Here is a 115,343-nt window from a genome sequence, read left to right as displayed (position 1 = left end):
AAAAACGCAGTGCTGGGCGCGATACCGCATAGATGGACAGGCGTGCGATGTCCGCCGCAGTCGAATAGGGCAGGGGGCGGGAGTTTTCCAGGCCATGGGGATTAGTGAAGCGCGTGCCTTTGGCGCCTTCACGCCTGGCGAGCGAGTTCATCTGTTTGACGAACTCCTCCATGGGGTGGCCATTGCGACCCAGGCGCGAGAGGTGGTCCTGACCGACAAAGTCACCGAGCGTGATGGCGGCGATGTCGTCGCTGGTCATCATGGTGGCGTAAATGAGATCGCGCAGCGTGACCTGATCGCCCGCCTGAAGGCCGATGGAGCCTCCACCGGAGATTTGAGCTGCGTAGCTTGGGACGGTGGCGAGCACGCCCACTCCGACTTTGGATGCCTCCGCCCAGTCGAGCGTGACCATGGCGGTGGCTATTTTGGCAAGACCACCGACCGGACGTTTTGACTGCGCGTCAGCGGCGACATGAACTTTTTTGTTGAAGGCATCCACGACGAGCACCGCGGACTGGGCCTGCAAGGCGGCGCCGCTGGTGACGAAGGTGAAACAGATGCCAAGGATCGATGCGCGGGAAACTAGCCACGCGATGCTGGGGGAAAACATAGACGTCTGATGTTTAGCTGTCTGAGTCCGCACCGCAACCTTGGATTTCCCATCGTGATTTCTCATTTGACGCTGAAGCCGGTGAATTCATGCTGGAACATCATGTCAACACCCCAGCAGCAGGCACTCGAACTCATTCAAACCTATTACAGCACGTTCAATTCAGGCGATCGCAAGGCGTTTCTGGCGTTGCTGACAGACGACGTGGTGCATGACATCAATCAAGGTGGCTCTGAGACGGGAAGGGGCGCGTTTGAGGCGTTTTTGGTGCGCATGGATCGCTGCTATCGGGAGCAGGTGTGCGATCTCGTGGTGTTTGCCAATAGCGATGGCACACGCGGGGCGGCGGAGTTTTTCATCGAGGGAGAGTACCTTGCCACGGATGAAGGCCTGCCGCCTGCAAGCGGGCAGCGCTACCGTCTGCGCGTTGGAGCATTCTTTGACATCGCAGGTGGTCAAGTTCGCCGCGTGACGAACTATTACAATCTGGAGGAGTGGTTGCGTCAGGTCGGGGCGAAGTAGCCGGGAGAGCTGCGTTGGATGCAAACCTATGCAGCGCAATCGAAGGTGGGATTGCGGGCAGTTGGTTTTTGCGAAGCGCTGGGTACGACAGACAAGACTGTCTATCGTACTCCAGATTGGCCTTCAGGCGTATGCGATTATTTGTCGAAGAAGGAGGACTCTTCGCGGTCGCCGACTTTGAGGTAGCGGTAATATACTTCGAGCTGAAGGGTGCAGAGGCACTGGCGATAGATGGCGTCCGCGGCGTCGCCAGCAGGCCAGTTGGGACGGCCGTGCTTGAAGGAGCCATCGGGCTGCTGGGCGCCGAGGATCTGGGGAAGGAACTGCTGATTGTAGAACTTCCAGTCGTCCCCACCCTGCTGGAAGAAGGCCTGGGTGTAGTAGTACCAGCAGTAGAGGTTGCAGTTCTTGTTCCAGTCGAGCGGCTCGGCGGTGATGAAATCACGGAGGAACTTGATGCCTTTCTTGATCGAGGCGGTCTTGCCTTTGGCCATGGTTTGCAGGCCGAGGATGCCCACGCCGGAGAGGCTCCACTGGTTGTAGTGCTGGTCGCGATTGCTGCCGCCGAAACCGCCGTCCTTGGTCTGCATGGTTTCGAGGTAATCGGTCATCTTGCCGATGGAGCTGTGCAGGCCTTCGATCTTCAGGCCGGTGTTCTTGGCCGCTTTGAGCGCCTGGAACTGCCAGCCTACGACGGAAAGGTCGGCGCCGCCGGCCTTGTTGTAAACGATCTGGTCTTTGCCACCGTAGGCCCAGGCACCCTTGGGGGTCTGGTTGTCGATGATGACCTTCACGCCTTTTTCGAAGCCTTCGCGCATGCCTGGGAGGGATTTGCTGCCGAGACGGGCCAGGGTGTACATTTCACCGAGAGCGTAGGTGGCGATGCCGTGCTCGTAGGTGCCTGCGCCGCCTTTGCCGCCTGCTGCCTCGCCTTTCCAGCCGGTTTCAGAGAAGATGCCGTGGGGATTCTTTTTGCCGACTTCCAGAAGGAACATGATGCCCTTGGTGACGTTGTCGCCGTAGAAGGGGGACTCGGGGGTTTCGCAGCGGCCGAGGAAGCAAAGCAAGGCGAGGCCGGTCATGGCGCACTTATTGCCACGGCCCCAGGAGCCGTCCGCGTTCTGCTGAGTTTTGAGCCATTCGAGAGACGCAGACACCGCAGCTTCGCACTCGGGGGAGCCGCCGTTTTGGCGGAGCTTTTCCAAGCGCTCCTGGGTGGAGCAGCGGCTGCGCATGGAGGGTGGCAGGGTGACGAAGCCATTGGCTGCGCCGAGGCCCATGCCTTTGCCAAAGCCGCCACCGGCACCGCCGGTGCCGAAACCGCCGCTGGCTCCGAGAGCACCACCGCCCATCATGGCGCTGACGTCCGGCATGTCGAGAGCATCTGGCGGCGCTTCCGGCAGCGAGATGGACGAGTTCATGCTGGTGCTGACCAGCTTCTTCATGGGCATGGCCTTGTTGATGGTGCTGCGCTTTTTCTGCTGCACTTTGTGCTGCAGATCGGCGCTGGCCTTGGCACCCTGGGCGGTGCCGCCGCCGGGGAGGAAGTCGACCTGCTTGTCCATGACGCCGGTCTGGAAGACGATGAAGAGGGCGAGGACGCCGAGGCCGGCGTGAATGAGGATGCTCAACAGGAGGGAGCTGGCTCCGGCCTTGCGCCACATCTGGACGAATTTATTGGGCGGAGGGCCTGTCTCGATGTGGGTGAGCGCGGGGGGATGGTATACCTGCCCCTCGTGCAGTTCTCCCAGTGTCCCGGCTTCGCTGCCATCGTTATCGGTCGGTTCAAGCGCCACCGCAATCGGAGTGCTTGGCACAGGCATGACGGGAGCCACGCCGCCGGACATGGGCGCGGCAGGAACTGCCACGGCAGGCATCGGCACTGCGACGGGAACGGCAGCGCTGGCGGGTTTGGGTGCGGCTGGTTTAGGAGCGGCGGGACCTGTACCCGTGGACGGCGCAGGAGGCGGCATCATGGCTGGCATGGGCATCGTAGGCACGTATCCTGGCGGATAGCCTGGCATCTGCGGCGGATAGCCTTGGGGAGCCGGGTAGCCCTGAGGAGGATAACCCTGCGGCATGGGATAGCCCTGCGGATAGCCGGGCATCTGCGGAGGATAGCCTTGTGGCGCAGGATAGCCCTGAGGGTAGCCGGGCATCTGCGGCGGGTAGCCTTGAGGAGGTGGATAGCCCTGCGGATAGCCTGGCATCTGCGGCGGGTAGCCTTGCGGAGGCGGGTAACCATGAGGCAACGGCTGCGTGGCACCTGGGTTCCCTGGTGGTGGCGGATTCTGCGGCGTTCCTGGCGGCGGAGGATTCATTGCGGTAATAGGCTAATAGTCTATATACGCGGTAGCCCCACCTCCCTACAAGGTTAATTTGTGTCCAAAATTAACGGGGAATGGATGCTTTTGGTCCAGCTTGAGGCCGGGGGGCGGCGATCACGCCTTGATGACACCCTTCAGCACCTTCATCTGCGCGGCGGCGCGTTCTTCGACGTAGGCCATGGCTTTTTTGACCTTTGCCTGTGCTCCGGGGTAGTCCTTGTGGATGCCCATGAGGATCTCGAACATCTTGGTGGCGGGGGTGGAGTCGAATTCGGGGGCCCATTCTTCGAGGCCGATGTCCTTGAACATCCAGCACTTGGGCGAGTGGAATTCGGAGAAGGTGTGCATCATCGGCGTGCCCATGGCCAGCGCCATGATCGGCGTGTGCGGCTCATGGCAGATGACGGTGTGGGCGCGGGCGTAGAAGGAGCAGGCTTCGTCCACGTTCCAGAACTCGTCGAAGTTCACCACGTAGGGTTTCAGATTGTCCGGCAGGGTGTCGTAGATGAACTGCTTGTTGTACTCCATCTCCTTGCGCACCTCGGGGGCGATGACGACTTTGAAGCCGGTTTCCTTGACCCACATGGCGATGAGGTCCTGGTAAACCTTCGCGCGGCGGGTGTCGTCGGCGATGTTTTCGGGGGTGGGGTGCAGCGGATTGAGCTTCTGTGGGCGCTTGTCGTCCACGCCGGGGCTGGTGGGGGTGTGGGTGCGAAGCTGGAGGGTGATAAACTTCTTTTCCTCCAAGCCGTGCTTCTTCAATCGGGCGAGCGCTTTTTCATCATCGCGGACGTCGATGCCGAAGCAGCCGTCCGGCCCCCACTCAAGCACGGGTGGCTTGACGCCGGTGTCTTGCAGGAGCTTGAGGGTTTTGGAATCGCGGCAGTAGATGTAGGCGGCGCTGTTCAGCAGGGAGATGCGCTTGTCCGCGTCCTTTCCCGTGACCATGTCGGGGAAGAAGGACTGACCCTGAAGGCCCCAAGGCTTGCCGATTTTTTGGCAGAAGGTCATGAAGTCCGTGCTCTGGCCCATGCCCGGCCCTTGGAGGAAGAAGTCACACTTCTTCACCGCGTCCTGCACCGGGCCTTCTTTGGAAAGATAGCCCTTCACGATTGTGAGCTTGGGGAAGCGCTTCATCAGCATGGCATCCACCGCTTCATTGGTGTTCGCCGCCCACAGCACAACGCGTGCTTCGGGGAGGTATTGCTCCAGGAAACGAAGCGTGCCGGGTGTGTGGCCGATATCGCCGATGTTCTTCGTGGCCCAGCCGCAGTGGAGGAGGACAGTCTTCTCCGGGGAGGTGGAGGTTTGAGCGAAGGTGGAGAGGGTGGGGGAGCCGAGGGTGAGCGCGGAGGTGCGGAGGAAGTGGCGGCGGGTGGGCATGGAATTAGTGTGGAAAGCTAAAGACAGGGAATATTGTGTTCATTAGCTCACACTCGAGCTATCCCTTGGGTTGTTGGCAAATGTCAGGGCTGATCAGGAAAGAAAATTTTCTGAGAACTCAATTTTATTAATAATGCAGGCGAAAAGTCCGCCCTTGCGACTGAAGCTGTGGGAATATCTATATGCGCTCTGCACTCGCGATTCCCGGCCGGGCAAAGAATGCTGTGCTTGGGGTGATTGCAAATATGCATATTTACCAGGCAACAAATCTGGTTGTTTGTTGAAGAATAAGTAAATCAGATGGCCCTCGAAGAGACCGCCTTCATTTGATTGCCAGAAAGTTCGCCCAAGGATAGACGGAAGCTCGTTATCAATGAGTTGATGAGGGCTGCTATTTCCAGGGGCTATGCTTAGTTTACATATCGCTTTATAAACCTCTGAAAATTTGATCCGCAATGCAGCCATGACGACTAACGCTTCAATATAAGATGCATCCTCCTGAAATCCTGTCCGAATCGCAACAGAAAGTATTGTGAACACTTTTTCTTGATCCCTTATGCTGAGGTGTAAACTTTTAGCATGCTCGGGAAATGTATTCATGATAATTGAAGACGTTTCGCTGTTTAAGTTTTGATCTAGATAATCGAACAGACCAAATCTTTGCATTAGAGCGTGGCAATACCTACGATGAGAGGTGACTGAAAGATTAAACTCTAGGTCAACAAATCTGAACAGATAACCGCTCGGGTCGGTTTGTTGACCATAGATGTTTCGAATGGTTTCATTCAATTGAAATCGATCCCAAGCGAAAACAAAAACAATTCCTGAAACATTCAGGAGGTGTTTTACTCGTTCTAGAACTGAAATGGCATATGTGGGGCGGCAGCGATCTAGCTCGTCAATGAAGTAAACTACCGGTTTATCTGTGGCAGCTTCCTTGACAAATTTAGCGAGTTCCTCCCGGAAAGACTCAATACTCTTTTTGGCGGATTCCGCCCTTTCTAATAAATGCTTGGCTGACTGCTCTGCTAGTTCGCCGAGAGCTGACTCTGCATCGGGACTAAGATCCAGAACCCCCATGGTGGCATGTTTAATTGCGGAAGCCGTGGATTTAGCGAGGATTGGAACGGCCATTTTTTTGGCCTTTTTGTAGAGCTTAGTGAGGCCATTTTGTTTTTCCGTCTCTTTAGTTTGTGTGAGTTGCCTGAATTCAGAAAATATAGAGGCAAATGGGTCCTCGGAATGATCGTTTTCCCAGGCGTTGAAGCGCAAGGTGTGAAATCCATTTTGCCGAAGGTGCGCATCCCACATGTTTAGAAACATGGATTTTCCAGAACCCCAAACCCCATTAATGGCAAGAACGAAAGGTTGGTTTGCAAAGCCTTGAATAAGCTCTGTAAGTTTCTCCGCTTGAGGCTTTCTTTCAAATACATCATCACGAAATGGATCATCACTTGGGGGAGCGAATGGCTGTGGCGTGTGTCGCAAGAACGAAGATGGGGCACTGCTCATGAGATTAAGGTTGTAATAAATGGCTATGCTATTCTTGATGAGCGCGCTCCAAGACCGCGCATATCATCTCCGACCTCGAACACAGATTTGCATGTCGTGTTAAAGCAGAATCGAGCCTCAACCCTCTCCTACTGCGCCGCTAACGCCGCCGCAGCCTTCGCCTTGGCTATCTCCGCCTTCTTCAAGATCTCTTCGGTGCTCGGCAGGCTGGCGAGGACATCGGCGGGGATGAAGCCGTCGCCGACGAGTTTGGTGAGGCATTTTTTGCGCTCGTCGAGGGCTTTGTCGGGGCTGCGTTCTTTGCTGAAGCGGGATTTGGCGGCGGCGCTGCGGTCTTTGAGGGCGGAGTAGATGTCGCCGCCGAGGAGGGAGGAGATGTCCACTTTGATCTTCTCGCGTCCGGCTTCCTTTTCGTTGATCTCGTCGCCGTTGATGGGGCCGGCCTGATACTTGGGGAACATGATGGCGACTTCCGGGCAGACGCGGGAGCAGGCGGGGCAGTTGGTCTTGCAGTTGTCGTTGTTCTGCACCTGGATCTTGTTGTCCTCGCTGACGCCATAGACATCGAAGAGGCAGAAGCTGAGGCACTGCATGCAGTTGGTGCAGCGGGAGTAGTCGATGACGGGGAACCAGGGCTTCCATTTGCCGGGTTCGTTCATGGTTTTCTCGCCGCGAGATTTGTCCACGAGGGCGACGATGGCTTCGGGTTCGAGGCCGGTGATGTCGCGGGTGTCGATGGTGACTTTGCCGGTGGCGTCTTCGAGAGTTGGGGCTTGTCCTTCAAACGCGCCGAGCACAAGCAGGCTGCGCTCGTCATGCGGCATGGTGGTGGCGCTCTGGCCGCTGCGGGTGACGGTGTAGCCTTTGTCCAACAGGGCCATCATCACTTTGGCACGAGATTCCGCAGGAAGCTGGATGCTGCCGCTGCCTTCGTAGAGGACGACGCGGAGGGGGCGGTGGGTGTGGGTGATCATGGCGCTGCGCTAAAGTTTCAAGTTTAAGGTTGGAAGTTTAAAGTTGCCGGAGTTCTCGGTTCTCGGTTTGTGGCGGGCTGGGGCTGTGGGTCAAGCGGTGGGCAAGGTGGGCGCGCCCAGCAGCGCATCGGCGATTTCCTGGGCGGTCTGGGTGCGCATGTTGAGGATCTCGGTGTCGTCGGGGAGTGGGGATCCGGCTTGCTGGAAGAGGCCTTTGACGGCGCGGGGGTAGCAGGCGGCGATCTTGAGCTTGCCGCAGGATGCGATGGCCTGGAGTCGGGGATCGCGATGGGCGGCCATTTCGCAGAGGTCGGAGACGGTTTCAAAGCTGGTGTCCGACTCGCAAAGCTTTTGCAGGACTTCGTTTTTGACGCCGGAAGGCACGACTTGAGCGTAGGCGCAGCGGCAGTAGAGGATGGTGGCGGGGGGGCTCAAAAGCAGGGGAAATAGGTGGGCGTGAATGTGGGGGCAGGGAAGGGGCTGTGCAACCTTCGTAAACGATGGATGATGAGATGTCTGAACGGACTGAAACACTGCGGAGATTCGGAGAACGCGGAGTTTTTCGTGTTAATTGCGTCTCGGCGTTCTCCGGACCGCGGTGGTGGCGGGCCGTGTTTGAAAACCTCCCAGGTGGTTTGGGTTTGCGAAGCGGCCCCTTTTTCACAGGAACAGAGCTAGTTTGGAAAACACAAAGCCGGCCCGGAGGCCGGCTTCATGCCCTGACTGAATCTTTTTTGCTGGCCGCTATGAGGTGGTCTTGCGCTCCACATTCAGGCCCATTTTGCGGTAGAGGGTGGCGATGGAGACGCCGAGCATGCTGGCGGTTTTTTCGCGGGAACCGCTGTTGTATTTGAGGGTCTCCTGAATGAAGGCGCGTTCCTGGCCTTTGATGAAGTCGTCCAGCGTGGAGCCGATGGGGAGCTTGGTGATGCCCTCGGTCGTGGCCGGGGTGGGAATCTCGATCTGCTGGGTGACTTTGGCGGGGAGGTCGGAAGGGCGGACGCGGTCGTTTTCGGCGAAGGCGCAGGCGCGCTCGATGGCATTGCGCAGTTCGCTGACGTTGCCGGGCCAGGTGTATTTTTCCAAGAACTCGATGGCGCTGGTATCGATGGTCTTGGGCTTGGCGTCGGTGCGATCGGCGAGGTCTTTGAGGAAGTGCTCGACGAGGGGGCGGACATCGACGCGACGCTCACGCAGCGGCGGGATTTTGAGGGGCACGACGGAGAGCTTGTAGAAGAGGTCTTCGCGGAACTTGCCGGCCTTTACGGCGTCTTCGAGAGAGGTGGTGCTGGAGACGACGAGACGGAAATCGGACGCATTGGAGCTGTTTCCCCAGCCTTTCTTGGACTGGGCTTCGTCCAGGAAGGTATTGAGCTGGGCCTGGATGCGGGCCGGGAGCTGATTGACCTCCGCAAGGTGAATGGTACCGCCGGAGACGCGGTTGAAGATGGCGGTCTGGCCAAAGAGCTCGGTTTCGAGTGCGTCCTCGGGCATGGCGCTGCATTGAAGCTCTTTATAGGGGGAGCTGCTGCGGCGGCTGGCCTCGTGCAGTGCACGGGCGACCATGTGCTTGCCGACGCCGAATTCACCCTCCAGGAGGACGGGGCTGTCGTTGTTGGCGACGCGACGCACGATATCAAAAATGCGCTGGATGGCATCGCTGTGGCCGATGAGCTTGGAGGCGGAGGAGGAGCGCAGGGTGGCGCTGGGGATGCTGGTGGGAGTCGCGGCGGCGATGCCGTTGCGCTGCAGGGCCTGATTGACCGTTTTGATGAGGTCGCCGAGGTCGAAGGGCTTGGTAAGGTAGTCGAAGGCGCCGAGGCGCATGGCCTCCACGGCGGTCTCGACGCTGCCGTGGCCGGTGACCATGATGACGGCGGTGCTGGGGAACTGATCGCGGCACATGCTGACGAGGTCGAGGCCGTTCACATCGCCAATGCGAAGGTCCACGATGACGAGGTCGGGCTGGTTGGAACGAATGGCCGCGATGCCGTCGATGCCGGTGGTGCAGCCGAAAACCTGATGACCGGCCGCTTTGCAAAGCTTGGTCATGAGTTCCAGAATGGCGGCTTCGTCGTCTATGATTACTAGTTTAGCCATATTATTTTCTTAAAGTGAGAGGCATGGTTGATTGTTAATTAAGCTAAACGTTTCGCAGGAATGCGTCAATTTAAGATTCTCAAAAAAGAGAATGTGGTTAAATGGGCCTTCCGAAACGTGGAAAATTCGCCTTTTGGAAGAGTCTTGGAGGGCATCGGCAAATGAGCCGTGATTAACAAAGAAACTCTTGGGCGTTACGGGTGTTCGACCGTCTGCAGCCAACCTAAAACGTATTCTCTATGAAATTCAAAACCAACCGAATTACCTGGCTCTGCGGTGCGCTTGCCCTCGGCATGGCTCCTTTGCAGGCACAGGACGCCAAGCCCGCCGACCAGCCCCCGCCGCCACCTGTGGCAGAACCCCGCAAGGAGCTTCCACCTGCACCGCCAGCAGCGTCTCAGGCTCAGCCTCGCCCGGAGAGTCGCCGTGGGGAGAATGCTCCGCGGCCCGAGGCTCCGGGGCCTCGCAGTCCTCAGCCCGGACCGGTGAATCCGGCACCCAGTGGACGCGGCGGGCCGGTGAACCCGCCCGACGGTGGCAATCGCGGTCCGGAGCAGGGCCCGGGAGCGGGTCGTGATGGCTTTCGCCGCCCCCCCATGGAAGGGCAGCAGGGCGGAGAGCAACAGCGTGGTAATCCACCGCGCGGTGATCAACAACACGCCGTACCTCAATCGCGGTCCAACCCAGGAGCGATGAATCATCCTGCGCCCCAGGGCGATCATGGACCCAGGAATGCACCTGGACAGAATCATCGAAATCATGAGCAAGGAAATGGTCAGGAGCACTTCCGTCAGCCACCAGGTCCGCGTGGTCCGCAAGCGTTTGGTGGCGGGCATCCACGTCCCGAGGCGCGCGGTCCGCAGTCCTTTGCCCAGCGCGGAACCTTTGGCGCGCCGGGGAGTGGCCATGGCTTTCATGGCCCCGCGCCGCAGGGTGGTCCACAGCATGGGCGCATGCATCGCGGACAGGGGATGCCGCAGGGCCGGATGGGGCGTGGCGAAGGTCAGCGATTTGGCAGCAGGCAGCCGCAGCACTTTGGCCAACATCGCGGACCTGATCCGCAGCATGGGGACATGCAGGGGGGGCATCGTGGCCCGGGACCGCAACATTTTGGCCAGCATCGGGGTCCAGGTCCGGAGGCGTTCGGCCGCCAGCGTGGCGGTGAGCATCGGGGACCAAGGCCGCAAGAGTTTGCTCGTCCGCGCATGGGAGGCGGATTCGGTGGCGATCGCGGGTTTCAGCAGCATCGCGGCCCCGGGCCACAGCCTGGAGCCATGCGCGATGGAGATCACGGCGGCGGTCCGCAGCCTTTCGGCCAGCAGCCGGGTGGTGGTGGTGTACACCGGGGCCCCGGACCTCAACCGCAGGACCGGCAGCACATGCACCCGCCACAGCCAGGCATGCACGGCGGAGATCACGGACGTGGGCCATCTCCACGCGATGGCGGGCCTCATCAGGCACCTCCAGGACCGCGTGGTGAACGTGCTCCACAGGGGCCTCCGCCCGCACAGCTGCAGCAAAGGAGAGGCGGAGAGCCGCGAGACCGCAGCGTGTGAGGTCTTAGGATAAGTGCGCTTTCATGGCGGCCTGGGCAACCGGGCCGCCTTTTTTGTGCGTGATGAAGAGGCATTCGCGTCTCGTGTGTTGTGTTTGTGCAAACGAACTCCATAGTCGCCACCGCCGGGCAGGACCTCAGACGGCCTGCCAAGACACCTACCGCATGAGCCTGGTCAAAAAACTCGTCAAAAAGTTCACCACGAAAGCGCAGAACGCTGCGAACGGAGAGCATGACCCGGCAAGCCTGCCCTGGTGGTCGCCAGACCGTTGGGCGCATCTTTGGAACGGCCAGCCGCAGGTGTCTGCTGCTGCGGCAGCCACGGCAAACACGATGCTGCCGGTGCTGATCGAGGTCTTCGCTGCATTCAGCAAGCTGGACGGCAACATCGAAGAGGAGGAAGTGGAGTCCAGCCTGGGCTACCTGCGCTACGACTACCCGGAGGCGATCTACGCCGACATGCGCCGCCTCTATTTCGAGGCACTGCAGGAGCCGCAGGACCTGACGCAGCGAGCGAAAGAACTCAGCCACAAGCTGACGCAGGAGCAGAAGATCCTGCTGGGCGTGCAGTTGTACCTGCTGATCTCGCGTGCGCAGCAGAATCAGCGGCAGATGGTGGAGTTCTACCTCTTCATGACGAACCTCGGCATCGCCGCCCAGGCCATCGACATCGTCTATCAGTTGAATGCGGGAGACAAGCCGCCGGAGGAGGGCTTTTCCACCAAGGGCGGGCAGCCGCTGGACACGCTGCGCATTGGAGCCACGAAAAATTGTGATGTGCTGCTGCGCTCGCTTTCGGATGACTGCTCGGTGGTGGCGTTCCGGTTTCAGAATCTGGTGCTGCTTAAAAACACGGGGAGCATTTCCATCCTGGTGCGCAGCCGGCGGCAGCCGCCGGGTGAGTTCTCGCGTCTGTATCCGGGCGAGCGTGTGGTGATGGAGGATGTGACGCTGGACTACAATGACCTGATCACTTACTTCAACTCCAAGAAGACGCTCTCAGGCACGCAGATCTACCTCACGCTGACGGACAGCGGCAGCGCGGAAATCGCCCCGCAACGCACGCGCGGCACCAACCTGCGCCTGAGCTTTGGCCTGGGCGTGACGGTGGAGGCGCTGCGGACCACGAAGGCGACGCTGAATGGTGTCGTTCTGAGCAGCGGCACGGTGGTGGAGGCGAGCATCGAGGACAGCATCATCGCGCATGGGGAGGTGGAGATCGCCCTGCGGGATCTGCGCGTGCGTGCGCAGGAGTTTGGCGGCCAGTTCCGGCTGGAGGGCAGCCGCAACACCTACCTCGTCTCCAACAAGCCTGAGCTGCTGGATGAAGGGGACATCCTTCTTTCCGAGGATACGGACGGCGAAATCCTCCTGCGCATTGAATGCAATTACGCACAGAAAACCGGTGTGCTGGAAGTGCTGCGTTCGTCACGGCCGCTCTACATCGGATTAATCCCCGTGCGCGACCGGATCAACCTCAATGATGGCGACACCATAACGCTAGGGGAAGGGCAGTACCTGCGCTGCCACTTTGCCGATCGCATCATCGAAGAGGAGCGCAATACGGTGCGGCAGATCGAAGTGCGCGAACTCAGCCACCGCTTTGACGGGCGCGACACGGCGCAGGACGGCGTGAGCTTCCTGGCACGACGTGGTGAAATGATCTGTGTAATGGGACCAAGCGGCTGCGGCAAGAGCACGCTGCTGCGCATTCTCGGCGGTCAACTCAAGCCGAAGGGGGGCGAGGTGCTGATGAATGGCATGGCGCTGTATGAAAACCTGCCCAATCTCACGCCCTACATCGCCTACATCCCGCAGGAGGATGCCTTTGATCCTCTGCTGAAGGTGCAGGAGAACCTTGATTTTTCCGTAGCAGTGCGCTGCCCGCATTTGAAGACAGAGGAGCGGCGCAAACGTGTGGACGCAAAGCTGGCGGAACTTGGTCTGGCCGATCTGCGGGACCGCCTGGCCGGCACGCCGCAGCAGAAGTTTCTCAGCGGTGGTGAACGCAAACGCCTCAATGCCGGCCTCGACATGATCGGGATTTCCGACGTGTATTTGTTCGACGAGCCGACTTCAGGCCTGTCTTCCAAGGACAGCGAACATGTGCTGGAGATCATCCGCAGTCTGGCGCGCAACAAGATTGTGATCACCTCGATCCATCAGCCGAGCTCGCGCCTGCTGCAGATGTTCGACAAGGCGCTGCTGCTGGATAAAGGCGGCAAGCTGGCCTACTACGGCACGCCGCAGGGCATGCTGGAGTATTTCTGGCGCGTGTACCATACCGAAACCGGACAGGCCGGCGATGCTGATGCGCAGCCGCCGGACAAACTGACGCCGGACTTTGTCTTTGATGTGCTGGAGACGCCGCTGCGTGACATCAGCGGAGACATCATTCATGAACGCAGCGCGGACGGGCACCTCGTGGCAGCGCGGCGCTTTCCACCCAATTTCTGGCGGGACTCCTACCAGCGCCATCTCATCATGGAGAGCATGGCGAAGCAGAAGACTGCCCCGGGCAGCACGAGTCTCATAGCCCGGCCGAAGCGTGATGAGAGCCAGAGCGCCAGCCGCATGCGCAACACGCCCAAGCCGCCGAAGCATACCTTCCGCGAGGAGAGCATTCTTTTCTTTACCCTGCTGAAGCGCGCGTTTCTGAGCAAACTGCGAAATCGCACCAACCTGCTGACGACACTTCTGGAAGCGCCGCTGCTGGCCTGGCTGATCTCCAGTGTGCTGAAGTACTCGGAGGAGAAGCACTACACGTTTGCCACGGCCTTCCACATTCCGACGTATCTCTTCATGAGCCTCGTGGTGGCGATGTTTCTGGGGCTGACGAACAGCGCGGATGAGATCATCCGCGACCGCCACACGCTGAGCCGGGAGCGCAATCACAACCTGCGAACGTTTTACTACCTGAGCGGCAAGATCATCTCGCTCTCGACATTCGCGATGGTGCAATGCGTGATTTATCTGCTCATTGGCAACTGGATCCTGGAGATACGGGACATGTTTCTCATTCACCTGTGGTGGATGTTTCTCACCTCGCTCACGGGTGTGTGTCTGGGGCTGTTCATTTCCAGCATCGTCAGTGACAACCGCACGGCGGTGAACGCCATTCCGCTGCTGCTCATCCCGCAGATCATTCTCGGCGGGGCGCTGATCAAATACGAGGAGATGAACAAGAACCTGGATCTCGTGTACTCCGTTGGCAAGTGGCTAAAAAAATCGGGCAATGACGAGGAAAACGCCAGCAAGCTGAAGGTGCCCTTCATCTGCCAGTTCATGCCGCTGAGGTGGTCCTACGAGGGCATGGTCATCTCGCAGTCCAAGCTCAACCCGCTGACGCGCAACCAGGACTTTCTGGACGAACGCATCCAGTCACTGCTGCCACCTTCCGGTGCTGACATGAGCGACCGGCAGCGCCATGAACTGGAGCTTACCAAGCAGTCGCTGGCGGTGGTGTCAGGCCTCTATGCCGAGAACCCGCGGGAAATTTCCAAGCGACTTGGCTCCATTCGCGATGCAGTTCTGAGCGGCCGCATCGAGCCACCCATGCTCGACAGCATGCTGCAGCAAAACGACGGCGTGAGCGCCGAAGAAATCTACGTGAACCGCAAGGTGCTGGACCTGGTGACCAAGGCGGAGATGGAGCGCGAGGACTACCGCCGCAAAGCCAGTCCCAACGTTTTCTTCGGCACGCGGAAGACTTACATGGGCACGAAGTACAACACGCTTTGGATCAACAGCATCGTCATTCTTTTCTCGCTGGCTCTCATCATTACCGCGGTGGAGATCAGTTTGAGGAGGCAGCTGACGAAGGTGTAGGGATTCAAGCAATAGAGGGTGCGCTCATTACGCTGTTTCTGATGATCAGGATATTCGCCGCCTCTTGGGCGAACCGCTCAAGAGTGCCGTAAAGATTGAAATTGGGGTTGTTGCCGATGAAGGACTTCCACAACGGGAGGTACCGCTCGAAATAGGAAGTGCCGTTCTGGGCGTCCATGTAGTGGAGCGCGGCCATCGCGTATGATTGATCAAAGCCAAGGTCTTTTCTGGTAAGATAATGATCCAGATACTTTCTCACGAAATCAAGCGAACGGGGTGTATTGAAAACTGCCAGTGCAAGTGTGTATCCCTGACCTGAATAGCAGACGTCAGACCGAAGGAATAATCGTCCGATGTGTCCTTCCAGTTCCTGGAACCGCTCGATCGCAGCGAAATACGCTGCGGCAATGCGAGGACGCCAGTTGGACGAGATCAAGAGAGACCGGCATAATTCGACGCTTATTTCGGCGCGAATTGGCAAATAATTCGTGATGAACACCTCTGGTTCACGGATCTTCCACATGTAGAAGGGTAGGACCCACTTGCTGATGATCGCTTCATCCAATGGCTCCGTGGTCGAGGGCACTCCGAGGTCAGAATAGATGCCTGCATGTGGGGCCGCCGCTCCCGCCGAATGCAGCTCTATTTGGCGTTGGAGTTCGGCGTCCATTTGATCAAGCCTCCACGAGTTCGATGCGATGCCCGTCGGGGTCGGTCACGACTGCGCGAAGCCCCCACGGCGATCCCTGCGGAGGGGATATGATGACCGCGTCAGGGACCTTGCCGAGAGCTGTGATCACAGCATCGAGAGAAGACAAGCGAAAGCCGATGCGGGTGGCGCGCGTCGAAGCTCCGTCCGGAGCCTGGGGGTAAAGTTCGAAGACACAGCCGTCAAACTCAGCAGCCAGATGCTCAGGCCCGGTGCCGTGCTGATGCCGTATGAACCGCAGGCCCAGGCATTCATAGAATATCGATGCGCGTTCAAGATCGGCGGTGCGGAGAACGACGAGGTTGAAGGCGATCTGATTCATTTGAAGGCTATTTCTCCAGCTTCTTCAGCGCCGCAGTCACATTGCTCACGGTGAGGAGTTCATCGAGGATGAAGGGCTCCTCAACACCAGGAATATAAAGCACGTTCACCGGCACGGCGCGTTTGCCAAGGGCCTCGAGGGCGAGACGGATGGTTTCGTTTTCGTCGGACCAGTCGGCCTTGAGGGTGGCGACTTTGTGTTGTTTGAAAAGAGCACGAAGGCCGGCGTCGGAATACACGCGTTTGTTGACCTGGCAGGTGAAGCACCAGGAGGCGGTGAAGTCGATGTAAACAGGCTGTTTTGAGGCACGCAGCGCGGCGACTTTTTCGGGCGACCAGGTTTCCCAGTGCAGCGCATCGGAATCCTTTGCTGGCGCGGCATCTTCAGCATGCACGCGTTTGGCCGACACATTTGGCCAGCCTGCCCAAAGGCCGCCCGCCAGGGCGAGGAGGGTGAGCAGCCGGGCGACATTTTGCGTGCGGGCTGGCTTGTGCGGCAGCGCCCAGCGGCCGTAGATCCAGCAGCCCAGTGCGATGATCGAAAGGCTCAAAAAGGAGAACATCAGCGGCAGGCCTTCGATCTGCGTGGTCAGCACGTAGAGCATGAAGCCCACGGTGCCAAACAGGAGAAAGGACATGCCCTGCTTGAAACTCTCCATCCAGGCGCCGGGCCTTGGCAGTGCGGAAAGGAGAACGGGAAAGACGGAGAGCAGCAGGAACGGACTCGCGAGTCCCAGGCCGATGAGCGTGAAGATCAGCATGGACTGCGAAGCGGGAAGCGCCAGCGTGGCGCCCAGCGCGGTGCCGAGAAACGGCGCGGAGCAGGGGGTGGCGACCGCTGTGGCCAGAAGGCCGGAGAAGAACGAGCCGCCAAGTCCGCTCTTGGCCTGAAGCTCAGAACCCACGCCAATGACGGAGGTGCCGATCTCAAACAGGCCGGCCATGTTCAGCGCAAAGACGAGGAAGAAGGCGGCCAGGCAGAAATTGAAGGCGGGCAGCTGCAGCAGGTAGCCCCAGCCTTTGTGAAACACGATGGCGACCGCGCCCAGGGCCCAGAACGAAAGGAGGATGCCGATCGTGTACGTCAGGCCATGCAGCACCACCTTGCGGCGGTCAGAGCCGGCCTGCTGAACCACGCTGGTCACCTTGATGCCGAGCACTGGAAACACGCAGGGCATCACATTCAGGATCAAGCCGCCGATGAAGGCGTAGAGCGTCAGAAGAGGAAAGGGCAGGGTGGGGAGGGCGGCCTTTGCTGCGCCGGCGGATGCAGTTGCGGACGCAGGGGCGGGGGTGGCGGTCGCCGGTTTGGTTTCGACGGATGGTGGTGGGGTTACTGCGGGCTTTGTCTCTGCTGAGGGCGTTACCGCCGGAGGCGTGTCAGGATTTTTTTTTTCGGCTGCGGGCGCATTGCCAAAAGCTTCGGCAGTGGCGGCATTGGGCACCGGAGCCGCCGACACATCGATCGTCAGCGCCACTTCCTTGATAAAGGGCATGCAGCTTTGCGGATCGCACACCAGCGCATTTACCTTGACCTTCAGCTCCGCCTTGCTGCCCACGGCGGCGCTGGCAGGCGGAGTGATCTTCACCGGCAGATAAACCGTGCCATCATAGCCCTCGCTGATCGCGCCGTCTGTGGAGGGCACCTTGTGAGTTGGAGGCCAGGACAGTTCCTCGCTCTGCCAGCCCTCCGGCAGCGTCCACGTCAGCTTTGTGGGTTTCCCGACGACGCCTGCAGGCAGCACTTTGCCGTAGGTGTGGCAATCTTTGGCGTGCACGAGTTTGACGGCGGCTTGAAATGGCTGGCCGGGGGCGGCGGCTGTCACTGCGGCCACGAGTTCTGCGGTCACCCGTTCCTGCTTCGTTGCGGTAGGATCCCCAAAGCCAAAGTTTTGCGCGTGGGCGGACAAGGCTGCGAGCAGCAGTGCGGCGAGAGACAGAAAACAGCTTCGGTTCATGGATGGTTTGAAGGGAGGGATTGGCAGGTAAGAGAACGCGCCGGGCGGGTTATTCCCATCACGGCGCGTCATGCGGAGATCGAATATCGGGACTACGGTTCAGAGCGTCTTGTGGCTGCCATCGCAGAAAGGCGGGTTTTTGGTGTGCTTGCAGTTGCACAGCCAGACCTTTTTCGCTTCGGGGAGGGTGAACTTCTTCGGACCAAAACCGGTGCCTTTGTGGCTGCCATCGCAGTTCGGCTGATGCCCGCTCAAACCACACGCACACCACCAATGATCTCCGGCAGGAAGTTCAACGGCGACGGGTTGTTTATCGTGGATTTTGGGAAGTGGTGTTTCCATGGCGACCATCTTGGCAGAAGCACAACCAAGGTCAAGGCGGGGCATTTTTGGGATAAGCCGCTTCTTTAAAGAAGACAGGGAATTGCCTTGCTCAAATCCAGTTTACATCACCCGTTTTACGAAGGTAAATTCAACGAATGATAACGCAAAAGAGTTATCGGTTGGAGGAATTGATATAAGAGATTTTCACATGCATTTCGCGTCCTCTTTTCGTTCGCTCTGTCTGGCAATCGCCAGCTTGGCAGCATTCTTATCTGCGCCTGCTGAAGCCTCCGTGATCAATGCGACCTGGAACTCCGCATCGGACGTGCCCGTGACCTCAGACAGCTTCACTGCGGGGGGAAACACGGTGAATTTTACTCTGAATTTCGCGCCACCCACCGGAATCAATTTGAGCGTGGTCAATGTTACGGGGCTTTCCTTCATCACTGGCACCTTTGACAATCTGGCGCAGGGGCAGGCGGTGGCATTGAGCTATGGCGGCGTGACTTACAACTATGTGGCCCACTACTACGGCGGCAGCGGGAATGACCTCGTGCTGGTGTGGGCGGGCAACCGGCTGTTTGCGTGGGGCGACAATGGAAACAGTCAGCTGGGGGACAGCACTCTGACGAGTCGATCCGTTCCGGTGCCGGTGAAAGTCACAGCCGCGCTGGCTGGGAAGACGATCGTTGCGGTGGCAACGGGGGGATCTCATGTGCTGGCGCTGTGCTCGGACGGCACTTTGGCCGCTTGGGGAAACAATTCGGGTGGTCAGCTGGGGGACGGCACCAACACCGACCGCTCCTCGCCCGTGACCGTCAATGCCGGAGCGGGCTCAGCCTTGTTCGGCAAGACGGTGGCGGCTATTGCCGCAGGAAACTCACACAGCATGGCTTTGTGCTCAGATGGAACCGTAGTAACCTGGGGGGAGGGCTTTGATGGTCAGCTAGGTTTAGGCACGACGACCTGGAGCAATACGCCGGTGGCTGTGGATACCAGCGCGGGTTCCGTGCTGGCGGGCAGGACGGTGGTGGGAATCGGCGCAGGGTCCTATCACAGTCTGGCAGTCTGCGCAGACGGCCTCGTGGCGGCCTGGGGAGACAACGAAGACGGCCAGTTGGGAGACAACACGACCACATCGCGCAACCTGCCTGTTGCTGTCAATGCAGTCAGCGGGGTCTCGGCGTTGTATGGCAAAACTGTCGTGGCTCTTACTGGCGGCTGGCTGCACAGTGTGGCGTTCTGCTCTGACGGCACAGTGGCCGGCTGGGGACTGAATCAGGACGGGGAACTCGGTGCCAGCACTGCGTATCAGGTCAGCGTACCCGTGGCCGCAAACACTACCAGCGGGACCTCCGCACTATATGGCAAAACGGTGGTGGCCCTCACCGCCAGCGAGGAGCACTGCATGGCGCTGTGTTCGGACGGCAACTTGGTTGCCTGGGGAGACAATAGCAACGGGCAGCTCGGGAACAACTCCACCAGTATCAACTCGACAGCTGCAGCTGTGGCAGTGAATACGGCCAGCGGCGTTTCCGCCCTGTATGGCAAGACTGCCGCGGCGATTGCCGTAGGCCAAAGCCACAGCATGGCCCTTTGCACCGATGGCACTTTGACCGCCTGGGGTTACAATGGTGACGGCCAGTTGGGAGATGGCACCACAACACAGCGCAAGGCGGCTGTGCTCGTCAGCTCCGCCAATCTTCTGCCACAGGAGCGCTGGTGCATGCTCCCGTGCAGCAGCGGTCCATGCTCCTTCTCCGTGGCTGTGGCTGCATCGCCTCCCGTCCCTGTGGCGCTGACTCAGGGGGCCTCGTCTGTGGGAGGCACGAGCGCCACGCTGAACGGCACGGTGGTGGCTGCCTACGACAGCTTGGCGGTGAGTTTTGAGTATGGCACCACCACGTCCTACGGCTCTCAGGCGGCAGGAACGCCCACACCCGTCACCGGTGGTACCGCTACACCAGTCAGCGCGGCTATCTCGGGGCTCACTCCGGGAACGCTCTACCACTACCGTGTCAATGGCACCACTGCGGCGGGCACCGTGAATGGCAGTGATCTTACGTTCACCGCGCTGAACAACAATGCCACCCTCTCCGACCTCGGCGTCAGCGGAGGAACACTCAGCCCCACCTTTGATCCCGGCATCACAAGCTACACGGTCAGTTTGCCTTATGTGACGACTTCCGTCACCCTCACGCCGACCCTGGCTGATTTGAATGCCGCTGTGAAAATGAACGGCCTGACAGTCGCTTCAGGCGTGGCCGGCCCGGCCTTTCCCCTCAATGAAGGCAGCAATACCGCCACCTTCGTCGTCACTGCGGCTGACGGCGTCACCACTCAAACGTACACCCTTGCGCTGGTGCGCACGCCGGGGCCCAGTCTCTCGGGACTCGCGCTGGACAGTGGTTCGCTGATGCCCGCGTTTAATGGAAACACCACCCGCTATGCCGTGAATGTTTCCACCGACACGGCCTCCATCACGCTTACACCTGCGCTGGCGGACGCCGGGAGTACGATGACAGTGAACGGGGTGTCCGTAAGCTCCGGCAGTGCGGCACCTCCTGTGAGCCTGGTGTATGGAAACAACGCCATTGCCGTCGTCGTCACCTCCCAGGACGGCAGCACCAGCAAGACCTACGGACTCAACGTCATTCGTGCCCTGCCGGCGGTTTTCTCAGCGACTCTTACGGCGCCCGATTCTGCGCCGCTGAGCCTCAGCGGACTCAACGCCACCGGCACCACGCTGAACCTCACGCTCGGCGTCATTCCACCGGCAGGAAGCTGCTTCACCGTAGTGAACAACACCTCCATGGGCTCCCCCCTTGGTACGTTTGACAATCTGGCGCAGGGGCAGCTGGTGGAGCTCAGCTATAATGGCACTACCTATCATTTCATGGCCAACTACTATGGCGGCACTGGCAATGACTTCGTGCTGCAGTGGGCGGACACGCAGGGCCTCGCATGGGGGAACGGCAACAGCGGCCAGCTCGGAGGTGGCTATTACGGTGCCACAGGGCCCCAGATGATCACGACTTTGGGGGCGCTGGTTCCACAGCACGTCATCCGCTCACTGGCGGCAGGCGGTGGACACAGCCTGGCCCTGTGCTGGGACGGCACCCTTGCTGCCTGGGGAGACAACTATTTTGGGCAGTTGGGGAGCGCGTCGGGTTACCATTTTGCATCATCCACTCCTGTCAGCGTCTTCACCAGCGGTGTGAGCGCCCTGAATGGGAAAAACGTCGTGGCCATCTCCGCTGGAGATGCGCACAGCCTGGCGCTTTGCACCGATGGCACCATCGCCGCGTGGGGGAACAACGGCATCGGGCAGCTGGGAACCGAAATCTTTGGCTACAGCCCCTACGTGCCCATGCCGGTCAGCACCACGAGCGGCGTTTCAGCCCTGGCTGGCAAGTATGTCACAAGCATCTCCGCCGGCAGCAATCACAATCTGGCCCTCTGCTCAGACGGCACCGTGGTAGGCTGGGGAGCCAATGATAGCGGGCAGCTGGGAAATCTCAGCTTCAACAGTGCTTTTGTCCCTGTGGCGGTGAATGCAACTCAAGGAGCCTCGGCGCTCTATGGCAAAAGCGTGGTGGCCCTCGCTGCAGGCGGCAGCCACAGCCTGGCACTCTGCTCTGACGGTACCGTGGTGGCCTGGGGGAACAACAACTACGGGCAGCTGGGAGACAACACCGTCATCAACCGTCAGGTGCCGGTGGCGGTCAACACCGTCAGCGGCGTTTCGGCCCTGTTTGGCAGGACCGTGGTCGCCATAGCAGCAGGCGGCAACCATAGTCTTGCGCTTTGCTCTGACGGCACGGTTGTCGCCTGGGGACTCAATGCGCAGGGGCAGCTGGGGGACAACTCAGGCACTAGAACTCCAGGGGGCATCAATCGATCCGTACCCGTGCTCGTGAACGCCCAGAGCGGTTCAGCACTCAATGGAAAAACCGTCAGCCGCATCGCTGCAGGTGCCTACCACAGTGTGGCCCAGTGCACGGACCAGTTGCTCGCTGTATGGGGAGACGACACTTTTTTCCAGCTCGGCATTCAGATCACCGGCTCACCGCCCGGCCAGTTTTTGTACCAAAAACGTCCTCTCTCGCTACCGACTCCATATCCTGCTTTCGGACAGTTTTCCATGGGGCTGGTCTGCGGTGCCGGCAGTACGCACACCTTGCAGCTCGTGGGCGTGCCCCAGCCGCATGTTATGACCGGGCCTGCTGCTGCGGTAGGCAGCACTTCTGCGTCTTTAGGCGGGGCGGTCATTCTTTCCGGCGCCTCCGTCCCCACCTCTTTTGACTATGGTCCTACCACAGCCTATGGCAGCCAGGTTGGTGGGCCGGTGGTCACCAACTCCGGAATCGTGTTTTATGGGGCAATCAGCGGGCTGACGCCCTCCACCACGTATCACTATCGGGTGAATGCCAGTGGCTACCATGGTCAGGACCTCACCTTCACCACCCTGAGTGTGCTGGACGACTGGCGGCTGCAAAATTTTGGCACCTCCGCAAATACCGGCACCGCGGCCGACGGTGGAGATTTTGACAACGACGGCATCCCCAATCTCATCGAGTGGGCCTGCCGCCTGAATCCTACGACGCGCAGTGTGCTGCCTGCAACGGCTGCCACCAATGGCGCAAACTTTGAATACACCTACTCACGCAGCACCTCTGCCGTGACCGCAGGCACCACCTTCACAGTGGAGTGGAGCGACACACTGGCCGCTGGTAGCTGGAGCAGCAGCGGGGTGGTGCAGACGGTGCTGAGTGATGATGGCACCACTCAGCAGGTGAAGGCGGTCATTCCGATCAATGCGGCAAACGCGAAGTTTGTGCATCTTTCGGTGACGGCTCCGCCGTGATTATCGGACGGTCTCCAGCACTTCACGCACAAGGGCGGGGCCACGATAGACGAGACCGCTGTACACCTGCACGAGCGCAGCGCCTGCTTTCAGCTTTTCAGCGGCATCGGTGCCGTGGACGATGCCGCCTACACCGATGATCGGGATCTGCTCCTTGAGCAGCATGCGGAAGGCTTGCAGCACGAGGTTGGAGCGCTCCCGCACGGGCCTGCCGCTCAGGCCGCCGTTTTCATTGGCCAGGCGATGGCCGGTGATGGATTCACGATCGATCGTGGTGTTTGTGGCGATGACGCCGTCGATGTGCTGCTCATTGAAGACGCGGGCGAGCGCTTCGATCTGCATGTCATTGAGATCCGGAGCGATCTTCACCAGCAGTGGCACGGTTTTGCCGTGCTCTCTCTTCAGCGAAGCTTGCTCGTTTTTCAAAGCGGCGATCAGTTCGCGCACGGCGCCTTCGGCCTGGAGGTCGCGCAGGCCCTTGGTGTTGGGGGAGGAGATGTTGACGGCGATGTAGTCCGCCACGCGGTAGGCGGCCTTGAGGCAGATGAGGTAGTCCTTCACGGCGTCCTCATTCGGCGTGTCAAAATTCTTGCCGATGTTCACTCCGACGACGGCTTTGGTACGCCGTTTTTCGAGCTTCTTCACCGCGGACTGGATGCCGGGATTGTTGAAGCCCATGCGGTTGATCAATGCTTCATGCTCGGGCAGGCGGAAGAGGCGTGGCTTGGGGTTTCCGGGCTGTGGCCGAGGTGTGAGCGTGCCGACTTCCACGCTGCCAAAGCCGAGTGCGCCCCAGGCCTCGACGGCGCTGGCGGATTTGTCCATGCCTGCGGCGAGTCCAAGCACATTGGGGAAGGTGAGTCCCATCACGCTGCGTGGCTGCTGCGGCCCGCTGACCACGGACTTCAGCATGCCGAGACGATGTGCGATGATCATCATCTTGACCGTGAAGGTGTGCGCCTTTTCAGCGTCGAGCTTGAACAGCCACGGTTTGAGAACGGGATAAAAAGATTCGATCAAGGTCATGCGTCTGGCGGAAGAAGGGATTTCACGAGGGCTGCCACAGCTTTGCCGAGACGTCCATGGGCCGCTGCATCCAAATGAATGCCGTCGCTGCCGGGTTCGATCAATGTCTGGGTATTGAGGAAACCGCAGCCGAGTGCGCTGGCGAGTGCTTCATAATACTTCGGCAGCTTGCGGCTGTCCTTTTGGCCGTTGGGAAACTTGGCGGCCACATCGGGGAGGTGCAGTTGGTCGCCGACGGCTGGAGGGCAGAGCAGCAGGAGTTTGGGTGCTTTGTGGCCGATGCCTGAATCACTGCCCAGGATCATCTGCGCCAGGATCTTCACGCCAGCGGCGATTTCTCCGGGGGAAACGCCAAACACGGCCTTGAGGTCATTGGTGCCGAGCATGAGCACCACGAGATCGAGAGGCTTTTGAGATTCCAAGATGGCGGGCAGCACGGTTTTGCCATTGCGTGCGAGGGCAAAGGGATCGTCATGCACCGTGGTGCGGCCGTTCTGGCCTTCTTCGATCACACGGAAGCTGGTGCCGAGTTCGGCGGCCAGAATGCCGGTCCAGCGTACATTATGGGGGTGGCGTTCAGGGAAGGGGGCGGAAATGCTTTCGGGCATGAAGCCCCAGGTGTTTGAATCGCCAAAACAAAGGATGTTTTTCATCAGGCCGGGATGATTGGCGTGGCTGGAGGCCGGGGCAACTGGTCTCAACAAATGTGAATAACTCATCAAAATCCAGCTTGCGCGCCTTTTCGTCTGTGTTAGACATCCTGCCCCCTGCTCCAAAAGCAGGGTTTTGAGTTCCCCCCGACTCACCTTCTCTTACTACTCCTGTATGCGCGTCCGTACCTCCGTTAAACCTCTCTGCGAACTTTGCCGTGTTATCCGCCGCAAAGGTGTTGTCCGTGTTGTCTGCAAAAATCCACGTCACAAACAGCGTCAGGGTTGATCCACTCTTTTTAAATCCCACCTCACTGAATTATGGCACGCCTGCTTGGAGTCGAAATCCCGAACGAAAAGAAAATCGAATACTCACTGCCTTACATCTACGGCATTGGTCTTCCTGTCAGCCGCAAGATTCTTGCGGCCACCAACATTGACCCCAACATCCGTGCAGGTGAGCTGAGCGACGAGCAGATCGCCGCGATCACACAGACCGTTCAGGCGATGAAGATTCCGATCGAAGGCGACCTTCGTCGTGAGCTGCAGATGCACATGAAGCGCATCCTGGGCATCAACTGCTACCGCGCCCATCGTCACCGCCGTGGTCTGCCAGTGCGCGGCCAGCGTACGCACACCAACGCCCGCACCCGCAAAGGCCCACGTAAGACCGTCGGTGCTCAGAAGGCGAAGTAATCTGAATTTTAAGCAACGTCCCGTCTACATATCATGGCTGAAGAAACGACCCCCGCCGCACCTGCCGCAGCAGCTCCTGCTCCTGCCGCAGCTCCTGCTACTCCCGCTGCCCCTGCCGCACCCGCAGATCAGCGCGCATCCACCAGCGGTGACAAGCAGGTTTCCCAGAGCGTCTGGCTCGAGATCGGTGGCGAAAGCGCCGAGCAGCAGAAGGTCGTCAAGGCCAAGGGCTCCAAGAACGTTTCCCAGGGCATCGTCCACGTGTACGCCACCTTCAACAACACCATCGTCACGATCACCGATCGCGTGGGTGGTGTGATCGGATGGTCCACCGCTGGCAAGATGGGCTTCCGTGGTTCCCGTAAGGGCACCGCATATGCCGCCCAGGTTGTTGCACAGGACGCCTGCCGCCAGGCCATGGGCCATGGCCTTCGTGAAGCTGAAGTCCGCCTTCGTGGCCCAGGCTCCGGCCGTGAGTCCGCCGTGCGTGCCGTGCAGGCCCTCGGTGTCGAAGTGACCACCATCAAGGACGTGACCCCCATCCCGCACAACGGCTGCCGTCCGCCGAAAGCCCGTCGCGTCTAATCTCTCAGCTCTTTTCTACCACCTACTATGGCTCGCTACACTGGTCCTCGCGAAAAAATCAATCGCCGCTTCGGCATTGCGCTTTTCGGTCCCTCCAAATCCCTCGAAACCCGCAATTTCCCACCAGGACAGCACGGCGCTCGCAACACCCGCCGCAAGACTTCCGAATACGGCACCGCCCTCGCTGAAAAGCAGAAGCTGCGCTATCAGTATGGTCTCATGGAAAAGCAGTTCCGCCGCTTCTTCGCCGAAGCTCAGCGCCGCAAGGGCGTGACCGGTGAGAACCTGCTGCAGATGCTTGAACTGCGCCTCGACAACGTGGTGTATCGCATGGGCTTCGCCAACACCCGCTTTGCCTCCCGTCAGCTCGTCAGCCACCGCCACATCACTGTGAACGGCAAGGTCGTGAACATCGCCAGCTACCAGGTGAAGCCCGGTGACGTCGTCGCCGCCCGCGCCAGCAGCCAGCGCAGCCAGCAGCTTGTCGGTCGTTTCCTCGAAATGACCCAGGGCACTCCTGCTTCCGACTGGATGACGGTGGATCGCGACAAGATGAGCGGTGTGGTCAATCGCGTGCCAGTGCGCGAAGAGATCAACCCGATCGCCAACGAGCAGCTCGTCGTCGAACTCTACTCCCGTTAATCCTTCCGGATTTCGGCTTCAAACTTCAAAAGGGACGCTTTCGGGCGTCCCTTTTGCTTTTCCACCCAGCCCCGTTTAGCTTTCTCTATGACCCCAACCCGCCTGGAACTCATCGGCAATGAAGTCGCTCTCGTTTGGAACGATGGCACAGAGCAGTATATCCCCATGGAAAAGCTGCGTGCTGCCTCGCCGAGCGCGGAGAACACGGGCGAGCGGGATCTGCTGGGCAAGAAGATCGGTGGCACTGATCAGAAGCACTTTCCCGGAGTCACCGTGAAGGACTGGCGCATGGTGGGAGGATACGCCATCCAGTTTGATTTCAGCGACGGGCACAACACCGGGCTGTACACGTTTGATTATCTGCGTGCGCTAAACGAAGTCTGAAGAACGTGATACGGGCAGGCCGCCTGCGGGTATTTCATTCCCCCACTACGCTCATCACAATGCTTCGCGTATGCGGCGCACGGCGGTGTTCGAAGAGGAAGATGCCCTGCCATGTCCCCAGAGCGAGTTTCCCATTCACCACCGGGATGACCTCCGAAGTGCGTGTCAGTGCCATGCGCAGGTGGCTTGGCATGTCGTCCGGGCCCTCATAAGTATGGACGAAGTAGGGGGTGTCTTCGGGCACGAGGTGGTCGAAGAAACTGTGCAGGTCCGTTCGTGCTGATGGATCAGCATTTTCGAAGATTACCAGGCTGGCGCTGGTGTGCTGCACAAAGACTGTCGCCATGCCTGTGCGGATGCCGCTGGCGCGCACGATTTCCTGACAGCGGTCCGTGATCTCGTAGGTGCCTTTGCCCCGGGTGGAGATGGAGAACTGGTCGGCGTGTGCGGGCATGGCGAGAAGGGGGGCTGAGTTGACACAAAGATGCCATGTGACTCAGCATCACATGGCATCTGAAGTTCCTGATGAAGGTAGGGATTAGGAAAGCTCGGCGAGCTTCGCCTTCACGGCTTCAAAGTTTGGCAGGTCTTTCGGAGTGGCAGTCTGCTCGGAATACTGAATGACACCACTCTTGTCGATGACAAAGGCTGCACGTGCTGCGGTATCGCCGATGCCGGCGAGACCTGGGAAAAGTACTTCGTAGGCCTTGGTGGTTTCCTTGTTCAGGTCGCTGACCAGAGTGATGCCGATTTTTTCCTTCTGCGCCCAGGCTTCCTGTGCAAAGGGGCTGTCCACGCTAATGCCGATGACTTCGGCGTTGAGGTCGCTGTAGGAGCTGAGGCCTGCGGTGATGTCGCAGAGTTCCTGAGTGCAGACGCCCGTGAAGGCGAGGGGGAAGAAGAGCAGGACGGTGTTCTTGCCGGTGGGCAGCGAGACATCGCTGAGGCCAGAGGCGGATTTGGATTTCAGAGTGAAACTGGGAGCTTTGGAGCCGACAGGGAGAGCCATGGAGGTTGTGTGGGTGTGGGTTGCGTTCAGGCCGGGTGGCCAGGAGTACGGACATCAAGGCCAGACTGGCCCTCAGGTCAAATCTATCGTTGCTGTGTCCTGCGCCGGATGCTCGTTTGATTCACACCAGCGGCAGCAGTTCTTTGATCGGCTCGCCAAAGGGCAGAATGGGCATCGGGCGGCCTTGGAAGTCGTCGAAGGTGTCATTCGGGTCGATGCCCAGATGCTGGTACACCGTGGCCCAGAGATCGTTCGGACTCAGTGGACGTTCGATGGGGAATTCCGCGCGCGGATTCGTCGCGCCAATGATCTGCCCCGTCTGCATGCCGCCGCCACTGACGATGAAAGACATGGCATTTGGCCAATGGTCGCGTCCTGGCTGGCTGACGCCGGTCTGGGTGCCGATCTGCGTATTGATCCTTGGCGTGCGGCCAAACTCTCCGGTGATGATGACGAGGACATCTTTGTCCAAACCACGCTGGTGAATGTCTTCGATCAAGGCTGACGCGGCCTGATCATACACCGGCATGCGCCAGCGGGCGTCTGCATACATGTCGCAGTTCACCGCGTGGCTGTCCCAGTTGTAGGTGCAGTTTTTTGGAATGGTGGTGGAGAAGGGGTTCTCCCAGACCATGGTCACAAACCTGCAACCGGCCTCAACCAGGCGCCGGGCCATGAGGCCCCGCTGCCCGTAGGTGCTGAAACCGTAACGCTCGCGCGTTTGCAGCGACTCTTTGGTGAGGTCAAACGCATCGCGGACTGAAGGAGTGGTCAGCATGCCGAAGGCGCGCTGGCTGAAGCTGTCCATGGCCTGCATGAGGCCGCTGCGGTCCATCTCGCGCTGAAGATTGTCCATGCCTTTGAGCAGGTGCATGCGGTCGTCCATGCGCGAGGCCATGTCTGGCGTCAGGCCGATGTTCTCCACTTTGAAATCTTTTGCGCTGGGATCTCCGACAACCATGAAGGGCGAGGCGGACGGACCGAGGTATGCCGCGCCCATTGAGAACACGTCGATCCCGCTCCGGCCGCGATCCACACCTGCCACGCAGGTCGGCATGGCCTGCCCGGCGCGCTGGAGCTTGCGCGTGATGATCGACTGCACCGAAGGAGCGTCATTGACGAACCCCACTGGCAAGGCGGGATTGCGCCCTGTCATGAAGCGTTTATGTCCGCCGCCGTGGTCGGCGAACTCATGATGCACGCTGCGGATGATGTTGAACTTGTCGGTGATTTTCGCCTGCTTTGGAAACAGTTCGCAGATGTGGGTGCCCGGCACCTTGGTGCGGATGGGATTGAGCACACCGCGGTACTCCACGGGTGCATTCGGTTTCATGTCATAGCTCTCCAGCTGAGACATGCCGCCAGGCAGCCAGACAAAGATGACTGATTTGTCCTTGAGTCGTTTTCCCGCAGCCTTGGCAATCGTTTCCGCGCGCAGAGTGTCGCTGAGCGACCACCCAGAGAGTCCGAGTGTGCCCATGCTGAGAAAGCTCCGCCGCGACAGCGGGCCGGAGCAGCGGGAAAATGCGGAAGAGGAGAGCGGCATGACGGATGTGAAACATACGTTATCCGCCGCATGGCCTTTCAGGTGTGGAGGCATCGTTGTGCTTGCGCGGCGCATGCCTGCCGCAGGTTATTCACGAAGGAAAACGAAGCTGCTGCAGGAAGTAATACAGCGCCTGTTTCCATTCGGAGGCGTCGTGTTTGTGGTCGGTCACATGCCACACGTGCGGCACGCCTTTCTCCTTCAGCCAGGCATGCACGTCCTGGCTGATGTGGATGAGGCCGTCTCTGCTGCCGCAGGAGAGCCAGAGCAGCTTCAGGTGCCGGGCCGCTGCTGCATCGGGAAGAAGTTCCACGGATTTACGGGTGTTCGGCGCTGAGGAGAAGCCGCCGACCCACGCAAACAGTTCGGGATGACCCAGACCAAAATTCAGCGACTGACCACCGCCCATGGAAAGGCCCGCCAGGGCGCGGTGATCGCGGTCTGCCAGCACGGCGTAGCGCGCTTCGATGGTTGGGATCACGTCCTGCAGCAGATCCTTCTCGAAAACGGCAAACGCCGGGGCGTGCTTGAAGACGTCGCCGGTGGGGCGGTCATCCTTTTGCGCGCGCCCGTTGGGCATCACCACGATCATGGGCGACGCCTTGCCGTCTGCGATGAGGTTGTCCAGCAGCAGCGCCGGATTGGCAAAGCGCTCCCACTCTGTCTCATCGCCTCCGATGCCGTGCAGCAGATATAGCACTGGCAGTTTTGTCCCAGGTGAGTATCCCGGAGGGGTATACACATTCATCCGCCGCCGAGCGCCCACGGTCTTTGAGTCATACTCAATCATCGCCAGTGTGCCATGGGGGATGGTCTCGCGATGCGTATCCCAACCCTGGGGCGGGGGAGGAAAGGCGGGCTTGTCATCTTCATGCAGCACAATGGAGCTCCAAGCCTTGCGCGGCTGACCGGGCGGCTCCTGCGCAGGCAGCGCCGTCAGCATGGCCAGCAGCAGGGTGCAGGCTGTGGTTTTCATTGTGGCGGCACGAGCGCTCATTTGAGGCTCATGATGAAGGCCTTCACATCCGCAAACTCCTGCGGCTTCAGAATTAGGTTCATCGGGGGCATCGGCGAAATTGGCGTGGCGGTGTATCCTTCGGCGAGTTTGGCGTTCGGATTCACGAGGCTTTCGAGGATGTACGCGGCATCCTTTCGTGTGGCGATGCCGTCCAGCGCGGGGCCTACGGCGCTGCCCTGGCTTTTGAGCATGTGGCAGTTTTTGCAGGCGGCCACCGGGTGCTCCCAGAAGATTTTCTCGCCGCGCTTCGCATCGCCGACGAGCTTAGATTCGTCGTCCTCCGCCTCGGGGATCAACTCAACGAGCTTGACGTCGTCAAAGTAGGTGTCGCCTTTGCCCACGTGCAGGAGGTTGATGCTGGCCTTGTCGCGAGTCTTGCTGTTGAAGGTCACATCCACTTCAGTCCAGTCCTGAGTGCGTTTGATCGTGCTCGTTTCGGCGCGGCCGAGATGATCGTTGAGGCTGGCTTTGCCCTTGAAGCCGTGGGTTTTGATCCAGGCGCTGAGTTTGTATTCGGTGTTCGGCTTCAGCGGCACGTCGGCGAAGAAACTGGTGTCCGCATCGTCACGAGTGATCACACGGAAGCCATTTTTGCCGCTGTGCACCATCTTCGGATCAGTGACGATGGTCCACTCAGCGCCGGCATTGCCGGGCTTCTTGCCATAGTCACGGTGCTTCCAGCCGGTGGGTGTTTTGGCGCCTTCGGCCACTTCTTCAAAGCCCGCATTCGGCAGGAGGTTTGGGCCTTCTTTGTAGTTCAGAGCATGGTGCTTCTTGCCCAGCATTTTTGCGGCTTCGGCCAGCCATTCATCTTTTTTCACCACGGAATCTGAAGCCAGCTTTTTGACGAGCGTCTGGATCTCCGGCGTGGTTGGGAAGTCCGCCAGCTTGACGAAAGCGGCCAGACGTGTGTGCAGATCGGGATCGCTGATCACGCCGGCGCCGAAGAGAAGGGACTGCGCTTTGGCGTCTTCGCCCAGCGCACGGATGGCATTGCGGCGCAGTCCGGCGTCCTTGCTCAAGAGCGCGGCTTTGTGAACGGCTTCGTCCAGCAGGCCCATGCCTTTGAGCGACCAGAGCGCATGAATGGCCGCAGGTCCGGCATCCGGCGCGGTCACCGTGCGCTGCAGGCCACGGTCGGTATGAGTCACGTCCACGCTTCCTGCGCTTTCCACCATCTGCCGCTGTGCTGTGAGCCGCGCATACTGAGTGCTGGCGTTCAGCGCGGGTTTCTCCGCCTGAGGATTTGTTCCCTTTGCCACGATGCGGTAGATGCGTCCGCGGCTGTGGTCGCGCAGGTCATTCTCATGAGCGCCGCCCTTGCCCGTGGTGGCGACAAAGCCGCCGCGTTCCATGCTCGGAGTGGGATTGTGCTGAATGATGAAGTTTTGGAAATCGGCCACCCACACCGCGCCATCGGGGCCCACTTCCGCATGCACCGGGCTGTTCCATTCGTCGCTGCTTGCGTAGATGTTAATGAAGTCCAGCGCCTTCCAGCCTGCGCCTTCGGGTTGTACATCGAAGAGAGACACCACCTTCATCGTCGGCTCGCATACCATCGCCTTGCCCTGGAATCGCTTTGGCAGGTTGCCGCTGTCAATGAAGTTGCTGCCGGCTGCGGCCGTGTAGCCACCGAAGACGTCCACCTGCCGGAAATTTGGCGTGATGGTGTGGCACATCTCAACGACGTTGATCTTCTTGGCCGTCATCCCACGCGAGTTTTCGGGATATGCTGTGGCAGGAATGCCGCCAAAGAAAATGGGCGCTCCGTTCGCGGTGCCGCCGAACTGATCTCCTGCATCATTCGTGCTGTGCGCCCAGGAGTTGTTGGTGAACTGGTGCAGGAACTCAATGGCGCTGCCGTCGGGTTTGAAGCGGTAGGTGCCCATGGCAAACTGGTGTTTCTTCCCGCCGACATAACCTTCGATGCCGCTGTAGCCCACGCAGCCGTAGAGCCAGTTGTCAAAGCCGTAGTGGAGGCTGCTCGCCTGCGCATGGGTGTCGCGGATACCCCAGCAGTCGATCACGGTTTCGCGCACATCAGCCTTGTCATCTCCATTGGTGTCCTTCAGAAAGATGAATTTTGGGGGCTGGCTGATGATGATGCCTCCACGTGCGAAGACGATGCCGGTGGGCAGGTTGAGCTTGTCAGCGAAGACGGTGAACTTGTCCGCCTTGCCGTCGCCATCGGTGTCCTCGCAGATCTTGACGCTGTCCTGGCCTTCGCCGCTGTCGGTGACGCCGTGGGGATAGTCGCGTGTCTCGACGACCCAGCAGCGGCCGCGCTCATCCCATGCGAAGGCGATGGGTTTGGCGATGTCCGGCTCACTGGCGAAGAGTTTCAACTCGCAATCCGCAGGCACCTGCGTGCGCTCCATGCTGCCCTTCACACTCATGGGCAGTTGCAGCGTCAGCGGTTCCGGGCGCTTTTCGTAATTGGCCACCTGCGGGTGCTTCTTGCGCTCCTCGGGCTCGCGCTGCTTCAAAAAGGCCTCGTAGCTGGCTTTGCGCTCAGGGCTGAGTTTGGAGAGAATCCCGTCACGGCTCAGATCGCTGCCGGGTTTGACAACGAGGTCGTAGTTTTCCTCGGGCAGCTGTTCCTTGGCGTAATCAAACCATATCCCGTCCCGCCCAAGATCACACATGGCAGAATGAAGACTGCCCACGGCAGCCTGTTCTTTGCCCTCGGCATCCAGGTACAGCACGCGAATGGGGCCGGTGGCCGCGGCATGGGCGAAAACGGCGGAGGTGAGGAAAAACAGAAGTGTTTTCATGGTTGGGTGAGCGGATTATCACTCGAAAGAACGCCTTCTGACCAGACGGATGTGCGGACAACTTTTGGGAGGAATCGGACATCCGGCTGGGTGCTCATCTCGACCGGCGCTCCTGCCTCCGCCCGCACTTTCAATGGCACGGTGTGAAAATCACACAATGCACGTTTGGCTTTTCCTCCACCGACGGCATGATCCGTCATCGTGACTGATATCAAACGCCTGCGCCTTTTCTTGCTCATCGCTCCGCTGCTCAGCGGCATTCTTTTGACGTTTGCTTTTCCTGGCTGGAATTCCAACCTCGTGGTCTGGCTCTGGCTCTTTCCGCTGCTGGCGGTGCTTTGGCCATGGAAGACCATGGAAGGAGTCAAAGTGCGCCCCTTCTGGCGTGGTTATCTGGCGGGCCTTGCCTTCTTTGTCATCAATCTCAAATGGGTTCATCACTCGGCGCGGGTCAGGCTGGGGGCGGCGCGCGATGATTCATGGGCGGGCCTGCTGCCGGAGATCACTGGATGGGGCGCACTAATCGGCCTCGCAGGCTATTGCGCCGTTTACTTTGGCCTTTGGGCCTGGTTCACACACCGATTCGCACGACCGAGCGTGACCACACTGACCAAGGATGCCTGGTGGCCCAGCACGCTGCACTCTCTGGCCTGCTCCTTTTTAGCCGCTGCCGCATGGGTGGGCTGTGAGTGGCTGCGCAGCACCACAGTCTTCACCGGCTTTGGCTGGAATGGTCTGGGCGTGGCCATGCACGGCATGCTGCCGCTCATTCAGGCGGCGGATCTTGTGGGTGTCTTCGGGCTTTCTTTCCTTCCGGTGTTCGTCGCCTGCACGGCATGGAATACAGTGACTCGTCTCGTGCTGGCCTATCGTGGTGAAGGCACCTGCAAGACACGGCTCGATTTCACGGTGGCTTTAACCCTTCTGCTGATCACCGGAACCTATGGCATTCTCAAAGTGAAAGAGGAGAAGGACAAAGAGGCGGCCGGCATAACCGTGCGGACCGTGCTGGTGCAGCCAAACGTGGCGCTGGTGGATGCCGCGACCGGAAGGCTGGCCGAGCAGGTTTACCAGCATCTGGATCAGTTCACCCGGATGTATGGCGCGGCCAAAGAGGGGAAGACTTCCACCGATCTCATCATTTGGCCCGAGAGCTCGCTTCCAGTTCACCTGGAGTATAGAGGACCCGGCATCCCGCCGGACTTTCACAAAAACTATTTCAACGACATGCTGCACACAGGAGATTTCAGCCTGATGTTTGGCACCGAGTTGTTCGAAGGTGAAGGCATTGGTCATGTCTCCGCCGTGCTGATGCGGGGCAAAGCCGACGAGAGGCAGGACTACCACAAGGTGCATCTCGTGCCCTTTGGAGAATATCTGCCGCTGAAGAGCATTCCGCCCTTTTCCTTTTTTCAGGGGATGTTTGAGGGCGCCTTTACGCCAGGGCAAAAAACTGAGCCTCTGCTGCTGCATCAGCCGCAGGTGCAGATCATCCCGCTGATCTGTTTCGAAGACACCGTGGGAAGTCTCGCGCGAAAGTTTGCCCGGGAGTCTCCGCAGATGATCGTCAACATCACCAATGATGGCTGGTTTCTGCAAAGCGAAGAGCCGGAGGTCCATATGATCAACGCGCTCTTCCGTGCCATCGAGCTGCGCCGCCCCATGGTGCGGGCCACCAATACGGGCGTGAGCTGTTTCATCGATACCTGCGGCCACGTCCTCTCAAAACTCACGGACCCGGACACCGGCAGTTCCTTCATCGAGGGAACGCTGCCTGGAGAGGTCAAGGTGCCGCGTGTGGGCAGCCTCACGCTTTACGCGCGGTTCGGCGACTGGTTTGCGCTGACGCTTCTGGGCCTTTGCCTGCTGGTGTGGGTCCTTCGGAGGAGGAAGCCTGCCTTGGCGTGATATTCAATCGCCCCGCCACCATGAGCGCCAGGACGAGCGCGTTTTGGCTTCCGCGGGCGTTTCTGGCAGGCTCGGAACCATGGCTTCCTCTGGAGCGGCTGCGGTAGCAGGCGGGCTGTCAAAGCTCTCGGCAAAGTCCTTGCTGATCGGAGCATGCGGGCCGGGCTTAGTCTTGGTGGTCACGGTGTTCTGCGTGGGGGCACGTGGGCGCAGAATGATTTCTGCCTCGACCACGGGATGAATTTGGGGAGGATGAAACGGCACCGTATTGGACGCAGGGCCCGGTCCCAATTCTACTTCCCAAGGATTTTGCGGCGCGGCTGCAAGCGGGGGATCGAAAGAAGCTTCGCCTTCGCCGCGAGGAGCGAGGTGAACAACAATTTCCGGGGCCGGCACAGGATCCGTATTTTCGACCACGGCAGGCTCCATCGTTTGGATCGCCACTGGTGGATGGAAAGCGGTATTTGCAAAGAATGCTTCCCCTGCGGCCGGAGTTAAATGAACCACCGGTTCGATCGCTGGGACGACATTAATCTCGTCGGGAAAAGCCGCGCCTTCGAAGACGAGGGAGGGGAGTGGGATGGCGGGCTGTGGCTCGACGGCCTCCTGCTGCAAGGGCGCGGCAAAGAACATGCTGCCAGCCGGCGCGGAGAAGGGAGCAGCCACGGTGAGACTGGGCAGAGGCTCGACCCCAAGGGCCCAGGTGGAATCGTCTGATCGAGATGGCGAGTAGGCAGGCGAGGGCGCGTAAAATACGGGAGGCGGGGCGGAATAAACCGGTGGCGGCGGGGACTCTACAGAAGGTGCCGCACTATAGGCGGCTGCTGGAGCGTGGTCGGCGGGTCCTGGCGCGGAAGAGGCGAGTTCCGGCGCGGAATAGAAAGGTTCTGGAGCGAAAAAGGCGGGTGGTGGCGCGGGTTCGATGTCAGGCCCTGCAGGATGGCCGGGAAGGGGCGTGGCATCGATGAAAAGAGGCGCAGCATCGATGGCGGCCGACTGGTAAGGTGCAGGTGGAGCAGATTCCTCCTTCAGATGATGCGCAGCCACGGGCATGTGCCATTCGACTGGGTCCGCGAGCTGGGCAAAGGAATCGTCCGAAGCAGGTGGAGCAGGGGAGACATCAGAGTCATCGACATCCAGAAGGAATGGCTGCGGCTTGTAATCATCATCCTCTGCGGGAGCTGGATCGATGACTGTAGAAAAGTCGATAGCAGGGGCCTGTTCATCCCGGGATATCTGTTGGGAAAGCCACTGCTCAACCTGGCTCTGGGTGGGGTCTTCAAATGGTGCGGCAGGGGGCGGCAGCGGTAGAGCCATTCCCGGCTGAGCGGCGCTTTTTTTCTGCTTGAGCAGGGCAAAAGCGGCCATGCCCGCGGCGAGAACAAGCGGGCCTTTGCCAAGGCGTGAAGCAAGTACACCACCGACCGCCGTGGCCGTCAGGATGGCCAGAGCGCCAGGTTGCTGGCCGGTGCTCTGCGGCGGTTCTGACGGGGTGCCTGCTGAAGCCGTACTCATCCTTGAATAGCGACGATGTTAATGCACCCCGGATGGTGCGGCAAGACGCAACTGCTCACGAGGGGCAGTCGAATCATTTGTTGGCATCGCCACCACCTGCCACCGCCACATTGGCGTCCTCGGGAGGAAGGAAGGCTTTGAAGCGGTTTTTGTCGATGGCCTTCATGTAGGCTTCCATCGGGGAGACATAGCCGTCACGAAGCTTCTGCCAGATGGCTTCATCCATGAACTGCATGCCCTGAGATTTGCCGCCGATGATGACGTCGTAGAGCTTTTGCGTGGCACCTTCACGAATGATGGCACCCACGGCAGGATTGGACACCATGATTTCATTCACGGCGGCGCGTCCCTTGCCATCGGACTTTTTCATGAGGAGCTGGGCAACCACACCTTTGAGAGAGGCGGCGAGCATGGTGCGCACCTGGCTCTGCTGATCGGATGGGAACACGTCAATGATACGGTCAACGGTCTTGCGGGCGTTGTTCGTATGCAGGGTGCCGAAAACGAGCAGACCCGTTTCCGCCGCCGTCAGGGCGAGCGAAATGGTTTCAAGGTCGCGCATTTCCCCCACCAGCACGATGTCGGCATCTTCACGCAGGGCGGCGCGCAGACCATCGGCGAAGGAAGGGGTCTGGATGGGCACCTCACGCTGGGTGATGATGCTCTTCTTGTTGCGGTGCACGAACTCGATCGGTTCTTCGATCGTGATGATGTGACGGCGGAAGTTGGTATTGATGTAGTCGAGCAGGGCGGCCAGCGTGGTGGATTTGCCGGAACCGGTCGGGCCGGTCACGAGCACCAGACCGCTGCGCATGTGGCCAAATTCCTTCACCACAGGTGGGATGCCGAGCTGTTCAAGGCTGGCGATCTTGGTGGGAATGATACGAAACACGGCGCCATAACCGTGCTGCTGGCGCAGGTAGTTGCAACGGAAGCGGTTGTCCGCGTCCATCTCGTAGGCAAAGTCGAGGTCGCCCTTTTCCTTGTAACGATCCCAGGCGCGGGGCTCGCAGATTTCACGCATCATGGTCTCCATGAGGCGTTCTTCGAGAATCTGGTCGGAGATGGGCTTGATGCTGCCGTGCACACGCACCTTGGGCGGCTGCTTCTGGCTGAGATGAAGGTCGGAACCGCCCAGTTCAATGAGCTTTTGGAAATATTGATCGATGATTGGCATGAGACGTTCGCGTTTGGCGGTTGGCGGGTGAGGGCCTCAGGATTCAAAAAACTTTTTCATGATGACCTTGTCCTCGGCGCGGGATTCACATTCTTCGCGGCTGATTTGTCCTGCGGAGTAGAGACTGCGCAACGAGTCGTCCATCGTGACCATGCCGACACCCTTGCCGGTCTGCATGACGCCAGCAAGCATGTAGGTCTTGCCTTCACGGATACAGTTGCCGACGGCTGGATTGTTGACGAGGACTTCGAGCGCCATCACGCGGCCGTTGCCATCGATTTTCGGCACCAGCTGCTGGGTAAGGATGCCACGCAGGGATTCAGAGACCATGATGCGGATCTGATCTCGCTGATCAATGGGGAACACGTCAAGCACACGGTCGAGTGTGCGAGCGGCGCTGCTGGTGTGCAGGGTGCCAAGCACCAAGTGGCCCGTTTCCGCAGCGGTGATGGCCAGCGAGATCGTTTCCAAGTCGCGCATTTCACCGATCATGATCACGTCCGGGTCTTCACGCAGCGCCCCGCGCAGCGCGGCGGCGAAGGATGCAGTGTGCGTGTGCACCTCACGCTGGTTCACATGGCAGCCTTTGGGCTCGATGACGTATTCAATCGGGTCTTCCAGAGTGATGATGTGATCTTCACGCTCTTCATTGATGGAGTCCACCAGCGCAGCGAGAGTGGTGGACTTGCCGCAACCCACAGGACCGGTCACGAGAATGAGGCCGTTGTGGAAACGGGTGAGCGTTTTGGCGGTGGCGGGCAGCCCAAGATCCTCGACGGATTTGATCTGGGTTTTGATCACACGGAAAACCATGTCGATCCCGAGGCGCTGCTGGACGACGGAGGAACGGAAGCGGCCATAGTTTGGCGAGTAGGCGAAGTCCACGTCCCCGCGAGATTCGAGGTGCTTGATCTGGGCTTCACCGAGGAAGCCATAAGCGAGACGGCGGGCGTCTTCGGGAGTCAAAATCGCGGCATTGTCCCAAATGGGCTGCAGATTGCCATACCGACGCCATACCGGCTGGGCACCGGTGGCAAGATGCAGATCGGACGCATCATACTCCATGCAAAAGCGCAGGTAGTCGTCCACTGAGCCTAGGACTGGAAGTAAATCTTGTGGGGGTGGGTTGGTTTCGGACATGAAGGGTAAGGACACTAGACTGCACCGGCGCCAGGCTCGTTCGGAGAAACTTTCTGGCGCAGGTACGATTCAAACATTTGAGCACCGTAATTCAGTGCGGATTTGCGGGCGAAAGCCAGCAATGGACTGAGAAGCAAAGCAAACAAGCCACGATTTTTAACACCGGCAAAATGGCCCTCGTGTCTGCTGCCGCCACCGCCAGATGGCCACAAACTTTTAAGCAGTGCCACGCCCGCCAAGGCGGCGGCACCGAGCCACACGGCACGATGTTTTTCCACACTGCGGGTGAAGATGGCCTTCGGGCTCCAATCTTCCGCCGCGTGAGAGGCATGATAAGCCAGCGACGCGCGAGCGTCCTCCAGATCACGCAAAGCCTGCTGCTTTGGGGTCAGTCGTTCTTGTTGCTGGCCAGCCATTCGCGATCCCTGCGGAATTGGTTGAAGGTTTCCTCAAAAAGCTGAATTCCGTGCAGCCTGGTTTTGAGTCCGGCGAGCAGAAGCAGGCCGATGAACAGATGAATGGCGGCGCCGCCAAGAGCCACACGGGTCCAGTGCCAGCCGTTGGCTTCAGCAACGATCCAAACCAAAGCCGGGGCGGCGAGCATCCAGCCGATGACAAAAGCAGCCAGCGCCAGGAGGAACATGACGGTGAGGCCCGAAAGACGGCTGCCCGCCTCCTGGCCTTCAATGTGCAGAAGGCGCCCACGCGCTTCTACGTACAATGCTACTGCGCGCAGCAAACCTGCTGCGCTGGCGCGTTCACCGGGGGCGGGTGGAAGGCCTGGATTCATGAAGAGAGAGGCGCGATAAATGATCAGCGACGCATGATCGCACCTACCAAAAAGCCAATGCCGAACGCCGTCAGCAGTGCCTGCAGCGGCTTTTCACGGGCAAATTTTTCCGCCTCGGTGCGCAGATCTTCAATGCGCACACGGGCTTCATTGAGGGTGTTGTCGGCGAACTCACCGGCCTTCTCTTTGAATTCACCGGCTTTTTCCTTGATGTCGGTGGCTTTCTGTTCGGCGGAACTGCGGATCTGCTGTGCCCGGGCCTCCGCCGCGGAACGAAATTCGGATGCTTTCTGGGCAGCCGCTGCGCGCAACTCTTCGGCGGCCTTCAAGGCGCTGGCTTTCGCAGCCTGGAAAGGATCCTGCGGCGGGCTGTCGCCGAAAGGAGAGTCTGCGGTAGGGTTCTCGGTCATGGTGCGAAAGGGGTTTGGGGCTGCTTGGCCGGCACAGTCGGTGCACAGTGCTTTGCATCAATGAATAAATACGTTCTCGCCAAGTTGGCGAGAGGAAAAACATTCAGTTATTTCTTCGTTCAGGCGTTGCGAGCACTGCTCCGCGGATGGCTTTTCCTGAGAGCTGCTGCCGGTTTGCGCCTTGCCAGCAGCAGTGCGCGCTGGAGGACGGCGTTTTGCTGCTTGCTCGCGGCGAGTTCAGCCCTGGCCATGGCAAGATCAGACTCCAGCGCTTGAATGCGCAGAGTTTCCATGGCTGGCAAAGCGGGAAGGGCAGGCTGCTGAAGGGACTGAGGCTTCGGCAGTGCAGCAGGCAAAGGAAGGGGAGGAGGGACCAAAGCCAGGGGTTTTGCTGCGAGCTCGGCCTCAAGCTCAGAAATTTTGACCAGAGCTTCAGAAAGTGCTTTCTGGTGGGTCTTGTCAAGATCGGCGAGAGCTCGCGCCCCTCCTTGCTCCGACTGCAGCAACCGATGAGAAAGATCGCTGCGCAGGGCGTCAAACTGTCGTTGGGCCCTGGCCCTCCATGACATGGCGTCGTGGTGGATGGCGGTGATCTCAAGCTGTTGCAGCGCGGCCTGCTTCTCCATTTTGGCGGTTTCGAGCCGCATGCGGCGGTTCGAACGGGAGAGCTGGAAAATGCGCACCAAGGCCACGAGAAACAGGCCGCCCAGGATGCTGAAACCGAGGATCAGCATCTGGACGTCCTGAGGAATGGCGCTCTTCATGAAGCTTTATTCAGCAAATATTGTTCCAAATCAATCAGGCTTGCAGTCCTTCGCATTGGCGGAATTTCAATGCCAAAGGGCTATCGGTGGCCGCCAGAGTGTCAGGAGATGTTCAGTGCAGGCACAGGCAGGACCGCTTTTTCCACCGGGGCGGCGGCTTCTTCCAATGTCGCGGCGATGGATGCAGGGGGGCTGACCAAGGTGATGGCAGGTTTAGCCGTCCTGGTGACGTTTTCAGTGCGCTCCTGGATGTCCTGATAACGCTGCTCGGACTCCATCAGGCGTTTGGAAAACTCCGCACGAAAGGCGTCAAACATGCGCTGCAGCTCACCACGCCACGCATTGGAATCCGAGCGCACAGAAAGGATTTCCTGATGCTGGATCAACACTTGTTTCTCCATTTTGGCAGTGCTTTCGATCAAACGGGAGTTGGTGCGAAGCAAAAACACGATCCGCACCATCGCGATCAGAAGAAGGCCGCTGACAATGGACAAGCCCAGCTTCAGGGTGGGAGCATCAAGAGCGATTTGGGAGAGGTCCATAGGACGCTGACGGGAGCATGATTCGTTCCAAAATCAAATCCTGTGCGCTCAGTTTTTCTTACGTGCGGCCTTCGCAGGTTTGTTGCCTGCAGGCTTCTTCCAAGTGCCGAGCGGCAGCACCTTTGCTCTGGCCGCCCACGCATCCCATGCGGCAGCCATGGATCTGACGCGGTCCGGTTCGCTGCCCGCCAGATCGTGCTGTTCCGCCCGGTCTTGGTCGATGTTGTAGAGTTCCCACGGCTGGTCTTCCTTGGCCACCAGTTTCCATGGGCCTGCGCGATGAGCGCGGTTACCCTCATGCTCCCAAAAAATCGAACGAGAGGCAAGGCCGGCACCCTGCAGCAAGGGCAGCAGGCTGACTCCTTCCATGGGTTGAACAGGCCGTCCCTCGACTTCAGCAGGATATTTGGCTCCGGCCACATCGGAACAGGTTGCCATGATGTCGACAAGATGCCCCGGCTGAGCTTCGATCTTGCCATGGCGTGAGGCCGGAATGCCAGCGGGCCAGTGAGCGATGAGAGGGGTGGAAATGCCACCTTCATGAACGAAATGCTTATACTCCCGGTGAGGGGTGTTTGAAACATTGGCCCAGGCTTCGCCATAGGCAATGTAGTCATTGGGGCCACCGGGAATGATGCCCACTCCCTGCTTCACCGCCTTGCCATCTCTTGTCTGTTTGGGAATTACGTCCACCCGGATGGCATCCTGCGCGATGACGGGAAAGCTTTGTTCATTGAAGGCTGGCGGGCGCGCCTGGCGGCCAATGGGTTCCTGGCACCCGCCATTGTCCTGCAGAAAAAGAATGAGCGTGTTTTGCGTGAGTCCATTTTTCTCAAGGGTGCTCACCACCCGGCCAATACCCTGGTCCATGCGGTCGATCATGGCGGCAAACACCTCCATGCAGCGTGCCTCCCAGGCCTTGTCCTTGACCTGGGTCCAGTCACCCTTGGTGGGGGAAATCTCGGCATCTTTCGCGATCAGCCCCATCTGTTTCATGCGCAGCAGGCGTGCCTGCCGGACCGACTCGTAGCCCGCATCATATTTGCCGCGGTATTTCGCCACGTCTTCTTCCAGCGCGTGCATGGGCCAGTGGGCCGCGGTGTAGGCCATGTAGAGAAAAAAGGGCTTCTCTTTTTGATCGCGCACGTGCTCGTCAATGAAGCGGATGGCGTGGTCACTGATCGCATCTGTATAGTAGTATTGCTTTGGCTTGTATTGCGGATCGGCGAAGGGGGAGATCATGGCGTCATCCCGTGTCAGCGTGCCCGGATCATAAAAGCTGCCAGCACCGGTGATCGTGCCATAGAAGCGGTCAAAGCCGCGATGCAGGGGCCAGTTGTGCTTGGGTCCTTCCGGCACCGCGTGCTTGGTCACATGCCATTTGCCCACGGCGTAGGTGCGATACCCCGCCGGCTTCAAGACCTCGGCGATAGTCCTGCTGCTGTTGTTCAGGTCCCCCCGATAGCCATCTTGGCCGCGATCCTCCATCATGTGCCCGATTCCGGCCTGGTGAGGATACAAGCCGGTAAGCAGGGAGGCGCGTGTGGGGCAGCAGCGGCCGGTGTTGTAAAACTGGCTGAGCCGCACGCCACCTTCGGCCAGCCGGTTCAAATTGGGCGTCTGAATTTCTCCGCCGTAGCATCCGATGTCTGAGAAGCCCATGTCGTCTGACATGATCAGGATGATATTGGGCGCAGCGGCCTGCAATGTGGAAGAGATCAGGACGGTGGAGAAAATCAGGCTGGAGAACGAAAGGCGCGATAACATGGCAAACCCCAAACGAGATGCCGCCGCCGATCTCACAGGCGAATCACAATCTTTCCAAAATGCTTGCCGCTGGCAATTCTCTGAAAGGCTGCAGTGGCCTGGCTGAACTCAAAGACCGAATCGATCACCGGCTGCATTTTGACACGTTCCATTTCTGCGAGCATCTGGGCAAACATCTCGCGCGAGCCCACGTAGATGCCGTCGAGGCGGATGCCTTTGCGCAGGATCTGCACTGTCTGCACCTCCGCGCTGGTGCCGGTGAGCACGCCGATGAGAGCGATGTGCCCGCCAAAACGAGTGGCTTTGAGCGAGCGGTTCAGTGTCTCCGCTCCGCCGATCTCGATGACCTTGTCCACGCCGAGGCCGCCGGTCTGCTTCACCGCCCATTTGTCCCAGTCGGGGTCGGTTTTATAGTTGTGCACCGCATCGGCGCCGAGTTCGAGGAGATGTTTGGCTTTGATGTCGCAACTCGTCGTGGCCAGCACGCGCGCGCCTGCCAGTTTGGCAAATTGGAGAGCGAAGATGGAGACGCCACCGGTGCCGAGAACGAGCACGGTTTCCCCGGCTTTCAGTCCGCCCCGGCAGTGAAGCGCATCCCAGGCTGTGACGGCAGCGCAGGGCAGCGTGGCCGCCTCTTCCAGGGAGAGATAGGCGGGCACGGGAAGAAGGCTCTCCGTCCGGATGACGGCCAGTTCACGCAGCAGGCCGTCGACCGCGCCGCCCAGCGCCTGTGACGCATGCTGCTGGGTGTATTCGCCGTCCAGCCAGGTCGGCATGAAGGGGCAGACCACACGGTCTCCCGGCTTGAAGGTGGTCACACCTTCACCCACTGAGACCACCTCGCCGGCACCATCGGAGCAGGGAATGCGGGGCACCGGACCAGTCACGCCTTTGATTCCCATGACGTTCATGTAGTCCCTGTAATTCAGGCAGGTGGCGCGGATTTTGACCAAAACTTCGCCAGGGCCGGCTTTAGGATCCGGCAGGTGCACGGCATGAAGGGAATTGAGGCCATTGGTCCCGGTGATTTGATAGGCGTTCATGGTTGGGAAAGGATAAGGACGCTAAGCGAAGCAGGCGTTGACTCAAGTGCTTCGCACGCGGCCCTCTGTGCAGTTGTAGTCAGGCATGATCGCCCCACGGACTTTCAAGGCTTCCCGGACTTCAAAATGGGTTCCGGGCTGATCTTGAGCACGAGCGGGCGGTGGTCACTGGCTTTGTTCACGTCGCGTTCGGAGTAGATGAAACTGTTGCGGTAGTCGATGTGGGGGCGGAGCAGGCGGCTGGCGAAGCAGTAGTCCAGGCGAGAGTACACGTCTGCAATATCCCAAAAATGAGTCCACACTTCGCCATTGGCATCTCGCAGCAGGATGTCTTGCATTGTGGTGCTGCCGGTGCGCGGGCCGCCCATGACTTCAGCCACGGCGGGCTCGTTGCGGTGTTCATTGAAGTCTCCGTAGGCCAAAATGAAGGCATCGGGCTCCCGGGCAAAGATGGTGTCAATATGCTGGCGCAGCAGCAGCGCCTCATTCCGGCGCATCATGGCCTGGTCGGCCTCCACGATCGTGCGCATGGACTTCAGATGCACGCCGAGCAGATGCAGGTCAAAGGTGGGTGTGATGGAGATCGTCACATCCAGGATTCCGCGTTGAAACGGCAGGGTCTTTACACCCATTTGATAGGTCAAAGCATTCTGCGAGTTGCGCGCTTTGATGGGCAGGCGGGAAAGCAGTGCCAGCCGGCGTGTTTCATCTCCTCCGTGGGCCATCTCCGTGTGCGGCAGGTCCACTCCCGCCTGGAGCAGCCGGTGCTGAAACTCCTCAAGGTCCTCCGAGGTGCCGATTTCACACACCCCCAGAATGTCGGGCTTTATGGCGGCCAGGATCCTCACCACCCGCACTCGCTCGGCTTCCGGTTTGGTGACTCCGGGAGGTTCGGCAGCCGGGTCAGCCGTCACCCAGTTTTTCAAGTTGTAGGAGCAGAAGGTTAGACGCTCCGGTTCCGCCGCGGCCAGCCACGCCGCCAGGGCAAAAAAAACGGCGGGTCCGATGACCCGCCGCGTGAACTGTGGATGTGGCAGCATGCCAGCAGCAGGATGAGACCAACTATGAATCTTCAACGTTGGCCACAGGCTGGCGCTTTTCCTGGGGAGGGGTGATCTTGGGGCGCTCCGCTTCTTCCTGGGCGTTTTGGAGCTCGTTTTCGAACTCGGTGCGAGCCTTCTTGAACTCACCCATGCTCTTGCCCAGGCTGCGGGCAAAGGTGGGCAGTTTTTTCGCGCCAAACAGCACGAGAATCAGGATGGCGATCATGACGATCTCCATGTTTCCAAGGGATCCGATAGCGAGGTTGATAGGGGTGTTCATAATGGTACTAGGTTTGCATTGTTCGTAGTGACGTGCAACGCGGACTTTCAGTCGTTCCCAGTGGGGCCATCGTCCTTCGCGCGGGGGTGAAAACGACCGGGCAGGTAAAGCCGCGGCGTTGTCTTCAATATCATTAACGCACAATCCGGACCCGGGTTAGCAAAAAATCATCATTTTTTGCGTGATTTTCCGATTGCCCGAATCTGCGCGCCCTTTGAAACAGGTTTGGTCTTTAACGCAGCGTTTGCCGATTGCGCACCCCCGCTGTCCGCGTACCAATCTGGCCACCATGATTCACAACGTTTATTTCTGGCTCAAACCCGACCTTTCTGCTGAACAGCGCGCCACTTTCGAGACGGAGGTGATGCATCTGCTTGAGATCGACTACCTCGTGCACGCCTGGGTGGGCAAGCCCGCAGACACAGAGAAGCGTCCCGTGTGCGACCACACCTTCAGCTATTCGCTTACGCTCCATTTCAAAAACTTGGAGGATCACGTCTTTTACCAGAAAGACTGTCCGAAGCACAAGCGCTTCGTTGATGCGTGCAAGACGTTCTGGGATCGAGTGGTGATCTACGACAGTTCGCCGCTGCATTGATATCTCTTCCCGACTTACGTCCATGTCTTACACCTTTCCCAAATCCGCCGAGCTTTTTGCCCGGGCGCAGCGCAGCATCGCCGGCGGCGTGAACAGCGGCATCCGCAAAATGGAGGTGCCCGTGCCTCTCTACTTCGACCACGGCCTGGGCTCGCGCCTGTTTGATGTGGATGGAAATGAATACATCGACTTTCAGATCGGGCAGGGGGCCATTCTCTACGGACATGCTCCCGCGGGCATGGCAGACGCCATCGGCGCGCAGGCGCACAAAGGCACGCACTGGGCGGCGCAGAGCGAACTGGAGATCGAGGTGGCCGAACGGCTGCAAAAGATGATCCCGGGTGCGGAGCGTGTGCGCTTCAACAACAGCGCCACGGAAGTGGTGCTGTCTGCCCTGAGACTGGCGCGAGCGCATACAGGCCGCTCGCTGATCTTGAAATTTGAAGGCCACTATCACGGCTGGGGGGACGAAGGGCTGGTGGGGTACGCGCCGCCGCCGGACAAATGGGGCACCGAGGACGATCCCACCCGTCTGCACCCCAGCAAAGGCGTGATCCCCGAGGTGCTGAACACCTTTGTCGTGGCTCGCTGGAATGATCCCGCGCACCTGCGCCAGCGCGTGGCGGAGCATCATGATCAAATCGCCGCCATCATCTTTGAGCCGGTGCTGTGCAACACAGGCTGCATGCCCGCCGCACCCGGCATGCTCGATACCATTCGTGAATTGTGCGATGAGAACGGCATCGTCATGATCGCTGACGAGACCATCACCGGGTTCCGCTTCGGAGCGGGCTGCGCACAGAGCCACTACGGATTCACGCCAGATCTGACGATCCTTGGCAAGGCCATCGGCGGAGGAGTGCCGTTTGCGGCCCTCGTTGGCAAGGAGAAGATGTTTGAGAAGATCATGAGCGGCGAAGTCGTGCACGCAGGCACCTTGAATGCCAATCCGCTGTGCCTCTCCGCAGCGAAGTGGTGCCTGGATCAAGTCATGGCGCTGGGAGACAAACACCCCGCTGGAATGATCTCCCTTGGCGCGCAGTTGATGGCCGGTTTGAGCAAGCTGGCCGCTGAGCACCACATTCCGCTGCAGCCTCAGGGGCCAGGACTGGTCTTCCATGCCACCATGCTCAAGTCTGGTGCGCCTGCCGGGCCCATCACCAACTATCGTGACTATGTGCTGCGTCAGGATGCGCCACGCTGGGCGCACCTGCGCCGATGCTTGCTGGAGGAAGGCGTGCGCGCCATCGAGCGCGGCCTTTGGTTCATCAGTCTGGCCCACACGCAGGCAGACATCGACGAGGCTCTGCAACGCGCCGCGCCTGCTTTTGCCCGCCATGCGGCCGAGTGGAAGGCTCCATGATCCATGCTGATTTCCGAGACCTTTTATTCCGTGCAGGGTGAAGGCACTCTTGTCGGAGTGCCGTCGGTGTTTGTTCGGACTTCGGGCTGCAACCTGCGCTGCGTGTGGTGCGATACACCGTATGCGTCGTGGAAGCCTGAGGGCACCGAGATGAGCGTGGAGGAAATCATGGACGTGGTGCAGCGCGAGCCGACGCGCTACGTCGTCGTTACGGGTGGCGAACCGATGGTGGCCAAGGGCATGCCGGAGCTGCTGGGGCAACTGCGGGCCGCTGGCAAGCACATCACCATCGAAACCGCAGGCACCATCGCGCCGAACGGCGTGGCTTGTGATCTGGCTTCGCTCAGCCCAAAGCTGGCGCATTCCAACCCGGGCGAGGCGAAGGCAGGCAAAGCCTGGGCGGAAAAACACGAGCGCCTGCGCCTTCAGCCGGAGGTGCTCAGAGAGTGGTGCGCGAACTACGACTACCAGCTCAAATTTGTCATCGCCACGGAAGCGGACGTGGAAGAGGTGAGCAGCGTGGTGGGCTCCATCGGCGTGCCGGTGCCTCCAGAAAAAATTCTGCTCATGCCGGAGGGGATCACCCAAGAGGCGCTGCGGGCGCGCCAGGCCTGGCTGGTCGATGTGTGCAAGCGAACGGGCTGGCGCTATTCCCCTCGTCTGCACATTGACCTTTTCGGCAACAAGCGCGGCACATGAAGCGGCGGAGAAATGTGGGACGGAAGTTGTGGGCGGTGTTCTGGGCGCTCGCAGCGCTGCTGCAGGTCTGGGATCATTATCGCGTCAAATCCCCGCTCCCGGCCCCGGTGCCGGATGGCTTTTTCGTCAAACTGGACCATGCGAAGATCATGGAAGATGCCAGCAATGATGGCGACAGCTTCAAGATCGTGGATGAAGAAGGCGGCGAGCACGTTTTGCGATTGTACTTCGTTGATTGCCCGGAAAAGCGTGAATATGCCTTGGTAAAAAACCGCCTGAAGGATCAGGCCAGCTATTTTGGCGGCCTGAGCATAGCGCAAACCCTCCAGGTGGGGCTGGAGGCAAAAGCCTTCACCGAAACACTGCTGCGAGAGAAACACTTTGTCGTTCAAACACGCTGGCAGCGCGTGTATGACAGTCAGCGCACCTATGCCCTGGTGTTCTTTGACGACGGGGAGGAGCTCTCTGAAAAACTGGTCAGAGCCGGGCTGTGCCGGATACATACCCGTGGCACAATGATGCCGGATGGACGCCGGGAATATGAATTTGAGAATCATCTCCGGGAACTGGAGCATGAGGCGCGAGCTGCACGGCGAGGAGCGTGGGGCAGGTCACAGTAAGGGGCCGCCTCAAAAGGCTCCCAGCAGTGGAACGTCCGCAGGCGCAAGATCATAGGATTTCAACTCCTCGCATGTGACCCACGCCAGCGCCGCATGCTCATGGGCATGCGGCTCAGGGCTGCCAGCGGAGAGTTTGCATACAAACGGGATCAATCGAATGCTGCCCCAGGCGTAGGCATGCTCGAAGGGCGCGAGCGATTGGGTGATCTCCACGGTGCAGCCAAGTTCTTCCATGAGCTCACGGTGCAACGCCGCCTCGGCGGATTCTCCTGCCTCGACCTTGCCACCGGGAAACTCCCACAGTCCGCCAAGCGTTTTGCCATGCGGACGCTGCGCGAGCATGACTCGGTCTTGCCGCAGGATGATGGCGCAGACGACGGGAATGGAGGAGGACATGGTTCAGGAGTCGGCCACGCTCAGTGCGGCCTTGGCGGTGCGCATGGCGGCATCCGGCATGCTGATCCTGGCCATGCTGGCGCGCATCCGGCGGCCCACGGCGCTGTTGTTGGTGAGAATGCTTTCGACCGCCGCCGCCGTATCCTCGGCGTTCTGAGTCACCACGCCGCCGTCGTGTTTGACGAGCATTTCGGCATTTCCCTCCTCCTGGCCGGGAACGATGTAGTCGATGACAGCGGGAATCCTGGCCGCAAGCACTTCATGCAGGATGGCACCGCCGGCTTTGCAGATGACGACGTCATGGGTCCGCAAAAACTCGGGAATGCGGCGGGTCCAGCCAATAATCTCGACAGTCCCTTCTGGCATGGAGTCCGTGAAGCGCCGCAGCACGTGATAGAGACGCTTGTCATGCTTGCCCACGGGCAGCGTCATTTTCACGCCGCTGCGAAAAAGAGGCTTCAGCGCCTCCAAAGTGGCGGCTACACGCCTGCCGGTGGTGGAGGGCAGGTAGAGGATGCGTGGATGGGAAGCCGGCGGTTGCTCTGGCAGCGGCTCGGTGAAGGCGAGATCCACAGGGAAGCCTGTGACGCGGATTTTCGATTCCGGCACTCCGAAGCCGGCCACGACTTTCTTCGTCTCGTCGTCGGCCACGCAGAAGAGATCGCTCCCAGACATGACCCAAACCCGGTTCACGCTGATGGAGTCGGTGATGACGGTGCACAGCGGCGGGACGGTCTGACGTTTGGCCAGGGACTCGAGCAGGATGGCATACAGAGGGTAGGTGCTGATGATGAGGCGCGGCTGCCGGGTCTCGATGCGCTGCTGCAGGGCGCTCACCAGTGCCATCTGCCACATGGCGTCCGGGCCGGTGACCGAGCGCCTGCCCATGAGCTCATACGTCATGCGCCAGCTCGCCGGCCAGTGGGTGATGGCAAATTGGTACAGGCTTTTGCACACGCCCGAGATCAGTGGCAGCGCCTCGCTGATGAGGTCGGTCATTTCGATTTCTTCCCCGGGGCACAGGCGTCTCATCGCCTCCGCCACAGAGCGTGCGGCGGTGTTATGCCCATCGCCAAAGCCTGCCGTAAGGATCAAAATCACGGCGCATCGCTGGCTGATAAACCGGTGAAAACAAGCAAAAAAGGGCAATCAAACTCGCCAGTTGACATTATTTTATACAAGTTAAATAATGGCACCCATTAATGACCCGGCAACGTGCCAGAACCACGAGCCAGATGCTCGCCGCCACCGTGACGCTCACCGCGGTGCTGGTCATGCTCACCCCACTGCGGCGTGGACCTGCGGCAAGTCCCTCCCGACAGGCGGCATGGGCGCCTCTGCTCAATTTGGGCGGCATGGCCGACACGGCTGCCTTCCATCGTTTGCACACTTCTAACACCCGCTTTGCCGCGAGTGCAGAACCGCTCAGCCGTCAGCCCTCGGTAAACCGCGCGCCATGAGCGATCGGTTCAAGCCACCAGGGCAGTGTCCCGTATGTGGGGAATGGGTGCCGCGTGGCGCCGCCGCCTGTAACGACTGTGGAGCCTGTGCCAAATCGGGCTGGAGCGGCGACACCCATGAGGATGGCCTCGATCTGCCTGATGATGAGTTCGACTACGACGACTTTGTGGCTCGTGAATTTGGCGGCCAATCGTCCAAGCAACCTCTCACGAAAAACATCTGGTGGTGGGTGGCGCTCGTGCTGCTGATCATCCTCGCTTTGGGGGTCTTGATCCAAGGCCGGCACTGAGCGAGTTGCTACTTTTTCAGCTTCGCCACCAGGAAGCCGAACAGGTCTGGATACTTCATGTGGGCGTAATCATTGTTGTAGTTGATCTCGTGTTCGATTCCAACGGCCTTAAGTTTCTCAGCAATTCCGGCGCCGAAATTGCCGGAGTGCACCGGGTCTTTGGCGGGGGGCTTTCCGAGGTCTGGAGTGCTGTCGTAGAACAGAAGCACGGGAGGATCATCCGCACTTGCCAGAGCATAGGGGGAGAACTGGTCGATCCATGGCATCAGGTTGTCCCGCTTGTCGAGGAACTCCTGCATGCTGGCGAGTCCAAAAGCGTGGTTGCCGTATTCGTTGTTCGGGATCCAGGCCTTCATCTGCTTCGGGTCCAGAGAGGTCTGGGGCACGAAGGCCATTACGCAGCGCAGGCGGGTGGACTCGCGTGAGACGGGGTCAGCGCTACCGGCATCCGCCATGTCGGAATGGAACCCGAGGTAAAGCACCGTGAAGCCACCTGCCGAGCCACCGCAGCCGCCGATGCGGTCTTTGTCGATGCGCCATTCGGCGGCTTTGCTGCGGACAAACTGCAGGGCACGCGCTGAATCATCCAGGCAGGCTTTCACCGGCGGCATGATTTTTTCCTGCTGGGCGTCCGTGATAAGACGGTAGTTGATCGAAACCAAGGAGATGCCGTTTTCAAGGCACTTGACGAGAAAATCTGGGGCAGGGGTCGCTTTGTCCCCGGTCATCCATCCACCGCCGTGAACGAAAAAAAGCAGCGGCGTCGCACCCGCTGCTTTCGCCTGGTAAAAATCCATGACCTGGCGGGGATGTGGGCCATAGGGCACGTTGGCCTGGGTTGGGACTGGGGTTTCAGCGAAAACGCGAACGCTGGCGAAAATGCAGAGCGCGGGGAGAAGGGATCGGAACAATATCATGAAGGCTCAGTTTAACAGGCGGATGCCGCCTACACTTCCAGCTGAATGCCAAGTTCAATGACCTGACGCGGAGGCAGATCGAAGTAACCGGTGGCGGGGCGGGAAAGGCGGGAAAGCATGACGAAGAGTTTTTTGCGCCAGCTGGCCATTTTTCCAGGGCCGTTGGTCAGCAGCACTTCACGGCTTTGATAGAAGGTGATGCCATTGCGCTTCACCTTGGTTTTGTCCGTCAACGCTTCGCAGAGATCATTGAAAACGTCCGGGGATTCGGCAAAGCCGTAGCGCAGGACAACGCGGTAAAACTCCTCGTAATACTCGCTGATTTCATGGCGGGCCTCCTTGCAAACATATGGAGCGTCTTCAAACTTCACACTGAGCAGGACCACCTGCTTATGGAGCGCCTTGTTGTGTTTCAAATGATGCAGCAGTGCGAGCGGCAGGCCGTCGGCGCTGGCAGACATGAAGACGGCCGCTCCGGGAACTCGGATGATGCGGTCTCGCTTAAGTTCATCGACCAGATGCACTACCGGCAGGCGGCCACGCTGCATGGCCTGGAAGAGGATGGCGCGCCCGTCCGTCCAGGTTTTCATGATCACCCAGATGCAAGCTGCAACCGCCAGCGGAAACCAGGCACCCTGCATGAATTTGATCAGGCTGCCGGAGACGTAGCCTGCCTCGATGCTGGCAAACACCAGCACCGGGAAAAAGGCCTTCCAAAACGCCCAGCCCCAGATGCGACGAGAAACAAAGAAAAACAGAATGCTCGTCAGAAACATCTCCATGGACACCGACAGACCGTAGGCGGAGGCAAGATTGCTGGAGGTCTCAAAGCCGATCACCAAGGCGATACAGGCAACCATAAGGAGGAAATTGACCTGCGGCATGTAGATCTGGCCACGCACGTCGGGATTGGTGTGAATGATTTTCAAGCGCGGCAGGTAGCCAAGCTGCACCGCCTGCTGCGTGAGTGAGTAAACGCCGGTGATCATGGCCTGCGAGGCGATGATGGTGGCGGCGGTGGCCAGGATGATCATGGGCACCAGCAGGGACTGCGGAACAAGTCTGAAGAAGGGGTGCTCCAGTGCCTTCGGATCGCTGATGACCAGGGCTCCCTGCCCGAGGTAGTTAAAAATGAGGGCCGGATAGACGAGCAAAAACCAGGCGCGTTTCAGCGGCTTTGCGCCAAAATGACCGATGTCTGCATAGAGGGCTTCGCAGCCGGTGACCGCCAGCAGAACCATCCCCATGATGACAATGCCGTGATAGCCGTGGTGCATGAGATAATAGATGCCCCAATGTGGTGACAACGCGGCAATGACCTCAGGATGCTGGATGTAGCGATAAAACCCCAGCACCGCCAGAGCGCCAAACCAGAGAATCATGATCGGCCCAAATGCCACTCCGATTTTGGCCGTGCCGTATTTCTGCACCATGAAGAGGGCAAAGATGATGGCCACGGAGATGTACACGATGATGTGCTGCGAGAGGTCCGCACTGATCTGTTTCAGCCCCTCCACGGCTGAGAGCACCGAGATGGCAGGAGTGATCATGCCATCGCCGTAAAGCAAGGCGGCGCCGAACAGGACAACGAGGACCACGAAGGCGCTGGCCTTGGCGCTCAGGGCTTCCTTTTTGGATCGCAACAGCGACAGCAGAGCAAACATGCCGCCTTCTCCCTGCGCAGTGGCATGGCTCAGGAGGCTGAGGTACTTGAGGGATACCATCAGCGTGAGGGACCAAAACATCAGGGAAATGGGCCCATAAATCATGTCCACCCCATCACGGCCAGGGGTATAACCCGCATGAGTGAGACATTCCCGCAACGCATAGAGCGGACTTGTGCCGATGTCCCCAAATACCACCCCCAAAGCCACTAGGGCCAGGGTCCAACTGTTTGAGTTTTTGTGTTCTGACATGAGGAATCTTCGGGACACTCCCCGAAGCCCTGTTTTCATCAGGGACTGTTTTTGTTACCCAGCAGGGGTGGATATGCAAGGGACAGTTCGGCGCACTGGGCTGTGTAAATGAACAGCTCTCCAGTTCTTATTTGACCTCCAGTTTGGCGATCTCAGCCGCGCTGAGGGGACGGTCAAACACTGCGATCTCATCCAGGCGGCCTTCCCAGCTGGAGTCACCGTCGCTGCGGCCACCGAAGAAACAGTCATAGGGAGGCCTCATCCGGGCGAGATGAGTTACTGTTTCCAGTTCCAGCGCGCCATTGAGGTAAGCGCGAATTTTCGGCCCGTCCCGCACCAGCACAAGGTGCTGCCACTGCCAGCGGGGAATTTCCATCTTGCCTGCCACCACGCCTCTGTCGTCCGTGCCAGTGAAAAAGATTAACCTGCCGGTGTTGCCACTTTTGCCACCGATGCCGAGGTGGTCGCCGGAGACGCTGAGCCCGTGGTCGTCGCCACGGGAAAACAGCCAGCCGCTGACATCACGCCCTTCGTTGGGCATGCCGTTCCAAAACCACAGCGATACCGAATACTGGCCGCCCAGTTCTGCAAAGCGTGAGCGGATGCGTGCGCCAACCAGATGAGGCGCGCGGTTGACGCTGCCCTCGGCGCAGAAGGCCGCCGATTTCGGCCCTTCAAGATAGTAGGCCACATCACGCTCATAGATGCCGTTGTGACCGTGAGCTGTTTCATCCTCCGCCACGGGTCCGGTAAACTCGTTCAGGCGCCAGTAGGCCGCGGGTTTCATGTCCAGCACCGCCTTGGCAGCGGGGCCGGCGGGCAGCTTCCATGGCATGCGCTGTTCTCCCGAGACCTTTTCCAGTGCTGCAATGGCTGCGCCGGTGATCCTGGGTTCTGCATCCACTTCCAGCCCGGCGGAGCGGGCCGCCCAGGTGTTGTAGCCACCCCAGGCATGCATCTCGGGCGGCGGGATGTAGCCATCCCCACCGTTCGCGAGTTCGATGACCATGTTATGGGGAAGGGGGCTTGCCGCTTTGATTTTCAGTCCGGTGATCGCATAGGTTTCATTTGGCGTCGTAGCGATGCCGATGTCCCCGATGCGCAGTCCCTGCACCACGATCTCCGTCTGCTGCCGCTCGTTGAGAATGATCTGCTCGCGCGCATAAACTTCCGTGGGCGTCTTCGCCAGCCGGTCCCCAACCTCCGCCATCACGCGCTGCGCCCATTCAAGGCGCTGCTTGTCGGGCGTGCGGTATTTCAATGTCATGCGCGTTTCCGTCATCGCAAGGTTCTGCGGTTCGTTGTACTTGATGCCTGCGTAGGCCTTCATCGCGATGTCGAGCAAGCCGTTCGTGTATTCTTCAATGGTGACCTTCGGGCGGTCTTTCTCCGGCACCGTGTAATCGACGCGATAGATGTCTCCGCTGCACCCATGCGACATGATGCCGACCATTTTGCCCTGCGGGTCGATGCGCTGGGCCAGTCCGTCTGAAAACAAGCCGAAGTAGTCCGCACTGATATCCTTGTCGCCGAAGTAGTGCATCGAAAAGTTTGCCAGCACCGCCAATGGCTTGCCTGCCTTCGTTTGAAAAGAAATGAGCGAAAGGTCGGGATCCTCCGGTCCGGATTCGCCCGTCACATCGTCCCAGTTGCGGCCGGCATGCATGTTCGCCCGCACGGACTTGTTGCCAAAGGGGTCTTCGACCACACGGTCAGGCCTGCGAATCCATTGCCGCAGCGCTGTGAACTGGTTGGCATCTGCTTTCGCGAATCCGATCCGGGCGGGGACCATGGACGACTTGGCAGCCGCGATGGCTTCGACGAGTTTTTCCTTCAAATAAGGCACATAGCTAGGGTCTGGATCGGTGCCCAGGCAACCCATGGAGGCGGGGGTCGAGTGTGCATGGGTGGCGGAGATGAGCATGCGATCAGCCGGGATCCCCGTCTTCGCTGCGGCCATTTTCTTCGCATCGTCCAGCACTTCACGGCTCATCATGCAGCTGTCTGCCACCACAATGGCGACTTCTGTTTTGCCATCCGTTGCCATGATCGCCCGTGCATGCACGCGGGTGTTGATCTTGTCCACGTAGCGGCTCAGCATTCCTCCGTTCACCAGCACTGGCAGCTTGGGCGGGGAGATGTCGACCACCGCTGCTCCGGCTTTAAATTCAGCACGCAGAGAAGTCGTGAGCAGCAGGGCAAGTAGCGGGAGAGCAAGGCGCGTCATGGTGCGGGAAGGTACGGGGCGCAGCCCGTCAATCCCCACTCTTTTTGCGTCCATTTCTGGGACTTTTGTGCCTAAAGATACACCGCGCTTTTCACGCCCGGAACGCGCGTCTCACTTTGACATCTTTAAAAAGGCCGCGGCATATCGTTTGCCCAGTTCCCGGTACGCAGCTGCGTCGAAGTGAACCTTGTCGCCTTTGTGTTTCAGGCCTTCCGCTGTCACAAAGGCAGTATGCGGCACGTGTTTCGGCAGCTCGCGTGATGCCTGATCCACCACCTCTTTCTCAGGCGACCACGGCACGTCATCGAACTTGCCCATCTGCCCGGCGATGAATGGCACGTCAGGAGACTTCACGAGGTCGCGCAAACGTTTCACCAGATCCCGCAGTTTAGCAGCGTAAGCCGGGGCCAGGTCCTTGTTGGAATCGCTCTCGCCTTGATGCCAGAGGATGCCTTTGATCGTGCCTGCTGGCAGCGCGAGTTCCACGCGTTTCACCATGTCATCCCAGGGATGGGTTTTGGTGCCCGCATAAAATGCACCAGGCTTCCAGGTGTCAATTGGCGAGCCGCCCACTGCGCAGGGAATCAAACCGATTGTCACGCCCGGGTTTGCCTCGGCGATGATCTCGCCAAATGTTTTGCCCAGGCCGACACCGGCTGCGGCTTTGTCAAAGTGAAGCGGATCCACGGCAGGCACCCATTGCCCCTCCTTGTTCAGCATCAGCACCCGCGGGTTTGCTTCTTTGTCCTGAGCCTCCACCACGCCGCGCCCTGCCATGTTGGACTGGCCCACGAGCAAGAAGAGGTGGAACTTGTCTTTCGCAGGCAGCGGGGCATCTGCGGCCGGTGAGAAAGCGGTGGCGATGATGGCCAGAAGGGAGATGAGAGTGCGGATCATGGTTATGATGGGTGGTTACGGAACGTGTTCGATGGCTGAATCATTGCGCCTCCTTCAGTGTCTTGCGCAGCCATGCAATCAGCTGCGTCTGATAGTCGGATCCCAGTTTCTCCCAGCCGCCCATGCCGTGACCGCCGCCTGGCACCGTGATCGTCTCGCACGAGTTCCCGGCGGCCTTGGTCTTCGCCTCAAAGTTGACGCTCTGCGAAATGGGCACGGTTTCATCCTTGTCACCATGGATTTGCAGGAAAGGCGGCAGGCCGGGCCGGATGTGATTGATCGGCGAAATTTCTGCCAGCCTTTTCAGGGACTCGGCATTGAGCTCCTCCATGCCGATCAAACCGCTCAAGCCACCAAGCGCCTTGCGACGCTCTGCCTGAACCGTCAGATCATGAGGTGCATAAAACGGAACTACTGCCGCCACACTCGTCTCCCCTTGACCCGTCACGCCTGCCCATGAGACGAGATGGCCGCCGGCAGACTCGCCGATGATGGCGATGCGTTTTACATCCACCTTGTACTCCGCCGCGTGCGCCTTCACCCACTTGATGGCGCTTGCGACATCCGTGACGCAAGCCGGCCAGGCATGCTGGGGCGCGAGGCGGTAGTTGATCGTGAACCAAGTGAAGCCTGCCTTCGAGAGCGGTTCAAAAAGCGGCTTGATGAAGGAATGCTTGTCCCCCTTGGTGAAGCCGCCGCCATGCACGAGGATGCAGGTGGCAAAAGGTCCTGCGCCTTCTGGCACGAAAGCATCGAGTGTGAGGCTGACATCTCCCGCCTTCGCGAATTCGATGTCCTGCTTGAGCCCCGGCATGGTGAAGGGCTTGTCTGCGGCGTGAAGAACGTAGACGGCGAGAAGGCTGAACAGCAGGATCAATTTCATGGCCCGATACAACGGATCATTCCCTTTGGATTTTCAAGCGCCTTTAAGTGGCAAATTACAAGGCGCACTGGTCCGAAAGGATCGTTACGAGCTTGGCTTGTTGACCCAGTGACAGTCTGCGATGTCTTCTTTGCCCTGTTCGGCGGAAACCTGGGTGATCTTTTCCCGCCAGGTGCCAAAGGCCATCTCCATGAAGTAAGTTTGATTGGGGGCGATGGTGAGCGTCGGCTGATCCTTTTTGACTTGGTTGATCAAGTTGAGTCCAGCGAGGGATGCCCAGTTCCACCCCTGCTTGGTTTCGAGTTTTAGCGGGCCGGGCTGAGCCTGAATGCTGCAGAAGCCACCGCGGCGCATGCCGTGGGTCACGAGCTGGTCGTTGGCGTAGACATCCCAGGTGGTTGCTCTGCCCACCATGCCGCCGTCCCAATAAATCAGCACCAGTCCTTTACCAGGAGCGGGCTTCAAGCCCTGCGAGTTCACGCTGGATGAATAGGAAGGACCACTGGCGCAGGAGGACATCAGCAGGGTGCCAGCGAGGGCAAGGATGGAGAGAGATATGCTTTTGTTCATGGTTGGGCGATTGAATATTTACCTAAACTCCAAGCCGATAACGTTAAGGAGGGCAGGCTTCTCTCATGACACCCCGCCAGAATCCGGCGGGGGCCGACCATGTGTGTCGCGGCTATTTCTTCTTCAAGATCACATCGCCAAGGCTGAACATCGGGCCATAGATGGCGTAGATGAGGAAGCCGACCATGACGCCGAGAATGAGCATGGTTAGGGGCTCGATCATCTTGTCCAGTGTGGCGGCCAGATTGTCCAAATCCTCTTCGTAGTCGTCGGCGATTTCGGAGAGCATTTCGGTGCCGGAGCCAGTTTCGGATGCGAGCTCGATAAGGCCGCAAAGGTTTCGCGCATCAGGGCCGAGCCAGTGCGACTCCATGAGGAATGCCTCATGCAGCGTGCGGCCCACGGCGATGTGCTCTCGGAGGCGGACAAACAATTCCTTGTAATGATAGTGCCAGCTGGCCTGGGCGGTAATGTCCAGCGCGCTGCTCAGGCGCACGTTGGACTCCGTGAGCATGGCGAGGGTGCGGAAGCCAGTGGCGGCGGCGGATTTGCGCACCAGCACCCCCACAGCCGGGATCTTCAGAAAGAGATCCTGCATGGGGCGCAGAGAGCTGATCTTGCCCCAGTTGGAAAAGAAGAAATACAGGGCAATAAACGGAAGGATGGCCAGATAAGGACGATGAAGGAAAAGATCCGAAAGGGCGATGAGCACTTTGGTGCCCAAGGGCAGATCGGTCTTGAAGGATTCAAACAGCTTTGCCATGGCTGGCACGAGCGTGAAGCTCATGACGATCACGACGCCCACGCCAAGAACAATAACCACGGCAGGATAGATCAGGCCGCCCTTGAGCTTCTTGATGACCTTGGAGGATTTTTTCTGCGAAACAGCGATACGTTTGCAAACCTTGGAAAGCTGACCCGCCTCTTCACCCGCGAGGATGAGGGAGAGCATGTCATCGGGGAAGAGCTTGGGAAATTTGGCGATGGCATCGCTGAACTTGTCGCCCACTGAGATGGCATGCACGACCTCGGCGATCATGCCCTTGTAAGTGGCCGACTTGACGCGGTTGGTCTGCAGCAGGAGCGACTTGGTCAGCGAGATGTTGCGCTCAAGGCAGCGCCCGAGGCCGGCGAAAAAGGCGGCGCTGTCCTCGGTATTGGGCTTGGGACTCGTCAGACGGTGCAGCTTTTCATCGACGCCAGTGATGGTCTGGATGGTCGAGGTTTCATTCTGCGCCACGCCTGCGCCGATGAGGGCCTTCTCATCGGTGTCCGTGTCCACAAGGGCCTCGACGAATTTTCCGGAATGGACGTTGGTGATTTTAACTTTTTTAAGCATAGGGCCGGAGGTTGAGCGGGTTCAACTGGGGTGCAGCGGAAGTCATGGCGGAGGTGTGCGCAGGTCCGTGACCAGGTGCGGGCGGTAGGCGGTGATGGTAAAAGAAGCTCCGGCGGATTTGACCGTGGGATTTTGGGAGCTGTTGACGACTGCGGTGCAAAGCGCGGTCTCCATCACGACGCCATTGACGGTGGTCAGGCCGCTCTCCACCAGAACGGGGTTTGTGTAGATGGCCTGCTGAAGCAGGGCGTTTTGCGTCAACGATGGCATGAGCGCGGTGATCTGCACCGTGGACAGTCCGAGCTGCCACAGCCGCACCGTGTTCTCCTGGTAATTGCGGGTGATGCTGACCCGGCTGGCCATTTCCTCCTGCAACATCAAGGTGGCGGAAAGGCTGACCATGGCGGTGGTGCCGATGGAGATGATGGATGCTGCTGCGAGGACTTCGATCAGCGTGTAGCCGCGCGCTCTGCGGAGTGCTGGAGATGGCTTGCGATGGCTTGCAGTTTTTTGCGATGGTTTGCCAAGCCACTGCAAACAATGGCCAACCTTTGCAAACCACGGGAAAGTCTGAAGCCTGGTGTTCTTCACGGCGGTGCGACGGGTAAGAAGTAAGACTCCAGCCACGCATCGCGCGGGAGGAAGGTGGCGAATGCCGGGCCGCTGTTGGTGGCTGCCGGGACGGCGGGATCACTGTCGCTTGTAAAAAGCAGGCGGCTTGGATTGGTGCCGCCGGCGGCGCGTCGCTTCACGGTCCAATTGGTCATGACGCCGCCAATCCAGCGCACGCTTTGCGTCAGCGTGGAAGGCATGTTGAACATGAGGGTCTGGTATTCGTTCACCAGCACGCACCGCCAGCGAAACTCCGTGCCGCTGATGGGATTGTTAACCCATGAGAGCTCGATGGGGCGGCCGTTGTCGTCCTGAAACGCAAGAACGTGCCGTCGGTTGTTTTCACGCTCAAATCGAATATCGCGCACCCACCTTCCTTTAGAGCCATTTGGCATGATGGTGATGATGACCGGCTTCAAAGAAGCGGCATTGTCAAACGCGGTGGCGTTGCTCTGGCCGACAAAGATGATTTGATCAACAACTCCATAGATGCGCATGTTTTTGAGGTAGGCGCTGTCCATCTTGATAAAGAGCACCTTCAGCTTGGTGTCATAACCGGACGGCCAGCCGGGAGGTGTGTAAGTCGGTGTCGCCTGTTCGGCGATCCAGTAGGCTTCCGTGGCGGAATTGAAAACCTTCTCCACATCAATCGTGATGGTGGGGGTGCGGCCGGCAGCCGCTTCGCGGTCCTGGAAGTGCCAGAGGGAGTTGTCCGGGTTGTTGTTGTTGCGCACCACGTTGAGGTAGCCGAGGAAATTGCTGCTGCCGCTGCTGTCGACCGGACCCGTGGTGCTCGGAACCACGGACATGTTGGATGGAAGCAGCGCCTTGCCATTCAAGTCCGTGCCGTAAACAGGGTAGGGGATGGAGGGCGGCTCAACCGTCGAATGCGACTGGATGTAAAGCGATTTGGTCAGGAAGGGGAGTTGCAGCGGGCTGGGAGTGCTGCGGACAAACAGCGAGGGCGGATCATGAAGAACCGTCCGCCCCTGAACTGTCCAGTTGGCGTTGTGACCGGCGCTGCCAGCGCCCGTGCTGGCGTAAACGTCCAGCTCCGTGGAGACTCCATCCGGCTTGCGATAAATGCAGAAGACGTCCCCGTTAAGGACCGGGGGCATGGTTTTGAGAAACTGCCATGAGTTGTAGTCGTCGATGTTTCCGGCAACATTCACGGAGGGACGTGTCAGCTTTTCCACGCTCAAATAAGTGGCGCCTGGACGCAGACCCGTGTGGTTGTAGGGAAACACCGTGGTCATCCCTCCAGCTGTGTTGGCCGAGGTGTACACGTTGAGGTTGTTCCAGCCGGTGCCGCTGTTGAAGCTGCCAATGTCGCTGCCAAGGGTGGTGTTTTGACCAGCAGCCAGGGAATTGTTGACGTCAAAGGCCCTGCTGGTGACGTACTGCCAGCCGAGAAGGCGTGAGCTTTCCACTCCGATGTGGCGTTTGCAGACGTCCTCAAGATAGCTGACCTGCGAGGCCCGGGTGCTCATGAGACTCACCCAGGCAGACATGAAAATGCCACACACCACCATGAGCATGAGCGCGGCCGCCATGAGGGCGCCGCGGTTGCTGCGATGATGGATAAGCTTTGTGCGCATGACGAGTTTTTAGAGCGCCGGGAAAATTGGCACGGTGAACATGAAGGCTGTGCGTCCGCCCATTTGGTTGTAAGCCTGACGCGGATCGGTGGATGCCAGGGTGTTTGCCACCGGACCCAGATTGCGCGCCGCAGGGTCCGGCCACCAAATGAAATAGAACGGCCGCTCGTACGCCCGCTTGAAGCGGTCAATGGTGGTGGGCGACTCCCGCAGTGCCAGGCGTGTGGCACGCTCAAAAGTGACGAACAGCGGGGTGAAGCCGTCCGTGGTGGACCACTGCGTCGAGTTTGTCGGATTCGGAATGGACGGCGGATAAAACACATCGTAACCGCCCATGTATGAAAGCGTGGAGGGTGTCAGCGAAGACGTGGAGTCAGCATACCTTTTGACGGAGGCATAGATGCCATTGGGCTCATTGGTGGCCGTGAAGCGAATGACATCAATGTCATAGATGGCGTTCACTTTGAGGTAGCCCGCATACTTGCTGTAGCCGAGGACAAAGATGCTGGCATTCATGGGCACGGAGGTGCCGTCATTGAGCGGATTGCGGTAGTCCCGGTAGAGTGAACTCGGCACGCTGGCGCGTGCGATGACGTGCGCGCGGAATTTCTGTGGAGTGTCGAGCTCACCATCCTGGGTGGAGTTGTAAGGAATCACAGATGGCCTCCAGGTGTTCATGCCGTCCCGTGGAAGGCAATAGACCGAGGTAGCGCTGAGCGTGTCCGTCAGAAACTGTTCACGCAGTTCCTCGGCGAGGGACAAAGCTCCGTATTGCGGAGCCATGGGCACATTGACGGAGTCGCCGATGAGGCTGTAAAAATTCTGCATGCGGGCCACTCCGAGCGGCACGCTGACCATCGAAGAAACGCTCGGCTGACTGCGCACGAGCGTGCCGTAGGAAACAACCGCCCCTCCCAGGATGACGGCAGAAAGCGCGAGCACCAGCAGGAGTTCCACGGAGGTGAAGCCTCCTGGCTGATGGACGCGGTGGTTCATTTAGGGCTGGGCGTTGGATTGCCAAACAGCATGCGCACCATGGATTCCACGGCGGGTGAAGGTGGAGTGGCGGCCGGCGGATTTTCAGCCGGTTTGGCGGGGGGAGGGGGGGCTTTCGCCTGCATCGGCTGGGGCGTTGCGGGTTCAGCCACGGCGGGTTCCTCAGGCTTCACCATACGAGGGGGAGAAAATGGAGCAGGATCATCCGCGACGAGCTGCGCGCGCGGTGGCGGCGCTGCTGTATCGGCGGCCGCAGCCGCAGGCGCTGGGGCAGCGGGTGGCGGACTCGTGGCAATGTCACGCAGTGGCAGATCCATTTTGGCATTGGTGCCTCCTCCCTTGACGTTTTTGGCATCTTCTCCGGTCTGGCCGAGCATCTGATAACGCACCTGAGGCGAAATGTTGATGGGAATGAGCATGAGCTTCGGTGGGAGGCCCGTGAAGCGTTTCTCCTGCCAGGCGAGCTCGATGCACTGCGGGGTGATGTTTTTCACCTTCAGCTCCACCAACTGTTCCGGTAGCACTGGGGGCACCACACCGCCGGTCTCGAGAATGATGTCTCCCAGCAGTACTCTCATGCGCCCGTCCGACATGCGCTTGATGCCCACCACTGGCAGTTTGAGCAATTTGTCGCGTACGCGGTTTTCTTCCGTGTCTCCCGGAGCCTGCCTGATCAGTGCATCGTTGACGGATTCAAAAGGGTTGTGCTCCTCCGGCTTCACATTCTCCGGGGTTTTCTCCTCCGGCAGCACGAGCTGGTACTGCACGCGCTTGTCTCCATCCTCGCCGCCAGCCGGTGCATCTTGGGCATGGCTGGAGGCTGCCATGATCAAGAACGTCAGGGCTGGCAGCAGCAGCAGTCGGTGGTAAGGTTTCATGGGCTAGGAATTCTTGTTGGGCTTCGCCGCGCTGCTTGCTTTGGGAGCCGGTTTCTTTTTGTCTGCATCCACCGAGGCGAGATCGAAGATCGGTGTTTCAAAAGACACATCCATTTTTAACTGGGAGCCGGTGCTTCCACCGGTGATCTGCACCACTTTCATGCGGGCGGTCGGAAGTCTGCGCTCAATGTCTCCCAGCCAGTTCAGGACCTTGGCAAATTCCTCTTCAATGGTGAGCGTTGTGACGATGGATTTAGGAATGATTTTGTTGCCTGCGGCCTGCTTGGGTTCGGTTTTGCGTGAACGCACCAGATTGATGCCTCGTTCGCGCAGGCTGAGTTCGATCGTTTGCTCAGCTTCCTGCTGGGTTTGCACATGGTCGATCGCCGGCAGCCAGGAGCGAAGAAACCGCCGGATGTCATCGGTTTCCGTTTTGAAAACAGCAGTTTCGATTTCGGCGGTGGAGCGCTCGTTTTCCGCGGTGACGGCCGCAGTCTCGGCATCTTCCGCCTCGGTCCGGGTGGTGGTCACCTTCTTGTGAATCATTTGGGCGGTATAGGTCATCGCACCAATGATCAGGAGCAGGATGACGCAGGCGATTTGCTTGGGATTCATGGCAGGAGGGAGGGGAAATCAGTCCGCCTGGCGGACGAGGGTGGAATGATATTCGACGACGTCGCCAGTCTTCGTCTGCTGCGGCGAATACGAACGGTAGAGCAGCTGTCCGAGAGCAGACTCGATGGCGGCAAGTTCCGTGGAAACTTTGGAGCCGTTGAGATGAATGGTCAGGGCAATGTTGGAAGGTACCTGTTCATTGCGCTCCAATGACACCTGGGTGATGCGCGTGTCCGTCTGCACCGCCCGGGCGATCTTGACGGCGATTGGCTGGATGTTTCGCGCGCCTTCCATCCACTCGGCCACTTTTTCAGCCTTTGTGGCTTCAGCTTCCAGATCGGCCTTTTCTTTCCGGAACGCCTCCGTGGATGCTTCGCTGATTTTTTGCCGTTCTTCGGCGTCCGTCTTTTGTTTGAGCGCCTTCTTGTAGTTGAAGTAATCCATCGTCATCACATAGGCGCTGCCAATCAACGCCACGTAAAATATGACCGGGATGGCGCGGAAGCTGGAGGGCAGGCGACGCGAGGTGTCCGTGCGCGGTGTCTTGAAGTCGTGACAAAGGTATTCGTTCATAATGTGCGGGCGGATCAATGTTCTCCGATGATGGTCCAGAGCAGGTCATCCTGGGTAAGATCGGCTGCGCCGACCTTCTCCAGGTGCAGCATCAGCTCGGTGCGGAATTTGTTGTCGTGGCCGTCTCCCACGAAATAGACCGGGCTTCCCTGCGGGATTTTGGCGAGCAGCGGGCTGATGATCTGCAGGGCGGTCTCCACCGCCTCCGGGCCGAGGCCGCTGCGGCAGCGGATATCACGCCACTGGCCTTCCTGCTGAACCAGGACCGCAAGTGAACCTTCGCATGCGGCGATAAGCACGAAGTCCGAGGGAGTCCCGCCGGAGCTTGCGCGGTAGATGCTCAGGATCGCATGCTCCAGCATGGCGAATAGGCCGCAGCACACACGTCCCGGCTTCAGATTGACGGTCTTCAGAACGTCTTCGGTGACCTTGACCAGGGACTCCTCCACGGCCAGGAGCAGGCTGGCGGTGGTTTCCGGATGATGGCAGATGGCGTAGCGCTTGCCGCGGTCGTATTTCGGACCCAGCACCGCGCGCGGATTGGTGCGCAGAAGGCTCACGCAGTTGTCGCCACGCATCAGATTGTTTTCGAGGCTGATGATGAAGCGGTGGTTCACCGAGACTGAGCACCAGCCGCCTTCCACCATGCCGCGCCATTCTTCGGCGCGCTGCGGGGCTGCGTCGGCAAGCTCGCCTTCTTGAAAACCACCCTCCTCAAACCTTCCGCGTTTGTTGATGGAACGCCAGCTGACGGCGCCGCGGCTGACGTTGAGAAGAAGAGATTTGCGCGCTTCATAGCGTTTTCCCCACGGCACTGCAGAGTCGTCGGGATCGGCTTTGAAAGCGGCAAAGCTCAGGACAGATTTGATTTCATCCAACAGCATAAATGGAGGTCAGTTGTTCTTTTGAAAGGAAGTCATACACCTCATGTTCGGTGTAGCCGGTTTTGCGTGCGGTGGAGGGCTTCCAGCCGTCTGCCATGCGCATGTTCAGGCAGCGCTCAAAGCTCACCATTCCGCGTGTGAAGCCCGCCTCGAGCTCCTGGTCCAGGTTCTTGAACTCCCCGCGGCGGATCATGCCGCATACCGAGTCGTAGGGCAGCAGCAGTTCGTGGATGGGGAAGCGTTTGCCGCGGTTTTCATCAAACAGCAGCCGCTGGCAGAGAATGCCGCGAATGGAGTCCGCGAACGAAAGCATGGCGTTTTCCATGCGATCGCTTGGAATGAGCTTGAGGTAGCGCTGCACGGTCTGCGCAGCGGAGGAGGTGTGCAGCGTGGCTACAACGACGTGACCGGTTTCCGCCGCCTGCAGGGCGATTTCCGCCGTTTCGCCGTCTCGAATTTCCCCCACCAGAATCACATCGGGCGCCTGACGAAGAGCTGCGCGGAGAGATTTGTTGAAGTCCAGTTCATCCGTGCCGATCTCACGCTGTGAGACGAGGGAGGGAATGCCCGAGGGATAGACGAATTCGATCGGGTCTTCGAAGGTGAGCACATGCTCCTGACGGCGCTTGGCCCGTTCAAGAATCATGGAGGCGATGGTGGTGGACTTACCGGAGCCGGTGGCGCCGCACACGAGAAACAGACCGTTTTTTGCCTCCAGGAATGCTTTGATGGCGGGAGGGGGAACCATCAGCTTGCTGATGTCAGGGATGCTTTCCGGCAGCAGACGCAGCACCCAGCGTGGACGCCCGCGCGTGACCATGCGGTTGACGCGGTAGCGCCTGGGACCCAGCTGCAGAGCGTAGTCCACGCACCCTGGCGTGAACTCCAGCGGGCGTTCCGGCTGGTAGATAAACGAGTCATAGAACAGCTTTCCGTTGCGCTTGTAGGTCAGCGCCTCCCATGGCGTGACGTAGAAGTCACTCACACCTGAATCCTTCGAAAGGTGAAGCATCCGGTAACCAAGCTGACTGCGTTCGTGAATGTCTTCCATGGTGTGCTAATAGTTGCTGGTGAATCTTGCCCGCAGTTCCACGTTTGCGTTTGCGCCCTCAAACACGAGGAGGTTGTTCCCCTGGACGACGCTGGAGCTTGGGTCGAGGGAGACCCATTGCAGTTCCAGGCGGTACTGGACCCCGTCGATGTTGACCGTGAAATCCGTGGTAGGATTGAGAAGCTGAACGATGTCCGCGCTGGCAAGGCGGTCGCTAGTGTTGGTGGTGCTGACGAGGCCAAGGTCAACGTGGGTGGTCACGTTGACCGTTGGCTGCGTCAGATTCAGATTGACCGAGAGCGTCACACCCGAAGCCTCGCTGTTGTAGAATGTGGTGCCGTTCAGAATCTGCATCGCGCCAAAATCGAACCAGGTGTTGGGAGCGATGTTTCCAAACGCCGCCGGAGTGAAGCTGAGCGAGTTTTCCACGCCGGCGTCGAGATACTCCCCGTTGCCGAGATCCAGCTTGGTGTTGCCTGATTTAAAGGTGGAGGTCGTCCCGCTGTTCTGGATGCTGGTGACCAGGTTGGCCCCACCGATCGCATTGCCCCAGGCGCCTTGCTCGGTTCCGCTAAAACCGCTGGTCAGCCGGTAATAGGTCTGTGTGTTGGTTCTGCTCGTCGCATACTCGGCTGGGCGTGTTGTCTCATTGCGGACTTGGAGAGTCATCGCCGGCGTCACCGGAATGCTGGCACCGGAATAAACCTGCCACGCGCCACCATTGACGCTATACATCAGGGCGGAGACATTGTCTGGCGCGCCTCCCGTGCTCAGCGTTAAGGAACTCGGGAAGCTGTTGAATGCGAAAGTGCCTCCCAGAGGGCTGATCAGAGGCATCGGCAGGAGCGCAAGTGTCGGCTGTGAAGGAGCGCCGCTGCCGCCGCCATCTCCACCTCCACTGCCTCCGCTGGAATCGGAAGGCGGGCTGGGGGATGCCGTGGTTGTCTCGTCAGGATTAAAACCAGTGGCCGGATTGGGAGAGGAGAACGGCTGTGGATCTAAATAATCGGCTGCAGAGTTCGACACCGAGGTGCCCCAAACCCAGCCCGAGCTGGAAGAATTGAAGGCGTAGGCGGACTTGCCTCGTGTTTCCGTGCCGAAGTCTGCAGCCGCGAGACTGTCGTCCAGATAAAACTCTGACACCGCGTTTCCCGTGGCATTATTCACGACAAATCGTTGCTTGGTTCGGTCCCAGTTTGCCCGGGGATTGTTGGAGTTGTCCGGCTGAGAAGTCATCCTGGCGCGCAGGCGCACATCCAGCAGCCGGCCTGAAACATCTCCCGCGTGCTGCTGCCATTCAGACTGTGGACGCGTGCGCTTCATTTTATCCAGAACTGCCTGCGGAGATGTCAGGCCGGCGAGACTGCCCCCATCCGAAAGATAAAGAGCCACCATCTGGTTCAGCGTCGCGACGTCCGATTGGAGCTTGGCCGTCCGAGCCGAATCGGAATCATCCGTCAATAGAGAGGCACCCACCCCCACAAGGATTCCGATGAGGGAGATCATGATGATCAGTTCGAGCAACGTGAACCCGGGGGAGCAGACAAATCTGCTCGACCGTGGGCTCAGATCGATGGCTCTAGTGGTTATCATTAATGCACAACTAAATAGTTAAAAGGACCTAAATTCAAGGAAAAGGTATGAAAAATATGAAAAACATGGATAAAAGGTTCGAATGCGTGAATATTTAGTCGAAAATGTAAAATCAATAGGGATCATTGATAAATGTCATTTGATTTGTATTTCCATTTCAAGTATAATTTCCATAATATGCGTCCTTTTATCGCACATTTCCAGTTCAAATTCTTACTTTGCCTCGTGCTGACGCTCCTGGCGGCTTCTCCTGCCCGCGCCCAGTTTAACCAGAGCACGATGCATCAACTCTCCCCGGAATATGAGGCGGAGGCGGGCCGGCTGAGGTCTGCCGCTCCTCAGCAGTATGACTTCTCCAAAGCGATGTTGAGTGATGTGCTGCGATTTCTGGCCACAGATGCGGGCATTTCCTTTTTCTCCCTGCCGGATGGAAGCGAAGAAGGCAGCCGCCTGATTACCTTCTCCATCAGGGCCAGCCCGTTCCAAGTTTTGGAAACCTTGTGCAAGGCCAATGGCCTGGCCATCATTCCTGACAACGGGATCTGGTACATCCGTCCGGCAGACGACCGTGAACTGATTGGCAAATCCTATGAGATCCGAAACAACGCGGTCGAACTTGTGGAACGTGTGACTTCGGGCAGTGGATCCGCTTCGAGGTCCGGCGGCAGCAGCAGCAGCGGCGGCGGGGTCAGTGGTGCGGCGGTTGGCATGGATCTTCAAGGCACGAGCCAGACCTTCTCGGTGAAACGCAGTGAGATCATCAACGACATCCGGGTGCTGCTGGGGCTTCCGCCGGAAGAGTTTGATGGCGGGCAGACATCAGGGGGCATACCCGGCATGAGTGGCGCAGGTACAGACGAAAATGCGGCACGCGCCATGAACTCCAACGAACTGAGCTCCGTTCGAAAGCCCAAAGTGATCTGGAAGTCAGATTCCAATACGCTTTACATTGTGGCCACCCGTCTCCAGCACCTTTGGGTTGAAGGCTACATTGCCGCTGCGGACAAGCCCCAGACCCTCATCGCCATCGAGGTTAAGTTCATCGAAACCTCGCGGGATCCTTCCCGTGAATTTGGCATCGACTGGACGGGTACTCTCGAAACGGGCAATTTCCGCCAGGTCAAGGATCTGACGACCACGACGGATGCCGCCACAGGGCAGGACAAAGTCACCGTCAACTACACCAACACACCCACCACGGGTGGTTACCGAACGGATCTCGCCAATTTGCTGACCGGTGCGGACCTCAACAACGTCGGGGCCTCGCTCGGGTTTCCCGCCATGAGCGTTCTCAGCGCACAGGACGTAAACGTGAAACTGCGGGCCATGATGCGCGACCAGGAGACCAACACCACATCGTATCCCCGCATGGTCACGCTGAGCAACCGCGAGGTGGCCATCCGCGCGGTGGTGAACCAGCCGGTGCTGGATGCCAGCTCGACGGCGAGTTCGGGCTCCGTCGGCGCCACCACCACCACGAAGGTCGCCTATCTGCCGATTGGCACAGTTCTGAACATTCTTCCCAAGCGCATGCAGGCGGAAAAGGTGCTGCTCAATGTGGCGGTCACCGTTTCCAGCATTATCGGCACGCAGGTGATTTCGGGCAATCCCTATCCGGTGGCCTCGTCTCGCGTTTACAGCGCACCGGTGGAAATTGATTCCGGATTCACCGTCGCCGTTGGCGGTCTGGATGAGGCCACGGAAAAAGAAGCCGAAGCGGGCGTGCCCTTCCTCAGCAAGATTCCAGGACTCAAGTGGCTCTTTGATTACAAGAGCCGCAGCAAGAACCACAAGAGCCTCATGCTCTTCATCACCCCGACGATCATCGATGCGCGCAACGGTGGCCTGCCCGCAGAGCCGCAGTCAGTTGTGCCACTCAAGCCACACCTCGCTGGCAAGCCTCGAGTCGACAGCACGACCGGCGCCCTCGTCGGAGGCAGTGCCGCCCTGCCCAAAACCGTGGAGTATTTCACCCGTGAAGCCGAAATCCTTGGCAACACCATCAAGGAGAGCCGCATCACTCCTGAAGTGAGGCAGAAGCTCAAAGAGCTCAAAATCGCCGTTCAACGCGTGGACGAACAGTGCGACAACATGAAGCTCTCAGAGCCGGCCAAGTTTGTGATCATCGATCAGCAGCAGCAGTTGCTGCGAAACATCCTCAAACGCCTGGAGTCTTTCGGCAGCATCCTTTTCCGGAAGGAACACCTGTGATCAGCGCTGCACCACGCGTTGAAACACGCGGGGAGTGTCCATGCCGGCATTCTTGGGCTTTGGCGCTCCTTTCGGGTCCAGATTCTGCGTCAGTTCCTCAGGAGTGACGCTGGATTCCACACCTTTCTCAGGCACTTCGACTTTGGCCACCCACAGCAGGGCGTTGAGCACGGCCTTGCGCACATTGTCGTTGCCCCAGTTGGCATGAAAATGGCCGCCAGTGAAGCCGAAGCCGCGACCGCCATCGGCGCGCTCGATGCTCCACATCATGGTCTCAGGGCTGCCCTTTTCAGCCTGAATGTGCGCGTAGGGGCCCTTGGGAGCCACGTACGGACCATCGCGTGTCGCATCGCTCGGAGGCGCCACCAGGATGGGGACAAACTTGGCGGCGCCATCCTCCGCAGAGGCAACGCCGTGACCAAAGGCCGGACGGAAGCGCATGTGGATGTACCATTCATCCTTGGTGGTGAAGGGCTGCACGCCGCTGGTGATGGCATGCTTGGGCAGCGTGGTATAACTGGCGTCCCAGATCGGATTGCAGGAGTACGCGTTTTCGTAGTACCCGCCGATCCACTCCTGAAATTCTTTGCCAGCCTGGCCTGCCACCACTTCCACGCCGTAGTGCATGCAGCCAAAGCCCACGCCTTTGGCGGTCAGTTTGCGCAGCGTGTCCAGATGTCCGTCCACCACAGCGGGGTGCCTGCCACCGCCGTCTGCGTAAATGACCACTGCGTCCGCATCATCAAAGGTCTTCTCATCGGTCACCCAGCCCATCTCGTGGCGGTCCACCACCAGGTTTGGCACTCCCTTGAGGCATTTCTCCAGCAGCATGGTGCCGGCGCGGAACTCATGCATGCCCGGCGGGTGTGAAGGCTTGCCTGCGATGAGGACGAGCTTCTTCTTGCCATCTGGCGTGACGGCCTGCAGGGAAACAGCGGTGGCGGCGAGGAGGGCGAGCAGGAGAACGGGCTTCATAAGAGTTGGAGTGGCCCGCATCATTCCCGGCCTCCGTCTCAAATCAAGAGCCGAAGCCGTCGATCATGGACCCCTGCACTACCGCACCACCTGAAACTCGGGCAGCATGCACACCGCCCACAGCAGGTCTTCCAGAGACTGCTGTGTGGGTTTTTCTCCGATCAGCCCCTGCGCCGTGGCGAGTTCGTTCGCAGAGGGGACGCGGCAGAGGGCGCGCTGATACAGACTCGTGATCAAAGCCGCAGGGGATGAGTTGCTGACGGCCAGCAGCTTTTGCGCCCCCTTGGCGATCGCCCCTGCGAGGACGCCGCCATTGGCGAGGTCGATGGCCTCCAGAGTGGTGAGGTCATTCGGACGAGCTGTGACGATCTGATCCCGGTTCGGGCGGCCCAGAGTGCGCATGAGGAAATCGGACTTCATGAGCGAGGCGCGGATCATGTGGTCGGAAGCAGAGGCTCCCTGAGCCAGGAGTGTGGGGGCCTGGCTCTGGATGGCCTGCTGCCAGGCTCCGAGGGCTTTCACCACCGTGACGGGCTGCCAGTCTTTCGGATCGAAAGCGGCGATGCGACCTTCCTTGGCTGGCGGAGCTTTGGCGGACCACTCCCAGGTGGCGTCGCTGCTGATGAGTTTTTCCTTCCCCGCAGCGTCGCGCACCCGGGCATCAAGGAAAAAGCCGGCGGCGTTGGGGCCCTTGCCCGCATTGGTGGCGATCACCAGGATGGAGTTCGGGCCTTTGCGCAGTGCGGTTTGCAGCGGCACGGCGGCCAGTTTCGTCCAGTCATCACCGGCGCTGACCTTGCGATTGTTCACGAAAAGGGTGTAGCCGTTGTCACAGGTGACGACGGCGCTGGCGCTTGCCGGGTCGGATTCCAGTTTGATGGTCGTGCGCAGGGTGATCGTTTCGCCCGAGGGCGGAGTGCTTCCCGGTTTGGCACTGCTGCCCCAGATCCACTGGCCCTGGATTTTGATCTGCTTCGCGAGTTCTGGATCGACCTTTCCACGCAGCACGCCGGCGTCCATTTTTGCCGGTGCGGCACCCGTGATCTGCCAGATGGCGTCCACAAACTGCTCCGCGGTGAGTCGCTTCGTCCGTGGGCCGGCGTAAGTGTAGCCGTGGTCATCAATGCCCTTGGTCATCACCTGCGCGTGAGATTGATAAGCCTGCGAGGTGGCGATGAGCGAGAGCGTCCGCTTCAAATCATAGCGATGTTCCGCAAAATCCACTGCGAGGTAGTCGAGGAGATCAGCATTCCAAGGTTCCGTCTGCATGGCATCCACCGGGTGCACGATGCCGCGCCCCATGAGGCGCTGCCAGAGGCGGTTCACGATGGTGCGTGTGACACGCCCGTTTTTCGGATGCGTCATCAACGCTGCCAGTTGTTTGAGGCGCTCTGCCGGCGCCGCCTTCGGATCCACCTGGCCGATCTCCGGAAACAGCCACGAAGGTACCGCCTGCTGGCCAATGGGTTTGTCACAGCGGTTGATCTCCAGCGGACGTGCGGAATAAATGGCGGCGAGTCCATAAGCTTCGCTCAGTTTCCAGCGGTCGATGAAGCTGTCGTGGCAGGAGGCACACTTCATGTTGATGCCGAGAAAGCTTTGTGAAACGCTTTGCGCGAACTGGATTTCCACCGTCTGCCCGGCGCTGACGTCGCCCCGCCACTTGATGCCGTCGATGAACCCGCGGCTCTCGTCATTCGGCGGCGAGATGAGTTCACGGACGAACTGGTCGAAAGGCATGTTCGTCATCAGCGCATGATACAGCCAGTTGCTGATCTGCTTGCGGCCGCCGGTGATGAAGCCGGTGCCGCCATAGTCATTGCGCAGCAGGTCGTTCCAAAAGGTGAGCCAGTGCTCCGTGTAGTCCATGTCGCGTTTCAGAAGCGCATCGATCCATCGTGTGCGCTTGTCCGCGGAGGTGTCTTTGGTAAAAGCCTCCAACTCCTGGGGCGCGGGCAGCAGGCCGACGAGGTCCAGACTGGCGCGGCGCGCGAAGGTCGCATCGTCGACCGCAGCCGGTCGGGCGACTTTTTGCTGCACCAGATAGTGATCCAGAATGCGGTCGACCGGGTTGTTCCTTCCGTCCACCGCCGCCGGCAGCTGGGGAGTGCGTGGCAGGAGGGGCGGCTCGTAGGCAGGCTTTTTGAAGGCGAAGCCCTCCTCCCACTCCAGCCCCTCATCGATCCATTGCTTGAGCAGCGCGACCTGTTCCGCGGGCACTCGCTTGCCTTTTGGCGGCATTTGTTCGTCCGGATCGGAGGAAAGGAGGGCTTTGATCAGAGCGCTTTCGGCGCTTTTTCCTCTCACCACCACTGCGCCATTCTCACCACCCTCCATCAGGGCGGTTCGATCATTGAATGAGAAGCCGCCCTTTTTCTTTTCCCCTGCATGACATTCCGCGCAGTGCTCGCGCAGAATCGGCACGATCTGATGGGAGAAATCGACAGCGGCGGCGGCAGCGAGGCTGGTGGAGAGCAGGAGAAGAATCGGGAGACGCATTCAAAGAAGACGAACGTTCGATGAGGCGGAAATCTCGCGGGCCACCTTGCCATTGAGAGGTCCGATTCACATCACAACGACGTCTCAAAATAGCAGAAAAGCTGTCCCGAGGGCCGAGCGCGGATATGGGGCGGCGCCTCAAGGAGCTGGATCCACCTGCACAGAGCTGAGAATGCTCTCAGCGATCGCACTTCCGCCCTTGGTCTTGTTGTTGAACATGACCTGGATCATCCACATTTTTTCTCCATTGTAGACGAACAGGCCCTCCGCAAACATTTCGCCACCGGCACGCTTCGCCGAAAAGGACATCCGCTTGGCGGCGAAGGTGGATACCTTGACGTCTTTGGTCTGCTGCTTGGGGCTGGACAGTCCCGGAAGGGCGGACATCGATTTTAGGGTTCCCGCGACGGCGCCATCGAGATTGACGGTCGTGCCTGGGACGTAGCGAACGGCTGCCACGCTGACCTCCATTTCATCCGCGGCCGCGCCTTCAAACTGCCTTGCTTCAGCGATAACGGGCACATTCACTGGAGAAGGTTTCTCCGTCAGTGGTATGGGACACTTCAGGCTGATGCCCGCCGCATGGGTGGTTCCAGCAAAAATGTCTGTCGCAGCAATCGTAACCACTCCAGCGAGGCTGTTTGGCCCGATATCCAGCCGCTCAAGAGTCTCCGGTGGCAGCAGGCTGATTGGCACGGTCCCAATGCCGTCCGCGTGCGTGAATGAAATCTGTGTTTCCTCGAGCTTGCGAATCTGGGCGTTCTTCAGCACCCGGCCGTCGGAGAGCTTGAGTTCAGGAATGACCAGGCTGGAGGCATTGGCGCGCACTTTTTCCACAGCTTCGCCTGCGGAGTCCACCAGCGCTTTGAATTCACCTGCGGAAGTTTTGATTTTATTCTCCAGCTCCTCCTTCTGCTTTTTGAGGGGAGCCGTTTTCGCAGTCGCAGCGTCTGCTTTGACCTTCAGTGCCTCATAGGCCTCCCAGTCTGTTTTTCTGGCATCACGGAAAGTGTGCATCTCCGCAATCTGGAGCTTTAAACTCGCAATTTCGGTCTGCGCTTCCTGGACCTTGACGTTGTGCTGGTAGTACTCGTAGCCCGCGTAGGAACCGCCTGCGACGGCGATCAGGAGGGTGACTTTCAAGACGGTGCTTGCTTCCATGGTGGTCGGGGGCGGAATTAGGGAAGATATTTTGCTTTGTATCCTTCGATCACAGGGCGGAATTTCTTGAGCCCGGCATCCAGGCGTGCCAGCCTGGCATTCAGGTCCACCATCTCCTGCGCGAGTTCGGCATTGGTCCTGTCAGCGGCTTTGATCTGAGATTCCAGGGCGGCCCTGGCATTGGGAAGTGTCTGTCCGAGGGCGCTCAACTGGGTGTCAAAGGCGGTGATCTCCGCCCTGGCTTTCTGCAGTTCGCTTTCCAAGGCCTCCTTTTCATGAAACACAGCCTGATCCTTTTCGCAGGAAGCCAGCAGAAGAGGAAGGACAAAGACACACAGGACAGCGCCCCGGCAAAGTGAGATTCTCATGACGGAGGCGCTTTTAGAACAAGTCATAAGTCGTTGCAAGCATTCGTGGAGAAATGCCGGAAAAGTCTGTCGTAAACGAGGCGCGGTGCACAGAGCGGCTGCTGCGACAAAGCGCCCGTGCCATAGCGAGAGCTGCATGGCTGCAAGATGTACCTTTCTCCACCCGTTCGGACTCGTTCCATGAAGTTTTTCTCCCTTGCCGCTGCCTCGTTTTTGCTTCTCACCTTTGTCCATGCTGCTCCGCAGGACGATCAATATGTTCTCGGTCCCGATTCCCAGGTGAAAGACGGTGTGCCGCAGGGCAAGGTGACGCAAATGCCCGCCTGGACCAGTTCCAAAATCTATCCGGGCACCACGCGTGACTGGTGGGTGTACGTCCCCGCTCAATACTCGGCAGACAAGCCCGCGAATGTGATGGTGTTCTGCGACGGCGGCGGCTTTGTGAAAGCGGACGGCCAGTTCCGCGTGCCGGTGGTGTTCGACAATCTGATCGCGAAAGGCGAGATGCCTGTGACAATTGGCATTTTCATCAATCCCGGTGCGTTTCCCACGAGCAACCCCAAGGAGAAGCCGCGCAGCAACCGCAGCTTTGAATACGACTCCCTCGGCGATCAGCATGCCCGCTTCCTCATCGAAGAAATCCTTCCCGAAGTCGCCAAGACCTACAAGCTGACGGATGATCCTGAAGGCCGTGCCATCTGCGGCAACAGCAGCGGCGGCATCTGCGCCTTGACTGTGGCCTGGGAGCGGCCGGATGCCTTTCGCAAGGTGGTCAGCCATATCGGTTCCTTCACCAACATTCGCGGCGGCTACGTGTATCCCGCACTCATTCGCAAGAGCGAGAAAAAGCCGATCAAAGTGTTCCTCCAGGACGGCAGCAACGATCTCGACAATCAGTTTGGCAACTGGCCCCTCGCGAATCAGGACATGGCCGCTTCGCTGAAGTTCGCGGGTTATGATTTCCAGTTTGTTCTGGGTGAAGGCACTCACAGCGGCAAGCACGGCGGCGCCATCCTGCCGGACACCCTGCGCTGGCTGTGGAAGAAGTGATTCGTTTTCCAGTTTTCGGTTCGCTGTTCCCGGTTGTCTGCCCGGAGCGGTTTGAAAACTGAGAACAGAAAACCGCGAACAGAGAACCTTTGAAATCCATGAAACGCATTCTTCTTTCCGTCTGTCTCCTCTCATCCTCGCTCTTTGCACAGGACTCTTCGCTGCATGACTACCTCATTGAAGGCGAGTCCTGGCGTGAAGCCGCCGGTGGTTATGTCTTCACAGACGGGTTGTGCTGCGACGCAGCGGGCAATCTTTTCTTCACCGATGTGAAGGCCGGTAAAGGCATCTACAAGCTGGATGCCGCCACCAGCAAGGTTGATTTGTTTCTCGACAATCTGCCTGGAATCAGCGGACTGCAGATCGGTCCGGACGGTCGTTTCTACGCCTGCCATAACAAGGAGCAGCGCATCATCGCCATCACGATGAAAGGTGAGGTGGAGGTGCTGCTTACCGGTGTGAAATGCAACGATCTCGTCGTGAGCAAAGCGGGGAACCTTTATTTCACCGAGACGCCCACGCAGCGCATTCACCTCGTCACCAAGGACAAAAAGCACATCATTGCCGACGAAGGCCATGTCGTGAAGCCGAATGGCATCACCATCTCCACAGACGAGCATACGCTGTTTGCCTCCGAATACGGTGGAAAACATGTCTGGGCGTGGCGCATCGAAGACGACGGCACCCTGACGGGTGGCGAGCCCTACTCCACCATGTGGCTGCCGACGGGCAAAGAGTCTGCTGCAGGAGATGGCTCCACCACCGAAGCAGCCGGCCGTATCTTTGTCACCACGGAACTCGGCGTGCAAATCTTCGATCCCGCAGGCCGCCTCGCCGGCATCATCGCCAAACCAGACCCCGCGGGCAAGGTGGTCAGCGTTGAATTTGCCGGTAAAGACCACGATATCCTCTATGTGGCCGGCGGTGAGAAGATCTATGGACGCAAGGTCAAGGTGAAGGGGTATTTTGGAAAGTAAGAGGACTTCCTGTCTTGGCTCCCGGGCACGTTGTGACGTTATGAAAATTTCTTCCGGCCTCTGCCTCGCGTTTCTGACGAGTTTCGCAGCTCTCTCTTCGGCTTCTGCTCAGCAGCGTGTGGAGGTGTCGCGAGATCTCTGGGTGTCGTCTTATCCGACGGAGGTGGAGGGAAACAATGGAGCCTCTCCACGTCTGAAACTGAAGGGCATTCAGGAGTTTTTTCTGGTCGATCTGGATCCCGAAACGCTGAAGGGAAAAAAGGTTCTAAAGGCCTGGCTGCATGTGCGGTTGATCTCGAAAGATCATCCTTTGCAGCGCACCTCGGTGTCTTCGGTGACTCAGGAATGGACGGAAGGGACGGGATCGAGCTACCAGAAGGTTGCGGGAGCCAGTTCCTTCGCGTGGGCAAGGACGGGTGAGCTGCGATGGGGGCGGAATGAGCCGGACCTGACGGCGGTGATCAACGGGGAGGGCGGATCTGTGTGGGGCTTTGGCGATGTGACAGCTCCGGATGCGGCTGGCTGGCAGGTGATCCCGGTGGCGCCAAATGTGGTGCAGGCACGGATTGACGGCCGGTCGCATGGATTCGCGGTGATGGATGACGTCGGCAGTGAATACCAGCGTGAGGGGAACTCCCTCACTCTCAGCCCAAACGTGAACCGCTATGTGAGCAGCCGTGAAGACCGCAAGGACAGCCGCCCTTATTTCACCCTGCTTCTGGAGGAGGGCACGCAGCAGTCTGAAAAGGCGGCTCAGCCTGTGGCGGCAGTTCCCGTCGTGCCCGTGAAGCTTCCTCCACTGCTGAAAGAAGAAAATGCTGCAGACAGTGAACTGCCGGTGAGGTGCCGCGATGCGTATGGAGAGCCACTAAAGGCATTGCGCTTTGAGGCCGCGAAAGGCGAGACGGTCGGCTTCATCCTGGAATCGCGGCCGGCCGAGGTTCAGGTGGAGCTGCCTGGCGTGGAGGTCAGGCTGTATGCGCTGCCGAAGGCCGGTGGCGTGCAGGATCCGCTGGTGCCCGCAGGCTCGGACGTGGGCGCCACAGGCGTGGATCTTACCACGGCGGACACCTACGTTGAAATGAGAGTGCCGAAATCTGCAAAAGCTGGCGTGTGCTCCGGTGAGATAAAGGTGTCCGGTCGCCCGGCCCCGCTGCGGCTGATGGTGTGGAATTTCACCCTGCCGGACCGCCTTTCCTTCCTGCCGCAGATGAATGCCTATGGCCTGCCGGGACAGGTCCGGGATTATTATCGCCTGACGCACGAGCACCGCACGACACTGAATCAACTGCCCTATGGCTGGACCGGCAGGCTTGATGAGCCAAAGCCAGAGATCCGCAAAGACGGCACCTGGGACTGGAAAGCGTATGACGAGGCCTTTGGGCCGTTGCTCGATGGCAGCGCCTTTGCGGGGCTGCCGCGCGCGGGCACACCGGTGGAGGCCTGGTATCTGATGCTGAATGAAAACTGGCCGATGAATCACGAGGCGCATTTTCGCGGCGGCTACTGGATCGAGAATGCCTTCGATGCCGCCTACTGGGACGAGTTCCGCCACGCCTCTGCGGAAGTGGCGCGGCACTTTGAGGAGAAGGGCTGGACGGAACCCATGATCGAGTTTTTCCTGAACAACAAAGTGTACTTCAAAAAAGACGACTGGCGCAAATGCTCTGCGGCGTGGGTGTTTGACGAACCGGTGCAGACGCAGGACTTTTGGGCACTGCGGCGCTATGGCATGGAGTTCTGGAAGGCCGTGGAACCGTGGAGCAAAGTGCACCTGTGCTATCGTGCCGATATCTCGCGTCCACAATGGCAGCGCGATCTGCTGGACGACTGCGTGAATGTGGAGGTGGTGAGCGGCGCGCTCCGCACCTGGTGGCCGCGGGTGCTCCGGCGTGCGCAGCAGCACGGAAACCTGTACTACATGTATGGCAGCGCCAGTCCGGCCGGTGCCGCGACCTGGGCCAATGCGGCGTGGTGTGTGGAGTCCTGGAGCCTGGGCGCGGATGGTGTGGTGCCGTGGAATACCATCGGCGACACGGCCTCCTGGCAGAAGCCGACCGAGACCTCCGTGCTGTACCCTGCGGCTCAGGGACCGGTGCCGAGCCTGCGGCTGAAATCCTTCCTCGCCGGGCAGCAACTGGTCGAGTATCTGACGCAATACACAGCTGTGTCGGGTCATTCAAGGGCCGAGGTGATGGCTGCGGTGCGCGAGCTGCCGGGACTTTCCGCCGTGCTGGTAAAACGGTCCGAGGCAGATGCGGGCAGGTCGCAGTTTGGCGCAGAGACGCACGAGGCGCTCAAAAGCCTGCGCCTTCGTCTCGGAAGCTGGCTGAATGCCCAGGCTCCGGCCCCGCGCGAGCGCTGGCATGATCCGCGCCCAGCGCGGCCGGATTTCAAGGCGGCGCGGAAAATAGAGCCGCTGAGGGCGGAATGAGTGAGGCACTGCCACGGCCTTCGCATTCCAGTCCACCGTCTTCCTTGCCCAGTCGTGCGCCTTTGCTACCATTCCGCGCATGTCTCTCGACACCATCCATTCCCTCCTTCATTCCGAGTCTGCTCGTCCTGGCATCATCGCACGCGGCTGGGTGCGGACCAAGCGTGACTCCAAGGCCTGCTCCTTTCTGGAACTCACCGACGGCTCCTGCTTCAAAGGCCTGCAGGTGGTGGTGGATGCCGCCCTGCCTTCGGCGGAACTCCTGCCGCGTATTTTGACGGGGGCGTCCGTGGAAGTGACGGGCGATCTCATCGCCTCGCCCGCCGCTGGGCAGAAGTGGGAGATGCAGGCCAAGGAACTGCGCCTGCTAGGAGAAGCCGATGCGACCTACCCACTGCAAAAGAAAGGCCACACGCCGGAGTTCCTGCGCACCATCGCGCATCTGCGGCCACGCACGAATCTGTTTGGCAGCGTCTTCCGTGTGCGCAGCAAGATGGCCTTCGCCGTGCATCGCTTTTTTCAGGAGCGGGGCTTCTTCTACGTTCACACTCCCATCATCACCAGCAGTGACTGCGAAGGGGCAGGGGAGATGTTTCAAGTCACCACGCTGAAGCCAAACACCCCCACGAAACCGGAGCAGGATTTCTTCGGCCGCCCCACCTACCTCACCGTCAGCGGCCAGCTTCAGGGAGAGGCCTTCGCCTGCGCGCTGGGAAACATCTACACCTTTGGCCCCACCTTCCGTGCGGAGAACAGCAACACCACGCGCCATGCAGCGGAGTTTTGGATGATCGAGCCGGAGATGGCTTTCTATGACCTCACCGCCGACATGACGCTGGCGGAGGAGCAGGTGCGCTACCTGGTGCAGGCCATGTTTGACGAGTGCCCGGACGAACTGGAGTTCTTCAACAAGTTCATCGACAAAGGGCTCATCGACCGCCTCAAGCAGACGCTGGCAAAACCCTTCGAGCGCATCAGCTACACCGATGCCGTGGACATTCTGCTCAAGAGCGGCCGCACGTTCGAGCATCCTGTCGTCTGGGGCGACTCGCTGCAGACTGAACACGAACGCTTCCTGGCCGAGGAGCACGTCAAAGGTCCGGTGACCATTTTCAATTATCCGAAGGAGATCAAACCTTTCTACATGCGCCAGAACGACGACGGCAAAACCGCCGCCGCCATGGACCTGCTCGTTCCCGGCATTGGCGAAATCGTTGGCGGCAGCCAGCGTGAGGAGCGCCTGGATGTGCTGGAGGCGCTGATGGCAAAGCAAGGCCTTGATCCCGAAAACTACTCCTGGTATGCCGACCTCCGCCGCTACGGCACCGTTCCGCATGCCGGCTACGGACTTGGATTCGAACGTCTCCTCATGTTTGTCACAGGCGTACCCAATATCCGAGACGTTATTCCCTTTGCGCGTACGCCGGGGCATGCGGCTTACTGAGGGATGGGAGCGCGGGCCTCCGTGCCCGCAGCATTTCGCAGCCTCCCAGTTCCGCATTCTCACTTCATGCCTTCTTCAAGATGCCCTCTGACAAAGATGCACGCTCTGAGCCACCGCCGGAGCGCGCTGTTGCTTTGTGTCCTTGTCTCACTTTTCATCGGTCTGCCCTCGGCTTTCTCACAGACAGGCCTCAAGCTCCAGCTCGTCTCCGAGCAGTCCGCCATCGTCCCCGGCAAGCCTTTCACCGTGGGTCTCTGGCTGCAGCACGACCGCGGCTGGCACACCTACTGGCGCTTTCCCGGCATCGTCGGGGTGCCCACGCAGATGAAGTGGCGCCTTCCACCCGGCTGGAAAGCCAGCGAACTCATCTACCCGGAGCCGGAGCGCACGTTCATGTTCCAAATCAAGGCGCAGGGTTTTGATCGAGATGTGATGCTGCGCACCGAGATCACTCCACCTGCGAACTTGAAAGAAGGCGGCTCCGTCACCCTTTCGGGCAGCGCCTCGTGGATGTGCTGCGGCAACTCCTGCCACCCTGCCTCCATGGACCTCAGCCTGACGCTGCCGGTCGCAGCCACCGCCGAGCTGAATTCGAAATGGCACAAGCTCCTCGACGCCGAGCGCGCCCGTGCCGAACAGACCAGCAGCGCCTGGACTTCCAGCGTCAGCGAGCAGGGGGAGAAGATCACTCTTGTCCTCAAGCCCGCCACCCCCGAGGCCCGGGTTTGCAAAAGCCAGCGTGAAGCCGACAAACTCATCGCCTTCACTGAAGATGGCTGGTTTGACAGCGACAAGCCCCAGACCTTCCTCCTCCACTCCGACGGCACACTGTCCATCACCCTCCTCAAAGCCGACACCTACATCAGCGGTTCCACTCCGCCCAAAACGCTGCGGGTGATCCTGCGCAATGAGGAAGGCTGGCTGCAAGGTGGCCACCTGCGGTGTCTGAAGATCGAGCCGAAGATCTTGCGTGGAGGTTAATCCACCGCTGTTCAAGCTAAAGATCGCGACTCAAGAGAATAACGTGCGCGAGGTTACATAGTGAGCTCACTTGAAAGTGCTTCCAGAGCTTTCTGAAGCATATCTTCTTGGTGCCGTATTTTATCCATGTCTGGATGGCCGACGGAACCCTTGTAAGTTGCTTTGACAAGAGCCTGTGAATTTGCGGAAGCCAACATGCTACTAAATCCAATAATGGTCGATCCGAAAGCTTGCAGTTTTAGCTGCTTAGTGTGGGCTTTTGCTGATTCTTCGTTGGCGGCGGCCATTCGCTTAAATTCTTCTCTGCTGAGTTGAAGTTCTTCTCTCTGGAGGGCCAGTTGTTCCCGCTGAAGACTCATTTCATCCCTTGTTAGAACAAGCTGTTCCCTACTTTTTTCCATTTCCTTTCGCTGTAACTCTAGTTCTCGACTTTGCAAAATCACCGCAGTTACTACGCCGGCGAGAGCAAGGCCGGAAAATATGGCATTTACTCCGCCGAATAGGTCTCCCAATTGACCACGGGCGGTCTGGTCGGCAAAATTGTAATTCGCGTAGCCCCACCACGCGAACCATAAAACAATAATTATCAGCGAAACGGGAACAAAGATTCGGGCAAAATCCTTCATCGATGGAGCATATTGTAAGGTCAATTAAGCGTCAATGTATGACCGAGGGCTGGGAAACACTGGTGCCGATCATCTGACGGCAAACCACGTAGTCAACCTTAACTCCTCTTCAGCCCCTTGTACACCCCGAAGTCATTGAAGAAAAACTTCTTCGCCAGCCAGTACATCCAATGCTTTTCGGGGATTTCTTCACCCTCGCGCCACTGGCTGGTGCGTGGGGTCATGCTTTCGATTTCGGCCATGGCGGTCTGGCGGATGGTGGAGTCTTTGGCGGTGTGCTTATTCACCACAGCTTTCACCAGATCGGGGCGCTCGAGGACGATGCAGCCGCGGGTGTTTTGGGAGGCGATGGTGCGGAAATCGCGCAGAAATTCGGAGCCGGTGAAGACGTCGTAGAGATCGCGCTCGGTGCGGACGCTTTCTTTGGCGAACTGAATGATGGGGCAGGGCTCGATGGCGCCGGTGGGGCTGATGTGGTGGCTGATGCCATTCGCCATCGGGCAGAGCGCCTGGCCGTTATGGTCGTAGTACGCATCCACAATGGCGATGGGCATCTTGGCGCGCATGTTGACGACGAATTTGCGCACCTGGGTGATCTGCTCGGGTGTGAGGGCCAGTTCGGGGCTGATCTTGGGGCCGACGGGGCGGTAGGTGTGGTACCAAGCATAATGCACGCCCATGTCGATGAGACGTCGCAGCCAGCGCTCGGTGAGAAGATCGTCGATGTTCGTCTTGCACAGGCTGGTGGCCACTCCGGTGAGCACCTTGGCATCGAGACAGTTTTGCAGACCGCGCAGGGTGCGGGTGAGCACGTCCTTGTTGCCGCGGCGTTCGTTGCTGACGATCTCGGTGCCTTCGATGCTGACCAGCGGGGTGATGTTTCCCAGCTTGCGCATGTTCTCGGCGGCCTTGGCAGTGATCATCTGACCGTTGGTGAAGACCTGGAAGAAGGCATCCGGGTGCATTGAGAGGAAGTCGAAGAGCTCGGGGTGCATGAAGGGCTCACCACCAAGGATTCCAAAGAAGGAATTGCCGCGCCGCTTGCTGTCGTGCACGATCTTGTTCAGTTCATCGAGATTCAGGGATTCACGCGGCTTGTCCACGTCCACCCAGCAGCCCTGGCAGCGGAGGTTGCAGGAATTGAGGATGGAGATGTAAAAGAATGGCGGAAAAAACTGGCCCTGCTTCATGCGCTGTTTGTGCAGCATGACGGACCGCGCGCCCTTGAAGCCGAAGTTCCAGCCGATCTTGGCCAGGCAGAGGGGATCGACGGTGCGGAGGATGCGGGAGGTGAGGGAGAAAATCATGGGACGGGAATGGGGCGAAGGTCAAGATCGCTACGCGGTCAGGCTGCGCCCTCAAGGTGTCAGAGCAGACATATATACGCCGCTCAAGGGCTGAAGTTCAATGTTCAAACTCTAAAGTTGGGGCGCCTTAATCGGAACGTTGACCGCTGGCATTTAGCAGGGCATGCTATCCCTATGCCTCAGGCGACGACCACTTTCAAAACGACTGTCCCAAATGCCCGGTTCAAGAAAGCGAATGCGGTATTGCAGAAGCTGGGATTGAGTGCTGGGGATGCGTTCAATCTCATGCTTGCCCAGATCGAGATTCATAAGGCGCTGCCCTTTGCCGTGTCCTTGCAGCCAAAGCCGCTGCTAAATGCAGATGAGCAGGCGGACGAGTGGACCAAGTCTTATGGCGCATATTGAGCCATCACCTGGAGAGGTTTGGTTTGCCGAACTGGGGATGGTGGAAAAAAGCCGCCCGGTACTGGTGCTTGCTCCCGACGAGCCGCGAAATGCACGTGCCCTCGTCCTTGTGGCACCGCTTACTTCACAGATTCGCGCTCAGCGTGGCGAAGTCTATCTGGGCAAGCCGCGATGGCTGCCAAAAGAGTCAGCAGTCAACGTGCAGGGACTGGCCAGCTTTGATGAGGGCAAACTCACCCGGCGCCTCGGGACTCTCACAAAGGATCAGATGGAAGCTGTGAAAACGGCTTTGCGCGACTTGTTGAATCTTTGATTTTTTCATTTCGCAAACCACAAACTTCCATTGGCTTCCCCCATCTGCTTCGATAGTCTGAGCGGGTGAGTTACCAAGTTTTCGCCCGTAAATACCGCCCCAAGACCTTCGCAGACGTGCTCGGCCAGGATCATGTCGTCCGCACGCTGCGCAATGCCATCGCCCAGCAGCGGCTGGCGCATGCGTATCTGTTTGTAGGGCCACGTGGCACGGGCAAGACCTCCACTGCGCGCATCTTTGCCAAGGCGCTGTGTGCCAAGAACGGGCCGACGATCGATTTTGACCCTGAAGATGAGCTGAGCCTGGAAATCGCCGAAGGCCGCTGCATGGACGTGCTGGAGATCGACGGCGCCAGCAACAACGGCGTGGAGCAGGTGCGCGAGCTGCGGGACAACGTCAAATACGCCCCCACCCGCTGCCGCTACAAGATCTACTATATTGACGAGGTGCACATGCTCACCACCGGGGCCTTCAATGCGCTCCTGAAGACGCTGGAGGAGCCGCCGGAGCACGTGAAGTTCATCTTTGCCACCACGGAGGCCAACAAGATCCTGCCCACCATCATCAGCCGCTGCCAGCGCTTTGACCTGCGCCGCATTCCGAACGCGGTCATCGCCAAGCACCTGCTGCATATCGCGGAGCTTGAGGGGGTGAATCTCGATGAGAAGGCGGCCTACGCCATCGGCAAAGGCGCTGAAGGCGGCATGCGCGATGCGCAGTCCATGCTGGACCAGCTCGTGGCCTTCTGCGGCGAAAAGATCACCGAGCAGGATGTGCTGGATGTCTTTGGCTTCACCTCCGGCGAGTCCGTGGCGGCACTGGCACGGCACATCCTGGAAAGCGACACCGTGAGCGCTCTGCGGGCCGTGTATGAGCAAAACGAGGCAGGCAAGGAACTCGGGCGCTTCCTGGCGGACCTGATCCAGCATTTCCGCACCCTGCTGGTGCAGCAGGCAGACCCTGAGGCAGCGGCGGAAGATCTAAGCCCGGAAGTGGCCGAGGAAGTCGTGGCCCAGGCGCAGATGGCCACCACGGAGCAGCTTCTCCGCGTGGTGGACGGTCTTGCGGATGTGGATGCCCGCATGCGCTGGGCCAGCAACAAGCGGCTGCACTTTGAGCTGGGTGTGATCGCCGCCGTGCAGAGCCTGAACGAGGTTTCCATCAGCGATGTGATTGAAGCGCTGGATTCCGGCAGCAGCGAGGGCCTGGCAAAGACGGCACCGCGTGCCGCCGCCGCTCCGCCGCGTCGCGTTGTGACAGAGCCGGTGAGAGCAGCGACTGCTCCGGCACCATCTCAGCCTCAGCCTGTTTTGCGTGAGAGTCCGCCCGTCTCGGCACCTGCCGCAGTGGTGAAAACAGCGGAGCCTGAGCCGCCGCCGCCAGTCAAAGCAGCGGAGCCTGAGGCCAGGCCCGTCGCGAGAGCGCCCGAGCCAGCCGTGGAAAAAGCGCCCGCCCCGCAGCCTGTGGCCGCAGCGCAAGTGAAAGTGCCTTCTCCAGTGGATGAACCTGGGGAGCTGTTTAGCGAGGATGTTTTCTGGTCCAAGCTTGTGGGCTTGGTGCAGACGCGCCGGCCTCTGGCCGTCTCGTGGCTGCAATCGGCAACCCTCCTCGGCATCGCCCGCAATACGATCAAAGTGGGCTTCCCGCCGAGCGAAAGCTTTGCCCGTGACAGCCTCATGCGCCCTGCGCAGATCAATTTCCTGGAAGGGCTGGCGCAGGAACTGACAGGGCAGGGGATGAAGTTCGAGTTCGTGCTGGATCCCAACCTCAAAGCCCCGGCCTTTGCGGACATTGATCTGGGTCTTCTGAATGAACCCCCGCCCGCCGCTGCTCCTGCGCCTGCACCCAAACCCGCTGAGGCGCCCAAGGTGGAAGCCAAGGCTGCGCCCCAGCCGGAGCCAGCCAAAGCAGCCCCCGCCGCCCCTCCGACTGCAAGCGCAAGCGCAGGTGCTCCCACTCCGCCGGATGATTTCTACAACGATCCGCTGATCCAAAGCGCGATGGTGAAGTTCCGGGCGAAGCTGGTCAGCACGAACTGAGTAAAAGCTGGCGTTTTTTGGGTTTGTCGTCTTGGATGGCGGACTTTTTCACGCCCATGACTTCAGAACCCTCCGGACATCCTCGCGGTCTTCGAACCTTGTTCTTCACCGAGATGTGGGAACGGTGGAGCTACTACGGCATGCGTGCCCTGATGGTGCCCTTCATGACGATGGCGAGTGGCGGGATTGGTTTGGAAAAAAAGCAGGCCATGGCCATATTCGGACTCTACCTCGCCACGGTGTATGCCTCGGCGTTTCCCGGTGGCTGGGTGGGGGATCGATTGCTGGGAACCAAACGCGCTGTGTGGTGGGGAGGTGTCGCCATTGCACTGGGACATCTCATTCTCGCCATGCATGGGAGGACGACCTTTTTTCTCGGCCTGCTGATCATCGCACTCGGCTCAGGATTGTTGAAATCCAACATGAGCGCGCTTGTCGGCCTGATTTATCCCGAGGGCGGCCAGCGCAGGGATGCAGGATTCACGATCTTTTACATGGGGATCAACCTGGGGGCATTCGTGGGGCCTCTGATCAGCGGCTGGCTTCAGCAAAGGGAAGGGCTGGGGTGGAGCTGGGCTTTTGGCTCCGCGACCGCGGGGATGTTTCTCGGGCTGGTACAATGGCAGCTTACCCGCAAAGCACTCGAGGGAGTGGGAGACCGGATTGCGCACCCGGGGCAGAACTTGAAACGTGAATGGGCAATCTTCGGCCTGGCGCTGATAGGTCTGGCGACGGTGGTGATCCTGTGTGTGTCAGGCGCCATCACGCTTGACCCGGTGTGGCTGGCCCACGCGGTGACCATGGTCATCTCGGTGGTGGCGGCTTTGTTTTTTGCCTGGTTGCTGCTGTTTGGGGGGCTGGATGGTGACGAGCGGGCGCGGGTCGGGCTCATCATCATGCTGTTTGGAGTCTGCGCCTTGTTCTGGGCCGGGTTTGAGCAGATGGGTTCCTCCTTCAATGTGTTTGCCGAAGAGCACACGGTTCGCGAGATCGGCTCGTGGGTGGTTCCCACGGCCTGGTTTCAATCTGTCAATCCGCTGTTTGTGATCCTGTTTTCGCCAGTGGTGGCGGTTCTCTGGCAGGCTCTGGACAGGCGCGGCATCAGCCTCTCGATGACGACGAAAATGGGCATTGCCATGCTGCTGCTGGCACTGGGGTTCGGCCTTGCGGTCATTGCTGCTCATCGTGCGCTGGATGTCGGCAAGGTCTGGCCCTTGTGGCTGCTGGGCATTTACCTGTGCCACACTCTTGGCGAACTCTGCCTGAGTCCGGTGGGTCTGAGTGCGGTCACCAAGCTCTCACCGCATCGCTACACAGGACAGATGATGGGCATTTGGTTTCTAGGGACGAGCCTGGGCGATGTGCTCTCGGGCATCATCGCCGGAGAGGTTTCTGGCGATGCGATGACGGCCATGCCGGTCATCTTCACCCGCGTGGTCTGGATCTCCGCCATCTCAGGGCTGCTTCTCCTGGTCTTTGCCAAGCCTCTGCAGAAGTTTGCCCGTGGGGTAAAGTAAGGCGGGGTGCAAGACGCACGGCATTGAGCGATCACGCAGCCGTGGGGGATCAAGATGATCCCCTCCTCCACGGCCTGCGCATGACGAAATCTCTGACAGGAGGGGGCCATCCTGTTCCCTCAATATCCTGCAGGGTATGCGATCGGCGATCCGATGAACGCTCCACGCGGGGAGGGCGCGGAGTTTCCCCCACACACCTAGGAGCCTGTGACCCGTACGAAAAAGCGGGCGGTGAGTTTTAGCTCAACCGCCCGCTGGAGTGATTCAAAGGATCGTCAGGATCAATGGTTGAAGTAGAACTCCTTGGAGTTCAGCAGCGCCCAGAAGAGGTCTTCCAGCACGCTCTGCCGCGCGGCGGGATCATCGGCGATGGCCTGCTGCACGTTTGCCCATTCTTTCTCCAGAGGCATGCGGCCGAAGACACGGAGGAAGAGGTCTTCCACGATTTCGCGGTCGTTCTTCTTTTCCTGAATCATCTTGGCCACCACGCGTCCCTGCTTGATGCGGTCGTTCACGGCGTCGCCGTTCATGAGGTGCAGCGCCTGGGAAAGGGTGGGTTCCATCTTCACTTCGCAGGAGCAGACGGACTCACGCTTGGCACGGCCAAAGGTGGTGAGGAAGTAGTTCGACACAGCACCGTCGGCGATCTGCACGGCACGGGCGCCCAGAGGCAGGCCCTGGAATTTGTTCGGCGTGTCGGTGATCTGGGAGATGGCGTCCAGCAGCACTTCGGCGCGCACACGGCGGACCTGGGCGTGGGAGAAGTTGCGTTTGTCGCCGGCGTTGGTCTCGTTCACCTTCGTGCTGCGCTGATAGGTCTGTGAGGTGCAGATGTCCCGCACAAACTTGCGCATGTCGTATTTGTAGTTGGTCAGGTGCTCGGCCAGCGAGGCGATCAGCTCGGGATTGGACGGAGGATTGGAAACGCGCACGTCATCGACGGGTTCCACCACGCCGACACCGTTGAAGTGCGACCAGATGATGTTGGCGATGTTGCGTGCAAAGAAGGGATTGCGCGGAGAGGCCATCCATTCGGCCAGCACTTTGCGGCGGTCTTCGCCGGGCTTCAGCTCAGGGGTGTCACCACCGAGGAACTTGGGCTTCATCACGGCCTGGGTGAGGAAGTGGCGCGATTCACCGCCCTTGCTGTTGTAGATGATGACTTCCGCCGGATCGTCGGTCTGCTTGCGGCCGATCTGGGAGAAGAAGGCCTTGAAGCCATAGTAGTCGTCCATCGTCCAGCGGTCGAAGGGATGGTTGTGACACTGGGCGCACTGGATGCGCATGCCCATGAACACCTGGGCCACGTTTTCGGTCAGCTTGAGCTGGTCCACTTCGGTCTGGTAGAAGTTCACCGCGGGGCTGGAAACGGTGCCGCCGGTGGCTGCCAGGAGTTCCACCACGATTTCATTGATCGGCACGTTCTTGCCGATGCGCTCGGAGAGCCAGTTGTAGTAAAGCAGGGCGTTCTTGTAGAAGGGCGGCTGGTTGTTGTTGATGGCGGAGCGGATCTGCAGCAGCTCGGCCCACTTCATCACCCACAGCTCGGTGAATTCTTTGCGCTCCAGCAGGCTGTCCACCAAGGCGGCGCGCTTGTTGACGTTCGTGTCGGCCATGAAGGCGCGGATGTCTTTGGCTTCCGGATAGATGCCGGCGATGTCGATGAATGCGCGGCGCACGAATTCTTCGTCGGTGCAGATGCCGGAGGGCAGGATGCGCAGCTTGTGCAGGTTTTCGTCCACCAGGGTGTCGATGTAATTCGTCTCAGCGAGCTTTGGCCGCTCGTACTGAAGCTGGGCGGGAATGACGAGCACCTGGGCGGTGACGGAATACACATTGAAACGGGCCAGCATGAAGGCGGCGCCACGGTCTCCGGAGGTTACCAGGCCGCTCTTGTCGATGGTGGCCGTCGGATCGTTGTTGGACATGAAGAGCGCGAGGTTCGTCACATCGCGGTCGGTGCCGTCGGAGTAAGTGGCGCGCACGGTGATCTGCTGGGTGGCATTTTTGCCTTCCATGACGATCTGGCTGGGGAAGACTTCGATGCCGGTGACCTTGGCCACATCTGCGGCGTCATCCGGAGCGCCGGCGCTGATCCACTCGAGCAGGGCTTTGTTGTAAACGGAATCTGGCTCAAAGCACTGGTTGCCAGAGTGCGGCACCGCGCCCACGGCTTTCTCAATGAGGGAGCTTTCTTCCGGAATGGCGAGGTTGATGCGGCGGCCGGGCATCTCACGCGTGATGCGGATGTAGTCGCCTGCGGGGTCCATGCCAAAGAGGGAAGTGCGGAAGCCGTCCTTGCCGCGCGCGGCACCGTGGCAGCCACCCTGATTGCACCCACCGCGCATGAAGACCGGCATGCAGTCCAGGCGGAAGGAAATGGCGCGGTCCTTGGTGCCGTTTTTCACTTCGACCGGGGCCTTGACTGTCTGTCCGCCAATGGAGGCGATGATCTCCGTGCTGCCAGCATCAGCCAGGGGCTTCAGCGTCAGATCTTCCAGAGAGGCGATCTTGCTGTCGGCGATTTTGAGGTCGCATACGTTGGTGACGTCCTTGGTGGTGGCGTCCTGAAAGGTCGCCAGCACGATCACGCGGTGGAAGTCGCGCTTGGTTTCCAGGGAGAACTTATCCGGAAGGATCTGCAGGTTCTTCAGCGTGGGCAGCTTCTTCTGCAGTTCGGCCAGGGCCTTGCGTTGTTCGGGAGTCTTATACTGCAGGGTGAGGTTCTGCGGCCACTGGGCACCGCCAGCGATCCAGCGTTTCAAGACATCGATCTCATTGGCTGCGAGAGGGCCGCCTTTCGGGGGCATGATGTCATCGTGATCCTTCGGGAGGACGATGCGCTTGATCATCTCGCTCTCATCGGGCTTGCCCGCGACGAGGGCCGGGCCGTTGGAGCCGCCTTTGAGCAGCGCGGCGGAGGAATCCATCAGCAGCTTGCCTTTGATCTTGGCGGGGTTGTGGCACTCCAGGCACTTGTTTTCCAGAAGCGGCTGCACATCACGCACGAAGTCGACACCTGAGGCTGTGGCGTTAGGCGCTGCGGGATCAGCAGCAAAAGCATAGGATGTAACGGCGAGGGAGAGGAGAGAAGCTCGCAAAGGGCTTTTCATAAAAGGTAGGGTCGAGGGGTTAATCAAGCTACGCCCGTGGGGGGAGGCATTTATCACGGATGCGAAAAAACACTGTGAATAAACTCTTTACGGCTCCAGGGCCGCCAGCCGCTGCCCGATCGGCGGGTGCGAGTAGTGCAGCCAGACCGTCAGCGCATGGGGATTGGGGTGGGTCAGATGGTCGAGCGAGAGCTTCTGCAGCCCGGCCATCAGCGGCTCGCTGCCGCAGGCCTGACGGGCGAAAGCATCGGCCTGGAATTCATGCCTGCGGCTCAGTGCGCTGCCCAGCATTCCCAGCAGCAGGCTCGCTGGCTGATAGATGATGCTGAAAAGCACCAGCCCAAGCCCCAGTGGCTGACCTGTGACGCCAAACGCCTGGAAAAACGCCGATGACTGCAGGGCCAGGTGCAGCAGGTAAAACATCAGCCCGCTTTCCAGCAGCCCCAGAACGAGTTGCTGCGGCACATGGCGGCATTTGTGGTGCCCAATTTCATGCGCCAGGATCGCCTCGAGCTCCGCCTGAGAGTGTTTTTCAATCAGCGTGTCGAAGAGGGCGATGCGCTTGTTTTTGCCAAAGCCGGAGAGAAATGCGTTCGCCTTGCTGGAGCGGCGCGAGCCATCCACCACGGAGACATCCACGACCGGGAAGTTCAGACGTGCCGCCAATGCCAGCAGGGCCTCGCGCAGCGGGCCATCGGCCAGGGGCTGAAATTTGAGAAACAGCGGCATCAGCAGGCGCGGGGAAAGCCATGCCATGACAATGCTGAAACCCGCCACCGTCAGCCAGGTGTACAGCACGGCATGCACCTGGGTTTGGAAGAACCACAGGATGAGCCCCAGCAGAGGCCCGCCGAGCAGGGCGGTCAGCACCAGGCCTTTCAAACGATCGCCGATGAAGGTGCCCACCGTGGTGCGGTTAAAGCCGTACTCGGCCTCGATTTTAAAGGTGTCCCAGGCATCAAAGGGCAGGGAAATCAGGTTCTGCACCAGCAGCAGCAGGCCGATCACGCCCACACCAGTGTACACCGCGCTCCAGCCCCAGCTGGCGCTCCAGCGCTGCAGCCAGTCAAAGCCGCCGCCCCACCAGAAACACAGCAGCGCCGCCAGGGAGACTGCGCTGCGCAGCACATCCAGGCGGGCAGACTTGCCTGCGTACTCGCCTGCTTTCTGAACCGTTTCGTCGGAAAAGATCGCCTTCAGCCGCGCCGGCAATGCATGGCGAAACTGCGCCAGGTTCAGAAATGTGGAGATGATCTCCAGATGAAAGACGCCAAGCACGCCGATGACGGCGGCCATGAACCAGGGATTGGATAAAGACATGCGGTTGGGGAATGGGGGAAAAACGGATACGATGCCGCAGGCGCGGCACGAATCCCGAAATTTTGTGTAACCACTCGCCCTGTGCTGCATTTCAGTCAATGACCACCTCCCCCCAACTCCATCCCGCACGCCATGATCCGCCCCTTGCTTTTCCTCCTCGCCCTTCTCAGCGTCACCCCGGCCTCTGCCCAGATCGGCAGCAGGCTGCGCGATCTCATTGCCAACCGCAGGCAGTCCGGTTCGGGTGCAACGCAGGGAGCCAAGGAGGAGCTCAGCTATGGCAGCGATTCGATGCAGAATCTCGACTACTGGCGGCCCACCACGCCGGGCTCGCCGCTGGTCATCTACGTGCACGGCGGCGGCTGGAAGCGCGGAGACAAGGGCCTGGCAGCCGGGGAAAAAAGTGTGCACTACCTCCAGCAGGGCTACGCCTTTGCCTCGCTCAACTACCGCCTCGTGCCCTCCTGCAAAGTGGAGGATCAGGCCAGCGACGTGGCCCATGCCGTCGCCTTCCTGGTTCGCCGCGCCGAGCAGCTCGGCTTTGACGGCAAGCGCGTGGTGCTCCTGGGGCACAGCGCCGGGGCGCACTTGGTGGCGCTGGTGGGCACGGACATGAGCTACTTCAAGCAGGCTGAACTGGATCCCAAGGCCGTGCGCGGCATCATTCCCCTCGATGGCGCGGCCTATGATGTGCCGAAGCAGATCGCGGAAGGCGGCGACTTCATGCACGACACCTATCTGGAGGCCTTCGGCACCGAGCCCGAGCGGCAGAAAAAACTTTCTCCGACCATGCAGGCCGCCGCGCCGAATGCGCCGGCCTTCCTTATCCTCCATGTCCAGCGCGTGGACGGCACCGCCCAGTCCATCGCCCTCGGCGAGGCCTTGCGCAGAGCGGATACCCCCGCCGAGGTGAAAGGCTTCGAAGGTCACGGACTCCAAGGACACGCGGAGATCAACCGCCGCATGGGAGATCCCACCTACCCGGCGACTCCTGTGGTGGATGCGTGGCTGAAGAAGGTTTTTGCGAAGTAGGGCACGCGTACGCTGCCGCGAGAGCGTTTTGGAGTGCGGTCGCGAAGCGAAGAATGAGCGCAGCCACCGCTTTCCGAGGGCCGGTCAGCGCACCGTTACTACAAAGCCTGCGAGAGGCATCTGCACTCCCGCGCGTGCAGGTTCCGGTAGATTTTTCAGCTGACGAGAACCAGCAGACGCTCGAAAGCGGCAGCTTCGCGCGCCGCACTCTCCATTCGCCTTGGAGCGTTCGCAGCAGGATATGGAGTGCGGTCGCGAAGCGAAGAATGAGCGCAGCTACCGCTTTCCGCAGGCCGGTTGGTTCACTCGCACCACCAAGCCTGCGAAAGGCATCATCGCGCGTGGGCGAGAAGGCTCTCGCAAATGTGTTGCCTGACGAAAACCATCAGACGGTCGAAAGCGGTAGCTTCGATGCAGGCTTGCGCCTTGCATCTGCGCGACCGCACTCCAAATTTTCGCCGCATCGCGGGTGCGCGTTTTTTTAAACGCCGGTGCTTCAGCTACTCCCCATCCACTTCCACTTCGGCGTTCACGGCGACCTCGTGCCCGTGCGTGGCCTGATGCTCAAGATACCCGGCAAAGATATCCTCCAGCTCCATCAGGCTGCCGATTTGGGAGAAGCGCTGGCGCAGCCATTTGCCGCCGGGGATTGACTTGGTGTAGTTCATGAGGCGGTTGCGCATGGAGCGCAGGGTTGGCAGTTCGCCCATGTGCGCATTGCGTGCGATCGCCATCTGGCAGTGCCGGCGCATGAAGTTGAAGCGCTCCTCCACCGTGGCATGCGGGGCATGTGTCCCGGTGGCGAGGTAGTGCTTGGCCTCTTTAAAAACCCACGGATTCGTCATCGCCGCACGGCCGATCATGACGCCCTTCACATTGGTTTGCGCGCGACGGATTTCCACGTCCACGCCGCTGGAGATGTCGCCATTGCCGATCACGGGGACCTTCACGGCATCCGCCACCTGGCCGATGACATCCCAGTCGGCGAGGCCGGTGTAGCCCTGCGCACGAGTGCGGCCATGCACGGCGATGGCCTGCATGCCGCAGTCTTCCAAAATGCGGGCGACTTCGATGGCGTTCACGTGGCTGGCGTCCCAGCCGATGCGCATTTTGGCGGTGACGGGGATGGAGACGGCCTTGGCCACCTCCCGCGCCACGCTGGCCAGCAGCGGGCAGTCTTTGAGCAGGGATGAGCCGCCGTTTTTGGACACGACCTTGTTCACGGGGCAGCCGAAATTGATGTCGATGAAGTCAGGCTGCTTCCAGTCGATGATTTTGCGCGCGGCCTCTCCCATTCGCACGCCGTCGGAGCCAAAGAGCTGCACGCCGAGCGGGCGTTGGGAGTCGTCAAAGTCCGTGTAGTGGCGGGTGCGGTCGTCCCGCTGCAGGATTCCCTCGGCGCTGACGAACTCCGTCATCATCACATCCGCGCCCTGTTCTTTGCACAGACTGCGGAAAATCACGTCCGTGACCCCGGCCATGGGGGCCAGATAGAGGGGGAAGCGGTCGTTTTCGAACCAAGGAAGCATCTTCCAGCATAGCCGCACTGGCAGAGTGCAGCAAGTCGTGTCACATTTGGCGATGGCCCGACGCCACCGAAATCGCAAACCCCTTATCCCCGGCCGCTGGACCGTGCTGGCCGCGCTTGTCCTGCTGGGCAGCATCGGCGGTTTGTTCTGGGTCCTGGGCACGCAGACAAAACTCAGCCGCACAGCTCCCAAGCCGCCCCCTGCGGTGGCAAAGCGGAAGTAGCAAAGGCGTTCCTCTTGTTTCGAAGCGATCGAGACGATTGCTCTACACGGCAGGCCGCACCACGACGATCTCCCCGAGCAGCTGCTCCTGCTCCACCTGGAGGTGGTTCAGCTTGATCAGCTCCAGCATGGCCAGGAAGGTCACGATCACCTCGCCGCGGCTGGCGGCGGTGGTGAAGAGGTCTTCAAATTTGATCCGGCTGCCCACGGGCACGGTCTGCAGCAGGTGCTCGATCTTGTCCGCCACGGTGTAGCGGTCATTGACGATCTCGCGGAAGTCGCTGGCGTTTTCAAAGCGCTTCAAGATGCGCTGGAAGGCGCGGATGAGGTCAAAGATGCCCACCTGGCCGACGCTCTCCACCGGGGCATCGAGATCGGGCAGCTCAGGCGTGGTGACGAAGAGCTCGTCTCCCTTCACCTCCTGCGCGCCAAGGAAGTGCGCGGCCTCCTTGAACTTCTTGTACTCCACCAGCTGGCGGATCAGCTCCCAGCGCGGGTCGGTCTCCTCCGCATCCTCTTCCGGCGGCTGCACGGCCTGCGGCAGGAGCTCGCGGCTCTTGATGTACATGAGGTTGGCCGCCATGACGATGAACTCGCTGGCCAGCTCAATGTTGAGCGCCTTGAAGGTGTCGATGTAATCCAGGTACTGCCGCGTGATGCGCTCCAGGGAGACGTTGTAAATGTCGATCTCCTCCTTCTTGATGAGGTAAAGCAACAGGTCCAGCGGGCCTTCAAAAATCTCGAGTTTAACTTTGTAGTCGGTGTCTTCCACTGTTCGAGATAGAACGGGGAATCATAGATGGCGAGAGGAAAGTGGGGGAGGGGAGAAGCCTCATTTCGCCCTGCGCACGCGTACCCAGGCGCTGCGAACGGTGCTCTTGTCGCTGCTGGTGCTGGTGGGCGGGAGGAGGCGGTGATATTTTCCAACCTCAAGACTGATGCCTTGGGTCCATTCTTCAAACTCGTGCCTGGCTCCAGGGTACAACGCGTTTTGGCTGGCGGAGAGGCGAAGAGTTTCTTCCAGGACGGGCTCAATGGGTTTTGCCGTGGAGTATTGAAGCTTGATCGAAAGATGAATTTGGCCGTCGGGATCGTCCGTCAGCGAAGCTTCAACCTGCAACCCGGCCGGGAGCGGCTCCGTGGCCGTCGGACGCATGCGGAAGGGTGCGTCACTCGAAGGAGGATCAAAAGCGGTGGCTGTTTGATGCTCCTCCGTGATGGACAGGTTGCCGGATGTCGAGGATTTGGCACGCAACAAAACATGAGAACACAGCCTGGCGCTGCCTTTTTCGAGTTTCTGCCGGGAAAAGTTCTCGAACTCAGCGCTCTTCACTTCCTCCCATGCCGCAGCCTCTTTTGCGGAAGTTTCAAAGATCAGCGCGTCCAGCTCAAGGTCGTGTTCCTTGGCATCGGGCGCAGCAGCAGAGGAATCAAGATGGCTGAACAGAAGCAGGACTTCATTGGCGGGCAGATCGGTGGCGGCCATCACAGCGGGAACATCGGCCGCTGAAAGGAGGTGGGTGCCGGGTGTGCGAAGGGCGGTCGCAGAGGAGAGCCATGAAATCCGTCGAAAGCGCGGCTGCCACATGACGGCTTCCGGCAGGTCGCGTGCCAGCTTCCACTCTGTGCGGGCGGGTGGGGCGAGATGCTGGGTGAGGGCCATGCTGTATTCATGCTGCTCCAGCCAGGTGCCGACTCTCTCGGTTTGCCAGGCCGAAGGGATGCTGGGCATTTCCGTGGGGCAGGCATGGATGCGTGCGCTGGACTGTGTCTGTCCGCCTGAAGGGTGGGCTGCAAACGCGCTGGTCACCACCCTTGCCTCGCCGCGCTTTACACGGGCCAGCAGATCGCGCAGCAGCGTTTCATCCTGCTCCGGTTTGCGCGCTTCGAGGAGGTCGTGCGCGGTCTTGCTGTCCAGTGCGATGCCGAGGTACAGCGAGCGCATGGTCGGTGGCTGCGCTGACCAGCCTGTGAAGGGATTGTCAGGCGGTCCAAAGGGATCGGCAGCGGCGGTTTCAGGCGGGGAAGGGTGCGGTACCGGCCTGGGCACGTCGCCGGAAAGTTGCGCCATGGTGACATCCAGCCAGCGGCCCTGGCGCTCGGCACCCCATGCCTGATCCGCAGGGGGCATCATCGCCACCAGCTGGGGGGCGGTGCTGTCTTTCAAAGTCGCCCCCACGATTTCCTGCTCAAAGCGGTCATACCAGTCCATCCAGCCATGCAGCGCCCTGCTGTGGGCTCCATGCTCGTCCTTGGCCCGGAGCCAGGACGTGGGCCACTGGACCGCCAGAGGAGCACGCGGCGCATGGAAGCTTTGGAAGCCTCCCGTGGCGGTGACTTTCAGACGGGTGCCTTCCAGCGCGCTTTCAAAGGAGACAGGCACCATGTAGAGCCGGTCAAAGACCTGGTCTGTCTCCGTGGGCAGCCACCATTCGGTACCGGTCTGCATTTCGCTGTCCGCATTCGGAGCCAAAGATAACGCCATGCTGGAAACGATGCGGGCTTTTCCGGCAACCACTTCTTTTTGGAGATGTTCAGCCAATGCCGCGTCATCAGGCCTGCCTTGCAGCAGCCACTCGATCATGGACATCTCCGGCACACGATAAATCGTCTGCTCCACTTCCAGGCCGGGCGCAAGGGTGCCTCCGGCGCTGCCTTTGAAGAAAACGACCATTCGCGTGTCAGCGTCGTGCGCAGGCCGGAAGCTGGCGATGATGCGTTCATGCACTCCCACCAGCACCTCGCCCTGCCAGTGCAGGCGTTCATAGCGCGGGGACGTCACGGTGTGCTTTCCGCGCTCCGCACCTACTGCCTTGTTGTCGTAAGGCAGGGTGAGCAATTGGGGCGGTGCGAGATCATGTTTCAGTGTGATGCCGATGCGTGGCGCCCCAAGATTCTTCGGCGGTTCCTGCTGCAACTCAACCTCCGTGCCGATGAACTCAATCCGGGTGCCTTTGGCCGCGGCCTGATCCTTGGCACGGTCAAATTCCCATTCAGTGACGATCTCACGCTTCCCGCCTTTGCGCACCATCGTGATGCCTTCTTCTTTCACGAGGCCCGTCAGTTCCACCAGCGTGCGAGCCTGAAGGCGCTCGCGCAGGCCGGCGGGGGAGTTGTGCCCGGCCATCTCACGCTGCCAGTCGCTTTCTTTGACCTCGCAGATCCTTACTGTGACCTGAATCGCGGCATCCTGCGCCACGACTTGCTGTGAGCAGGCAAGTGCTCCCATGAGCAACATCATCCAGGAGTGCCAGCGCGCATGCATGATTAAGATTTACTCGAGGGGATGGTTCGGAGGCAATACGAATCGCCCGGGGCGCTTGAATTTTGCGCCGGTCTCAGAAGCGTGGTATTCGACCCTTCATTTTACCTGCGCACCAGCCGCACCGCCCGCACGTCCGCCAGTTCTTGCTTCAGCGCTCCTTCCGGCCGCATCAGCAGAGATTGTGCGCCTGCCTTGAGCTTGAGTTTTCCCGCCGGCTGCTCCTTGAAACTCTCATAGCCGCCGGTGGACTGCACCACGCCCTTTGCGCTGGCGTTCTCGGCTTCGATCACATAGGCATCGCCCGCGGAGGCGTCATCCGCCGCGAGGGTCACGAGCACTTCGTATTCACCGTCTGCAGGCACCTGGATCAGCCACTCGGCCACATCCGTGTCGATGCGCCACGGGGCCAGCACGTTGAGTGCGGCACGATAGGCCAGCTTCTGCCCATAGGTCTTTGCGGCACTGGCGGGAAGCAGCAGCACGCCATCGGCATCGGCCTGAATGGCGTGGCCTCCTTTCACATCCACCTGCAGCAGCGTATCCGCCGTCCAGGGCATCTTGCGTGTCTTGGTCTGCGCCCGCACTGCGGCGACTTGCGCGGCATCGATCACGCTGGCTTCATTGCCCCAGGCATTGCGCACGTAGGTCAGCACATCGGCCAGCTTTGCGTCATCCAGCATGGGGTTTTCCCCCTGGCCGGGCATGGCGAGATTCCACTTTTGCCCGTTCACTTCGATCTCTCCATACAAGCCGTGCAGCGCGATGCGGATCATGCGTTCCGGTTCGCCGGTTGCCCACTCGCTTTCCGCCAGCGGCGGGGCCACGTTTGGGATGCCATAACCCGTCGGCTGATGGCACAGGCCGCACACCGTCTGATACACCGCGGCTCCGCGCCCGATCTGCTGCTGCGCTGCGGTGCCAAGCGGTTGCTTGCGTGTGGAAGTGACCACGCTGTCCGCCCCCGGCCAGGTGAGGCACATGCGCAGGCGCTGCACGCGCTCGCGGGCGGCGATGTCGCGGTTCGCCGCCAGTTCATCGAGGAACCGGGGCCTCTCCGGCAGCTTTACGGCTTTGATTTGCCGAGGGTCGTTCGGCTGCGTGGTCAGGAAGCCGTCCACCAGCGCCATGCGCTGCCAGCTGCCTGTCTGCTCCATCCGTGCCACCAGCGCAGCCTGCTGATCATCCATCCCAATGAGCTGGCTGAGCAGGCGCAGCGTCTCGCGGCGGTGCGGCGACTCCTTCAGCCACCCCGCCTGCTTCAGCAGCAGGTCCAGCAGCTCCACCTCCCGGCCATGCACGCCCGTCATTGCGGCGATGCGGCTCAAGTCATCTTCATGCTGCGTCAAGTGCTGCACCAGGTCCTCGGTGCTCTGGTGCCTGAGGAGCGCCTGCAGCCGCACGCCCGCATCCGGCTCCATCTGCAGCGGGATCTCCGCGCCCAGCCTGGCTGCGGCGGCACGTACACGTGGGTCGGCATCCAGCTCGGCTTTTTGCAGGATCGGTTTCGTCAGCCTGCCAGTGCCTTCCAGTGTCCAAAGTGCATGCAAACGATGCAATGGGGCAGAAAAGCGGTTGGGATCTCCGAGATCCGCCTGGCGCTCCACCAGCAGCCGCTGAGCCGTGTTTCGCTGCCAGCCGTTCGGGTGCCCCAGCGCCTCCACCAGTTCTGCATCTGCGGCTTTGGAAAGCGCGGGCCGTGGGCGCAGCGGCGCGCCACCGTCATGCACGATCCTCCAGATGCGGCCGTGATCATTGCCTTCGTAGAGTTTGCGCTGCTCGATCTGCCTGGTCAGCCACGGCACGATGAAAATGACGTGCTCGATGATGCCATGATACATGTCCGCGAGATACAGCGCACCATCCGGCCCCACGCGTGCATTGACGGGGCGAAAGCGCTCGTCCGTGCTGGCGATGAATTCCTGCTCCGGCGGAAAAAACCGCTGCGCCTGCGGTGAGACGCCGCCGCTGAGCTTCAGGGTTCCCACCAGATGTCCGGCGGAGTCGGGCACGAAGACGCTGCCGTGCATCTCAGGCGGAAATTGATCGCCGTCATAAAAGCAGGTGCCGGAGACAATGGTGTAGGTGCGCAGGCGGCCGTCATCGCGCAGCTCCAGCGAGCCGAGCGTCACCGCCGGTGTCACTCGGATGGGAAAGCATTCGGCGGCTTCTTTCGCCACGTTCACATTCACGCCAAAGCTGCCACGGCCACCACGCTGCGCGAGTTTGGCAAGGTTTGGATGCCGCAGCAGCGCCTCCGCGGGGATGAGGTCCATGTGCATGGCGCTGTTTTCGTAGCAGCTGATGAAGCGGCCGGTTTCATCAAAGCTCACACCAAACTGCCCGCGGTGCAGCGTGGGCTCGTCGATCAGTTTGCCATCCCGCCACTGGTAGCGGTGCGGCCAGTCGGCGCAGTGCAGCCAGTTGTCGATGCCACGGCGCAGCCCGTTCGCCGTGTGCTGCGGATTTCCGCCCACGCCCATGGTGCCCACCTCGGTGCGTTTGTCGCAGCGCAGATCTCCATCCATGTCTTCGCAGTACCACAGCCGGGGCGGCTCCTGCAGAAGAATGCCACCTTTCACCAAGGCAAAGCTGCGGGGCATGACTAGCTTGTCGAGGAACACGGTGCTTTTGTCCGCCCTGCCGTCGCCGTTTTCATCTTCCAGCACCACCACGCGGCAGATGGGGTCTCCTTCGCCGCTGCCCTGCACATCGCGCATGTAGCCCTGGTATTCCACCACCCAGATGCGTCCGTCGGGGTCGAACTCAAAGAAGATCGGGCACTGCACCATCGGCTCGCACGCGACCAGTTCCGCACGGAATCCGGGCGCGAGTTTGAAGGTCTTCGCCTCGTCTTCGGCTGAAAGCACCGGCGCGGGCGGCACTTGGATGCGTTTCAGCAGCTCTTCGCCTTTTTCCCAGTCCGCCCAGCCCGTGAGCGCAGAGGCAGGGCGTGCCCTTGGACGGTCGGCGGGGATGGTGCCGCTCTGGGCAAGGGTGTGGGTGGCAAAGAGGAGGGCAAAAGCAGCGATGCGGGCGGGCATGGATCTACTACGCGTTGCCTCGCGCCATTCTGTAAGGCAAGGTCTTGAACATCATGCCCGCCAAAAAGAAACCCAGCGACAAGCCGCTCACCGGCGCCGCTTTGATCAAGGAAGTCTGCCGCCGCATCCGCGTGGCGCGCAGCTACTGGGATGCGCACAACAACCGCGCCTGCCGTGTCGAGCGCGAGAAGGCGATGGCACTCTATGAAACCCTGAGCGAGGCCGAACGCGAAAAAGTGCCGCAGGTGCTGCGTGTGTGGCTGCGCTACCGCAGCGAGAAATACTTTGGCGAGGATCGCACGCCGCCGGGAGGAGTGCGGTGATGAGTGATAAGGCGAAGGCAGGAATGCACCCGCGCAACCGCTTCAACGGGCGCTACGATTTTCCAAAGCTCATCGCCTGTGCGCCAGCGCTCGCGACGTTTGTGAAGCCGAATGCGCATGGCGATGCCAGCATCGACTACGCGGACCCGCAGGCGGTGAAGGCGCTGAATGCTGCGCTGCTGCGGGATGCGTATGGCATTGAGCATTGGGACATCCCACCCGGCGCGCTCTGCCCGCCCATTCCAGGGCGTAGCGACTACCTTCATCATCTGGCGGATCTCATCGGCATGCAGCGTGGTGCAGCCGTGCGCGTGCTGGACATCGGCACCGGCGCGAACAGCATCTACCCCATCATCGGTGCGAGCGAGTACGGCTGGAGCTTTGTGGGCGCGGAGGTGGATGCCGACGCGTGGCGCTGGGCGAGGAAGATGGTGGCGGCAAATCCGAGCGTGGCGGGCTTGATCGAGTGCCGCCTGCAGAAATCGGCGCAGCAGTGCTTTCGCGGCATCATCCAAAAGGGAGAGTACTTTGACCTCACGATGTGCAACCCGCCCTTCCATGCCTCCGCCGCCGAGGCAGCCGCAGGCACGCAGAGGAAGCTGCGCAATCTTGGGCAGAAAGGCGCCGCGCTGAACTTCGGTGGCAAAGCGAATGAGCTGTGGTGTGAGGGGGGCGAGCTGGCATTCATCCGCCGCATGATCGCGGAGAGCACGGAGTTTGCGCAGCAGTGCGGGTGGTTCACCACGCTGGTGTCCAAGAGTGAGAACGTGGGGCCATTGGAGAAAACGCTGCGCAAAGTGAAGGCGGCAGAAGTGCGGAAAATCGACATGGCGCAAGGCCAGAAGAAAAGCCGCGTGCTGGCGTGGCGGTTTTGACAAGGGCCATGCGGTCGAACCAAGCAAGGCGAGCCGTCATATGGTGGCGAGGGCTGGTAAAAGATGAATGGTAAAAGATTTTTAGATCAGAATTTCTGAAATCTTTTACCACCCATTTTTTACCAGCTTCTGGGGGATTCGCAGCCTGTGCATACGTTTGCTGCCAAGCCTGCGCTAGATCGTGGGCCGTTCTTCGTATTTCCTTTCCACATCTCATGAAACTTTCCTTCGCCTGCGTCTCCCTGCTTCTGTTTGCCTCCGCATTGCATGCCGAGGTGAAATTATCAAAAGTCTTCACGCCGCACATGGTCCTTCAGCGCGGCATGGCGGTGCCGGTGTGGGGCACGGCGGCTCCGGGCGAGAAGGTGAAAGTGGAATTTGCCGGCCAGAGCAAGACCGCGACGGCAGATGACATAGGCGCGTGGAGCGTGAAGCTCGACGCCCTCAAAGCCAGCGCAGAGCCTCGCACGCTGACCATCGGCGACAAGAAGATCGAGGACGTTCTCGTGGGCGATGTGTGGATCGGCTCCGGCCAGTCAAACATGGACATGGTGGTGGCCAGCTACACCAAGGATGATCCCGTGCTGGATGCCGCCTCCAAGCAGAGCTACCCGCACCTGCGTCTGATGCGCAAAGATGCCAATGCCGTGTGGGAGCAGTCCACGCCGGAGACGAATGTGAAATTCAGCGCGCTGCTGTTCTCCTTTGGCGTTCCTTTGCAGAAGGAGATCGGCGTGCCGGTGGGCCTGATGGTGGGTGCGGCGGGCGGCACGCCTTCGGGTTTCTGGCTCAGCGAGGAGATGTATCGCAGCGATGCCGCCTGCGCGGAGGCGGTGAAGGCCTTTGCCCCGACGTATAAGTATGACGAACTCGCGGCCAAATACGCCGAGGAGAAAGCCAAGTGGGATGTCGAACTGGCCGCGTGGAGAAAGCAGTCCGAGGCCATGAAAAAAGAAGGCAAAGAACCCACCCGCCCACCACGCGGGCCGCAGGCGGTCGGCAAAGCCGGCGAACCCAATTTCGGCAAGGTGGGCCAGCTCTTTGAGCAGTTCATCCGCCCGTATGTGGGCTACGGCATCAAAGGCGTGCTGTGGGATCAGGGCGAGAGCCGCACCAACATCGCCGGCGTGGATCAGGTAACGCTCATGGGCGCTCTCATCGGCGGCTGGCGCAAGGCCTGGGGGCAGGGAGACTTCCCCTGGCTCTACGTGGAAAAGCCCAGCGGTGGCGGCTGCGCGTTTGATTACACGCAACCGATGAACCGCCTCGCGGAGAAGTTCGCGCCGCTGCCCAAGACCATCCCCAACAACCCGGACCGCGAGTACTCGCACGTGGCCTTTGAGCAGATCATGAAGTACAAGAACACGCACATGGTCATCAGCAGTGACCTGGGCAATGGCATTCATCCGCCGAACAAGTCCGGCTACGGCGCGCGTGCGGTGCAGGTGGCGCTGGCTGTGGCGTATGAAAAGGGAAATGAATACCTCGGCCCGCAGCTCGCTTCCCACAGCATCAGCGGCGGCAAGGTGACACTGAAGTTCAAGCACACAGGCAAAGGCCTCGCCTTCAAAAACGGCGACAAGCTGCAGGGCTTCTCCATCGCCGGTGCAGACAAGAAATTCGTCTGGGCCGATGCCGTCATTGAAGGAGACAGCGTCGTTGTTTCCAGCAAGGATGTGCCCCAGCCCGCCGCCGTGCGCTACGCCTGGAACAATGCCTTCCAGTGGGCCAACCTCTTCAACAAAGACGGTCTCCCCGCGCAGCCGTTCCGGACGGATGCGTGGTGACGCGAAGTAAGGAATGATGGGCCGCAAAGAGACGCAAAAAGCAGTGGGGAGCAGGCGGATTGAGCTGTCAGATTCTCTTTTGATTACTTGCGCTTTTTTGCGGCTCTCAAGTCAAGGCTGCAGGCCTTTGTTCTCACCCAAGGAAATTAATCTGACCGAGGTCGCGTGCAGAATGAAGAATCCGCAGCACCTCGATGCCTGACTCTGTGGGACGGTAGTAGAAGCAGTATTTTCCGAAAGGGGTGCTGCGGCAGTTGGTGCAGAGGTCTGGGCGCGGACGCCCAAGTGTGTTTCCACCGGCGAGCTTTTGGAGTTTGGTGCGGAAACTCAGAATCAGGCGATCTGCCTGCATCTGGCTGTCCTCAGCGACGTAGTCCCAGATTTGCTGAAGGTCGGCTTTGGCATTGGGTGCGTAAATGACCTGACTCATGCGGTCTGCTGCCTGGCGGCATAAGCGCGATGCCGCTCGGCCAGGAATTCATCCCAGTCGATCTCAATGCCTTCTCCGCGATCGAGAGAGTCGGCTGCAATCTGGATGTCGTGGCGCAAGGCAGCGTGCTTGGCCTGGTCTGCCGCGCTGAGTTCCTCGACCTTGATGGGGCGTTGCGTTTGATGGATGACTCGAATGGCGTAGTCGGTTTCAAGCTCAGCAAAAAGTTCCTCCACCTCCTCGGGTGCAAGGCGGTCGATTTGCTGACGGATGTTTTGCACGACGGCTGTCATAACGCATCTCAGAGTATCAAATGGATGAGGCTTTGTCGAGTCCATGCTGCTTCACCCAAGGCCAGGCATCCTGCCCGATCATGGCATGGGGTGTCCCTCTTCCTGCCTGGGACGAGATGGAGTGCTGTGGTGAAAGGACAGGGAGGCGGCTGTCTCCCATCAACCGGACGGACACCTATCCGCCGGGCTTTAGTCCGCTCGGCACCTTCTCCGGCGCCGTCTTGTCATACGCATCACTGCTCAGCGCTTCCAAGAAGGCCCGGATCGGCGCATGATCTTCCGGCAGCAGGTTCATGTGGCGGAGCAAGGGGTCCAGCGGAGGGAGGCTGCTCACGTCTCCGCCTTCCAGAGTTTCAGCGGCCTGATCCATGAGACGGTCATAAAACAACAGCACTTCATCCAGCGTGGTGCTGCCGCCGTGGTGCATGTAGGGCGCGGTATGCGTGAGATTGCGCAGAGAGGGCGTGCGAAATTCGGTGCGATTTGTCGCGCTGTCCGTGAGGCCGATGGCGTGAAGCTTGAAATCTGAAAGCATGGGGCCGTTGTGGCAGAGCGCGCAGCCGGCTCTTTGAAAGGCGGCCATGCCCTGCTGCTGCTCGGTGGTCATGGCGGATTTGTCGCCACGCATGAAGCGGTCAAAGGGTGTGTCTGGCGCAATCAGCGTGCGCTCATACGCGGCGATGGCCTGCGTGACTTTTTCGGCGGTGATCTCGTTTTCAAACAGCTTCACATATTCCGGCACCGCCTTGAGACGCTCCACCATCTGCGGCACAGCCTCCGCCTCGCTGCATCCATCCCCGCGCATCTCCTCGCGCTGGCGTATCGGCGCGAGCGCCTGCGCTTCGAGACTTCGCACGCGGTTGTCCCAGAACATCGGCGCCTGTGCGGGATCATAGGGCCTGCCGGACTCGATGCCGTTGAAGGCCGTGTTTAGAATCGTGGGCGTGTTGCGCATGAGCGGGGCAAAGGCTGCGTCCTTCACCACCCTGCGCGCCGGCCCGATGCCGCTGGCATTCACGCCGAGCGGCGTGGGCCGCGCATCCGCCCAGCCATGCTGCGGACTGTGGCAGGTGGCGCAGGCGACGCTGCGCGTGGCGGAAAGCACGGGATCAAAAAACAGCAGCCGCCCCAGCGCGATCTTTTCACGCGTGTCTCCAGGCAGCGCCGCCGATTTCGGCAGCGCCTCGATCTGCGTGTTCGGCAGCGGTTCAGCCGCAGCCGTCGCGAGGATCACAAGCAGGGTGGAGAGCATGTGAATTCAACGCGCCTCGATCGCCCAGCGTTGCAGGCCAAAGCGCTCGGGAGCGCGACGTGCGCAGAAATTCCACCTGGCCGCTTGCCGGTCGCTCAGCCTCCAGCCACAATGCGGCGGGAAGATTGCCACAGCGCTTTGTTTTTCCTCATTTTTCTCCTGAGCCATGATCGCTAACCTTTGGCACCGCCTCCTCGTCACACTTTTTCTTGGCCTGCTCATCGCTTTGAGTCCCGCCACGCAGGCGCAAAAACCGGACCCAAATCAAGAGATCTCCAACAAAGTCATCGCTGCCATTCGCTTTGAAGGGTTCAAGAATTTGGATGCGGAGGAAATGCGCTCAAAGCTCGAACTCAAAGAAGGGGGACTCTTTGATGAAGACACCTTGAAATCGAATGTGCTGATCATTGAGAAAAGCCTGCGTGAACGGGGCTATATGTACGTGCAAGTCAAGGAAGTGCGCGCCGAACCGGTGAAGGACGACCGCCTGAAACTCGTGTTTGTCATCGACAGCGGCGACCTGTATCGTGTGAACGAACTGAAGCTGACCGGAAACGACACATTCACTTCCAATCAGATCGCTCCAACGACCCACGTCGTTGTCGGCAAGCTTTACTCGGGATCAGCGTTGGAGCAGGACCGCGAAATGATCACCAGCTTTTATGGGGCGCGTGGCTACGCCGATGCAAGCGTGGAAATCAGTTCGATGGAAATGGGCAAAGGCTCGCTGCGGATGGAGTATCACATTGACGAAGGGAAAAAATCGCTGCTTCAGGAGGTCAGGATCTCCGGCAACAGCAACGTCAAGGCGGAGGAAATACGCAAGGAGTTCAGGCTCGCTCCCGGCGATGTTTTTAACACGGTTCTCATCGAGAAAGGACGTCAGGCGCTGCTGCGCACAGGGCTTTTCAAGACCGTGGAGGTCAGCGGCGTCCCCGCGGCAAAACCGGGCTTCAAGGATCTGGAGATCACGGTGAAGGAAAAATAAGACGGCTGGCAAACGGTCGATTGAATGGCCGCCGGACTATCGGGATGCCGCATTTGCACCCTCATCCAGCGGACGGTCCGCATGCTGCAGAAACTCCTGCACATCGTGCTCGGCCTGCTCTGCGCGTGTGTGCTTGGCGGCACGATACGTTTTGGCGCGGAACTCCAGGAACTGGCGCTGCCATGGGGGATTGGGTTCAAAGAGGGAGAGCACCTCGATCTTCTCTGCATCTGAAAGCAGGGTGATGATCTGGATAAGCGTGTTCAAGCGGCTCGGCTCGGCCAGTCCGCCGGGAAAGGGCTGCTTCAGCACGGCGACGAACTGCGGCACCAGATCGCGATTGTTGGCCGCGAGCGGTGGCACGAGCGAGAGCGCGGTCTGCACAGAGGAGAGCCGCACCCAGACCTGCGGGCGCAGGGCTTTGAAGCCGTCCAGCAGGTGGGAGGTGGCGTCATCGTAGGACTGCTCCTGAAAGGCGGACACGGCGGAAGCGAAGTGGGCGTCGGCAGGCCAGTCCTGGCGCAGGGCTTCGAGGTGCGGCTTCAGTTGCTCGGCGGTGCCAGCCTGAGCGGCGGCCTCCATGAGCATGAGATGCTCAAAGGGGCTTTCGGCTTTGCCAGTCCACGAGTCGAGCACGCCTTTAAAGTCGCCTTTGAAAAAAGCGGTCACGGCATCCACGCGGCGCTGGTAGTCGCCTTCGAGTTCGTTGGGGATGGAGGCGGTTGAGCCGTCTGCGGCGAGCATGCGCAGGCGCTCGTAGCTGAGCTGTACAAGACTGAGCTGCGTGGCGAGGTGAACAGGCATATCCATGTTTTGCTCCATGGCCATGAGGAGCACCTGCGTGGTTTCAAAGCTGTTGTCTTTGGAGAGGGCGCGGGCAAAGCCGTACTCCAGCAGGTTGCGGTCGTCGGTGTTGATGTGGGCGGGCGTGGCTTTGAGCAGGCTGCGGGCAAAGTCGGGCGAGGCGAGATGACGCGCGAGAACGCCCTCCACGGAATTGGCGAGCCACACGCGTTTCAGCGCTTCGGCATACAGCGGCTGCGCCATGCGGGCGCGGATTTGCTCCATGGTATAGGCTGGTGCCTTCTGGTGCCCGATGAAGAGGAGGTCATTGGGGCCGGAGATCCACGTCTCCACATGCGGAAACACGGAGGTGAGCGTGGCATAGACCTGGCGTATGGCCTGCGCATCGACCTCATAACCCTGCACCCACTGGGCAAAGAGGCCGTGCTCGTTCAGGCGTGCCCTGGCGGCGGCGTAGAACTCCTGCGTGAAGAGGGTGGAAACGCCGGCGCGGTAGGGATTTGAAGGCTCGGAGATCACGAGGTCGTAGCGGCGGCCTGCGGCCAGCAGGGCCTCGCGGGCATCGCCGGGGATGAGGCGCACGTTTTTCTTGTTCATCACGTCGCGATTCACCGGGGCAAAGTGCTCGCGTGCGAGGGCGGTCATGGCGGACTCGAGTTCCACCACGTCCACCTGATTCATCTCCGGCACATCGGCCACCCAGCCGGCGGTGGTGCCGGTGCCGAGGCCGACGATGAAGGCGCTGTGCGGCGCGGGGTGCAGCATGGCAGGCACAAGGCCCTGCATGATCTGCGTGTCCGCATCGCCAAAGGCGGAGCCGTCGGACTTGCCGTTCACATAGAGGCAGTAGCCGTCGTCGCTGCTCACGGCGGCCACGCTGGCCTCACGCCCTTCGAATTCATGCGCGATCTTCCACCGGCTGGCATGCAGCCAGCCGCGCAGGCCATTGATGGAGGCGGGCAGCGCCTCCACGCGGCCGTAGCCGATGGGCTTGTGCCGCCAAGCCGCCGTGGGGCCGGTGGGCAGAAACATCAGCGCCCCCGCTCCCAGCCACAGCGCCGCGAGCGCATGCGCGGACACAATGGAAAAAGAGCGCAGGCCGAAGAGCGCCGCCGCAAGGCTGAGCAAAAGCGTGAGCACAAACACCGCGCGCCATGCGCCCAGTGCCGTGAGCCATGGCAGCAGCACAAAACCACCCGCGAGCGAGCCTGCGATGGCTCCGAGCGTGTTCGCCGCATACGCAAAGCCCACATGCCGCCCCGCATTGCGACTGCCGCTGCCCAGTAAACCGACGAGCAGCGGAAACTGCACGCCCGCGAGGATGGAAGGCACCAGCACCAGCAGGCTGGCGATGAGCGTCCATCCTGCAATCTGCCCCGGCAGGCCGAGCGAGCGCAGTTGATTCACATCGATGGCAAACACCGCGATGCGATCTCCCAGCGCAAAAGGCAGCGCGAGAAACAGCGCCTGCCACGCTGACACCCGTGCGAGCGCCGCCTGCGTGACCGCCCCGGCCCGTGACGCCCACAGCATGCGATACAGCAGCCCGCCGAAGCCGATACCCGCAAGCGCCAGCGCGAGGATCAAGCCAAAGCCATAGACCGAACTGCCCAGCAGCGGTGCCAGAATGCGGAACCACACGAGTTCGCTCAGGAAAAAGGTGAAGCCCGTGATGCCTGCGGCGGCATACAGAAAGCGCCGCGTCAGTCGTCCGCTGGGATCTTCCGGCGGTTCTTCTTCTGCGGCCTTTGCCTGCTTCTGCGCCTTCCTGCCTTTTTTTTCCACTTTCTGCTCCGAATCTCCCCGAGCCGCATACCACGCCATACCACCAATGAGCAGGTTCACACAGGCCGCCGCCACGACGGTGCTGCGGATGCCCCACAGCTCCAGCAGCCAGAAGGTGCTGCCCAGCACGCCCGCCAGCGCGCCGAGGGTGTTCACGCCATACAGCACGCCCAGGCTGCCGCGCTGCGCGTCCTGGTCTGTCTCCACCCATTTGAAGGCCGCAGGCAGGCTGCCCCCCATGAGCAGGCAGGGCGGTGCCAGCACTATCGTGGCCAGCACCAGCTGCAGCAGAGTGGCCGGCACCACCCCCAGCGCAGCGATACCTCCCGTGCTGAGATAAAGCGAACGCACCAGCGAGAGCAGCAGCGGAGTCAGCAGTGCAGCGACACCTACGCCGATCTCGATCCAGGCATACAGCCGCAACGGATTCGCGGAAGCCTCCGCCTTGCGCCCAAACAGCGCACTGCCCGCACCCATCGCCCCCATGAAGATCGCCAGCACCGCCGCCGTGGCCGGTGTGGCTCCGCCAAAGACCAGCCGGAACTCCCGCAGCCAGGCCATTTGATACACGAGCGCACAGGCACCGGAGAGCGCCAGCAGCGTGGCGAGGAAGGGGAGTTTACGGTTGTTGATGATGGTTGACGGTTGTTGGTGATGGGAACGCAGACGGGAGAGGAAAGATTGGAAAAAACCCTCCACAATCGTCAACCTCTGTCAACAACCGTCAACTCCGCCTTCACCCCACCGGCGTGGCCCAGTGCTCGCGGTAGTCGCGGCGGAGCAGCTTGGAGGTGTCGGGGACGGCCCCGATGAACTGCTCTTTTGTGGGATCAAATACCAGCGCGCTGCGGGTGCGGGCGGCGATGTTGCCGAGGTGGCAGAGGGAGGTGGAGAGGTGGTTGATGGTGATGTCGGCGTTCAACCTGGCACCGGTGCGGATGGCGTCGAAGAAATTGGCGTGATGCGCCGCAAGGTCGGGGCCGGAGGTGGGCTTGATGTCTTCGATGAGCTTGTTTTTGCGGCCATAGATCTGCCAGTTTCCCTTTTGCTTGCCGCCGACGACCATGCCTTCCGTGCCATACCAGGCGCAGCCGTTTTCGTGGCCTTCCTGCACGTAGGGCGACCAGTCGCGCTGCTCGTAGATGAGCTGCTTGGTTTTGCCTGCGATGTCGTACTCAAAGGCGCAGTAGAGCGTGTCCGGCCACTCCTGGTCATCGTCAAAGAAGAGCTTGCTGCCCTGGCCGATGATGCGGTTTGGGTGCTGGTCCAAGCCAAGACCCCAGCGGGCGATGTCGATGTCGTGCACGCCGTCATTGCCGAAATCTCCGGCGCCAAAGTGGTGAAACCAGCGCCAGTGGCCGGGATGGTAGGTGGTCTTGAAAGGCACCTTGGGCACCGGGCCGAGCCACTGCTCGTAATCGAGGTTTGCAGGCGGGTCGGTGTCGGGCTTGTGGCCGTGATTCGCACGGAGCTGGCTGTTCCAGGCCTTGGCCACCAGGACCTCGCCAATGACACCGCTGCGCAGCTTTTCGATGATCTGGCTGATGCTGGCCGTGCTGCGGCTCTGCGTGCCCACCTGCATGGCGACTTTGTTTTTCGCGGCGGCTTCGATCATGAGCCGCCCCTCGCGCAGATTGTGGGAGCAGGGTTTCTCCACATACACGTGCTTGCCGGCGTTCGCGGCGAGGATCGCGCCCGGCGCATGCCAGTGGTCCGGCGTGGCCATTAGCACGGCCTGCACCGCTTTGTCATCAAACACCTGCCGCATGTCCCTGGCGATCTTCGGCGTCTGGCCGGTCAGCTCCTGGATCTTCTTCGCCGCAGCTTCCGCACGCTTGGAGTCCGCATCGCAGACCCAGGAGTAGATGACGTCATCGCGTTTGCACATCGTGTTGATGTGATTGGTCCCCATGCCACCGGGGCCGATGAAGGCGAGATTGATCTTGTCAGCGCCCGCCGCCTTCAGGATGGCGGGTGCGGCGAAGGAGGCCAAAGCAGACGTGCGGACGAACTGACGGCGGTTGAGCGTGTTCATGGTGCCGTGAATACGGCGGGAACCCACCCGGCCCTTGCACAGAGACGCAGCATGCTGCAAGCCGCCGCAGCGCGGGGCAGGGGGCTGCGCTGCATGGCAGAGCGCTGAAAAGCCGAGGGCCGTCTTCTCAATAGTGGGGGGAGGTTTCGTCGGTTTCGTCGGTTTCGTCGGTGTATTTTAGAGGGGTGCACTTTTTTTTTGCGCGAGGTTTTGAGGGTTTTGAAGGTTTTGAGGGTGAGTTTTGAACAGGGAGAGATTTTTTAGCGCTGTCTGGGGTGGGGGGATTCGGCGGTTTTGGCGGTTTTGGCGGTTTTGGCGGTTTTGGCGGTTTTGGCGGTTCGTTTTCAAAGGGGGACAAATTTGTACGCCGGGAGGTTTTGAGGGTGCTTTTGCACGGGGAGAGTTTTTTTCGTGAGGAGTGGGTGGTACGCCACAGGAGGAAAGAGGTGGCAAAGGGCGCGGTGATGTCACCTGAAGGGAGTCTTCTGTGGGTAAGGAGGAGCGGTGGAGGTGTGTGGTATGGGAAGATGGTCATCATGGAAGTCTGTTATTGAGAGGGGGGGCTTCTATGGGGGCTTTCCATGATTTGCAGGCCGGTGCCTCGGTTTGCAGGCGTACACTCCATCAGGCATTCGATGAATCAGCTTTGCTTGCTGAGGGAGCAGGTGGTGTTTCATGCTACATTCTGGTGGGGAGGTGGTTGAAGATTCTGAAGATGTTGAAATCTCCTTCTGGCGGAACTCTGCCGTGAGGGGGGGAGCAATAAAAAAAGGTCCCCCTGTTAAAATGAACCGCCAAAACCGCCGAAACTGCCAGAACCTCCCTCCGGTGTGTTTTGGGGCGTCCAGGAGTGAGTTGCCGGTACGATAGAAAAAAGGTCTCCCTGTGGAAATGAACCCTCAAAACCTTCAAAACCCTCGAAACCTCCCGCACGGAATGGATAGGCGCGAAAATGCCTTCCTTGGCTGGCTCACATTCATCCGGTGAGCCTTGATTGCTGGGAGGGGTGGTATGGATTTATACCATGGTCTGGTCTTGGGACTGGCTGGAGTGACGGAAAAAATTCGGCCCCTTCTCAAAATACACCGACAAAACCGACGAAACCGCCAGAATCAACCCTCCGCTGGGCGGGTCGTGAGCTGCGGGGACGAAAAAAAATGTCTTCCCCTGCAAAACACACCGACGAAACCGACGAAACCTCCCCGCTGAGCAAACACACTCCCTGAAAATGAACTGAAACCACTGACGGCACCGGCCTGGATCATGCTCGGGCAAGGGGCCTGTCGTGGCAGGGTGTGGTAGGGCAGGGTGGGAAGATGCAGGACGTGTCAAAAAAAGAGCAGGCTGAGGCAAAAGCCACCCCTGGCTGGAGCTGCGCCCGGGGGCCTGACCTCCTCTCCTGAGGCCCCCGGCTACTTTGCTGCTGCTTCTGGCAAAACCGTGGGATTGATGGACACTTTGAACTGTTTGTTTTCCGAGGAGAAGATCACTGCCGCGGGCTGGTTGTTGAGGGTGGTAAGGTTGGGGCGGGAGATGATTTTCTCGCTGCCGTCCTGGGCCAGCTCGGAGACAACGACTCGCAGGAGGACCTGCTTGGGGCGGACGTCGATGCGTTTGAGCATCTGCCGCGCTGCGTCGTATTTGGCGTGGGCGGGATTGAGCACGAGCGTGCTTTTGTCGATCTGAACGGTGCGTACGATCTCATGAATCTCCGGGAAGCTGGACTTGAGACGCTGATAGGCATCGATCACGTCGAGGTAGGCCACGGGCACGCTGGCTGTGGGGAGCTGAGCTTCTTCGGCAGGGCAGGAGACGCAGAGGATGAGCGTGGCCAGGAGAATGCGAATGAGGGATGTCATGGTTTGGCTGGGGCTAAGCTAGGGGAATGGACAGATGGCTGCTGCAACGGGATGGCGCGGGAGGTTCTTGCGTTGCGGTGCCTGCTTCAAGCGCAGCGGGGAAGTGGCTGATCCGGCGGAGGAGGATGTGAATGAGCCTTCTGTTCCTCCCCTCTAACTCTTCCTCTCTTTCTGTGAATGCGGAGACGGTGTGCGTGGAAGGAGGCGTGGAGTCGCTCGGCGGCGGCTTGAGGACAAGCCGCCCTACCCGACGCTGAGTACTCGCGGGACCAGCGCAGGTAGGGCGGGCTGTCCAGGCTGTGTGAAAACTATTTCACCGGTTTGACCGGGGGCGTTCATGCGCAACAAGATGGGCATGAGCCACCTTCGAGGAACTGATCGCAGCGAACTGCAGATGCTGCCGCCATGC

The 115,343-nt window shown here is 59.8% G+C and carries 97 protein-coding genes and 1 pseudogene (1 of these 98 running past the window's edge); 32 read left to right on the top strand and 66 right to left on the bottom strand.

The features are described from left to right. Positions 1-610, bottom strand: the 5' portion of a protein-coding gene (locus ACILSO_RS25320) for a D-alanyl-D-alanine carboxypeptidase family protein (RefSeq protein ID WP_395740268.1). Its footprint begins 359 nt before the window's first position; only the first 610 of its 969 coding nucleotides appear in the window; its start codon is at positions 608-610; the stop codon falls past the left edge of the window. A gap of 102 nt (positions 611-712) precedes the next feature. Between ACILSO_RS25320 and ACILSO_RS25315 the strand changes: the two genes are divergently transcribed. Beyond that, positions 713-1,132, top strand: coding sequence for a ketosteroid isomerase-related protein (locus tag ACILSO_RS25315; RefSeq protein WP_395740267.1), 420 nt, complete (start codon positions 713-715; stop codon positions 1,130-1,132). A 137-nt stretch (positions 1,133-1,269) separates the two neighbouring features. On the opposite strand, the gene ACILSO_RS25310 is transcribed toward ACILSO_RS25315, so the two are convergent. The 6 genes from ACILSO_RS25310 to ACILSO_RS25285 all read right to left on the bottom strand — a co-directional run bounded on the left by ACILSO_RS25310 (position 1,270) and on the right by ACILSO_RS25285 (position 9,428). Beyond that, positions 1,270-3,453, bottom strand: coding sequence for a prenyltransferase/squalene oxidase repeat-containing protein (locus ACILSO_RS25310; protein ID WP_395740266.1), 2,184 nt, complete (start codon positions 3,451-3,453; stop codon positions 1,270-1,272). A 120-nt stretch (positions 3,454-3,573) separates the two neighbouring features. Continuing rightward, on the bottom strand, positions 3,574-4,842 hold the full coding sequence (locus tag ACILSO_RS25305; RefSeq protein ID WP_395740265.1) for a polysaccharide pyruvyl transferase family protein: 1,269 nt from the start codon (positions 4,840-4,842) through the stop codon (positions 3,574-3,576). 93 nt (positions 4,843-4,935) lie between these two features. Then, a complete protein-coding gene (locus tag ACILSO_RS25300; protein WP_395740264.1) occupies positions 4,936-6,354 on the bottom strand; it encodes a P-loop NTPase fold protein in 1,419 nt (472 codons plus the stop codon). Positions 6,355-6,482: 128 nt separating this feature from the next. Then, the gene (locus tag ACILSO_RS25295; protein WP_395740263.1) at positions 6,483-7,328 is read right to left on the bottom strand and encodes a ferredoxin family protein; all 846 of its coding nucleotides are present in this window, start codon (positions 7,326-7,328) and stop codon (positions 6,483-6,485) included. A gap of 90 nt (positions 7,329-7,418) precedes the next feature. Further along, positions 7,419-7,763 (bottom strand): hypothetical protein, encoded by a 345-nt coding sequence (locus ACILSO_RS25290; RefSeq protein ID WP_395740262.1) that lies wholly within the window; start codon positions 7,761-7,763, stop codon positions 7,419-7,421. Positions 7,764-8,072: 309 nt separating this feature from the next. Further along, positions 8,073-9,428, bottom strand: a complete 1,356-nt coding sequence (locus ACILSO_RS25285) for a sigma-54-dependent transcriptional regulator (protein WP_395740261.1) — start codon at positions 9,426-9,428, stop codon at positions 8,073-8,075. A gap of 915 nt (positions 9,429-10,343) precedes the next feature. On the opposite strand from ACILSO_RS25285, the gene ACILSO_RS25280 reads away from it, so the two are divergent. Together ACILSO_RS25280 and ACILSO_RS25275 are read left to right on the top strand one after the other, a co-directional pair. After that, positions 10,344-10,997, top strand: coding sequence for a hypothetical protein (locus ACILSO_RS25280; RefSeq protein ID WP_395740260.1), 654 nt, complete (start codon positions 10,344-10,346; stop codon positions 10,995-10,997). Between the two features lie 151 nt (positions 10,998-11,148). Further along, a complete protein-coding gene (locus tag ACILSO_RS25275; protein ID WP_395740259.1) occupies positions 11,149-14,811 on the top strand; it encodes an ATP-binding cassette domain-containing protein in 3,663 nt (1,220 codons plus the stop codon). Positions 14,812-14,815: 4 nt separating this feature from the next. Here the strand turns inward: ACILSO_RS25275 and ACILSO_RS25270 are convergent, their stop codons facing one another. The 4 genes from ACILSO_RS25270 to ACILSO_RS25255 all read right to left on the bottom strand — a co-directional run bounded on the left by ACILSO_RS25270 (position 14,816) and on the right by ACILSO_RS25255 (position 18,186). Next, positions 14,816-15,481 (bottom strand): DUF6000 family protein, encoded by a 666-nt coding sequence (locus ACILSO_RS25270; protein ID WP_395740258.1) that lies wholly within the window; start codon positions 15,479-15,481, stop codon positions 14,816-14,818. A gap of 4 nt (positions 15,482-15,485) precedes the next feature. After that, a complete protein-coding gene (locus tag ACILSO_RS25265) occupies positions 15,486-15,842 on the bottom strand; it encodes a VOC family protein (RefSeq protein ID WP_395740257.1) in 357 nt (118 codons plus the stop codon). Between the two features lie 7 nt (positions 15,843-15,849). Continuing rightward, on the bottom strand, positions 15,850-17,799 hold the full coding sequence (locus tag ACILSO_RS25260) for a thioredoxin family protein (protein ID WP_395740256.1): 1,950 nt from the start codon (positions 17,797-17,799) through the stop codon (positions 15,850-15,852). Between the two features lie 99 nt (positions 17,800-17,898). Further along, the gene (locus ACILSO_RS25255; protein ID WP_395740255.1) at positions 17,899-18,186 is read right to left on the bottom strand and encodes a CDGSH iron-sulfur domain-containing protein; all 288 of its coding nucleotides are present in this window, start codon (positions 18,184-18,186) and stop codon (positions 17,899-17,901) included. Between the two features lie 193 nt (positions 18,187-18,379). Here ACILSO_RS25255 and ACILSO_RS25250 point away from each other — a divergent pair, with 193 nt between their 5' ends. Further along, positions 18,380-22,990, top strand: a complete 4,611-nt coding sequence (locus tag ACILSO_RS25250) for a cadherin-like beta sandwich domain-containing protein (protein ID WP_395740254.1) — start codon at positions 18,380-18,382, stop codon at positions 22,988-22,990. Here the strand turns inward: ACILSO_RS25250 and ACILSO_RS25245 are convergent, their stop codons facing one another. Then, positions 22,991-24,016 carry a quinone-dependent dihydroorotate dehydrogenase gene (locus tag ACILSO_RS25245; protein ID WP_395740253.1) on the bottom strand — a complete coding sequence of 342 codons (1,026 nt, stop codon included), beginning with the start codon at positions 24,014-24,016 and terminating at the stop codon, positions 22,991-22,993. It lies immediately after the preceding gene. Further along, a complete protein-coding gene (locus ACILSO_RS25240) occupies positions 24,013-24,669 on the bottom strand; it encodes an SGNH/GDSL hydrolase family protein (RefSeq protein WP_395740252.1) in 657 nt (218 codons plus the stop codon). The genes ACILSO_RS25245 and ACILSO_RS25240 overlap by 4 nt, the downstream gene beginning before the upstream one ends. A 172-nt stretch (positions 24,670-24,841) precedes the next feature. On the opposite strand from ACILSO_RS25240, the gene rpmJ reads away from it, so the two are divergent. From rpmJ to ACILSO_RS25215, 5 genes are all read left to right on the top strand, one after another. Further along, entirely contained in the window at positions 24,842-24,955 is a 114-nt protein-coding gene (gene rpmJ, locus ACILSO_RS25235) for a 50S ribosomal protein L36 (protein WP_133796336.1), read from the top strand. 32 nt (positions 24,956-24,987) lie between these two features. After that, on the top strand, positions 24,988-25,362 hold the full coding sequence (gene rpsM, locus ACILSO_RS25230) for a 30S ribosomal protein S13 (RefSeq protein WP_395740251.1): 375 nt from the start codon (positions 24,988-24,990) through the stop codon (positions 25,360-25,362). Positions 25,363-25,395: 33 nt separating this feature from the next. Continuing rightward, positions 25,396-25,947 carry a 30S ribosomal protein S11 gene (rpsK, locus tag ACILSO_RS25225; protein ID WP_395740250.1) on the top strand — a complete coding sequence of 184 codons (552 nt, stop codon included), beginning with the start codon at positions 25,396-25,398 and terminating at the stop codon, positions 25,945-25,947. A 27-nt stretch (positions 25,948-25,974) separates the two neighbouring features. After that, positions 25,975-26,589 carry a 30S ribosomal protein S4 gene (rpsD, locus tag ACILSO_RS25220; protein WP_395731179.1) on the top strand — a complete coding sequence of 205 codons (615 nt, stop codon included), beginning with the start codon at positions 25,975-25,977 and terminating at the stop codon, positions 26,587-26,589. 87 nt (positions 26,590-26,676) lie between these two features. After that, positions 26,677-26,973, top strand: coding sequence for a gamma-butyrobetaine hydroxylase-like domain-containing protein (locus ACILSO_RS25215; RefSeq protein ID WP_395740249.1), 297 nt, complete (start codon positions 26,677-26,679; stop codon positions 26,971-26,973). A gap of 34 nt (positions 26,974-27,007) precedes the next feature. On the opposite strand, the gene ACILSO_RS25210 is transcribed toward ACILSO_RS25215, so the two are convergent. The 5 genes from ACILSO_RS25210 to ACILSO_RS25190 all read right to left on the bottom strand — a co-directional run bounded on the left by ACILSO_RS25210 (position 27,008) and on the right by ACILSO_RS25190 (position 33,320). Then, on the bottom strand, positions 27,008-27,427 hold the full coding sequence (locus ACILSO_RS25210) for a secondary thiamine-phosphate synthase enzyme YjbQ (RefSeq protein WP_395740248.1): 420 nt from the start codon (positions 27,425-27,427) through the stop codon (positions 27,008-27,010). Positions 27,428-27,511: 84 nt separating this feature from the next. After that, positions 27,512-27,982 (bottom strand): redoxin domain-containing protein, encoded by a 471-nt coding sequence (locus ACILSO_RS25205; protein WP_395740247.1) that lies wholly within the window; start codon positions 27,980-27,982, stop codon positions 27,512-27,514. A gap of 121 nt (positions 27,983-28,103) precedes the next feature. Then, positions 28,104-29,528 carry a DUF1501 domain-containing protein gene (locus ACILSO_RS25200; protein WP_395740246.1) on the bottom strand — a complete coding sequence of 475 codons (1,425 nt, stop codon included), beginning with the start codon at positions 29,526-29,528 and terminating at the stop codon, positions 28,104-28,106. A 91-nt stretch (positions 29,529-29,619) separates the two neighbouring features. Continuing rightward, positions 29,620-30,504 carry an alpha/beta hydrolase gene (locus ACILSO_RS25195; RefSeq protein WP_395740245.1) on the bottom strand — a complete coding sequence of 295 codons (885 nt, stop codon included), beginning with the start codon at positions 30,502-30,504 and terminating at the stop codon, positions 29,620-29,622. A 17-nt stretch (positions 30,505-30,521) separates the two neighbouring features. After that, complete coding sequence (locus tag ACILSO_RS25190) at positions 30,522-33,320, bottom strand: PVC-type heme-binding CxxCH protein (RefSeq protein ID WP_395740244.1); 2,799 nt, start codon at positions 33,318-33,320, stop codon at positions 30,522-30,524. A gap of 201 nt (positions 33,321-33,521) precedes the next feature. Here ACILSO_RS25190 and lnt point away from each other — a divergent pair, with 201 nt between their 5' ends. Continuing rightward, positions 33,522-35,228, top strand: coding sequence for an apolipoprotein N-acyltransferase (gene lnt, locus ACILSO_RS25185; RefSeq protein WP_395740243.1), 1,707 nt, complete (start codon positions 33,522-33,524; stop codon positions 35,226-35,228). Positions 35,229-35,231: 3 nt separating this feature from the next. Here the strand turns inward: lnt and ACILSO_RS25180 are convergent, their stop codons facing one another. From ACILSO_RS25180 to ACILSO_RS25125, 12 genes are all read right to left on the bottom strand, one after another. After that, positions 35,232-36,743, bottom strand: coding sequence for a hypothetical protein (locus ACILSO_RS25180; protein ID WP_395740242.1), 1,512 nt, complete (start codon positions 36,741-36,743; stop codon positions 35,232-35,234). A gap of 73 nt (positions 36,744-36,816) precedes the next feature. Continuing rightward, a complete protein-coding gene (locus tag ACILSO_RS25175) occupies positions 36,817-37,920 on the bottom strand; it encodes a type IV pilus twitching motility protein PilT (protein ID WP_395740241.1) in 1,104 nt (367 codons plus the stop codon). A gap of 36 nt (positions 37,921-37,956) precedes the next feature. Then, positions 37,957-39,060: a type IV pilus twitching motility protein PilT gene (locus ACILSO_RS25170; protein ID WP_395740240.1), complete on the bottom strand. Its 1,104-nt coding sequence runs from the start codon at positions 39,058-39,060 to the stop codon at positions 37,957-37,959. A 14-nt stretch (positions 39,061-39,074) separates the two neighbouring features. Then, positions 39,075-39,476 carry a hypothetical protein gene (locus tag ACILSO_RS25165; RefSeq protein ID WP_395740239.1) on the bottom strand — a complete coding sequence of 134 codons (402 nt, stop codon included), beginning with the start codon at positions 39,474-39,476 and terminating at the stop codon, positions 39,075-39,077. Further along, positions 39,449-39,850, bottom strand: a complete 402-nt coding sequence (locus ACILSO_RS25160; protein ID WP_395740238.1) for a phage holin family protein — start codon at positions 39,848-39,850, stop codon at positions 39,449-39,451. The genes ACILSO_RS25165 and ACILSO_RS25160 overlap by 28 nt, the downstream gene beginning before the upstream one ends. A gap of 23 nt (positions 39,851-39,873) precedes the next feature. Then, complete coding sequence (locus tag ACILSO_RS25155; RefSeq protein WP_395740237.1) at positions 39,874-40,260, bottom strand: YqjD family protein; 387 nt, start codon at positions 40,258-40,260, stop codon at positions 39,874-39,876. Between the two features lie 119 nt (positions 40,261-40,379). Next, the gene (locus ACILSO_RS25150) at positions 40,380-41,024 is read right to left on the bottom strand and encodes a hypothetical protein (protein ID WP_395740236.1); all 645 of its coding nucleotides are present in this window, start codon (positions 41,022-41,024) and stop codon (positions 40,380-40,382) included. A 101-nt stretch (positions 41,025-41,125) separates the two neighbouring features. Beyond that, entirely contained in the window at positions 41,126-41,566 is a 441-nt protein-coding gene (locus tag ACILSO_RS25145) for a hypothetical protein (RefSeq protein WP_395740235.1), read from the bottom strand. A gap of 48 nt (positions 41,567-41,614) precedes the next feature. Further along, positions 41,615-43,333: an arylsulfatase gene (locus tag ACILSO_RS25140; RefSeq protein ID WP_395740234.1), complete on the bottom strand. Its 1,719-nt coding sequence runs from the start codon at positions 43,331-43,333 to the stop codon at positions 41,615-41,617. Between the two features lie 32 nt (positions 43,334-43,365). Continuing rightward, complete coding sequence (locus ACILSO_RS25135; RefSeq protein ID WP_395740233.1) at positions 43,366-44,376, bottom strand: NAD(P)-dependent alcohol dehydrogenase; 1,011 nt, start codon at positions 44,374-44,376, stop codon at positions 43,366-43,368. Between the two features lie 104 nt (positions 44,377-44,480). Continuing rightward, entirely contained in the window at positions 44,481-45,416 is a 936-nt protein-coding gene (locus tag ACILSO_RS25130; RefSeq protein WP_395740232.1) for an endonuclease/exonuclease/phosphatase family protein, read from the bottom strand. Positions 45,417-45,438: 22 nt separating this feature from the next. After that, the gene (locus ACILSO_RS25125; RefSeq protein ID WP_395740231.1) at positions 45,439-45,699 is read right to left on the bottom strand and encodes a twin-arginine translocase TatA/TatE family subunit; all 261 of its coding nucleotides are present in this window, start codon (positions 45,697-45,699) and stop codon (positions 45,439-45,441) included. Between the two features lie 289 nt (positions 45,700-45,988). Here ACILSO_RS25125 and ACILSO_RS25120 point away from each other — a divergent pair, with 289 nt between their 5' ends. The 4 genes from ACILSO_RS25120 to ACILSO_RS25105 are packed head-to-tail and all read left to right on the top strand — an operon-like array spanning position 45,989 to position 48,979. Further along, positions 45,989-46,297 (top strand): Dabb family protein, encoded by a 309-nt coding sequence (locus tag ACILSO_RS25120; protein WP_395740230.1) that lies wholly within the window; start codon positions 45,989-45,991, stop codon positions 46,295-46,297. A 22-nt stretch (positions 46,298-46,319) separates the two neighbouring features. Continuing rightward, on the top strand, positions 46,320-47,660 hold the full coding sequence (locus ACILSO_RS25115; RefSeq protein ID WP_395740229.1) for an aspartate aminotransferase family protein: 1,341 nt from the start codon (positions 46,320-46,322) through the stop codon (positions 47,658-47,660). A 3-nt stretch (positions 47,661-47,663) separates the two neighbouring features. After that, a complete protein-coding gene (locus tag ACILSO_RS25110) occupies positions 47,664-48,359 on the top strand; it encodes a 7-carboxy-7-deazaguanine synthase QueE (RefSeq protein WP_395740228.1) in 696 nt (231 codons plus the stop codon). Positions 48,360-48,394: 35 nt separating this feature from the next. After that, complete coding sequence (locus ACILSO_RS25105) at positions 48,395-48,979, top strand: thermonuclease family protein (RefSeq protein WP_395740296.1); 585 nt, start codon at positions 48,395-48,397, stop codon at positions 48,977-48,979. Between the two features lie 9 nt (positions 48,980-48,988). Here the strand turns inward: ACILSO_RS25105 and ACILSO_RS25100 are convergent, their stop codons facing one another. Together ACILSO_RS25100 and ACILSO_RS25095 are read right to left on the bottom strand one after the other, a co-directional pair. Continuing rightward, complete coding sequence (locus ACILSO_RS25100) at positions 48,989-49,375, bottom strand: (deoxy)nucleoside triphosphate pyrophosphohydrolase (protein WP_395740227.1); 387 nt, start codon at positions 49,373-49,375, stop codon at positions 48,989-48,991. 3 nt (positions 49,376-49,378) lie between these two features. Further along, positions 49,379-50,476: an MGDG synthase family glycosyltransferase gene (locus ACILSO_RS25095; RefSeq protein ID WP_395740226.1), complete on the bottom strand. Its 1,098-nt coding sequence runs from the start codon at positions 50,474-50,476 to the stop codon at positions 49,379-49,381. Positions 50,477-50,577: 101 nt separating this feature from the next. Between ACILSO_RS25095 and ACILSO_RS25090 the strand changes: the two genes are divergently transcribed. Together ACILSO_RS25090 and ACILSO_RS25085 are read left to right on the top strand one after the other, a co-directional pair. Continuing rightward, positions 50,578-50,835, top strand: coding sequence for a hypothetical protein (locus ACILSO_RS25090; RefSeq protein ID WP_395740225.1), 258 nt, complete (start codon positions 50,578-50,580; stop codon positions 50,833-50,835). Further along, the gene (locus tag ACILSO_RS25085) at positions 50,832-51,125 is read left to right on the top strand and encodes a zinc ribbon domain-containing protein (protein WP_395740224.1); all 294 of its coding nucleotides are present in this window, start codon (positions 50,832-50,834) and stop codon (positions 51,123-51,125) included. Before ACILSO_RS25090 ends, ACILSO_RS25085 begins: the two co-directional genes overlap by 4 nt. Before the next feature lie 8 nt (positions 51,126-51,133). On the opposite strand, the gene ACILSO_RS25080 is transcribed toward ACILSO_RS25085, so the two are convergent. From ACILSO_RS25080 to ACILSO_RS25005, 16 genes and pseudogenes are all read right to left on the bottom strand, one after another. Further along, complete coding sequence (locus tag ACILSO_RS25080) at positions 51,134-51,922, bottom strand: alpha/beta hydrolase fold domain-containing protein (RefSeq protein ID WP_395740223.1); 789 nt, start codon at positions 51,920-51,922, stop codon at positions 51,134-51,136. Positions 51,923-52,071: 149 nt separating this feature from the next. Next, positions 52,072-53,958 carry a potassium transporter Kup gene (locus tag ACILSO_RS25075; RefSeq protein ID WP_395740222.1) on the bottom strand — a complete coding sequence of 629 codons (1,887 nt, stop codon included), beginning with the start codon at positions 53,956-53,958 and terminating at the stop codon, positions 52,072-52,074. Between the two features lie 127 nt (positions 53,959-54,085). Beyond that, on the bottom strand, positions 54,086-56,185 hold the full coding sequence (locus tag ACILSO_RS25070) for a LamG-like jellyroll fold domain-containing protein (protein WP_395740221.1): 2,100 nt from the start codon (positions 56,183-56,185) through the stop codon (positions 54,086-54,088). 183 nt (positions 56,186-56,368) lie between these two features. After that, positions 56,369-56,962, bottom strand: a pseudogene (locus ACILSO_RS25065) (sialate O-acetylesterase); the annotation flags it as partial. A gap of 160 nt (positions 56,963-57,122) precedes the next feature. Then, positions 57,123-57,965: an alpha/beta hydrolase fold domain-containing protein gene (locus ACILSO_RS25060; RefSeq protein WP_395740220.1), complete on the bottom strand. Its 843-nt coding sequence runs from the start codon at positions 57,963-57,965 to the stop codon at positions 57,123-57,125. Positions 57,966-58,049: 84 nt separating this feature from the next. Beyond that, positions 58,050-58,535 (bottom strand): hypothetical protein, encoded by a 486-nt coding sequence (locus ACILSO_RS25055; RefSeq protein WP_395740219.1) that lies wholly within the window; start codon positions 58,533-58,535, stop codon positions 58,050-58,052. Positions 58,536-58,647: 112 nt separating this feature from the next. Further along, positions 58,648-59,874 (bottom strand): type II secretion system F family protein, encoded by a 1,227-nt coding sequence (locus tag ACILSO_RS25050; RefSeq protein ID WP_395740218.1) that lies wholly within the window; start codon positions 59,872-59,874, stop codon positions 58,648-58,650. Between the two features lie 42 nt (positions 59,875-59,916). Next, positions 59,917-60,465: a prepilin-type N-terminal cleavage/methylation domain-containing protein gene (locus ACILSO_RS25045; RefSeq protein WP_395740217.1), complete on the bottom strand. Its 549-nt coding sequence runs from the start codon at positions 60,463-60,465 to the stop codon at positions 59,917-59,919. Next, positions 60,462-62,084, bottom strand: a complete 1,623-nt coding sequence (locus ACILSO_RS25040) for a hypothetical protein (RefSeq protein WP_395740216.1) — start codon at positions 62,082-62,084, stop codon at positions 60,462-60,464. The genes ACILSO_RS25045 and ACILSO_RS25040 overlap by 4 nt, the downstream gene beginning before the upstream one ends. Positions 62,085-62,093: 9 nt before the next feature. After that, complete coding sequence (locus ACILSO_RS25035; RefSeq protein ID WP_395740215.1) at positions 62,094-63,080, bottom strand: hypothetical protein; 987 nt, start codon at positions 63,078-63,080, stop codon at positions 62,094-62,096. Beyond that, positions 63,077-63,958, bottom strand: coding sequence for a hypothetical protein (locus tag ACILSO_RS25030; RefSeq protein WP_395740214.1), 882 nt, complete (start codon positions 63,956-63,958; stop codon positions 63,077-63,079). Before ACILSO_RS25030 ends, ACILSO_RS25035 begins: the two co-directional genes overlap by 4 nt. 3 nt (positions 63,959-63,961) lie before the next feature. After that, positions 63,962-64,573 carry a hypothetical protein gene (locus ACILSO_RS25025; RefSeq protein ID WP_395740213.1) on the bottom strand — a complete coding sequence of 204 codons (612 nt, stop codon included), beginning with the start codon at positions 64,571-64,573 and terminating at the stop codon, positions 63,962-63,964. A gap of 18 nt (positions 64,574-64,591) precedes the next feature. Continuing rightward, on the bottom strand, positions 64,592-65,146 hold the full coding sequence (locus tag ACILSO_RS25020; RefSeq protein WP_395740212.1) for a hypothetical protein: 555 nt from the start codon (positions 65,144-65,146) through the stop codon (positions 64,592-64,594). A gap of 14 nt (positions 65,147-65,160) precedes the next feature. Then, a complete protein-coding gene (locus tag ACILSO_RS25015) occupies positions 65,161-66,030 on the bottom strand; it encodes a hypothetical protein (protein ID WP_395740211.1) in 870 nt (289 codons plus the stop codon). Beyond that, a complete protein-coding gene (locus ACILSO_RS25010) occupies positions 66,017-67,081 on the bottom strand; it encodes a type IV pilus twitching motility protein PilT (RefSeq protein WP_395740210.1) in 1,065 nt (354 codons plus the stop codon). Before ACILSO_RS25010 ends, ACILSO_RS25015 begins: the two co-directional genes overlap by 14 nt. 6 nt (positions 67,082-67,087) lie before the next feature. Next, positions 67,088-68,587: a choice-of-anchor K domain-containing protein gene (locus ACILSO_RS25005; protein ID WP_395740209.1), complete on the bottom strand. Its 1,500-nt coding sequence runs from the start codon at positions 68,585-68,587 to the stop codon at positions 67,088-67,090. Between the two features lie 312 nt (positions 68,588-68,899). Here ACILSO_RS25005 and ACILSO_RS25000 point away from each other — a divergent pair, with 312 nt between their 5' ends. Beyond that, the gene (locus ACILSO_RS25000; protein WP_395740208.1) at positions 68,900-70,885 is read left to right on the top strand and encodes a type II secretion system protein GspD; all 1,986 of its coding nucleotides are present in this window, start codon (positions 68,900-68,902) and stop codon (positions 70,883-70,885) included. Here the strand turns inward: ACILSO_RS25000 and ACILSO_RS24995 are convergent, their stop codons facing one another. The 4 genes from ACILSO_RS24995 to ACILSO_RS24980 all read right to left on the bottom strand — a co-directional run bounded on the left by ACILSO_RS24995 (position 70,886) and on the right by ACILSO_RS24980 (position 75,888). Further along, on the bottom strand, positions 70,886-71,860 hold the full coding sequence (locus ACILSO_RS24995; RefSeq protein ID WP_395740207.1) for a ThuA domain-containing protein: 975 nt from the start codon (positions 71,858-71,860) through the stop codon (positions 70,886-70,888). Between the two features lie 78 nt (positions 71,861-71,938). Beyond that, positions 71,939-74,359 carry a DUF1549 domain-containing protein gene (locus ACILSO_RS24990; protein WP_395740206.1) on the bottom strand — a complete coding sequence of 807 codons (2,421 nt, stop codon included), beginning with the start codon at positions 74,357-74,359 and terminating at the stop codon, positions 71,939-71,941. Positions 74,360-74,497: 138 nt separating this feature from the next. Continuing rightward, positions 74,498-75,520 (bottom strand): hypothetical protein, encoded by a 1,023-nt coding sequence (locus ACILSO_RS24985; RefSeq protein ID WP_395740205.1) that lies wholly within the window; start codon positions 75,518-75,520, stop codon positions 74,498-74,500. A gap of 17 nt (positions 75,521-75,537) precedes the next feature. Beyond that, the gene (locus ACILSO_RS24980) at positions 75,538-75,888 is read right to left on the bottom strand and encodes a hypothetical protein (RefSeq protein WP_395740204.1); all 351 of its coding nucleotides are present in this window, start codon (positions 75,886-75,888) and stop codon (positions 75,538-75,540) included. A 180-nt stretch (positions 75,889-76,068) separates the two neighbouring features. On the opposite strand from ACILSO_RS24980, the gene ACILSO_RS24975 reads away from it, so the two are divergent. The 5 genes from ACILSO_RS24975 (at position 76,069) to ACILSO_RS24955 (ending at position 82,774) form a co-directional block, all read left to right on the top strand. Next, positions 76,069-76,938, top strand: a complete 870-nt coding sequence (locus ACILSO_RS24975) for an alpha/beta hydrolase (protein WP_395740203.1) — start codon at positions 76,069-76,071, stop codon at positions 76,936-76,938. Positions 76,939-77,036: 98 nt separating this feature from the next. Further along, on the top strand, positions 77,037-77,915 hold the full coding sequence (locus ACILSO_RS24970; protein WP_395740202.1) for an SMP-30/gluconolactonase/LRE family protein: 879 nt from the start codon (positions 77,037-77,039) through the stop codon (positions 77,913-77,915). 40 nt (positions 77,916-77,955) lie between these two features. Next, entirely contained in the window at positions 77,956-80,349 is a 2,394-nt protein-coding gene (locus tag ACILSO_RS24965) for a hypothetical protein (RefSeq protein WP_395740201.1), read from the top strand. A 79-nt stretch (positions 80,350-80,428) separates the two neighbouring features. Beyond that, positions 80,429-81,793: an asparagine--tRNA ligase gene (gene asnS / locus ACILSO_RS24960; protein WP_395740200.1), complete on the top strand. Its 1,365-nt coding sequence runs from the start codon at positions 80,429-80,431 to the stop codon at positions 81,791-81,793. Positions 81,794-81,859: 66 nt separating this feature from the next. Beyond that, the gene (locus tag ACILSO_RS24955; protein WP_395740199.1) at positions 81,860-82,774 is read left to right on the top strand and encodes a protein-disulfide reductase DsbD domain-containing protein; all 915 of its coding nucleotides are present in this window, start codon (positions 81,860-81,862) and stop codon (positions 82,772-82,774) included. A gap of 53 nt (positions 82,775-82,827) precedes the next feature. Here ACILSO_RS24955 and ACILSO_RS24950 read toward each other — a convergent pair whose 3' ends face one another. Then, positions 82,828-83,400, bottom strand: a complete 573-nt coding sequence (locus tag ACILSO_RS24950; RefSeq protein WP_395740198.1) for a hypothetical protein — start codon at positions 83,398-83,400, stop codon at positions 82,828-82,830. A gap of 98 nt (positions 83,401-83,498) precedes the next feature. Next, positions 83,499-84,707, bottom strand: coding sequence for a radical SAM/SPASM domain-containing protein (locus tag ACILSO_RS24945; protein WP_395740197.1), 1,209 nt, complete (start codon positions 84,705-84,707; stop codon positions 83,499-83,501). A 174-nt stretch (positions 84,708-84,881) separates the two neighbouring features. Between ACILSO_RS24945 and ACILSO_RS24940 the strand changes: the two genes are divergently transcribed. The 4 genes from ACILSO_RS24940 to ACILSO_RS24925 all read left to right on the top strand — a co-directional run bounded on the left by ACILSO_RS24940 (position 84,882) and on the right by ACILSO_RS24925 (position 88,981). Then, on the top strand, positions 84,882-85,112 hold the full coding sequence (locus tag ACILSO_RS24940; RefSeq protein WP_395740196.1) for a type II toxin-antitoxin system RelB/DinJ family antitoxin: 231 nt from the start codon (positions 84,882-84,884) through the stop codon (positions 85,110-85,112). Beyond that, the gene (locus ACILSO_RS24935; RefSeq protein ID WP_395740195.1) at positions 85,063-85,425 is read left to right on the top strand and encodes a type II toxin-antitoxin system PemK/MazF family toxin; all 363 of its coding nucleotides are present in this window, start codon (positions 85,063-85,065) and stop codon (positions 85,423-85,425) included. The genes ACILSO_RS24940 and ACILSO_RS24935 overlap by 50 nt, the downstream gene beginning before the upstream one ends. Before the next feature lie 65 nt (positions 85,426-85,490). After that, complete coding sequence (dnaX, locus tag ACILSO_RS24930) at positions 85,491-87,464, top strand: DNA polymerase III subunit gamma/tau (RefSeq protein WP_395740194.1); 1,974 nt, start codon at positions 85,491-85,493, stop codon at positions 87,462-87,464. Between the two features lie 56 nt (positions 87,465-87,520). Beyond that, positions 87,521-88,981, top strand: a complete 1,461-nt coding sequence (locus ACILSO_RS24925; protein ID WP_395740193.1) for a peptide MFS transporter — start codon at positions 87,521-87,523, stop codon at positions 88,979-88,981. 281 nt (positions 88,982-89,262) lie between these two features. Here ACILSO_RS24925 and ACILSO_RS24920 read toward each other — a convergent pair whose 3' ends face one another. Both ACILSO_RS24920 and ACILSO_RS24915 read right to left on the bottom strand, forming a co-directional pair. Beyond that, a complete protein-coding gene (locus ACILSO_RS24920; protein WP_395740192.1) occupies positions 89,263-92,094 on the bottom strand; it encodes a DUF1549 domain-containing protein in 2,832 nt (943 codons plus the stop codon). Between the two features lie 87 nt (positions 92,095-92,181). Continuing rightward, on the bottom strand, positions 92,182-93,414 hold the full coding sequence (locus tag ACILSO_RS24915) for a M48 family metallopeptidase (RefSeq protein ID WP_395740191.1): 1,233 nt from the start codon (positions 93,412-93,414) through the stop codon (positions 92,182-92,184). A 132-nt stretch (positions 93,415-93,546) separates the two neighbouring features. On the opposite strand from ACILSO_RS24915, the gene ACILSO_RS24910 reads away from it, so the two are divergent. Continuing rightward, on the top strand, positions 93,547-94,446 hold the full coding sequence (locus ACILSO_RS24910) for an alpha/beta hydrolase (RefSeq protein WP_395740190.1): 900 nt from the start codon (positions 93,547-93,549) through the stop codon (positions 94,444-94,446). 500 nt (positions 94,447-94,946) lie between these two features. Here the strand turns inward: ACILSO_RS24910 and dusB are convergent, their stop codons facing one another. Further along, a complete protein-coding gene (gene dusB, locus ACILSO_RS24905) occupies positions 94,947-95,975 on the bottom strand; it encodes a tRNA dihydrouridine synthase DusB (RefSeq protein ID WP_395740189.1) in 1,029 nt (342 codons plus the stop codon). Between the two features lie 52 nt (positions 95,976-96,027). Here dusB and ACILSO_RS24900 point away from each other — a divergent pair, with 52 nt between their 5' ends. Next, positions 96,028-96,198 (top strand): hypothetical protein, encoded by a 171-nt coding sequence (locus tag ACILSO_RS24900; RefSeq protein ID WP_395740188.1) that lies wholly within the window; start codon positions 96,028-96,030, stop codon positions 96,196-96,198. 42 nt (positions 96,199-96,240) lie between these two features. Here ACILSO_RS24900 and ACILSO_RS24895 read toward each other — a convergent pair whose 3' ends face one another. The 3 genes from ACILSO_RS24895 to ACILSO_RS24885 form a co-directional block, all read right to left on the bottom strand. After that, on the bottom strand, positions 96,241-96,969 hold the full coding sequence (locus tag ACILSO_RS24895; RefSeq protein WP_395740187.1) for a segregation and condensation protein A: 729 nt from the start codon (positions 96,967-96,969) through the stop codon (positions 96,241-96,243). 60 nt (positions 96,970-97,029) lie between these two features. Next, positions 97,030-99,462, bottom strand: coding sequence for a hypothetical protein (locus ACILSO_RS24890; protein ID WP_395740186.1), 2,433 nt, complete (start codon positions 99,460-99,462; stop codon positions 97,030-97,032). 101 nt (positions 99,463-99,563) lie between these two features. Then, a complete protein-coding gene (locus tag ACILSO_RS24885) occupies positions 99,564-102,503 on the bottom strand; it encodes a c-type cytochrome (protein WP_395740185.1) in 2,940 nt (979 codons plus the stop codon). Positions 102,504-102,556: 53 nt separating this feature from the next. Between ACILSO_RS24885 and ACILSO_RS24880 the strand changes: the two genes are divergently transcribed. From ACILSO_RS24880 to ACILSO_RS24870, 3 genes are all read left to right on the top strand, one after another. Next, complete coding sequence (locus ACILSO_RS24880) at positions 102,557-102,826, top strand: Precorrin-3B methylase (RefSeq protein ID WP_395740184.1); 270 nt, start codon at positions 102,557-102,559, stop codon at positions 102,824-102,826. A gap of 23 nt (positions 102,827-102,849) precedes the next feature. After that, entirely contained in the window at positions 102,850-103,701 is an 852-nt protein-coding gene (gene rlmF / locus ACILSO_RS24875; protein WP_395740183.1) for a 23S rRNA (adenine(1618)-N(6))-methyltransferase RlmF, read from the top strand. Positions 103,702-103,916: 215 nt separating this feature from the next. Continuing rightward, a complete protein-coding gene (locus tag ACILSO_RS24870) occupies positions 103,917-105,488 on the top strand; it encodes a hypothetical protein (protein ID WP_395740182.1) in 1,572 nt (523 codons plus the stop codon). A 133-nt stretch (positions 105,489-105,621) separates the two neighbouring features. Here ACILSO_RS24870 and ACILSO_RS24865 read toward each other — a convergent pair whose 3' ends face one another. The 3 genes from ACILSO_RS24865 to ACILSO_RS24855 all read right to left on the bottom strand — a co-directional run bounded on the left by ACILSO_RS24865 (position 105,622) and on the right by ACILSO_RS24855 (position 107,463). Beyond that, on the bottom strand, positions 105,622-105,918 hold the full coding sequence (locus tag ACILSO_RS24865) for a type II toxin-antitoxin system RelE/ParE family toxin (RefSeq protein ID WP_395740181.1): 297 nt from the start codon (positions 105,916-105,918) through the stop codon (positions 105,622-105,624). Then, complete coding sequence (locus ACILSO_RS24860; RefSeq protein ID WP_395740180.1) at positions 105,915-106,211, bottom strand: hypothetical protein; 297 nt, start codon at positions 106,209-106,211, stop codon at positions 105,915-105,917. The genes ACILSO_RS24865 and ACILSO_RS24860 overlap by 4 nt, the downstream gene beginning before the upstream one ends. Before the next feature lie 175 nt (positions 106,212-106,386). Beyond that, the gene (locus ACILSO_RS24855) at positions 106,387-107,463 is read right to left on the bottom strand and encodes a cytochrome-c peroxidase (RefSeq protein WP_395740179.1); all 1,077 of its coding nucleotides are present in this window, start codon (positions 107,461-107,463) and stop codon (positions 106,387-106,389) included. Between the two features lie 166 nt (positions 107,464-107,629). On the opposite strand from ACILSO_RS24855, the gene ACILSO_RS24850 reads away from it, so the two are divergent. Next, complete coding sequence (locus ACILSO_RS24850; RefSeq protein ID WP_395740178.1) at positions 107,630-108,451, top strand: FtsQ-type POTRA domain-containing protein; 822 nt, start codon at positions 107,630-107,632, stop codon at positions 108,449-108,451. A gap of 36 nt (positions 108,452-108,487) precedes the next feature. On the opposite strand, the gene ACILSO_RS24845 is transcribed toward ACILSO_RS24850, so the two are convergent. The 3 genes from ACILSO_RS24845 to ACILSO_RS24835 form a co-directional block, all read right to left on the bottom strand. Then, on the bottom strand, positions 108,488-111,739 hold the full coding sequence (locus tag ACILSO_RS24845) for a fused MFS/spermidine synthase (RefSeq protein WP_395740177.1): 3,252 nt from the start codon (positions 111,737-111,739) through the stop codon (positions 108,488-108,490). A 37-nt stretch (positions 111,740-111,776) separates the two neighbouring features. Then, complete coding sequence (locus tag ACILSO_RS24840; RefSeq protein WP_395740176.1) at positions 111,777-113,075, bottom strand: Gfo/Idh/MocA family protein; 1,299 nt, start codon at positions 113,073-113,075, stop codon at positions 111,777-111,779. Between the two features lie 1,412 nt (positions 113,076-114,487). Next, positions 114,488-114,934 carry a hypothetical protein gene (locus tag ACILSO_RS24835; protein WP_395740175.1) on the bottom strand — a complete coding sequence of 149 codons (447 nt, stop codon included), beginning with the start codon at positions 114,932-114,934 and terminating at the stop codon, positions 114,488-114,490. Positions 114,935-115,343 lie beyond the last annotated feature (409 nt).

It is taken from the genome of Prosthecobacter sp. (assembly GCF_044226605.1).
In the GTDB taxonomy this organism is placed as follows: domain Bacteria; phylum Verrucomicrobiota; class Verrucomicrobiia; order Verrucomicrobiales; family Verrucomicrobiaceae; genus Prosthecobacter.
This window is presented reverse-complemented; position numbering and strand designations above follow the sequence as displayed.

Bases quoted from the DNA above. Each gene is read 5' to 3' on its own strand.
- ACILSO_RS25315 (WP_395740267.1), top strand. From the start codon at position 713: ATGTCAACACCCCAGCAGCAGGCACTCGAACTCATTCAAACCTATTAC.
- ACILSO_RS25310 (WP_395740266.1), bottom strand. From the start codon at position 3,453: ATGAATCCTCCGCCGCCAGGAACGCCGCAGAATCCGCCACCACCAGGG.
- ACILSO_RS25305 (WP_395740265.1), bottom strand. From the start codon at position 4,842: ATGCCCACCCGCCGCCACTTCCTCCGCACCTCCGCGCTCACCCTCGGC.
- ACILSO_RS25300 (WP_395740264.1), bottom strand. From the start codon at position 6,354: ATGAGCAGTGCCCCATCTTCGTTCTTGCGACACACGCCACAGCCATTC.
- ACILSO_RS25295 (WP_395740263.1), bottom strand. From the start codon at position 7,328: ATGATCACCCACACCCACCGCCCCCTCCGCGTCGTCCTCTACGAAGGC.
- ACILSO_RS25285 (WP_395740261.1), bottom strand. From the start codon at position 9,428: ATGGCTAAACTAGTAATCATAGACGACGAAGCCGCCATTCTGGAACTC.
- ACILSO_RS25280 (WP_395740260.1), top strand. From the start codon at position 10,344: ATGGCCCCGCGCCGCAGGGTGGTCCACAGCATGGGCGCATGCATCGCG.
- ACILSO_RS25275 (WP_395740259.1), top strand. From the start codon at position 11,149: ATGAGCCTGGTCAAAAAACTCGTCAAAAAGTTCACCACGAAAGCGCAG.
- ACILSO_RS25270 (WP_395740258.1), bottom strand. From the start codon at position 15,481: ATGGACGCCGAACTCCAACGCCAAATAGAGCTGCATTCGGCGGGAGCG.
- ACILSO_RS25265 (WP_395740257.1), bottom strand. From the start codon at position 15,842: ATGAATCAGATCGCCTTCAACCTCGTCGTTCTCCGCACCGCCGATCTT.
- ACILSO_RS25260 (WP_395740256.1), bottom strand. From the start codon at position 17,799: ATGAACCGAAGCTGTTTTCTGTCTCTCGCCGCACTGCTGCTCGCAGCC.
- ACILSO_RS25255 (WP_395740255.1), bottom strand. From the start codon at position 18,186: ATGCCCCGCCTTGACCTTGGTTGTGCTTCTGCCAAGATGGTCGCCATG.
- ACILSO_RS25245 (WP_395740253.1), bottom strand. From the start codon at position 24,016: ATGACCTTGATCGAATCTTTTTATCCCGTTCTCAAACCGTGGCTGTTC.
- ACILSO_RS25240 (WP_395740252.1), bottom strand. From the start codon at position 24,669: ATGAAAAACATCCTTTGTTTTGGCGATTCAAACACCTGGGGCTTCATG.
- rpmJ (WP_133796336.1), top strand. From the start codon at position 24,842: ATGCGCGTCCGTACCTCCGTTAAACCTCTCTGCGAACTTTGCCGTGTT.
- rpsM (WP_395740251.1), top strand. From the start codon at position 24,988: ATGGCACGCCTGCTTGGAGTCGAAATCCCGAACGAAAAGAAAATCGAA.
- rpsK (WP_395740250.1), top strand. From the start codon at position 25,396: ATGGCTGAAGAAACGACCCCCGCCGCACCTGCCGCAGCAGCTCCTGCT.
- rpsD (WP_395731179.1), top strand. From the start codon at position 25,975: ATGGCTCGCTACACTGGTCCTCGCGAAAAAATCAATCGCCGCTTCGGC.
- ACILSO_RS25215 (WP_395740249.1), top strand. From the start codon at position 26,677: ATGACCCCAACCCGCCTGGAACTCATCGGCAATGAAGTCGCTCTCGTT.
- ACILSO_RS25210 (WP_395740248.1), bottom strand. From the start codon at position 27,427: ATGCCCGCACACGCCGACCAGTTCTCCATCTCCACCCGGGGCAAAGGC.
- ACILSO_RS25205 (WP_395740247.1), bottom strand. From the start codon at position 27,982: ATGGCTCTCCCTGTCGGCTCCAAAGCTCCCAGTTTCACTCTGAAATCC.
- ACILSO_RS25200 (WP_395740246.1), bottom strand. From the start codon at position 29,528: ATGCCGCTCTCCTCTTCCGCATTTTCCCGCTGCTCCGGCCCGCTGTCG.
- ACILSO_RS25195 (WP_395740245.1), bottom strand. From the start codon at position 30,504: ATGAAAACCACAGCCTGCACCCTGCTGCTGGCCATGCTGACGGCGCTG.
- ACILSO_RS25190 (WP_395740244.1), bottom strand. From the start codon at position 33,320: ATGAAAACACTTCTGTTTTTCCTCACCTCCGCCGTTTTCGCCCATGCC.
- ACILSO_RS25180 (WP_395740242.1), bottom strand. From the start codon at position 36,743: ATGAGTACGGCTTCAGCAGGCACCCCGTCAGAACCGCCGCAGAGCACC.
- ACILSO_RS25175 (WP_395740241.1), bottom strand. From the start codon at position 37,920: ATGCCAATCATCGATCAATATTTCCAAAAGCTCATTGAACTGGGCGGT.
- ACILSO_RS25170 (WP_395740240.1), bottom strand. From the start codon at position 39,060: ATGTCCGAAACCAACCCACCCCCACAAGATTTACTTCCAGTCCTAGGC.
- ACILSO_RS25165 (WP_395740239.1), bottom strand. From the start codon at position 39,476: ATGGCTGGCCAGCAACAAGAACGACTGACCCCAAAGCAGCAGGCTTTG.
- ACILSO_RS25160 (WP_395740238.1), bottom strand. From the start codon at position 39,850: ATGAATCCAGGCCTTCCACCCGCCCCCGGTGAACGCGCCAGCGCAGCA.
- ACILSO_RS25155 (WP_395740237.1), bottom strand. From the start codon at position 40,260: ATGACCGAGAACCCTACCGCAGACTCTCCTTTCGGCGACAGCCCGCCG.
- ACILSO_RS25150 (WP_395740236.1), bottom strand. From the start codon at position 41,024: ATGAAGAGCGCCATTCCTCAGGACGTCCAGATGCTGATCCTCGGTTTC.
- ACILSO_RS25145 (WP_395740235.1), bottom strand. From the start codon at position 41,566: ATGGACCTCTCCCAAATCGCTCTTGATGCTCCCACCCTGAAGCTGGGC.
- ACILSO_RS25140 (WP_395740234.1), bottom strand. From the start codon at position 43,333: ATGTTATCGCGCCTTTCGTTCTCCAGCCTGATTTTCTCCACCGTCCTG.
- ACILSO_RS25135 (WP_395740233.1), bottom strand. From the start codon at position 44,376: ATGAACGCCTATCAAATCACCGGGACCAATGGCCTCAATTCCCTTCAT.
- ACILSO_RS25130 (WP_395740232.1), bottom strand. From the start codon at position 45,416: ATGCTGCCACATCCACAGTTCACGCGGCGGGTCATCGGACCCGCCGTT.
- ACILSO_RS25125 (WP_395740231.1), bottom strand. From the start codon at position 45,699: ATGAACACCCCTATCAACCTCGCTATCGGATCCCTTGGAAACATGGAG.
- ACILSO_RS25120 (WP_395740230.1), top strand. From the start codon at position 45,989: ATGATTCACAACGTTTATTTCTGGCTCAAACCCGACCTTTCTGCTGAA.
- ACILSO_RS25115 (WP_395740229.1), top strand. From the start codon at position 46,320: ATGTCTTACACCTTTCCCAAATCCGCCGAGCTTTTTGCCCGGGCGCAG.
- ACILSO_RS25110 (WP_395740228.1), top strand. From the start codon at position 47,664: ATGCTGATTTCCGAGACCTTTTATTCCGTGCAGGGTGAAGGCACTCTT.
- ACILSO_RS25100 (WP_395740227.1), bottom strand. From the start codon at position 49,375: ATGTCCTCCTCCATTCCCGTCGTCTGCGCCATCATCCTGCGGCAAGAC.
- ACILSO_RS25090 (WP_395740225.1), top strand. From the start codon at position 50,578: ATGACCCGGCAACGTGCCAGAACCACGAGCCAGATGCTCGCCGCCACC.
- ACILSO_RS25085 (WP_395740224.1), top strand. From the start codon at position 50,832: ATGAGCGATCGGTTCAAGCCACCAGGGCAGTGTCCCGTATGTGGGGAA.
- ACILSO_RS25080 (WP_395740223.1), bottom strand. From the start codon at position 51,922: ATGGATTTTTACCAGGCGAAAGCAGCGGGTGCGACGCCGCTGCTTTTT.
- ACILSO_RS25075 (WP_395740222.1), bottom strand. From the start codon at position 53,958: ATGTCAGAACACAAAAACTCAAACAGTTGGACCCTGGCCCTAGTGGCT.
- ACILSO_RS25070 (WP_395740221.1), bottom strand. From the start codon at position 56,185: ATGACGCGCCTTGCTCTCCCGCTACTTGCCCTGCTGCTCACGACTTCT.
- ACILSO_RS25060 (WP_395740220.1), bottom strand. From the start codon at position 57,965: ATGAAATTGATCCTGCTGTTCAGCCTTCTCGCCGTCTACGTTCTTCAC.
- ACILSO_RS25055 (WP_395740219.1), bottom strand. From the start codon at position 58,535: ATGAACAAAAGCATATCTCTCTCCATCCTTGCCCTCGCTGGCACCCTG.
- ACILSO_RS25050 (WP_395740218.1), bottom strand. From the start codon at position 59,874: ATGCTTAAAAAAGTTAAAATCACCAACGTCCATTCCGGAAAATTCGTC.
- ACILSO_RS25040 (WP_395740216.1), bottom strand. From the start codon at position 62,084: ATGCGCACAAAGCTTATCCATCATCGCAGCAACCGCGGCGCCCTCATG.
- ACILSO_RS25035 (WP_395740215.1), bottom strand. From the start codon at position 63,080: ATGAACCACCGCGTCCATCAGCCAGGAGGCTTCACCTCCGTGGAACTC.
- ACILSO_RS25030 (WP_395740214.1), bottom strand. From the start codon at position 63,958: ATGAAACCTTACCACCGACTGCTGCTGCTGCCAGCCCTGACGTTCTTG.
- ACILSO_RS25025 (WP_395740213.1), bottom strand. From the start codon at position 64,573: ATGAATCCCAAGCAAATCGCCTGCGTCATCCTGCTCCTGATCATTGGT.
- ACILSO_RS25020 (WP_395740212.1), bottom strand. From the start codon at position 65,146: ATGAACGAATACCTTTGTCACGACTTCAAGACACCGCGCACGGACACC.
- ACILSO_RS25015 (WP_395740211.1), bottom strand. From the start codon at position 66,030: ATGCTGTTGGATGAAATCAAATCTGTCCTGAGCTTTGCCGCTTTCAAA.
- ACILSO_RS25010 (WP_395740210.1), bottom strand. From the start codon at position 67,081: ATGGAAGACATTCACGAACGCAGTCAGCTTGGTTACCGGATGCTTCAC.
- ACILSO_RS25005 (WP_395740209.1), bottom strand. From the start codon at position 68,587: ATGATCTCCCTCATCGGAATCCTTGTGGGGGTGGGTGCCTCTCTATTG.
- ACILSO_RS24995 (WP_395740207.1), bottom strand. From the start codon at position 71,860: ATGAAGCCCGTTCTCCTGCTCGCCCTCCTCGCCGCCACCGCTGTTTCC.
- ACILSO_RS24990 (WP_395740206.1), bottom strand. From the start codon at position 74,359: ATGCGTCTCCCGATTCTTCTCCTGCTCTCCACCAGCCTCGCTGCCGCC.
- ACILSO_RS24985 (WP_395740205.1), bottom strand. From the start codon at position 75,520: ATGGAAGCAAGCACCGTCTTGAAAGTCACCCTCCTGATCGCCGTCGCA.
- ACILSO_RS24980 (WP_395740204.1), bottom strand. From the start codon at position 75,888: ATGAGAATCTCACTTTGCCGGGGCGCTGTCCTGTGTGTCTTTGTCCTT.
- ACILSO_RS24975 (WP_395740203.1), top strand. From the start codon at position 76,069: ATGAAGTTTTTCTCCCTTGCCGCTGCCTCGTTTTTGCTTCTCACCTTT.
- ACILSO_RS24970 (WP_395740202.1), top strand. From the start codon at position 77,037: ATGAAACGCATTCTTCTTTCCGTCTGTCTCCTCTCATCCTCGCTCTTT.
- ACILSO_RS24965 (WP_395740201.1), top strand. From the start codon at position 77,956: ATGAAAATTTCTTCCGGCCTCTGCCTCGCGTTTCTGACGAGTTTCGCA.
- asnS (WP_395740200.1), top strand. From the start codon at position 80,429: ATGTCTCTCGACACCATCCATTCCCTCCTTCATTCCGAGTCTGCTCGT.
- ACILSO_RS24955 (WP_395740199.1), top strand. From the start codon at position 81,860: ATGCCTTCTTCAAGATGCCCTCTGACAAAGATGCACGCTCTGAGCCAC.
- ACILSO_RS24950 (WP_395740198.1), bottom strand. From the start codon at position 83,400: ATGAAGGATTTTGCCCGAATCTTTGTTCCCGTTTCGCTGATAATTATT.
- ACILSO_RS24945 (WP_395740197.1), bottom strand. From the start codon at position 84,707: ATGATTTTCTCCCTCACCTCCCGCATCCTCCGCACCGTCGATCCCCTC.
- ACILSO_RS24940 (WP_395740196.1), top strand. From the start codon at position 84,882: ATGCCTCAGGCGACGACCACTTTCAAAACGACTGTCCCAAATGCCCGG.
- ACILSO_RS24935 (WP_395740195.1), top strand. From the start codon at position 85,063: ATGCAGATGAGCAGGCGGACGAGTGGACCAAGTCTTATGGCGCATATT.
- ACILSO_RS24925 (WP_395740193.1), top strand. From the start codon at position 87,521: ATGACTTCAGAACCCTCCGGACATCCTCGCGGTCTTCGAACCTTGTTC.
- ACILSO_RS24920 (WP_395740192.1), bottom strand. From the start codon at position 92,094: ATGAAAAGCCCTTTGCGAGCTTCTCTCCTCTCCCTCGCCGTTACATCC.
- ACILSO_RS24915 (WP_395740191.1), bottom strand. From the start codon at position 93,414: ATGTCTTTATCCAATCCCTGGTTCATGGCCGCCGTCATCGGCGTGCTT.
- ACILSO_RS24910 (WP_395740190.1), top strand. From the start codon at position 93,547: ATGATCCGCCCCTTGCTTTTCCTCCTCGCCCTTCTCAGCGTCACCCCG.
- dusB (WP_395740189.1), bottom strand. From the start codon at position 95,975: ATGCTTCCTTGGTTCGAAAACGACCGCTTCCCCCTCTATCTGGCCCCC.
- ACILSO_RS24900 (WP_395740188.1), top strand. From the start codon at position 96,028: ATGGCCCGACGCCACCGAAATCGCAAACCCCTTATCCCCGGCCGCTGG.
- ACILSO_RS24890 (WP_395740186.1), bottom strand. From the start codon at position 99,462: ATGCATGCGCGCTGGCACTCCTGGATGATGTTGCTCATGGGAGCACTT.
- ACILSO_RS24885 (WP_395740185.1), bottom strand. From the start codon at position 102,503: ATGCCCGCCCGCATCGCTGCTTTTGCCCTCCTCTTTGCCACCCACACC.
- ACILSO_RS24880 (WP_395740184.1), top strand. From the start codon at position 102,557: ATGCCCGCCAAAAAGAAACCCAGCGACAAGCCGCTCACCGGCGCCGCT.
- rlmF (WP_395740183.1), top strand. From the start codon at position 102,850: ATGCACCCGCGCAACCGCTTCAACGGGCGCTACGATTTTCCAAAGCTC.
- ACILSO_RS24870 (WP_395740182.1), top strand. From the start codon at position 103,917: ATGAAACTTTCCTTCGCCTGCGTCTCCCTGCTTCTGTTTGCCTCCGCA.
- ACILSO_RS24865 (WP_395740181.1), bottom strand. From the start codon at position 105,918: ATGAGTCAGGTCATTTACGCACCCAATGCCAAAGCCGACCTTCAGCAA.
- ACILSO_RS24860 (WP_395740180.1), bottom strand. From the start codon at position 106,211: ATGACAGCCGTCGTGCAAAACATCCGTCAGCAAATCGACCGCCTTGCA.
- ACILSO_RS24855 (WP_395740179.1), bottom strand. From the start codon at position 107,463: ATGCTCTCCACCCTGCTTGTGATCCTCGCGACGGCTGCGGCTGAACCG.
- ACILSO_RS24850 (WP_395740178.1), top strand. From the start codon at position 107,630: ATGATCGCTAACCTTTGGCACCGCCTCCTCGTCACACTTTTTCTTGGC.
- ACILSO_RS24840 (WP_395740176.1), bottom strand. From the start codon at position 113,075: ATGAACACGCTCAACCGCCGTCAGTTCGTCCGCACGTCTGCTTTGGCC.
- ACILSO_RS24835 (WP_395740175.1), bottom strand. From the start codon at position 114,934: ATGACATCCCTCATTCGCATTCTCCTGGCCACGCTCATCCTCTGCGTC.